This is a genomic window from Streptomyces xylophagus, from assembly GCF_000716435.1.
In the GTDB taxonomy this organism is placed as follows: Bacteria; Actinomycetota; Actinomycetes; order Streptomycetales; family Streptomycetaceae; genus Streptomyces; species Streptomyces xylophagus.
In genome coordinates, this window is record NZ_JNWO01000032.1 from 1 (window position 1) to 115343 (window position 115343).

Here is a 115343-nt window from a genome sequence, read left to right on the forward strand (position 1 = left end):
TTCGGCCGGACTTCGCAGCCGCGCGTCGGGGCTGACGGTGCACTCCCGCTCGGCGAGCAGGGGCCGTGCCTCGCCGATGGCCCGGGTGATGGTCGAACGTTCCATGCGGGCCGATCTCGGCAACGAGTTCAGCAATCACATCGGCCGTCAGGCCCGTGATCCGCCGGTTGCTGATGATCGCTGCACGAGTCGCACTCCCCACCACACGACCATGATCAACGATCAAGAGCAACACTCCGTTTTCGGGTGTCTCGCGTTCCCAACTCCCCTGTTCCGCACGGAAACTGACAGTGCGAAAGATGGGGGCGGGAGGGGCGGTCCGGGGGCGGTTGCCTTATCCATTAGTCGATATTTTGTGATGTGCGGCGGCGAACTCGGATTCCCGTACGGGATTCCGTTCCCCGCCCGGAACCACCGCATTCCCGGTCGACTCCGATTGTCTCTCGAAAAGAAATTGCCGAAGTCGCGGCGGGCTAATTCGAGGGGTGGCGGCGGCCTGCTCCTTCGATACCGGTGGGCCTGCTTCCGGTCGAGGGTTTCGCCGGTCGGGATGAGCCGTATTGGCCGGATCTGTTGACTCTTGATCGATGGCCTTCCTTTGATAACGCTGTCAGCGCCGGGTGCGGCCGGGGTCGTCTCGCCCCTGCGTGCATAAAGGGGGTGAAACGTGCCGCCGGGCAGAGTGTTCCGCCGAAGTGCGTGCGCTGGCGCGCTGCCGGCGGCACATCCCCCGAGGCTGGGGTTTCGGCTGGCCGCCGGGCACTGAGGGGTACCTCTTGCCTGACGGGGAGTGACCTAAAGGCCGTCCGTGGTGTTTACTGGGCACCGGTCTGATCCCTGGTGGGTCCGGACCTTTCCGGGAGGTCCTGGGGGTGGTGCCCCGGGGCCTCTCGTTTTTGCCGCCGGTTTGTGCGGACGTCATATGTTGCTCATCCGGGAAGGGTCCTATCGCCCCTGCGAGAGCGTGTGGATAAGCAGGATCGACAATTGCGTAAAAGGGCGATGGATTTCCCGTCGGGATTACGTTCGATCTTCTGTAACAAAGCCCCACGCTGAGGGGTTTCCGGCCCAAGATCACTATTCTTCACACCGCCTCCGAAAAGGCGACTGGCTCTTCGCTCGCGGCGAGCGGTACGGTTTCTCTCGCTCAACTGTCTCCACCCGCCCGGCCTCACCACCCGGGCGCCGCCGCACCTCCCGGAGAGGGAGCAGGACCCACCACCCGGAACCCCGCTGACCAGTGGGGTTCCAGAGAACCAACAGAACAAGGGATCAGGTCAATGCGCACCGTCAACGACGACGGCGTCATTCCGCCGTCGTGCCGCGGACCCCGCGGTATCTCACCCGTGACACCTCGTCACCCTCACGCGTCTCGGGGCGCGTACGCCGGGACACGCGCCACCGCGGCCGCCGGAGCGGGGGAGTGAGCATGTCCTCGACCATCGACACCTCTCGGCCGGCCGACCTTCTCCTGGGTCACGAGGACAAGCCTGAGGGAAGCTTCCTGCAACGCCTGAAGGCCGAGGACTGGCAGGCCCTGCTGCAGGCCGGGCTACGTGGCAGCAGCTTCGTCCGGGACGAGTTACTGCCGCTGGGACCGGACGGCCAGCACGTCTACATCATCTGGGACGGCGTCGTACGGCAGGACCGCTTCCCGCTGGGCGACGGGGAGAACGTCCCCACCGTCACGCGGTTCCGGGGCCGGGGCCAGCTGGTCGGCGAGGCCAAACTCGTCACCCCCGACTCTGCCGTCCACACGAAATGCCTGACCCCGACCGTGGCCATTCCCTGCAAGGCGCGCCGCCTCAACGTCCTGCTGCGCCGGCAGTCCGACATCCAGCTCGCCCTCCTGCGCAGCCTCGAGGACCGCGACCGCAGCGACGAACTCCTCTACACCATGGCCACCCGGCCGCCCGTCGAGCGGGTCAGCAGGCTGCTGGCGCACCTCGCCGACACCGCGGGCGTCCCCGAGCCCCGGACGGGCTGGACCGTCATCACCGGCCCGGGCCAGAAGGACATCGCCGCCTCTCTCCAGGTGGCCATCTCCACCGTGGAGAACGCGATCCGGACCCTGCGCTACCACGGCGTCATCGAAGCCAGGTACCGCCAGTTCATCGTCCACGACGTCGACGAACTGCGTCACTTCCCCACCGGGATCTGACCCCTCCCCGGTGCACCGGACCCCGTACCGCTCGCGCTCCACCCCCGAACGGAACACAGCATGATGACCAGCACCCTTCTGGTGCCCGCCGCCTCCGCCCTCGTCGGGGCTTTCCTCGCCGTCCTGATGTACCGGCATCACAGGCAGGTCTTCGCCTGGACGCGGAAGATCCGCCGCAAGGACGAGGCGAACACCGAGTTCGACAAGCCCGCCGAGTGGCTCGCCGACCTCTACAAGGCCCAGTGCCGCCTCGCCCAGAAGCCCTGCCGGGCCGAGGACTTCGAGGACATCTCCCAGACCGGCACCATGATCAAGGGGATCGCCGACCACACCGAGGCCGTCCGCCCCGAACTGAAGAAGGTCGTCGAGCGCGTCGGCGAATACGTCGCCACCGCTCTGCCCGAGCCGGGCCCGGCCCCGCGAGGAGTCCCCCTCGCGGAGTACCGCGTCCTGCTCGTCCAGGCCATGCGGCAGGAGGCCGCCCGCGGCGAGCTCGTGCGCGCGATCCTCACCGCCGAGAAGAGGATCAAGGCGGAGCGATACGGCTGACGAGGCGCACGGTAGGGCGGCTTCACCGAAGGCATCTGCCCGTTCATGTCCACCTCGTGCCCGAACCTGTTTACTTTCCCGAAATCCGGGCGTAGCCTCCGAGCGAAACCACAAGTTCGGGCACTGGACGGAGGCGAACGGACATGTACGCACCGGAGCGGCAGCAGGAGATCCTCCGGCTGGCCCGTGACGGCGGCCGGGTGGACGTCGTGTCGCTGGCCGAGGAGTTCCAGGTCACGGCGGAGACGATCCGCCGCGACCTGAAGGCTCTGGACCGCGCGGGCCTGCTCCGACGGGTGCACGGCGGGGCCATACCGGCCGGACGGCTCGGTTTCGAGCCCGACCTCACCGAGCGCGAGTCGACGGCGGCCGACGAGAAGGACCGCATCGCCAAAGCGGCCCTCGCCGAGCTGCCCACGCAGGGCACGGTGATCCTCGACGCCGGTACGACGGTGGCCCGCCTCGCGGGCATCGTCCCGCTGGAGGCCGAGCTGACCGTCGTCACCCACTCGCTGCCCATCGCGGCCCGCCTCGCGGACCACCCGGGCATGCAGCTCCACCTCGTCGGGGGACGCGTGCGGCACCGTACGCGCGCCGCCGTCGACGCATGGGCGCTGCGGGCGTACGGCGAGATCCGCGCAGACGTCGTGTTCGTGGCCGCCAACGGCTTCTCCGCCGAGCACGGGCTGACCACGCCCGACCTCGCCGAGGCCGCGGTGAAGCGTGCGGCGATGGCCGCCGCCCGCCGCGTGGTACTGCTCGCCGACTCCGCCAAGCACGGCCAGGAGCACTTCGCCCGCTTCGGCGCCCTGAGTGACGTGGACCTCCTGATCACCGACAGCGGGCTGAGCCCTGAAGACGCCACCGCCATGGAGCGCGGCGGCATGGAAGTAGTGCGCGCATGATCCTCACGGTCACCCCGAACCCGTCCCTGGACCGCACCTACGAGGTCCCCTCGCTCGACCGCGGCGAGGTCATACGGGCCACCGGCGAGCGCATGGACCCGGGCGGCAAGGGCGTCAACGTCTCGCGCGCCGTCGCCGCCGCCGGCCGCCGTACCGTCGCGGTACTGCCCCTGGGCGGTGCCCCGGGCGCGCTGGTCGCGGACCTGCTCGACGCGCAGGGCATCGAGGTCGCGCCGGTCCCGGTCGCCGGGGCCACCCGCTCGAACATCGCCCTCGCCGAGGCGGACGGCGTCCTCACGAAGATCAACGCCCCCGGCCCCGAACTGACCGCCGCCGAACAGGAGTTGCTCCTGGAGACGGTCCGCCGGCAGTCCCGTGACGCCGACTGGATCGCCTGCTGCGGCAGCCTCCCGCGCGGCCTCGCGCCGTCCTGGTACGCCGAGTTGGTCGCCCGCGCGCACGCCGTCGGCGTCCGTATCGCCCTGGACACCTCCGGCCCCGCGCTCATCGAGGCCCTGCGCGAACGCCCCGACGTCGTCAAGCCCAACGCCGAGGAACTCGCGGAGGCCGTCTCCCGCCCCCTCGCGACCGTGGGTGACGCGGTCAAAGCAGCCGAAGAACTACGGGAGTTGGGTGCCGGCGCGGTGCTCGCCAGCCTCGGCGCCGACGGGCAACTGCTCGTGGACGCCTCCGGTGCCTGGTACGGCAGCGCGCGCGTCGACGTCGTACGCAGCAATGTCGGTGCGGGGGACTCCTCGCTGGCCGGCTTCCTGATCGCCGGCGGCCACGGCCCGGAGGCCCTGGCCTCGGCCGTCGCCCACGGCGCGGCGGCCGTCCAGCTCCCGGGCAGCGTGATGCCCACCCCGGCCGACCTCGACCCGTCCGCGGTGACGGTCACGGCCGACGTGCCGGTCGATCGCGTACTCACGGAGCCGGTGACATGAGCTTCTCTACGGCATCCAAGGCGCCCCTCGAACCGGCCATGAAGCGGCGGAACTCCCCGTTAACCGCCGCGGCCGAACGGTGGCAGGGCATCCCGAGCCGCCCTGCCGCCCGGGGGAGGCGGGGTTTCCCCGACCCCGCCTCCACCACCCCCCGCGCAACAACCCGCTTCACCCCCGTCCCCACCCCCGCCCATGGCAGTCCCTGGGCGATACGCGTGCGAAGGAGCCCGCGATGAGCGAGATGATCACCGCGGACCTGGTCGACCTCGACCTGTCCGCCGATACCAAAGAGGCGGCGGCACGTGCCCTCGCCGAGCGCATGGTCGCCCAGGGCCGGGTCACCGACCTCGACGGCTTCCTCGCCGACGTCGCCGCCCGCGAGGCGCAGATGCCGACCGGCCTCGACGGCGGCATCGGCATCCCGCACTGCCGCAGCGAGTACGTCACCGAGCCGTCGCTCGCCTTCGGGCGCAGCGCCGAGGGCGTCGACTTCGGCGCCCCCGACGGCCCCGCCGACCTGATCTTCCTGATCGCCGCGCCCGCCGGGGCCGACGACGCCCACCTGACGATCCTCTCCGCGCTGGCCCGGCAGCTCATGAACGCCGAGTTCACGTCCGCGCTGCGGTCGGTGAGCGACGCGGAGAGCGCGGCCGCGCTGATCCGCGGCGACGAGCCCGAGGGTTCCACAGACTCCGTCGCGACGCCGGCGGCGGCCTCCGCCGGCGCCGCGACGGGCAGTACCGAGGCAGCCGCTTCTACGGCGGACAAGGGCGCCGGCGCCGAGGAGCAGCCGTTCCGGATCGTCGCCGTCACCTCCTGCCCGACCGGCATCGCGCACACCTACATGGCGGCCGAGGCGCTGGAGAACGCGGGCCGCGAGGCCGGTGTCGACCTCGTCGTGGAGCCGCAGGGCTCGGCCGGTTTCACCCGGCTCGACCCGGCGGTGATCGCGGCGGCGGACGCCGTGATCTTCGCCCACGACGTGCCCGTACGGGAGAAGGAGCGCTTCGCCGGCAAGCCGACCGTCGACGTCGGCGTGAAGGCGGGCATCAACCGTCCCGCCGAACTGATCACCGAGGTCCGCGGCAAGGCGGAGCGCGGCGAGGTCACCGGCGGATCCGCGCCCACGCCCGTCGAGCGCGGCGGTGACGCGGGCGAGGGCTACGGCTCCATGCTCCGCAAGTGGCTGATGTCCGGCGTCAGTTACATGGTCCCGTTCGTCGCGGCCGGCGGTCTGCTGATCGCCCTCGGCTTCGCGATCGGCGGCTACCAGGTCAACAAGGCGCCCTCTGTCATGGACCACTTCGTGTGGACCCAGGGCGACAGCTGGGCCGCGCTTCTCTTCCAGATCGGCGTGGTGTCCTTCGGCTTCCTCGTCCCGGTGCTGGCCGGCTACATCGCCTACGGCATGGCCGACCGGCCCGGTCTGGTGCCCGGCTTCGTCGGCGGCATGATCGCCTCCACCATCAACGCGGGCTTCCTCGGCGGTCTCGCCGCAGGTCTGATCGCCGGTGGTGTGGTGCTGGCGATCCAGAAGGTGAAGATCCCCAAGGCGGTGCGCGGGATCATGCCGGTGGTGGTGATCCCACTGATCTCCACGGCGATCGTCGGGTTCCTGATGTTCGTGGTGATCGGCAAGCCGATCGCCTCCGCACAGAAGGGCATGACCGACTGGCTGAACGGCCTCAGCGGCTCGAACGCCATCCTGCTGGGCGCCCTGCTCGGCCTGATGATGTGCTTCGACCTCGGCGGCCCGGTCAACAAGGTCGCCTACACCTTCGCCACGGCGGGGATCGCGGTCTCCAACCCCAGTGACTCGGCGATGAAGATCATGGCCGCGGTGATGGCGGCCGGCATGGTCCCGCCGCTGGCGATGGCCCTGGCGACGACCGTGCGCGGCAAGCTCTTCACCGAGACCGAGCGCGAGAACGGCAAGGCCGCCTGGGTGCTGGGCGCCTCCTTCATCTCCGAGGGCGCGATCCCGTTCGCGGCGGCCGACCCGCTGCGGGTCATCCCGTCCTCGATGGTGGGCGGCGCGATCACCGGCTCCCTGTCCATGGCGTTCGGCGCGACCCTGCGCGCCCCGCACGGCGGCATCTTCGTGGTCCCGCTGATCGGGCACGCGTTCTTCTACCTGATCGCCATCGCGGTCGGTGTGTGCGTCACCGCGGCCCTGGTCGTCGTACTGAAGGGAATGCGCAAGCCGGCCGCCGGCAGTACGGCATCCGGAGCGCCGGAGGACATATCCGCCCTGGCGGCGGAAGCGAAGCAGCCGGTCGCCGCCTAGCCTCTTTCGACCCTCCGTGGGCCTCTTTTGGGCCTCAGTGAGGTGTTCACGGCAACTGCGAGATACGTCACGGTCCGGGACCACGGTCCCGGACCGTGGTGTCTACTGGAACGCATGCCTGAGCACGTCTCCATCCTCCAGCTGACCGGTGTGGCCGTTCTCGCCCTGGCGACCGTCGCCTGGGTGTTCGGCCTGACGCGCGTCCTGCGCCGCTCCCTCGGCGAGCCCACCGCCTGGCACGCGGCCCACCCGCTGTACGGCCTCCCGAACCAGCGCGACACCGCTCCCCACCTGGAGTCCGTCGAACTGACCCCGGCCGAGCGCGACGCCTTCGCGGGTCTGGTACGACAGCTCAGCGACGGGCGTTGAAGCCCTTGCCGCTCAGGAGACCCGCGGTTCAGTTCAGGAGACCCGGGGTTCAGTTCAGGAAACCTGCGCCGCCCGCCGCTCCATCGCGTCCCGGGCCGCGTCCTCGCTGACGTACACCTCGCACATGTGCCGCCCGTCGGGCGTGGCCGTGTGCTCGACCTCCCACAGGGAGATCTCCGCGCCGTCGCGCAGCAGGAACGCGTGCTCGTAGAGCGAGAAGCACAGCGCCGGGCGGCCCGCTCGATACGGTCGGCCGAAGGCCTGGGTGATCTGGTGCGCGAACGCCGTCGCCAGCAGCGCGGCCGTCTCGGCGTCCGGCCGGTCCGCGTTCTCCGCGCGGCGCAATAAGCGGCGCGCGTGGTCCGCGGAGTGGTCCGCCAGATACGAGTGGCGAGGCTCCGGGATCGGCGACAGCTGTACCAGCACCGGGAGTTCGAAGTCCGGGGTGTCCGGCGGCAGCGGCAGACGCGCGGTCGCGGCCCGCAGCTCCTCCTCGTCGACGTACACCTCGTGCTGTGTGTCCCGGCCCAGCACGGTGTTGTGGACCAGCTCCCACAGGGTGAGCGCCGAGCCGTCGGGCAGCAGCCACGTGTGCCGGTACGTCTCCCGGTGCAGGCCCGCGCTGTGGTGCGCGGAGTGCAGCGAACTGTCGTGCGCCAGCGCGCAGTCGAGACGCCGTATGGTCTCGTCCGGCAGCTCGAAGGAGTTCAGGGCACGGCCGAGGAGTCGCGCGAGGTGCTCCTCCGGAGACTCGGGCGACTCGGGTTGTTCGTACGCTGCCGTGTCGTACGGAACGCTCAAGGCTTCTCCCGGCGTTGCTGCATGTCACCTTGTGGGTGCATACCGTAGCCCCTCGGTCGGACATCATTCCTGTGAACCGAGAAAACGTATGCCCGGAAAACGCGCGGGCCGCGCGAGATGTTCCCGCGCGGCCCGAAGATCCGTCAAAACCCGCCGGTCAGACCGCACTTCCGGCGGTCCACTCGCTCCACCCGAGGTTCCAGCCGTTGAGCCCGTTGTCCGGGGCGACCGTCTTGTCGGGGGAGTTCTTCACGATCACGACGTCACCGATCAGCGAATTGTCGTAGAACCACTTGGCGTTCGTCGCGCCCTGCGCGCCCTGTACGTCCGCGAGTCCGACGCAGCCGTGGCTGGTGCCGGTCTGGCCGAAGGGCGGGTTGGACTGGTTGTACCAGTAGTTGCCGTGGATGAACGTCCCCGACGTGGTCAGACGCATCGCGTGCGGCACGTCCGGGATGTCGTACTCGCCGCCCAGGCCGACCGTCTGGCTGTTCATCCGCGTCTGTGTGAACTTCTCGGAGATCACCATCTGCCCGTTGTACGTGGTGTGTTCGGGGCTGCCCGAGGAGATCGGCACCGACTTGAGGGTCTGTCCGTCCCGTACGACCGTCATGGTCTGCGTGTTCACATCCACGGTGGAGACCTGCGAGCGTCCGATGGTGAAGCTCACGGTCTTCTTCTGCACGCCGTAGACGCCGTTCGCGCCCTCCACGCCGTCCAGGTCGATCTTCATCGTGACCTTGGAACCGGCCTTCCAGTAGTCCTGCGGCCGGAAGTCGAGCCGCTGCGCCCCGAACCAGTGCCCCACGACCTGCTGCCCGCTGCTCGACGTGACCGTGATGTGCGACTGCACGGCCTTCTTGTCGCCGATCACCTTGTCGAAGGTGAACGACACCGGCATCCCGACACCGACCGTCGTCCCGTTGTCCGGCGTGTACGTCCCGATGAAGCTGTTGCTCGAAGTCACCGTCGTGAAGATGGAGTTGGCGGCGGCGGTCTTGCCGCTGGAGTCCTTGGCGGTAGCCGATATCTGGTACTTGGTCCCGCGCTCCAACTGCTCCTTCGGCGTCCAGCTCGCGCCGTTCGCGGATATCGCGCCGTCCACGGCCTGCCCCGAGCCCGCGACCGTCATCTTCACGTCGGTCAACTTGCCGCCGCTGACCTGCACGCCGGTGGAGTTGATGGACGCGTTCGTCGCGCCGTCCTTGGCCGAGATGACGATCTTCGCGGTGGACGTCTTGGCGGTCGTCCCGCCGCCGCCCTTGCTGTCCGTGTTGGCGTCCGCGCTGGCGTTGCCGCCGCACGCGCTGAGGGTGAGGGTGCCGACCACCAGGGCGGCGATGGCCCCCAGTACGCGCCGCGCTGCTATGTCCGGCGTTGTCACGGGCTGCTCCAGGTTCGTGTGGTGTGCGTGATCCGCTGCGATGCGTGGACAAAGAGGGCCCACACCCCCGCACGGGTTCCCGCCGTTCCCCACGAACGCCGTCCGGTGACAGAACCGGGACAAACACGGGTGCCTGTTCTCCCAGGGTGCCTACCGCCTCCCGTACAACTCCTCGTACGACGGCCACGATCCGCCCGGTCCGTCCACCGGCCCGGCGGCCCGCACCGCGCGCACGATCGCCCGGGTCACGACCTCCGCGCCGGCCGCGAGAACCTTGTTGAGGGCGAGGGGGTTCTCGGCGTCCAGCGGGCGGGCCCCGGTGGCCAGCGTGAACACCGTGTCCCCGTCGTTCAGCAGATGCACCGGACGTACGGCGCGCGCGATGCCGTCGTGCGCCGTGCCGGCCAGCTTCTGCGCCTGCGCCTTGGTGAGTTCGGCGTCGGTGGCGACCACGGCGAGGGTGGTGTTCAACGGGGGAGGCGCGTTCTTCGCGGCGGCCTCGGCGAGCCGCAGCCGTGCGGCTTCGTGGACATGCGGCTCGGGATACGCCACGCGCCCCTGGAACAACTCCCCGTACAGGACGCCCGTTTCGGGGTCCGTCGCCGACCCCGCCGCGTTGGCCACCACCAGCGCGGCCACCGTGATCCCCGACTCCAGCACGATGCTCGCGGTCCCGATCCCGCCCTTCAACGACCCGACCACCGCCCCTGTACCGGCGCCCACATTCCCCTCGCGCACCCGCACCCCGGGCCCGCTGATCGCGGCCACCTCGACCGCGGCCCGCCCGGTGGCCGCGTCCGGCCTGGCCCTGAAGTCGCCTCCCCGCCCCAGGTCGAAGACACAGGCCGCGGGCACCACCGGCACGACATGCGTCGGATCCAGTCCGACCCGCACCCCACGCCCCTGCTCCTCCAGCCAGGCCATCACCCCGGACGCGGCGTCGAGCCCGTAGGCGCTGCCACCGGTCAGCACGATCGCGTCGACCCGCTGCACCAGATTGCGCGGATCGAGCGCGTCGGTCTCCTTGGTACCGGGCCCACCACCCCGCACATCCACGGCGGCCACCGCCCCACCCTCCGGCGCGAGCACGACGGTGGTACCGGTGAGCCACCCGTCACCCGAGCGTGTCGCATGGCCCACCCGCACCCCGGCCACGTCGGTCAATGCGTCAACTGTCATGGCGCTCAGTCTTGCCCAACGCGCGGGGCATCCGGGGGCGGTCGGGGCGGTGTGTGCGGGTGAGTCGGGGGTGGTCAGCCGGGCTTGGGCTGTTGTTTCGGTGGCGGTCGGCCGGGCTTTGGCGGGTGTTTGGGTGGCAGCGGGTCCGGCGAGTGTTCGGGTGGCAGCGGGTCCGCCGTGCTCGGCGGTTCCGGGGACGGTCAACCAACCGGTGCCGTCTCCTCCGCCCTGCTCTCCCCGGCGGCCATGCGTGCCGTCAGCGTCACCCCGACCGCGACCGTCAGCGCCGACACCAGGCCCGCCGCGAGCACCGCCCCGTGCCCGAGGAACGTGCAGCAGATCACCAGCAACGCCGCGACCGGAAGCACCAGTTGCTGGGTGATGCCCACCTTGTAGTGGCGGGCGTGCAGCGCCCACACGCTGAGCAGGTACAGCGCCGTCGGCAGGGTCACCGCGGCGGAGGCGGCCAGGGTGGAGATGTGGGCCTTGTGGACCGCCTGCGTGACCGCGACCTCCAGGCCCGCGCCGATCGTCGCCGCCGACGCGAAGATCAGATAGTGGCCGTACCCCCACAGGAACGCCTGCCGGTTGGACCGGAGATGGCCGTGGATCGGCACCACGAAGTAGATCCACCAGGCGGCGAACACGATCAGCAGCCCACCCGCCGCGATGGGCAGCAACTCGCCCAGCGCGTCGTGCTCGTCCACCCCCGACTTCACGGCGACCGTCGCCGCGGCGATCGTCTCGCCCAGCACGATGATCGTGAACAGCCCGTAGCGTTCCGAGATGTGGTGCGGATGCCACGGCGTAGGGAAGTCTTTCTCCGCGTAGCGAGGCACGGACAGCTCGGCGATCACCATCACGAGGAACACCCAGCCCCGGGCCGGTTCCGGCAGGACCACCAGACCCGTCCAGCCGACCATGCAGAGCAGCACGCCGGCCGCGTACCGCAATGCCATCGTCCGCTCCGGCCCGCGGGCGGCCCGTGCCGCCCGCAGCCATTGCGTGGCCATCGCCAGCCGCATGATCACGTAGCCGAGCCAGACGACCAGGTAGTCGTGGTGTTCGAAGGCCCGCGAGATCCCGGCCGCGAGGACCAGGACGCCGGCGATCTGCACCAGCGTGACGACCCGGTAGAGCACGTCGTCGTTGTCGTACGCCGAGGCGAACCAGGAGAAGTTCATCCAGGCCCACCAGATCGCGAAGAACTGCATCGCGTAGCTCAGGATGCCCTCGCCCGCGTGCCCCTCCGCGATGGCGTGCGCCAGCTGGACGCCCGCCTGCGCGATGGCCACGACGAAACACAGGTCGAAGAAGAGCTCCAGCGGCGAGGCGACCCGGTGCGGCTCGTCCCGGCCGCGGGCGGTGAGCGGACGCAGGGGTCTTGGAATCTCGGACGTCATGCGCACAAGCACAGCAGATTGCGAGCCGGATTTCAGAGGCGGCCGGCTCGGCCGGGACCGGCGGGTTGGTCCGCGGCCGCGTCAGGCGCCCCTTCGGCCGTACCCTGGACCTATGAGTACCGCCCCCGCCCCCGAGCCGCGCGATCCGATCGAGCCGAAGCCCGCGCTGGTCTTCGACGACCCGCTGAGCCGGCCCTCCTCGGACGACACGGATCGCGGGTGGGGCGAGCGGGCCGAGGGCGACAGCGCGGCCGATCTCAAGCGCTTCCTCGACGAGAAGCCGCCCCACCACATCTGAGCCTTCGGCCGCCACGGCCGGGCCTTCGGCGACGCCTGTGCCGTCGGCCGCGTACGACCCCTGCGCTACGGCTCCCGGTGCCCGTCCCCCCGCTGCGCGACCAGCGCGTCGCGGATCTCCTTGAGCACCTCCAGCTCGGTGATCTCGATGACCTCGTGCGTGCCCTCCTTGGCCTTGCGCTGGGCCTCCGCCCGGGCCAGGTACTTCGACATCGGCAGAACCATCAGGAAGTAGACCACCGCCGCCGTGGTCACGAAGCTGAGGGCGGCTCCCAGCACAGAGCCCCACATCAGCTGGATGCCCTTGTCGCCCGAGCAGGTGCTGCTCAGACACGAGCTGTAGGTGTCCAGGTTCTGTGTGCCGATCGCGCCGACCAGCGGGTTGATGAGCCCCTTCACCACCGAGTTGACGATGTTCGTGAAGGCGGCGCCGATGACGACCGCGACTGCCAGATCGACGACGTTCCCGCGTGTCAGGAAGGCCTTGAAGCCCTGCCAGACGCCCGGTTCCTTCTTGTTCTCGCTCAACTCGGAGCCTCTTCTCGCACGCGCACGGTGTGGAACGAACAGCTCCGCAACCTACGTCAGCGCCCGGCCATCCTGTCCAATTCAGTAGCTCGAACGAGGGACTTGACACGAATTCGCACAGGCGACGGAAGGCGCGACTCACGATACGGAGAGCACGGCTCAACACATCGTCACCGCCAGCCGTGCCGTAGTGCTCGCGCCGGCCAGCCGCGCCGCCGTGGCGCGCGGCACCGAGAGCACCACCAACGCCCCGCCACCGTCCGCCTCTTCGAGCGGCTCGGGCACCTTCGTCACCCGCGCCCCGCGCGCGACCACCCAGGCGTCGCCACCCGCCGCGGACTCCTCGGCGGCGATCACATCGACCCGGTCGCCGGACCGCAGCAGCCGGACCGTGCCGGCGTCGGCGATCCGCACCGGCGCCGACACCCACTCCACCGCCCGGCGGTGCCGTACCTGATCGGCCACCGGGTGCCCGCGGGGCCGCTCGTTGTGCCGCGCCTCCACCGCTTCACGCGGGCCCGCCGCCACGAGGGCGGCCGCGGTCACCGCGAGCCCGGCAGCCACGGCCCGCCTGCGGTGCCGTAGCAGCCTGCGCAGGCGATACCACCCGCCGCGCACCCGCACGGGCGCGAAGTGCGGCACCTCGCACGTGGCCGGAGCGTCGGTGCCCAATGGGCGTGGAAAGGAATCGGTGCTCAACGGGCTGGGGAAGGACGGAGGGGAGAGGGACATGGGACCACCACCTGCGACGAGGGATCGGTTTGCGGTCCCACGATGCGGCAATCCGCCGAGGCCTGCCGGAGCCCGTGTGCTACCGGCCGGTTGTGGACAACTCCCTCACCCGAACGGGAAGTTCCACAGCCCGGAAGCCCCCGAAGTCCCCACCACTACGGCAGCTCGAACCCCGGATCCATCCCGCCGAGCGCGTTCACGCACAGGCAGTCCCGCGCCCCGCTCTCCGGCAGCGCGGCCACCGCGTCGAACAGCACGCCCCGCAGCCGGTCCACGTTGGCCGCGAACACCCGCAGCACCTCGTCGTGGGAGACGCCCTCGCCGGTCTCGGCGCCCGCGTCGAGGTCGGTGACCAGGGTCAACGAGGAGTAGCAGAGCTCCAGTTCACGGGCGAGCGACGCCTCGGGGTGCCCGGTCATGCCGACCACCGACCAGCCCTGAGCCTGGTGCCACAACGACTCGGCGCGGGTCGAGAAGCGCGGCCCCTCGACCACCACGAGCGTGCCGCCGTCCACCGCCTCCCAGTCCTGCCCGCGCGCCGCCTTCAACGCGGCCGCCCGGCCGGTCGGGCAGTAGGGGTCGGCCAGGGACACGTGCACCACGTTCGGCACCGCGCCGTCGGGCAGCGGCAGCCCGTCGAAGTACGTGCCCGCGCGGGACTTCGTACGGTCCACCAGTTGATCCGGCACCAGCAGGGTGCCCGGCCCGTACTCGGGGCGCAGCCCGCCCACCGCGCACGGACCGAGGACCTGGCGCACCCCGACGGAGCGCAACGCCCAGAGGTTGGCCCGGTAGTTGATGCGGTGCGGCGGCAGATGGTGGCCGCGCCCGTGCCGGGGCAGGAAGGCGACCCGCCGGCCGGCGATCTCGCCGAGGAAGAGGGAGTCGCTGGGTGGTCCGTAGGGGGTGTCCACCTGGATCTCGGTCACGTCGTCGAGGAACGAGTAGAAGCCGGAGCCACCGATTACGCCGATCTCTGCGTTCGCCATGACCCGCACACTAGCGGCCGTCGAAAGGGCTCAGGGGCCGGCTCCGCAAAGGCTCAGGAACCGGCTCCGGAAACGCCGAGGACCCTGTCGTCGTACGACGACAGGGTCCCGCGGAAAAGAGTCCTACGCGGCGGAGCTGTTGCTGGACGAGGAGCCCGAGCTCGACGACTTCGACTTCGAGTCCGAGGACGAAGAAGTGGTCGACGGGGTGGTCGGCTTCGAGTCCGAGGACGTCGACGGCTTCGCGGTGGCCGGCGAGCTGCTCGAAGAGGAGCCGCGGCTGTCGTTCCGGTAGAAGCCGGAGCCCTTGAAGACAATGCCGACCGCGGAGAACACCTTCTTCAGGCGGCCACCGCAATTGGGGCACTCGGTCAGGGCGTCATCGGTGAACTTCTGCACCGCCTCAAGGCCCTCGCCGCACTCGGTGCACTGATACTGGTAGGTCGGCACTGTGTCTTCCTCCTGGCACTCTCACTCAATGAGTGCTAACGAGCGTCCATAGTGACGTATTCCCGGGGATCAGTCCACTGCCACCGGCACGCGGTGACCGACGCCACGTGCCACGGTGCGGCTGTGGGGCCGGGTCGCGAGGCGTGACCGCAGGACCACCAGGGTCCCCAGGGCGAGCACCGTACCGGCCATCGGCACCAGGAAACCGGCGCCGCCCCACAGGCGGTCCTCCAGCTGTCCGGCGACCGTGACGGCGGCGGCCTGGCCGAGGGCGACCGCGCCGGTCAGCCAGGTGAAGGCCTCGGTGCGGGCGCCGGCCGGGACGAGCCCCTCGACCAGGGTGTAGCCGGTGATCAGGGCGGGCGCGATGCACATGCCGACCAGGAGACCGAGGGCGGCCAGGAGCAGCACCGAGTGGGCGGTCCACAGGGCGGACGCGGTCAGCGCGAGGGCGGCGTAGCCGACGAGGAGGCGGCGCTGCGGGGCGACCTTCCAGGCGACGGCACCGCAGACGAGGCCGGAGAGCATGTTGCCGGCGGCGAAGGTGCCGTACAGGACGCCGTTCAGGCCGGGTTCGCCGATCGACTCGGTGAAGGAGGCAAGGGAGACCTGCATCCCGCCGAAGACGGAACCGATGCCCAGGAAGGTCACGATCAGTACGCGCACTCCGGGGATGCTCAGTGCGGAAACGCGCTCCACGCGTGCGTGCCCGATGAGGGCCGCCACCGTGGGCTGGGTGCTCTTCTGGGCGGCGAACAGCAGGCCGCCGATCAGCGTGAGCGCCGCCTCCGTGACCAGGCCCGCGGCCGGGTTCACGGCGGTGCACAGGGCGGTCGCCAGGAGCGGCCCGAAGACGAAGGTCAGTTCGTCCGTGACGGACTCGAAGGCGGCGGCGGTGCTCAGCAGCGGGGAGTCCTGGAGCTTCACGCCCCAGCGGGCGCGCACCATGGGCCCGATCTGCGGCACCGAGGCGCCGGTCGGCACGGCCGCCACGAACAGCGCCCACAGAGGCGCGTGTCCGAGCGCGAGCGCTGTGAACGTCAGCCCCGACAGGGTGTGCACCAGGACGCCGGGGAGCAGGACGGTCCGCTGTCCGTAGCGGTCGGCCAGGCGCCCGCTGTAGGGCGCGAACAGGGCCATGGAGACGCCGGTGACGGCCGCTGCGGCGCCCGCCGCGCCGTAGGAGCCGGTGGTGTGCTGCACCAGCAGCACGATGGAGATGGTGAGCATCGCGAACGGCTGGCGTGCCGCGAAGCCGGGGAGCAGGAACGTCCAGGCGCCGCGCGTGCGCAGCAGCTGCCCGTATCCGGGGCGGGAGGTGACCGTGGATGCCACGGCCCGTGCCTTTCTGCCACCTGGTAGCGCGCCCCGTGCGGGGGGAGCCGAGCACTGTCCTCTTGCGCGGAACTGCGGTAGATACCGGTGCCCACTGCGGAGAGGGATTCGGCCGCCATACGGTCGCGCCAGCACTGCGTCAGGCAGAGTTGGTTCGATCAGAATGTGCCTTCATCGTACAGGGGATCAAGCATGGTGAGCCTGTGAAAATGGGCACCACGCGCGCGTTCACCTGTGATTGGTGAACATGTGAACCGTACGAAACATGCCCTTAACGACCGGCGCCCGCGCCGTCCGTGCCCAGCCACCCCGCCAGCTTGCCGCCGTGGCCCACCGCCCGCAGCCGCTGCTCGGCCGCGTCCCGGACGGGATCCGTCGCGACGACCAGGAGTTCGTCACCGCGCCGCAGGACCGTCGTGGGCATCGGAACAAACGATTTTCCGTCGCGTACGACGAGGGTGACCGCGGCCCCGGCGGGCAGTCTCAGCTCGTTGACCTCGACGCCGTGCATCTTCGACTCCCCGGGGATCGCGACGGACAGCAGATGCCCGCGCAGCCGCTCCAGGGGCGCCGATTCGATGCCGAGGTCGGCGGCCTCCGCCCCCTCGCCGAGCTTCAGCTTGCGCGCCAGCCAGGGGAGTGTCGGCCCCTGGACGAGGGTGTAGACGACGACCAGGACGAAGACGATGTTGAAGATGCGGCGGCTGCCGGTGACGCCGTTCACCATGGGGATGGTCGCCAGGATGATGGGCACGGCGCCGCGCAGCCCGGCCCAGGACATGAGGGTCTGCTCCTGCCACGGCACCCGGAACGGCGTGAGGCTGAGCACCACGCTGAGCGGCCGAGCCACCATCGTCAGCACCAGGCCGATGATCAGCGCGGGCCAGACGTCGTCACCCAGTTCGTGCGGGGTGACCAGCAGGCCGAGCAGGACGAACATGCCGATCTGGGCGATCCAGCCGAGCCCGTCGGCGAAGCCGCGCGTCGCGGGCCAGTGGGGCAGCTTGGCGTTGCCGAGCACCATCGCGGCGAGATAGACCGCGAGGAAGCCGCTGCCGTGCGCCAGGGCGCCCGCGGCGTACGCGGTGACCGCTATCGCCAGCACGGCGATGGGGTAGAGGCCGGAGGCGGGCAGCGCCACGTGCCGCAGCCCCCAGGAGCCGAGCCAGCCCACCGCGAGGCCGATGGCCGCGCCGATGGCCAGCTCCAGGGCTATCTCGCCCACCAGCGCGTACCAGTGGTCGACGGGGCCCGCCGTGGAGAAGGCGACGACCAGGATGACCACCGGGGCGTCGTTGAAGCCGGACTCGGCCTCCAATGTGCCCGTCACGCGCGCGGGGAGGGGTATGCGGCGCAGCACGGAGAACACCGCCGCCGCGTCCGTCGAGGACACCACCGCGCCGATGATGAACGCCTGCCGCCACTCCAGGCCGACCAGGTAGTGCGCGCCCGCGGCCGTGATGCCGACGCTCACCGCCACCCCCACCAGGGCCAGCGTGGCGGCGGACGACAGGACCGGCCTGACCTCCTTCCACTTCGTGCCGAGGCCGCCCTCGGCCAGGATCACGACCAGGGCCGCGTACCCGATGACCTGGGTCAGCTCGGCGTTGTTGAAGTGGATGTCGCCGATGCCGTCCTGGCCCATGGCGATGCCGATCCCCAGGTACACGAGCAGGCTGGGGAGCCCGCTGCGCGAGGAGATCCGGACCGCCGCGACGGCGACGAGCAGGACGAGCGAGCAGACGAGCAGAAGCTGGTCGAGGTGGTGGACAGTCAGTGGCCTTCCCTTCCTCGGCCGCCGCGCGTCTCGGGCGGCAGCACATGTACAGGGGACGCGAGGCTGCGGCGCCATGCATCCAAGTACTTCGTTACCTTACCTAACTCTTGACGCTTTCTTGACACTTCGCGAGGCAAGATCGAACGCCCGTCCGTGCCGGTACCCGACACCGCGTCAAGTCGCTCGAAGCCCTGCGCCTATGGTTGCTCCAGCGCTCAGTCAAAAGCACAGCCCGCCCTGCCGCTCGCGTTAGGACAGCAAGGACAGCGATGCCCCCCAACACCACCGCCTCATCGGGTCATAAGCCCGGCAAGTCCGGCAGGAAAAAGGGGCGCAAAGCCCGTCTATTGGTTCTCGTCCTGGTCATGGCCATCATCGGGGGCATCGCCTACGGCGCGTACTGGTCCGTCAGCACGGTCCGCGCCTCGCTTCCGCAGACCACCGGCTCGATCACGCTCGACGGCCTCTCCGGACCCGTCGACGTCAAGCGTGACAGCTACGGCATCCCGCAGATCTACGCGTCCTCCGACGCGGACCTGTTCATGGCACAGGGCTACGTCCAGGCGCAGGACCGGTTCTACGAGATGGACGTGCGCCGGCACATGACCGCCGGACGGCTGTCCGAGATGTTCGGCAAGACGTCGGTCAAGGACGACGAGTTCCTGCGCACCCTGGGCTGGGACCGGGTCGCGAAGGAGGAGTACGACACCAAGCTGTCGGCCTCCACGAAGAAGTACCTCCAGGCCTACGCCAAGGGGGTCAACGCCTACCTCCAGGGCAAGGACGGGAAAGACATCTCCCTGGAGTACGCGGCTCTCGGTTTCGAGAACGACTACAAGCCCGAGAAGTGGACCCCGGTCGACTCGGTCGCGTGGCTCAAGGCGATGGCCTGGGACCTGCGGGGCAACATGAAGGACGAGATCGACCGCGCCCTGATGACCAGCCGCCTCGGCCCCCAGCAGATCGCGGACCTGTACCCGGACTATCCGTACAGCCGCAACCAGCCGATCGTCACCGAGGGCGAGTACGACGACTACACCAAGACGTTCGACGGCGGCGACAGCTCGTCCACGAGCGGCACGACGGGCTCCTCGTCGTCCTCGTCGGGTTCGGCCCTCACGAGCCAGCTCGCGGGCCTCTCGGACGCCCTGGACGACCTCCCGACGGCCGTCGGCGTGAACGGCCAGGGCATCGGCTCCAACTCCTGGGTCGTCGCCGGGAAGTACACCATCACCGGCAAGCCCCTCCTGGCCAACGACCCGCACCTGGAAGCCTCGCTGCCGTCCGTCTGGTACCAGATGGGCCTGCACTGCCGCACGGTCTCCAGCAAGTGCCAGTACGACGTCACCGGCTACACCTTCGCGGGCATGCCCGGCGTCGTCATCGGTCACAACCAGAACATCGCCTGGGGCATGACCAACTCCGGTGTCGACGTCACCGACCTCTACCTGGAGAAGCTCTCCGGCGACGGCTACGAGTACGACGGCAAGACGAAGCCCTTCACGACCCGCGAGGAGACCATCAAGGTCGCCGGCGGCACGTCGAAGAAGATCGTCGTCCGGCAGACCAGCGACGGAATGCCCCTGCTGTCCGACCGCAGCGACGAACTCGTGAAGGTCGGCAAGAAGGCCGCCGTCGACACGGCGGCACCCGACAGAGGCGACGGCTACGGCATCGCCCTGCGCTGGACCGCCGAGGACCCGGGCACCACCATGGACGCCGTCTTCGCCATCGACAAGGCGTCCGACTGGAGCGAGTTCCGCGCGGCCTCCGCCAAGTTCGACGTGCCCTCGCAGAACCTCGTCTACGCCGACACCGAGAACAACATCGGCTACACGCTGCCCGGCAAGATCCCCACGCGCGGGAAGGGCGACGGCTCGCTGCCGGTGCCCGGCTGGGACTCCAAGTACGCCTGGACCGGCTACATCCCGCAGGCCGCGCTGCCGTACGAGTACAACCCGAAGCGCGGCTACATCGTCACCGCCAACCAGGCGGTGATCGACAAGGACAAGTACCCGTACACGCTCACCACGGACTGGGGCTACGGCACCCGCAGCCAGCGCATCACCGATCTGATCCAGTCGAAGATCGACGGCGGCGGCAAGATCTCCACCGACGACATGCGGCAGATGCAGCTCGACGACAGCAGCGAGATCGCCAAGCTGCTCGTGCCCAAGCTGCTGAAGATCGACGAGCCCGACCCGGACGTGCGCGAGGCGCAGAAGCTCCTCGAGGGCTGGGACTACACCCAGGACGCCGATTCGGCGGCGGCCGCCTACTTCAACTCGGTGTGGCGCAACATCCTCAAGCTCGCCTTCGGCAACAAGCTGCCCAAGGAGCTGCGGGTCAAGGGCCAGTGCCTGTTCGTCTCGCCGGTCGACACCACCGGTCCCGCCGACCAGGACAATCAGAAGGTGCGCGAGTGCGGCGAGCGTGATGCCGACGAGGCCCAACCGGACGGCGGCGACCGCTGGTTCGAGGTCGTCCGCAAGCTCATGGACGACCCGAACAGCGACTGGTGGAAGACCCCCGCCTCGGGCACCCGCCCGGCGGCGAGCAACATGAACCAGCTGTTCAAGCGCGCCATGATCGACGCCCGCTGGGAGCTGACCGCCAAGCTCGGCAAGGACATCGACACCTGGAGCTGGGGCCGGCTGCACCGCCTGTTCCTGAAGAACCAGACCCTGGGCACCGAGGGCCCCGCCATCGTCCAGTACGTCCTCAACCGCGGCCCCTGGAAGCTCAGCGGCGGCGAGGCCACGGTCAACGCGACCGGCTGGAACGCGGCCGGCGGCTACGGAGTCGTGTGGGTGCCGTCGATGCGCATGGTGGTCAACCTCGACGACTTCGACAAGTCCAAGTGGATCAACCTCACCGGAGCCTCCGGACACGCCTACAGCGCGCACTACACCGACCAGACCAGCAAGTGGGTCAACGGTGAGCTGCTGTCCTGGTCGTTCTCGTCCAAGGCGGTCGACGGCAGCACGAGTGACACCCTGGTGCTGAAACCGTGAATCGTTGAACAACCGAACAAGTGAAATGGCCCTCCACACACGCGTGGAGGGCCATTTCACTTGTTCAACGATTCACGGGAATCTCCGCACACCGCTCGGCGTCACCACCGCCCGCACCGGCCGGTCGTGTGCCTCCGAAGGGACATGCTCGACGACCTCGGAGTCGTACAGCAGCACCACCAGCGCGGGATGCGCGCCCGCCCGCTCCAGCCGCGCCAGCACACGGTCGTAGGACCCTCCGCCGCGCCCCAGGCGCATCCCGCGCCCGTCGACCGCCAGACCGGGCAGCAGGACGACGTCGGCGGCGGTCACGGTGTCAGGGCCGAGCCGCTTCCCGGAGGGCTCGAACAGGGCCATCTTTCCGCCGTGTTGGACCCGCGCGAGAGAGCGCTCGCCGTCGTAGGCGCCCCAGTCCAGGTCGTTGTCCGGGAGCAGCACGGGGAGCAGGACGTCGACGTCCCGCGCGCGCAGGGCGTCCAGGAGCGCGAGCGTTCCGGGTTCGCTCCCGACGGAGACGTACGCCGCGACCGTGCGCGCGTGCGCCAACTCGGGCAGCTCCAGCGCGCGATCGGCCAGCGCGACGGCGGCCGCCCGCACGTCATCGGCCGTCAACCTGTTCCTCACCGTGAGGAACTCTCGTCGCAACATTCGCTTGTCAGGCTCGGGTTCACGTCCTGGGTGACGCACGGGTCCCATCCGTATCCTTCCCAATGTGCTCATATGAGAGCGTTTTAACCGGAGCCACAGATTCAGCACAAAGGCACCGGATAAGGTTCGGGCATGACTCAGTCGCACCCCAGGATCAGCAAGGCTGTCATCCCCGCAGCCGGTCTCGGCACCCGGTTCCTGCCGGCCACGAAAGCAACTCCCAAGGAGATGCTCCCGGTCGTGGACAAGCCCGCGATCCAGTACGTGGTCGAAGAGGCCGTGTCGGCGGGGCTCGACGACGTCCTCATGATCACCGGACGCAACAAGCGCCCCCTCGAGGACCACTTCGACCGCAACTACGAACTCGAATCCGCCCTCCAGAAGAAGGGCGACGCGAGCCGACTGGCCAAGGTCCAGGAGTCCAGCGACCTCGCCACCATGCACTACGTCCGCCAGGGCGACCCCAAGGGCCTCGGTCACGCCGTCCTGTGCGCGGCCCCGCACGTCGGCCACGAGCCCTTCGCCGTCCTCCTCGGCGACGACCTGATCGACCCCCGTGACCCCCTCCTCGCGCGCATGGTCGAGGTCCAGGAGCAGCACGGCGGCAGCGTCATCGCGCTCATGGAGGTCGAGCCCGAGCAGATCCACCTCTACGGCTCCGCGGCCGTCGAGGTCACCGCGGACGACGACGTCGTCAAGGTCACCGGCCTGGTCGAGAAGCCGGACGCCGCCGACGCCCCGTCGAACTACGCGATCATCGGCCGCTACGTCCTCGACCCCCACATCTTCGACATACTGCGCAAGACCGAGCCCGGCCGCGGCGGCGAGATCCAACTCACCGACGCCCTCCAGCAACTCGCCACGGACGAGAAGATCGGCGGCCCCGTGCACGGCGTCGTCTTCAAGGGCCGCCGCTATGACACCGGCGACCGGGGCGACTATCTGCGTGCCATTGTCAGACTCGCGTGCGAACGTGAAGACCTGGGCCCGGACTTCCGCGCCTGGCTTCGCAGTTACGTAGCCGAGGAGATGCAGCAACGTTGAGCACCGCCGCGACCCGCACCGCAGGACCGGACCACCTCTGGTCGGTGGACGAGCACCTCGATGACATCCTCGCGACCGTCCGCCCCCTGGAGCCCATCGAGCTGCAACTGCTCGACGCCCAGGGCTGCGTCCTGGTCGAGGACATCACGGTGCCGGTCTCGCTCCCGCCCTTCGACAACAGCTCGATGGACGGGTACGCGGTGCGGGTCACGGACGTCGCGGGCGCCAGCGAGGAGTTCCCGGCCGTCCTGACGGTGATCGGCGACGTCGCGGCCGGCCAGGCCGAGCCGCTCCACGTGGGTCCCGGCGAGACCGCCCGCATCATGACCGGCGCCCCGCTCCCGCCCGGCGCCGAGGCCGTCGTCCCCGTGGAGTGGACCGACGGAGGCCTCGGCGGCGGCCCGGTCACCGGCATGCGCGCCCGCAGCCAGGCCCCCGAGGCGGCCGGCGGGCACGTGCACGTGTACCGCTCGGCGGAGGCACGCGCGCACGTACGCGCGAAGGGCAGCGACGTGAAGGCGGGCGACCGCGCCCTGGACGCCGGCACGATCCTCGGCCCGCCGCAGATCGCCCTGCTCGCCGCGATCGGCCGCGGCACGGTCCGCGTGCGCCCACGCCCGCGCGTGGTCGTCATGTCCACCGGCAGCGAACTGGTCCAGCCCGACGAGCAGTTGGGCGACGGCCAGATCTACGACTCCAACAGCTTCGCCCTCACTGCCGCCGCCCGCGACGCCGGCGCCATCGCCTACCGGGTCGGCGCCGTCGCCGACGACGCCGAGACCCTCCGCGACACCATTGAGGACCAGCTCGTCCGCGCCGACCTCCTGGTCACCACCGGCGGCGTGAGTGTCGGGGCGTACGACGTCGTCAAGGAAGCCCTGTCCTCCGTGGGCGACGAGGACGAGGAGGGCGCCGGGATCGACTTCCGCAAGCTCGCCATGCAGCCGGGCAAACCCCAGGGCTTCGGCTCCATCGGCCCCGACCACATCCCGCTGCTCGCCCTCCCCGGCAACCCGGTGTCGTCGTACGTCTCCTTCGAGTTGTTCGTCCGCCCCGCGATCCGCGCCCTGATGGGCCTGGACGACGTCCACCGCCCGACGGTCCGGGCCACCCTCACCACGGACAGGGCGCTGGCCTCGCCGAAGGGCCGCAGACAGTTCCTGCGCGGGACGTACGCCGACGGCAAGGTGACCCCTGTGGGCGGCGCCGGATCGCACCTGGTCGCGGCCCTCGCGCTCGCCGACGCGCTGATCGTGGTCCCCGAGGACGTCGAGTCCGTCGAGCCCGGCACCGAGGTCCAGGTGGTCCTGCTCGGCTGAGCACTCCAAGTTGGCGGTACCGTGTCGCGCACAACACGCCCGGACCGGGAGCGCCACACAGCATGACTGAGCCTTTCCGGGGGGAAACCCCCGGACCCCCTGCGCAAGACCGACTCACGCACATCGACGACGCGGGCGCCGCCCGGATGGTCGACGTGTCCGGCAAGGACGTGACCGCGCGCACCGCCACCGCCAGCGGACGCGTCCTCGTCTCGCCCCGCGTGGTCGAGCTGCTGCGGGGTGAAGGCGTCCCCAAGGGCGACGCCCTGGCCACCGCGCGTATCGCGGGGATCATGGGCGCCAAACGCACCCCGGACCTGATCCCGCTCTGCCACCCGTTGTCGGTGTCGGGTGTGAAACTGGATCTGTCGGTCGCGGACGACTCCGTACGGATCCGGGCCACCGTGAAGACGACGGACCGCACGGGCGTCGAGATGGAGGCGCTCACCGCGGTCTCCGTCGCCGCGCTCACCGTGATCGACATGGTCAAGGCGGTCGACAAGGGAGCGGTCATCACGGACGTGCGCGTGGAGGAGAAGACGGGCGGCAAGTCGGGCGACTGGAGCCGGACATGACGCCCGACGATACGGCCGGCGGCGTGCCGCCCGCGCCGTACCGCGCGCTGGTGGTCACCGCCTCCAACCGGGCGGCCACCGGGGTCTACGAGGACAGGGGTGGCCCGTTGATCGCCGCCGGCCTCAAGGGCTTCGGCTTCGCGGTCGAGGGACCGCAAGTGGTCCCCGACGGCGACCCGGTCGAGGCCGCCCTGCGGGCCGCCGTAGCAGCCGGTTACGACGCCGTCGTCACCACCGGCGGCACCGGCGTCTCGCCCACCGACCGCACCCCCGAGGCGACCCGCGCGGTGATCGACTACGAAGTGCCGGGCATCGCCGAGGCCATCCGGGCCTTCGGCCGGGAGAAGGTGCCGACCGCGGCTCTTTCCCGGGGCCTGGCCGGAGTCGCCGCGCGTACTCTGATCGTCAACCTGCCGGGTTCCACCGGCGGGGTGAAGGACGGCCTCGCCGTCCTGGAACCCCTGCTGGCGCACGCCGTCGACCAGATCCGAGGCGGCGATCACCCCAGACCCGCCGACACCAGTGGGGGTGCGAGCTGAACAGCCCATCCTGGCCCGCCGTGCTGGCGGACGGCGACATCGTCCTGAGGCCGATAAAACTCCGCGACCAGCGGCCCTGGCGCGAGGTCAACCGACGCAACCGGGACTGGCTGCGCCCCTGGGAGGCGACGATTCCGCCGCCCACGCCCAGCGGGCCGATCGCCCACCGGCCGACCTACCGGCAGATGGTCCGGCATCTGCGCTCCGAGGCGAACTCGGGCCGGATGCTGCCGTTCGTCATCGAATACCAGGGGCGCCTGGTCGGGCAGTTGACGGTCGCCGGCATCACCTGGGGCTCGATGTGCTCGGGGCACATCGGTTACTGGGTGGACGAGTCGGTGGCCGGGCGCGGAGTGATGCCGACATCCGTGGCACTCGTCGTCGACCACTGTTTCCGTGCCGTGGGACTGCACCGCATCGAGGTCTGCATTCGCCCGGAGAACGGCCCCAGCCGTCGGGTCGTCGAGAAACTCGGATTCCGTGAGGAGGGGCTCAGGCCCCGTTATCTCCACATCGACGGCGCCTGGCGCGACCACCTCGTCTTCGCGCTCACCGCGGAAGAGGTGCCCGAGGGGCTGCTGGCCCGGTGGCAGCGGGCACGCTCGCGGAGCACCCCGCACGACAATCCCGCGTAGCCCGGAGGCAGAGAAGTCCCGCAGCCCGGAAATGGAATAAGTGTTCGAAAGTGATCGACGGATGACCGTCTTGGGGCAATGAATTCGCCAACTCGGCGGCCTGTTGATCGCATCGGTCACAAAAAAAGCTCGAAATATCAGCCAGATCGTGCGACACACCGGCCCAATTGGCAGATGGCCTCACGCAAACCCCTCTACCGTGTGAGGCGTGAGCAGCAGCGGCCTCATCTACGCAGTCATTGTCGGGGCCTGGGCCGCCTACTTGGTGCCGATGTGGCTCCGTAGGCAGGACGAGCTGAACGAGGCCCGTCCGACGGAACGCTTCAGCACCGCCATCCGGCTGCTGTCCGGACGGGCGGGAATGGAGCGCCGGTACGCCAAGGACCTGCGGGCGCGCTCCGCCGAGGAGGGGGAGTCCAGCGCCGTCGTGCCGGACGTCGTCACCGACTCGGTGGACGTCCGGGCCTTCGCCATGCCCCCGGCCCGTCCCCAGGTGCACGCCCCGGTCCGTCAGCAGAGCCCGGACCGGCCGGAAATGGCACGGGAACCGGACCGGCAGGCGGCCCGCGAGTCGGCGCGCGAATCCGCGCGTGAGCCGGTTCGCGAACCGGCGCGCGACCAAGCCCGCGACCAGGCGACCAAACCGGCACCCCAACAGGCCACCGCCCAGGCGGCCAAGTCCGGCCCGGCGCCCGCGCGTTCGCGCAAGCGCGTCCCGATCCCGCGCCGCACCCCCGCCGAGGAGGCCGCCGCGGCGCGCGCCCGGCGCGTGAAGGTGCTCGCACGCCGCAGACGTACCACCGTGATGCTCTTCCTCGCCTTCACGCTCGGCGCGATCGTCGCGGCGGTCGGCGGACTGACCCTCCTGTGGGCGCCCGGCGTACCGGCGATACTGCTCAGCGGATACATCGCCTACCTGCGCTCCCAGGAACGCCGCCGCTTCGCCTACCAGATGGACCGGCGCCAGGCCGAGGTCGCCGCGCAGCGACTGCGGGAACGCCAGCCGCGCCGGCGCGCCTCCGTGGACGCCGGGATCGACGACGCCGAGGAGGGCCCGGAACCGGCGACGGACCCCGGGATGTCCGCGCTCGCCGCCGACCGCCGCGCCCTCGTCGAACAGACCGACCACGCCGAGTGGGTCGACCAGCAGCGCGAGCGGCAGCGCCGGCCGGGCCAGGGCGACAGCTGGGACCCGGTACCGGTACCGCTGCCGACGTACGTCACCGCGCCCGTCGCACCGCGCGCCACGTCCGACGTGGACCTCGGGGCACCCGACGCGTGGAGCTCGGCCCGCTCCAGTTCCGTGGCACCGGAGCAGGAGGCGCAGCCCGCCGCGCGGGACGCCCACGACGCCCGGGACGAGGACGCGGAGGACCCGTCGGACGACAAACCGGCGGCGGACGGCCGCACCGACGCCCGTCGCGCCGCCTCCGCCCGACGCGCCCGCGAGCGCGGCCGCACGCCGCTGTTCGACCAGTACGAGGACGGCGAGCGGCCCCGCGCGGCCAACGAGTGACCAGGCAAGGAACGGATTTCCAAGCACCCTGAGGGGGATGCTAGAGTTTCACTCGTTGCAAGGGCCTGTGGCGCAGTCTGGTAGCGCACCTCGTTCGCATCGAGGGGGTCTGGGGTTCAAATCCCCACAGGTCCACACAGCAACGAGATCCCGTCCGATCTTCAGATCGGGCGGGATCTTTGTGTTCGACGGCGTCTCAGGTATGGCAGGCCCTACCTTCACCCCACCCCCTGCACCCATGTCCCCGTAACCACCCCTCCTTCTACGGTGATCCGCATGCGTACCGTCTGGCAGGCCCTGGCGCGGCCCCACTTCCTCTGTTCCGTGTGGCCCTGGCGAGCCGTGCTGTATCTCGGGAGCGGGGCGGTGGCCGGGGTCCTCGTGCTGGTGGTGATGGTGGCCGGGGTGGTCGGCGGGAGTGTGCTGGCCGTCGTGCTTGTGGGGATACCGCTGCTCGTGCTCACCGCGCTCGCCGGGATACCCGTCGCCGTGGCCGAGCGGTACCGGATGCGGCTCGTCGACCGGGAGCCGGTGCCCGGGCCGCACCGGATGCCGGACGAACCGGGGTTGCGCGGCTGGCTGACGACACGGCTGCGGGAGCAGGCGACCTGGCGGGAGTTGGCGTACACCCTGTTGTTCGCGCTGGTGCTGTGGCCGCTCGACGCGCTCGCGGTCGTCCTCGGGGTCGGTGTGCCGTTGGCTCTGCTGGGGACACCCGCGCTGATGGGTGACGGTGAGGTGAAGGTGCTCAAGGTGTGGACGGTGACGAGTTGGCCGTCCGCCGTCGGGGTCGCCCTGCTCGGGCTCGTGCTGTTGGGGCCAGGGCTGTACGCCCTCGGGGTCGTGGCCGGGGTCCGGGTCGAGTCGGCTCGGCTTCTGCTGGCGGCCGGGGAACGGGACTTGGGGCGGCGGGTCGTCGAACTGGCCCGGTCCCGGGGGCGGTTGGTGGACGCCTTCGAGGCCGAGCGGCGGCGGATCGAGCGCGACCTGCACGACGGCGCCCAACAGCGGCTCGTCGCCCTCACCGTGACGCTCGGTCTGGCCCGCCTCGACGCCCCGCCCGGCCCCCTCGCCGACCAGCTCGCCAAGGCCCACGACGAGGCCGGGCGGGCACTCGCCGAGCTGCGCGAGCTGATCCACGGCATCCACCCCCAAGTACTCGTGGACTACGGCCTCGAAGCCGCCGTCGCGGACGCGGCCGACCGCAGTGCCGTGCCCGTGGATCTCGAACTGGAGCTGCCCGGGCGGCTTCCGCCGGCCGTCGAGGCCACCGCCTACTTCGTCGTCTGCGAGGCCCTCGCCAACGTCGACCGGCACAGCGGAGCCGCGCGGGCGAGGGTGCGGGGCGGACACCGGGACGGGCGGCTGGTGTTGGAGGTGCGGGACGACGGGTGCGGGGGCGCGGACGCCGGGCGGGGGAGCGGCCTGACCGGGCTCGGGGACCGATTGTCAGTGCTGGATGGGAGACTTTCCGTGTCGAGCCCGGTGGGGGGTCCGACGGTTCTGCGGGTGGACATTCCGTGCGGTGCGTGGGCCGACGGAAGCGGTTCGGGTGAGGGCGAGAAGGGCTCGGGGAGACGGGGGGACTGATGGACCGGCAGCTGGAGCGCGAGCAGGCGTTGCGCGTCGTGCTGGCCGAGGACAGTGTGCTGCTGCGGGACGGGATCGTCGCGCTGCTCACCCGGTTCGGGCACAAGGTGGTGGCCGCGGTCGGGGACGCGGACGCGCTGGTGGACGCGGTCGCCGAGCACGCGCCCGACATCGTGGTGACGGACGTGCGGATGCCGCCGGGATTCCAGGACGAGGGACTGCACGCGGCGGTCCGGCTGCGCGCGGAGCGGCCCGCGCTGCCGGTGCTCGTGCTCAGCCAGTACGTGCAGCGGACCTACGCGGCCGAGCTCCTCGACTCCGGTGACGGGACCGGCGTCGGCTATCTCCTCAAGGACCGGGTCGGCCAGGTCGAGGAGTTCGTGGACGCGCTCTGCGAGGTCGCGGCCGGGGGCACCGTCGTGGACCCGGAAGTCGTACGGCAGTTGCTGCGCCGGCGCCGGGATCCGCTGGCGCGGCTGACCCCGCGTGAGCGGGAGGTGCTCGGGCTGGTCGCGCAGGGGCGGTCCAACGGCGCGATAGCCCGCGAGCTGGTGGTCACCGAGGCCGCCGTCGGCAAGCACATAGGCAGCATCCTCGCCAAGCTGGATCTGCCGCCCGCGGACGACGTGCACCGCAGGGTGCTGGCCGTGCTCGCCTACCTGAGGAGTTGACCGCCGGGCAGGATCGAAGAGGTCACAGTGTCTTCGCGAAGCACCGGCTGTCCTGGTGGAAGCGGTAGTAGCCGAACTTCACGCAGGGCTCGTAGCCGCTGGACGTGTAGAGGGCGATGGCCTCCGGCTGCTTGGTGCCGGTCTCCAGGACCATGCGGGTACGGCCGGCCGCGCGGGCGTCGTCCTCCAAGGTGGCCAGCATGCAGCGGGCCAGGCCCAGGCCGCGCGCCTGCTCGATCACGTACATGCGCTTGAGTTCGGCGTCGCCGTCCTCGTTGCCCTCGCCGTTCGCGTCCTGGGCGCGCCAGCCGCCGGTGGCGACGGGGTCGTCGTTGTCGTCGTACGCGATCAGGTAGACGCCGTTCGGGGGGTCGAAGTCCGAGGGTTCCAGGGTCGTGGCGTCGCCGCCGTCGCCGTAGCGGACGTGATACTCCGCCTGGACCTGGTCGTTCAGCTTCACGGCGTCGGGGTGGTCGAAAGGAACGGGACGTATATTCATGCTGAAAATCGTATGCCTACTCGTGAGGGGGTCTCCGGACTCTGTCCAGTGTGCCGGTATCGTGCCGGAGTGCTCACTGTGACCTCTGCCAATGTGAACGGACTGCGGGCCGCCGCGAAGAAGGGCTTCGTGGAGTGGCTCGCCGGGACCTCCGCCGATGTGCTCTGCCTCCAGGAGGTGCGAGCCGAGCCGCAGCAGCTGCCGGAGCACGTCCGCGCTCCCGACGGCTGGCATGTCGTGCACGCGCCGGCCGCCGCCAAGGGGCGCGCGGGCGTCTCCCTCTACACCCGCCGCGAGCCGGACCGCGTCCAGGTCGGCTTCGGGTCGGCCGAGTTCGACGGGAGCGGCCGGTACGTCGAGGCCGACCTCCCCGGTGTCACGGTCGCGAGCCTCTACCTGCCCTCCGGCGAGGTCGGCACCGAGCGGCAGGACGAGAAGGTCCGCTTCATGGACGAGTTCCTCACCTATCTGAAGGACCTGCGCACGCGGGCCGCCGCCGACGGTCGCGAGGTCGTCGTCTGCGGCGACTGGAACATCGCCCACCAGCCGGCCGACCTCAAGAACTGGCGCGGCAACCAGAAGAGCTCCGGGTTCCTGCCAGAGGAGCGCGCGTGGCTGAGCCGGGTCTTCGACGCGGAGGACGGGGCGTACGTCGACGTCGTACGGGCCCTGCATCCGGACGTGGAGGGGCCGTACTCGTGGTGGTCGTACCGGGGGCGGGCGTTCGACAACGACACCGGCTGGCGCATCGACTATCACGTGACGACACCCGGCCTCGCCGCCAAGGCGGTCAAGGGGTACGTCGAGCGGGCGGCGACGCATGACGAGCGGTGGTCGGACCATGCGCCCGTGACGGTGGTCTACGACCTCTGAGGTCCCATGGTCCGAGGTCCCATGGCGGTGGTCTACGACCGCTGGGGGGCTTGGCCGTCCTGTTGTATCCGCCGGTCCATCGCCAGCGACAGCTCCGCCTCCACGACGCTCTTCGCCAGCGGTCGCAGTCGCTGCAGGTCCTCCGGCGTGCGGCCGCCCTGTGCCAGCACCAGGTCGGTGAAGAGGTCCGCGAGGGACTCCGTGTGTTCGCGCACCCGGCGCCCCGCGCTGAGGACGTCGGCCAGGGGGATGCCCTCGCGGACCAGTGCGGCCGTGACGTCGAGGAGGCGGCGGCTGATGTGGACGATCTCGCCGCCGTCGGTGCCGAGGTAGCCGAGTTCGAGTGAGGCGGCGAAGTTCTCCGGGGTGGCCTGGTCGCCGAAGTAGTCGGCGAGGGCCTCCGGGGTGAGCCGGACCGGCGTCTCCTCGGTCGGCGCGCCCAGCCCCAGCAGCTCGCCCACGTTGCGGCCGTGGTCGAAGGCCTCCGCCAGTTCCGCGATGCCGTTGAGGGTGTGGCCGCGCTCCAGCAGCGCCGAGATCGTGCGCAGACGGGCCAGGTGGGTCTCGTCGTACCAGGCGATACGGCCCTCGCGGCGGGGCGGCTGGATGAGTTTGCGTTCGCGGTAGAAGCGCAGGGTGCGCAGCGTGATGCCGGCCTGCTCGGCCAGTTCCTCCATGCGGTACTCGCGCTTCTCCGCCTGTTCTGCCTTCTCCGCCACGCCCGCACCTTACGTCGTACCCTCGGTAACTTTCCTCGTCCCGCCCCCTACCCATGAGTACGGAGCTGCTCTACCCTCCGATTGCGCCAGTGTTCACTGGCGTGGTCGCATGGTCGTATGGAAGGGCACGGGATGACCGAACACGAGCATGTGCGGGTGGCGGTGATCGGGTCCGGGTTCGGGGGGCTGGGGGCCGCGGTGCGATTGCGGCGCGAGGGCGTCACCGACTTCGTCGTCCTGGAGCGCTCCGACAGCGTGGGCGGGACCTGGCGGGACAACAGCTATCCCGGGTGCGCCTGCGACGTACCGTCCCATCTGTACTCGTTCTCCTTCGCGCCGAACGCCGACTGGCCGCGCACCTTCTCCGGGCAGGAGCACATCCGCGCGTATCTGGAGAACGTCGCCGACGTCTTCCGGCTCCGGTCGCACATCCGCTTCAACTCCGAGGTCAAGATGATGACTTGGGACGCGGAGCGGCTGCGGTGGGACATCGAGACTACCGGCGGTTCGTACTCGGCCGACCTCGTCGTCTCCGCCACCGGGCCGCTCTCCGACCCCAAGATCCCGGACGTCCCGGGGCTCGACTCCTTCCCCGGCGAGGTCTTCCACTCCGCCCGCTGGGACCACGACTACGACCTGCGCGGCAAGCGCGTCGCCGTGGTCGGCACCGGCGCCTCCGCGATCCAGATCGTGCCGTCGATCCAGCCCGAGGTGGAACGCCTCACCCTCTTCCAGCGGACCCCGCCCTGGGTGATGCCGCGCGTCGACCGCCCCATCAGCGGCGCCGAACGCGCCCTGCACCGCGCGCTGCCCTTCACCACCAAGGCCCGGCGCGGACTCCTGTGGGGCATAAGGGAGTTGCAGACCCAGGCGTTCACCAAGCGGCCCAACGAGCTTGTCCTGGTGGAGCAGTTGGCCAAGCGGAACATGGCCCGCTCCATCAAGGACCCGGCCCTGCGCGCCAAACTCACCCCCGACTACCGCATCGGCTGCAAGCGCATCCTGCTGTCGAGTGCCTACTATCCGGCGCTCGCTCAGCCCAATGTCGACGTCGTGGCGAGCGGGTTGAGCGAGATCCGCGGTTCGACGGTCGTCGCCGCCGACGGGACTTCCGCCGAGGTCGACGCGATCGTCTTCGGTACGGGTTTCCACGTCACGGACATGCCGATCACCGAGCGGGTCGTCGGCGTGGACGGGCGGTTGCTCGCCGAGGCGTGGCAGGGCGGTATGCAGGCCCTGCGGGGCGCGTCCGCGGCCGGCTTCCCGAACTGGATGACCATCGTCGGGCCCAACACCGGCCTCGGGACCTCCTCCATGATCCTCATGATCGAGTCCCAGCTGAACTACATGGCGGACTTCGTACGGCAGTTGGACGTGCTCGGCGGCCGTGTCGCCCTCGACGCCCGGCCCGGCGCGGTGAGTTCCTGGAACCGGCGCGTGCAGGAACGGATGACGCGGACCGTGTGGAACACCGGTGGCTGCACCAGCTGGTACCTCGACGCGAGTGGCCGCAACACCACGATCTGGCCCGGTACGACGACCGAGTTCCGCAAGGCCACCCGGCGCGTGGACCTCTCGGAGTACGAGGTCGTGCGAGCGCGGGCCAAGAAGAAGGCCGAGACGGAGACCGAGACGGAGACCGAGATAGAGACCGAGATAGAGACCGAGACCGAGGTGGCGAGCGCATGAGTCGTCTTCTGCATGTCTCGACCGGGCCCTACGCCCCGCCCGTCCCCGCCCGCGAACTGACCGTCACCTCGGCCGACGGCTCCCGGCTGCACGTCGAGGTGCACGGGCCCGAGGACGCGCCCGCCGTCGTCCTCGCGCACGGCTGGTCCTGCTCGACGGCCTTCTGGGCCGCGCAGACAAAGGACCTGTCGGTCGACCACCGCGTCATCGCCTACGACCAACGGGGCCACGGGCGCAGTCCGGTGAGCGTCTCGCACAGTACCGACGCGCTCGCCGACGACCTGGAAGCCGTACTGGAGAAGGCTCTCGCGCCCGGGGAGAAGGCCGTGGTCGTGGGGCACTCCATGGGCGGGATGGCCGTGCTGGCGGCTGCCGGGCGGGCGGGGTTCCGGGAGCACGCGGTGGCCGTTCTGCTGTGCAGTACGGGGAGTTCGCGGCTGGTCGACGAGTCGCTCGTCGTGCCGTTGCGGGCTGGGCGGCTGCGGACCTGGCTGACCCGGAAGGTTCTCGGCACGCGGGCGCCGCTCGGGCCGGTCACGCCGGCCGCGCGGCGGATCCTCAAGTACGGGACGATGGGCCCCGGTTCGGCGCCGCACATGGTCGAGGCGTGCGCGCGGATCGTGCACGCGTGTCCGCGGGCGGTGCGGTACGCGTGGTCGCGGGTTCTCGACACGCTCGATCTCGACCACGGCGTAAGGGAGTTGGCGGTGCCGACGGCCGTCGTCGTCGGTACGGCGGACCGGTTGACGCCGCCGGTGCACGCGCGGGCGCTGGTCGCCGCGCTGCCGCAGTGTGTCGGGATCACGGAGTTGGCGGGGCTCGGGCACATGACACCCGTCGAGGCGCCGGAGCTGGTCAGCGCGAAGATCCGTGAACTGACCGCCACCTACATGGAGTTCGGCCCGATCGATCAGGTCAAGGAGGGCGCATGAGCGGCAAGGTGAGTCTGGAGGGTCAGGTCGCGGTCGTGACCGGGGCGGCGCGGGGTGTCGGTGAACTGCTCGCGCGCAAGCTCTCCGCGCGCGGGGCCAAGGTGGCGCTGGTCGGGCTGGAGCCTGATGCGCTCAAGCAGGTCTCCGAGCGGCTGCACACCGACAGCGACCACTGGTACGCCGACGTCACCGACCACGAGGCGATGGCTCGGGTGGCTGGTGAGGTCAAGGAGCGGTTCGGGAAGGTCGACATCGTCGTCGCCAACGCGGGTGTCGCGAACGGCGGGCCCTTCCTCGACTCCGACCCGGTCGCGTGGCGGCGCGTGATCGAGGTGAATCTGATCGGGTCCGCCGTGACCGCGCGGGCGTTTCTGCCGGTGCTGATGGAGAGCCGGGGGTATCTGCTGCAGATCGCCTCGCTGGCCGCGATCACGCCCGCGCCGATGATGACCGCGTACTGCGCGTCCAAGGCCGGCGTCGAGGCGTACGCGCACAGCCTGCGCGCCGAGGTCGGCTACAAGGGTGTGCGGGTCGGCGTCGGGTATCTGTCGTGGACCGACACGGACATGGTGCGCGGGGCCGATCAGGACGAGGTCATGCGGGAGTTGCGGCAGCGGTTGCCGTGGCCGGCGAACAAGACGTATCCGCTGGGGCCGGCCGTGGACCGGATCGTCGCGGGGATCGAGCGGCGGTCGAGTCATGTGTACGGGCAGTGGTGGTTGCGGGGGATGCAGGGGGTGCGGGGGTATCTGCCGGGGGTTATCGGGTCGGTGGGGCAGCGGGAGATGCGGCGGTTTGGTTCTCGGCTGGAGGGGATGCGGTCTGGGCTTGTGGGTGCGGGTGGGGCGGCTGATGAGCAGGCTCGCGCTACGGAGCGTAGCTGATCGAAATGCGAGCTTTGTGCTGGCGTGTGAATCTGGTCGAGGCCCGATCGAGGGCCAATCCCCTCACCCGCAACGGGAGTGAACCCACATGGGTATGAAGGACCAGTTCCAGGACAAGGCGAAGGACCTCGCGGACAAGGCCAAGGACAAGATGGGCCAGGGTCAGGGTCAGGACGAGGTGTCCGAGCGGGGTGCTCAGCGGGACGAGGTGGCTGAGCGCGTCCAGCGTGAAGAGGACCGGATGGATCAGGACTACGACGTTTAGTCGGAGCCTGATTGCGTGGGGCGCCCTGTGTTTGGGGCGTCCCACGTTTCGTTGTTGGGTGCACGGCCGGTGGGGGCTGGGCGCGCAGTTCCCCGCGCCCCTAGGTGGGGAAGCTGGGCCCTCTCAAGAACGTGGCGGCAACTTTGGTCTGCTGCGGTCCGGGACGTCCGCGTAGTTGGGCGGTGTCGCCGCCGGGTGGATGGCCAGCAGATCCAGCGCCAGCTTGATTGCGTCGTCCAACTGCGCGTGCCGTCCCTCTGCCCAGTCCAACGGTGTTCGCAGGATTTCCAAGTCCGGGGTCACGCCCCTGTTTTCCACCGACCAGCCGTAGGCGTCGAACCAGGCCGCGTTCATGGGGACCGTGATGACCGTGCCGTCGCCGAGTTGGTGGCGGCCGGTCATGCCGACCACTCCGCCCCAGGTGCGTTGGCCTACCACCGGGCCGAGTTTGAGGAGTTTGAAGGCTGCTGTGATCATGTCGCCGTCCGACGATGTTGCCTCGTCTGCCAACGCAACTACCGGGCCCCTGGGGGCACTTGAGGCGTACGACACCGGTTGGGCGTTGCGGGTCAGGTCCCAGCCGAGGATCGTGCGGGTGAGTTTCTCGACGACCAGTTCGCTGATGTGGCCGCCCGCGTTGCCGCGTACATCCACGATGAGGGCCGGGCGGGACACCTCCAGGCGCAGGTCGCGGTTGAACTGGGCCCAGCCTGAGCCGCCCATGTCGGGGATATGGAGGTAGCCGCAGTGGCCGCCGCTCAACTCCCGTACGACCGCCCGGCGTTTGGCCACCCAGTCCTGGTAGCGGAGGGGGCGTTCGTCGATCAGGGGGACCACTGCTACTCGGCGGGCCCTGCCTTCTCCCTCCGCCGGGGTGAACGTCAGCTCCACCGTTGTGCCGCCCGCGCCTGCCAACAGGGGGTACGGGCCTGTCAGTTCGTCCACCGGGCGGCCGTCCACGTGGGTCAGGATCGCGCCCTCTCGGATGCCCGTGCCGGCCAGGGGGGAGCGGGCCTTGGAGTCGGAGGACTCGCCGGGGAGGATGCGGGCGACCGTCCAACCGCCCTCCCTGCGCACGAAGTTGGCGCCCAGCAGGCCCTGGCGGCGCTGGTAGTGGGGCGGGCCCTCGTTGCGGCGGGACGGGGTGACGTAGGCGTGGGACGTGCCCAGCTCGCCCAGGACTTCCCGGAGTAGGTCCGCGAAGTCGTCGGGGGAGGCGACCCGTTCGACCAGCGGGCGGTACTGGTCCAGGACCCCGGTCCAGTCGATGCCGCACATCTGCGGATCCCAGTAGTACGCGCGGATCAGGCGGCCCGCCTCCTCGTACGACTGGCGCCACTCGGCGGGCGGGTCGACCTCGTGGAGGATGCGGCGGAGGTCGATCCAGACCGTCGAGTCGCTGTCGCCGGACTCCGTGGAAGGGACTGCGCGTAGTTCGTCCTCGTCCACCACTACCAGTCGTGAGCCGTCGCCGCTCACCGCGAACCAGTCGAGGTGGTCTACGAGTTCGGACTTCTTCGCCTTGCTGATGTTGAAGTACTCGAGGGTCGGGCGGCCGCTCGTGTCGTCCGGATTCGCGAAGGTCTCGCCCAGCGCGCCCGAGATCGGCCAGCGCAGCCAGACCAGTCCGCCGCCCGAAACCGGGTACAGCGCCGAGTACTTGGAGGCCGAGACCGGGAAGGGGGTGACCCTGCTCTCCAGTCCTTCCACCTCCACCGTCACCGCGCCGTCCGCGTTCTCGTCCTCCGCCGGGTCCAGGCCCCCGGCGGCCGGGCGGCCCTCCGGGTTCAGAGCGAAGGGGGAGGGGGTCGCCGAGGAGAGGGGGACGAGGTAGGGGCGGCAGCCGAGCGGGAAGGACAGGTCGCCGGTGTGGACGTCGTAGACCGGGTCGAAGCCGCGCCAGGAGAGGAAGGCGAGGTAGCGGCCGTCCCTCGTGAAGACCGGATTCTCGTCCTCGAAGCGGCCGTTGGTGACGTCGACGATCAGACGGTCCTTGATACGGGCCATCTTGATCTGGCGGAGCGAGCGTCCGATGCCCGGGTGGGACCAGGTCAGCCAGGTGCCGTCGGGGGAGAAGGCGAGGTCCCGTACCGGGCCGTTGATCGAGCAGATCAGCTCCGTCACCTCGCCGTTGGAGTCCTCGGTGGCGTCCAGCAACAGGAGGCGTCCGTCGTGTGCGGCGATCGCGAGGCGCTCGCCCGCCGTGTCCGACACCAGCTCCAGTACGCGGCCCACCTCGCCGGAGGCGAGCCGGCGGGGCTCGCGGTCGCCGGTGGCGCGGGGCAGGTAGGCGATCTCGATCGCGTCCTCGCCGTCCGCGTCCGTGACGTAGGCGAGTTGGCCGCCGGAGCCCAGCATCTCGGGGAGCCGGACCCGTACGCCCGGGGTGTCGGTGATGGTGCGGGCGGGGCCGTCGCGGTGCGTCAGCCAGTACAGGCTGCCGCGGACGACGACGGCGCTCGCCCGGCCCGTCTCGTCGACCGAGATGCCGTCGACGTGCTGGGCGGCGGGGACCTGGTAGGTACGGCGGCCGGCGCGCGGGCCGCTCAGGTGGACGTCCAGTTTGCGCGGGAGCGAGCCCGCCGACAGGTCGTCGACGATCCACAGGTCACCGGCGCACTGGTACACGACCCGGGTGCCGTCGCTCGCCGCGTGCCGGGCGTAGAAGGCGTCGTGGTCGGTGTGGCGGCGGAGGTCGGAGCCGTCGTAGGAACAGGAATAGAGGTTGCCGATGCCCTCGTGGTCGGAGAGGAAGGCGATGCGGCCGTCGACGAACATCGGGGAGTGCAGGTGGCCTTCGAGGTCGGCGAGGAGGCGGCGGCCGTGCAGCCAGAGGCGGCCCATGGCACCGCCGCGGTAGCGCTTCCAGGCGGCCGGTTCGTGGGGTGGGGTGCCGGTGAGGAGGAGGGTCTGGCGTTCGCCGCCGATGTCGGCGAGCTGGATGTCGGAGACCGGGCCCCAGGGGAGCCGGCCGCCGGGGCCGCCGTCCGTGGGGATCTTGTGGGCCCAGGTGAAATAGGAGAACGGCTCCCCGTGCGAGGCCACGGCGAGGATGTCGCCCTCGGGTGTCCAGCCGCAGACCTGGGTGTCGGCGCTGCCCCAGTAGGTGAGTCTGCGGCCGGGTCCGCCGTCGACCGGGACGAGGTGGATCTCCGGGACCAGGCTCCGCCAGGTCGTGTACGCGAGGTGGCGGCCGTCGGGGGAGAAGCGGGGGTGGCCGACCTTGGTGCGGTCGACGGTGAGCCGCCAGGCGCGGCCCCTGCCGTCGAGAGGGGCCAGCCAGAGGTCGTCCTCGGCCACGAAGCTCAGGAGGTCGCCACTGAGGTGCGGCAGGCGCAGATAGCTCACCTCCCTATGCTTTTCCGGGGGACGGACCCGAGCAACTTGTGAAAAATCACCGGCGCGGCGCGGACGGTGACCCAACCGGTGACTCAACACACGTACGAAACGGTTTCGTTTCGTAGGGAGGTGCGCTACATTCGTCATGTACGAAACCGTGTCGTTCGGAGCTGGGAAGGTGAGTCGCATGACTGAGGTCGCAACGGCGCGTCGCAGTCGCATCACACCCGAGCGCGAGGCCGAGCTGTACGCGGCCGTGCTCGACCTGCTCCGGGAAGTCGGCTACGACGCCCTCACCATGGACGCCGTGGCCGCCCGCACCAAGTCCAGCAAGGCGACGCTCTACCGCCAGTGGGGCGGCAAGGCCGAGCTGGTGGCCAAAGCGGTGCGGCACAACAAGCCGGGCGCCTCGGCCTCCTCCGTCGACACCGGTTCGCTCAGGGGCGACTTCCACGCCCTCACGATGCGGTCGGACGACTGCGAGATGGAACAGAACTCCGCGCTCATGCGGGGCCTGGCCATGGCGATCCACGGCAACCCGGACCTCCTCAAGGCGTTCCGGGAACACCTCGTCGAACCCGAGATGGCGGAGTTCCGGACGATGCTCCAGCGGGCGATCGACCGGGGTGAGGTCCGTGCCGACAACCCGGCGATCGAGTACATCGTGCACATGATGATCGGCGGGTTCGCCGCCCGCACCATGATCGACGAGCAGCCGCCCACCCAGGCCTTCCTGCTGTCGTACATCGACGCCGTGGTGCTCCCCGCACTGGGCGCACCCGTACCCACCACCTGAAAAACCCACAGCGCGCCCACCTGACGTAACCGCTCACGTCGTCGGGCCGATCACCCGTGTCCCCAACCGGTTGATCACCCCTGCCCCGAAGAACCCCACGACCTGACCGGGAGTACGCCCTCGTGGCCACGTTGCTCTACAAAGTCGGCCGGCTCGCCTTCAGGCGACGGCACTTCGTCGCCCTCATCTGGATCGCCCTGCTGACCCTCGCGGGAGTCGGCGCGGCCAACGCGCCCGCCGCGGGCTCCACCTCCTTCTCCATACCCGGGACCGAGGCCCAGAAGGCCTTCGACCTGCTGGACCAGCGCTTCCCCGGCTCCAGTTCGGACGGCGCCACCGCGCGGGTCGTCTTCAAGGCGCCGAGCGGCGAGAAGATGACCGACGCCGCCAACAAGGCGACCGTCGAGAAGACGGTGAAGGAGCTGGCCGACGGCTCCGAAGTCGTCTCCGTCACCGACCCGTTCACCACGAACGCCGTGAGCAAGGACGGGACGGTCGCGTACACCTCGGTGAAGTACGACGTCGCCGGCATGGAACTCAAGGACTCCAGCAAGGACGCCCTGGAGGAGACCGCGGCCGAGGCCCGGGCCACCGGGCTGACCGTCGACGTCGGCGGTGACGCGCTCCAGGCCGCCGCGGAGATGGGCGTCGGCGAGATCATCGGTATCGCCCTGGCCGCCGTCGTCCTCCTCATCACCCTGGGCTCGCTGGTCTCGGCCGGCCTGCCGCTGCTGACGGCGATCATCGGGGTGGGGATCGGCGTTTCGACGATCACGGTCCTGGCGAAGGCGCTGGACCTGGGATCGACGACCTCGACGCTGGCGCTGATGATCGGCCTCGCCGTCGGCATCGACTACGCGCTGTTCATCGTGTCCCGCTACCGGGCCGAATTGGCAGAGGGGCGTGAACGCGAGGAGGCGGCCGGCCGGGCCGTCGGCACCGCGGGTTCGGCGGTGGTCTTCGCCGGTCTCACGGTCGTCATCGCGCTGGCCGGTCTCGCGGTCGTCAACGTGCCGATGCTGACCAAGATGGGCGTCGCGGCGGCGGGCACGGTCGTGGTCGCGGTACTCATCGCGCTGACCATGATCCCGGCGCTGCTCGGCTACGCGGGCCGGAAGATCAAGCCCACCGGCGAGAAGGCCAAGTGGCTGGGCGGCGGCAGCGCCAAGGAAGCGGCCAAGGCGGCCAGGCCGAACATGGGCACCCGCTGGGCGAGCTTCGTCGTACGGCGTCCCGCCGCCGTCCTGATCCTCAGCGTGCTCGGCCTCGGCGCGATCGCGCTGCCGGCCAGCCAGCTCCAGCTGGGTCTGCCCGACGACAGCTCACAGCCGACGTCCACCACCCAGCGACGGGCCTACGACCTCCTCGCGGAGGGCTTCGGCCCCGGCTTCAACGGCCCGCTGATGATCGTCGTGGACGCCAAGAACAGCGACGCCCCCAAGGCCGCCGTTACTACGGTGACCGACAAGATCAAGACCCTCGACGACGTGGTCTCGGTCAGTCCGGCCGCGTTCAACAAGGCCGGTGACACCGCGACGATCACCGTCGTGCCCGACTCCAAGCCGTCGTCGGTGACCACCGAGGACCTGGTGCACACCATCCGCGGCGAGGGCGCCGGCATCAAGGCCGACACGGACGCGCAGGTGCTGGTCACCGGCACCACGGCGATGAACATCGACTTCTCGCAGAAGCTCAACGACGCCCTGCTCCCGTACCTGGCCCTGGTCGTCGGCCTCGCCTTCCTCCTCCTGATCGTGGTCTTCCGCTCGATCCTGGTCCCGCTGAAGGCGGCCCTCGGCTTCCTGCTCAGCGTGCTCGCCTCGCTCGGTGCCGTCGTCGCCGTCTTCCAGTGGGGCTGGCTGTCGGGCCTGATCGGCGTGGACGAGACCGGTCCGATCATGTCGATGATGCCGATCTTCCTGGTGGGCGTGGTCTTCGGCCTCGCGATGGACTACGAGGTGTTCCTCGTGACCCGGATGCGCGAGGCGTACGTCCATGGCGAGAAGCCGAGCCAGGCCGTCGTCACCGGGTTCAAGCACGGTGCCCGGGTCGTCACCGCCGCGGCGGTCATCATGATGGCCGTCTTCTCGGGCTTCATCACCTCCAGTGAGTCCATGGTCAAGATGATCGGCTTCGGCCTCGCGATCGCCGTCTTCTTCGACGCGTTCGTGGTCCGCATGGCGATCGTCCCGGCGGTGCTCGCCCTGCTCGGGAAGCGGGCGTGGTGGCTGCCGAAGTGGCTGGACCGGGTACTGCCCAACGTGGACGTCGAGGGCGAGGGCCTGCGCAAGCTCGACGCCAAGGACTCGGATCCCGATGAGGACCGGGAGTTGGTCCGGGCCTGAGGCGGCTGCCGCGAGGCACTGAGGTACCGGACAACTGATCTGCCGCGCCACCGAGTTCGGGTGGCGCGGCAGATCGCGTCGGTGACAGGGTGACGGTCGTGACAGCACTGGACGAACTGGTACGGCTGCTCGGCCCGTCGACCGTGGCAAGGATCCCGTCCCCCGACGACTGGACCGAGATCGAGACGTACGTCGCCTCGCCACTGCCCACCGACTTCAAGACGTTCCTCGACACCTACGGCACGGGCGTGATCTGCGACGAACTGGTGGTCTTCCACCCGCGGGGCGCCGGCCCGCTCCTGGACAGGATGCGGAAGATCCACGAGACGTTCGGCGAGAGCCGGAGCCGCAACCCGGACTTCCACCCGTTCCCCTTCCACCCGGAACCCGGCGGCCTGATCTCCTGGGGCTACGACCACTCGGGCAACGAACACTTCTTCTGGCCCTGCGACCCGGACCCGGACCACTGGAAGGTCGTCACCCACAGCCACGGGCCGGAACCGGAGGTCTTCGAGGGACCGTTCACCGCGTTCGTCCTCGACTTCGTCGAGCAACTGCGGGACCTGGAACCGCACCACGGACTCGATCCCGAGGAACTGGAGTTCCTGGAGCCGGAGGACCTGGCGGAACTGGCGGAGCGGGGGGAGATCGGGCCGGTCGAGCCGAGTTTCAAGCCGATCTGAGCCGGGCCGAGCCGATGTCAGTGGGCTGGTCTAGCGTGTTTGGGCATGACCACACTCGCAGAACGTCCCCACACCGCACTCCTGCTGATCGACGTCCAGGTCGCCGTCGTGGCCGACGCGTACGAGCGTGACGCGGTCGTCGCGAACATCGCCGCGCTCGTCGACAGGGCACGCGAGGAAGACGTCCCGGTCGTCTGGGTCCAGCACTCCGACGAGCACGTGACGAAGGGCAGCGACGCCTGGCAGTACGTCCCCGAACTGACCCGCCGCGAGCAGGAACCCCTGGTCCACAAGATCTACCCCGACTCCTTCGACGACACCACCCTGGAGGAGGTGCTGGCAGCCGCCCGGGTCGGACGCCTGGTGGTGGCCGGCGCGTCCACCGACGCGTGCATCCGCTCCACGATCCACGGCGCGTTCGTACGCGGCTACGACGTGACACTCGTCGGCGACGCCCACACCACGACGGACCTGAGCAAGTGGGGTGCGCCGCCGCCGGACCAGGTCATCGCCCACACGAACCTGTACTGGAAGTACCACACGGGCCCGGGTCGCACGGCGGGAGTCGAGGAGACGAAGGACGTCGTACTCGGGGGCTGAGCCAGGCTGCCCCCCCTCACATCCTGACCTCGGCCCAGACCGTCTTCCGCGGATGCGGCCCCGGGGCGACACCCCAGCGGTCGGCGAGAGCGTCCACGAGAAGCAGCCCGCGCCCCGATTCGCCACAGCCGTCTCCGACTTGCAGCCGGGGGAGCCGGTCACCACGGGTGTCCGACACCTCGATACGGAGCGTTCCGGCGACGACGTACAGGGTCAGCCGGAAGTCACGTCCCGGGACGCGTCCGTGGGTCGCGGCGTTGGCCGCCAGCTCGGCGACGATTTGAGTGGCCCGGTCCAACGGGAGTTCCCAGGCGCGGAGTTGCTCTGTGGCGAGCAGCCGGGCGAGGCGGGCGCCGCGGGGAGTGGGCGACAGGAGAACCGTGAAGTTGGGAGGGGCGGCGGTTTCTTGATTCATGTCACTCAGAGTGGCCGCGTTTGCTTCCCTGGGTGAGTGATGACGCTGGTGCGTAGCGTGACTGTCTCGGCTTTGTCCCGCACTGTCTCGGCTGTCTCGGAAGTTGTACGGGTACAGGTGCGCGGTGGAGGTGGGGCATGAACGAGGTTGCGGACGAGGCCGGTTGGGATGTCGAACCCGGCGACGAGATCGAGCCGTTGGTCCAGGCGGTGGGGCGGATGCTCAGGTTTTTCCGCGAGGCGGCGGGGATGCGGGTGGCCGACCTCGCGGAAGCGATGGGCTACGGCGAGGACATGATCCGGAAGATCGAGCGCGGGGTGCGGATCCCGAGGCCGGAGTTCCTGCACCGGGTGGATCAACTCCTGAACGCGCAGGGGCACTTGAGGGCGTTCATGGAGGACATGCAGAAGGCTCGGTATCCGAAGAAGGTGCGGGAGCTGGCGGACTTGGAGGCTCGGGCGGTGGAAATGCTGCTGTACAGCAACCACAACATCCATGGCCTGCTGCAAACGTCCGAGTACATGCAGGCGTTGTTCGACATTCGGCAGCCTCCCTACCCCCAGGACGTGGTGGAACGGGACGTGGCTGCTCGCATTGCCCGGAAGTCCATCTTCGACCGGTCGCCTGAACCCGCACTCTGCTTCATTCAGGAACAGGTGACACTGGAGCGACCCATCGGCGGCAAGGCGGTGCTGCGCCGGCAGCTCGAACACCTGCTGGAGGTAGGGAGACTGCGGAACGTCGCGCTTCAGGTCATGCCCACCGACTCCGAGGAGCACGCCGGTATGAACGGCCTGATCGAGGTGCTGAAGTTCAACGACGGCACAGCGATCGGACGGTCCGACGGAGCGTTCAACGGGCGCCCGGTCTCAACCCCCAAGGATCTTCGGGTCCTTGAACTGCGTTATGGGATGATGCGGGCCCAGGCTCTCACGCCGAGAGAGTCGCTGGCCTTCATCGAGCAAGCGCTGGGAGCACTATGAGCACCTCGCAACTTCACTGGTTCAAGAGCAGCTACAGCAGCAGCAATGAATCCGGCGACTGCGTCGAGGTGGCTACTACCCCCGCGACGATCCACATCCGGGATTCGAAGAACCGGCTGGGCGCGCAGCTGGCCCTCTCCGCTCCCGTCTGGGGCGAGTTCGTCACGTACGTCTCGAAGTGAACGTCGGGCCGCCCGCTTCTTGGCCAGTGTCGTGCTTCCGCGCCCCGAGTAAAGGGCGCTCCCTACGGTCGCGTCGCCTGCGGCGATTCCGCTTCGCTCCACCCTTGACTCGGGACACTCCAGCACGTTTCAGAAGCGAGCGGGCGGCCGGTGAGGAACGGGGGCCCAGGTAGGAATCCCCGTCCCTGAACTGCGTCGCGGGCCGGTGCGGTGGGGCGCGCTCGCGCCTCGCCAGCACGCCGGGTGGGCTCAGCGGCCAACCGCCGGTGGGGACTCCGGGCCGGGCCTGGGTGGCAGTCCGGGCTGTGGCCCGAATCTGCCGATTGCCTCTCCCCGGGGGACCTGTCCCGAAGAAGTGTGACAGTCGCGGCGAAAGTGTCACGCTTTGCAGCCCACCCCCACCCCCCACCCTCCGTGGGCTGGGGTCATTTCTAACCAGTCACAGGGAATAGAGTGGTTAGTCTGGGACCCAGCTTCTGGCGACCCCCATCCCCACCCGCCCACAGCTGGCCGCTGAGCCGACCCGGCGTGCTGGCAAGGCGCGAGCGCGCCCCGTCACCCCGGCCCGGAACGCAGCCCACCCGACAGGCTTCTTGCCTGGGCCACCCATCCTTCCGGGCCGCTCGCTCGCTTCTCAGACGGGCTGGAGCGGGCCGAGTCAAGGGTGGAGCGAAGCGGAATCGCCGTAGGCGACGCGACCGCAGGGAGCGCCCTTTACTCGGGGCGTGGAAGCCCGACACTGGCCAAGAAGCGAGTGGTCCAACGGTCAGAACTCAGTCGCAGGCCCCGTACACCCGCCGCTACCGTGCAGCACATGACCACGAACGACAGCGAAAACACCCACGGCTCCGAGGACTCCGGCGCCAACCCTCGTTTCGCCGAGGCCTTGCGGGAGTTGGGTCTCGCCGAGTTGCTCGGCAGTATTCGGCGCTTCCCCGACGCCACCCGTACCGCAGCCGAGGCCGCCGCAGCGATCGGGTGCGAGTTGAGTGAGATCTGCAAGTCGTTGATCTTCGCGGCGGACGGCGTTCCGGTGCTGGTGCTGATGGACGGGGCCTCGCGCGTGGATGTGGAGCTCGTGCGGCGGGAACTCGGGGTCGAGAAGGTCACCCGGGCCAAGGCCGACGTCGTACGGGAGACGACCGGGTATGCCATCGGTGGCGTGCCTCCCTTCGGGCATCGTACGAAGACCCGTGTACTCGCCGACCGGTCCCTGCTCGCGCACAGCGTCGTGTGGGCCGCCGCCGGCAACCCGCACGCCGTATTCCCCATGGAACCCAAGGAACTTGTCGCTCACGCCGGTGCCACCCTGGTGGACGTGCGCGAGCAGACCTCGTGACCCCGGGGGTCGCCGCCGCCGTCCTGCTCGCCGCCGTCACCCACGCCTGCTGGAACGCCCTCGCCCACCGCATCACCGACAAGCTGATCGGGTTCACCCTCATCGCGGGCGGCGGGACGGTCATCGGGCTGGCGCTCGTGCCGTTCACGGCGTTCCCGGCGGCCGGGGCGTGGCCGTACATCGGGGCGTCCGCGCTCATCCATCTCGCGTACTACCTCCTGCTGATGAAGTCCTTCCGGCTCGGTGACTTCGGGCAGGCCTATCCGATCGCACGCGGCACCGCCCCCCTCGTCGTCACCGTCCTCGCCGCCGTCTTCGCACACGAGGTACCCGATGGGTGGGCTGCGGCCGGCATCGCGCTGTCGTGCACGGGACTTACCGGCGTCGCCCTGTGGGGGATGCGCGGACGGCGCCCCAACTGGGCCGCGATCGGCGCCGCGTTGGCGACGGGGCTGTCGATCGCCGCGTACACCGTCGTGGACGGGCTCGGGGTACGGGCGTCAGGGTCCTCGTTCGGGTACATCGCCTGGCTGATGGCCGTCCAGGGCTGGATGATCCCGGCCTACGCGCTCCACCTCCGACGCGGCCAACTCCTGCCCGCCCTACGGCCGTTCGCCGCCGTCGGCTTCCTCGGCGCCGCCCTGTCCGTGCTGGCGTACGGACTCGTCCTGTGGGCCCAGACCCGCGCGGCCCTCGCACCCATCGCCGCCCTGCGCGAGTCGTCGATCATCGTGGGCGCGGCCATCGGCGCCGTCTTCTTCAAGGAGCGCTTCGGGGCGCCCCGGATCGCCGCCGCCGTGCTGCTCGTGGCCGGAATCGGGCTGATGCTGCGGGCTGGTTGACCGTTTCTTCACCGGGCTTGCCGACGACTTGACGATCCGTTCCATGGGTGTTCAGACGGCTGCCTGTGTGTGTGATGTGTGGTGTCCCTAGGGTCCCTGAGGATTCGAAAGAAGGGGCTCATGGAGAGACGCCACGCGGTCCGGGCCGACGGGATCACGAAGTGCTTCGGCGATGTCGTCGCGCTCGACGGCGTCGATCTGGACGTGACGCAGGGTCAGATTCATGGTCTGGTCGGGCCGAACGGGGCCGGGAAGACCACCTTGCTCGGGCTGTTGTTGGGGTTGGCTGTCGCCGACCGTGGGCGGCTGGAGATCCTCGGTCAGGAGGTCGGGCGGGCGTTCGCCGCCCCCGACGGTGTCGCCGGGTTCGTGGACGGGCCCGGTCTCTACCCCTCGCTCACCGCCCGGCAGAATCTCGCCGCGCTGGCCGCGTTGCGTGGAAATGACGCGCGGACGGCGGGAATTGACGACGTGCTCGACCAGGTCGGGCTCACCGATGTCGCCGACGACCGGGCCCGCGGGTTCTCGCTCGGTATGCGGCAGCGGCTCGGGCTCGCCGCCGCCCTGCTCACCAAACCCCGGCTTCTCGTGCTCGACGAACCGTCCAACGGCCTTGATCCGGCGGGCAAGAGACATGTGCACGGGGTGCTCAGCAGACTCGCCGCCGACGGGACCAGCGTGGTGCTCTCCAGTCATCGTATGGACGACCTGGAGGTGTTGTGTTCCGAGGTCACCATCCTCGCCACGGGGCGGGTCGTCTTCTCCGGGCCGTTGAGCAAGCTGGCCACCGAGAGTCGTGAACTCGAGTACCGGTTGCGGACGTCCGACCCGCGGGCTGCACGCGACCTCGCTGCCGCGACCGGCGGGGTCAAGGTCGTCGACGACGCCGGGGCGCGGTACGACGCCGAGGTGTTCGTCGTACGCGCGCTGACCCCCGCCCTCGACGAACTGGTGGCCCAACTCGTGCGGTCGGGCATCGCGGTGCGTGAACTCGCCCCCGTGGCATCGCCGTTGGAGGCCGCGTTCCTCGCGCTCACCGATCAGGAGGCCGGTCGATGAGCGCGATCGTCGTTGCCGAACCAGTCGCCCCCGCCCGTCGCGTCTCCGTCGCGCGCAGCTACCGCTTCGAACTCGTCAAGCTGGTCTCCCAGTGGCGCATCCGCCTGCTGGTGCTCGCCTGTTGGGTCGCGCCCGCGCTCTTCGTCGCCGGGGTGAGCCAGCAGAGCACCCTCCCCTCCGACACTCTCTTCGGGCGCTGGATGCACGCCACGGGGTGGGCCGGACCGCTGGTCATGCTTGGTTTCGCGGGGAGTTGGGCGCTCCCGTTGCTGACCTCGCTCGTCGCCGGTGACGTGTTCGCCGCCGAGGACCGGCTCGGTACCTGGCGGCATCTGCTGGTGGCGGTCCGTTCGCCCGCGCGGATCTTCGTGGCGAAGTCGCTGGCCAGCCTCACCGTCATGGTGGTGCTGGTGGCCGGGCTGGCCGGGTCCAGTGCCGCCGGTGGGCTCCTGGCCGTCGGCAACCAGCCGCTCGTCGGTCTCGACGGCCATCTGCTCGCGCCGGGGGACGCGGCCGGCAAGGTCCTGCTCGCCTGGCTCTGCGCCCTCGCCCCGACCCTGGCCCTCGCCGCGATCGGACTCCTCGGGTCGGTCGCGCTGGGGCGGTCCTCGATGGGGCTGCTGCTGCCCGTGCTGGTCGCGCTCGCGATGCAGGTCGCCCAGATGCTGCCGCTGCCGGTCGCCGTGCGCCTCGCCCTGCCCGGCTACGCCTTCATCGCCTGGAACGGCCTGTTCACCGACCCGGCCCAGCTCGCCCCGCTCCTGACCGGCGTCGCGGTCAGCCTGACGTGGGCCGCCCTCGCGACCGCGCTGGCCTATCTCCTGTTCGTACGGCGGGACTTCACCAACCCGGCCTACGACGGTTCCGGGCGCCGCGCGATCACCGTAGGCCTGCTGCCGCTGGCCGCGCTGACCGCCGTCACCGTGGGGGCGGTCGCCGTGGCGACGCCGTCGACGGGCTCCGGGATCGAGCAGGGGAAGGTGCAGAAGTCCCTCGCGACCGTGTTCGCGCATCTGTATCGCCTGCAGACCGAGCAGTTGCACCGGCCCGCCGTCACCGAGGCGCAGCTTCGGGCCTCGGCGGCTTGCACCAAGAGCGACGGCCAGGCCGCCCAGGAGGGGGCGGGCAACGACTGGCGCTGCGTCGTGAGCTGGCATCTCCCCGGGGTCGCGGTCACGGGGACGGCGATCTACCAGCTCGACATCACCTCGGACGGGCGGTTCGTGGCGGACGGCGACGGTCCCAAGGAAGTCAACGGCTACTTCCTGGTGCGGACTTCGACCGGTGACGCCCCGAATCCGCTGTGGCAGTTCGACGGCAACGTCGAACTGCTCGAAACCCAGTGAAGGGAACAGTTCCGTGCAGGTAATTCGCCAGCGTCGGATCAGCGAGAAGAAACAGGTCAACCTCTTCGGCAGACACGTCGGCCGCCGGGCACTGCTCGTGACGACGGGTATCGCCGTCGCCCTCGGTGTCACGGGCACGGCGGTCGCCTCGACATACCAGTTCGGCACCCAGCAGGTCGGCCAGACCACCGCCAACGGCCAGGTCATCTCCAGCGACCAGTACATCAAGCCGTACGGCAGCCGCACCGTCATCAACGACGGCAAGATCATGTCGTCCACGGTCAGCCCGGACGGCACCCGTCTCGCCGCCTCGATCGCCGACGGTGACGCCTCTCTGGTGGTCATGGACCTGACTACGGGTCAGATCAAGCAGAAGATCGGCACCAGCACGGCGGACGACCTCCGCATCAGCAGCGGCGCCGTCGGCCAGGAGGGCCCGACCTACTCGCCCGACGGCAAGCAGCTGTGGCTCGGGCAGGCGAACGGCTACACCAAGTTCACCGTCAACGCCGACGGTACCCTCGCCAGTCCGACGGCCGTGCCGATCGCCGCCGACGGTGCCAAGCAGGCCCTCGTGGGCGCGGCCGTGTTCTCCGCCGACGGCTCCACCGTGTACTCCGCCGTCAACGGCCAGAACAAGGTCGTCGCCATCGACTCGGCCACCGGAACCATCAAGCAGACCTGGGTAGTTGGCACCGCCCCGCGAGGAATCGCGCTCGTCGGCGGCAAGTTGTACGTCAGCGACGAGGGCGGGCGCCCGGCGAAGGCCGGCGACACCACCATCAACTCCTACGGCACCGACGTGCCGGCGAACCCCAACACCGGTGCCAGCACCACCGGCACGGTCAGTGTCATCGACACCGCGGACCCGTCCGCCGCCGTCGGCACCATCGCCGTAGGACTGCACCCGACCGCGGTGTACGCGAGCAAGGGCGCGGTGTTCGTCACCAACACCGCCGACAACAGCGTGTCCGTCATCGACACCCGCAAGGACAAGGTCGTCCAGACCATCGCCACCCAGCCGTGGCCCGAGGCGTCCGTCGGCTACGAGCCGAACGCGGTGACGCTCACCGACGACGGCCGGCTGCTGGTGACGCTCGGGCGCGCCAACGCGGTCGCCGTGTACCGCTACAACTCCCCTCAGCAGCCCGCCCGTTACGTCGGTCTGCTCCCCACCGACTACTTCCCCTCGGGGATCACGGCCATCGGCAAGCAGGTAGTCGTCGCCAACACCCGTGGTGTGGACGCGCTCCGCCCCGACGCCGCAGGGCACAACACGCACGACACCACGTCGAGCGTCACGCAGTTCGCGCTGCCCAGCGACCTCGTCGTCAGGTCGCAGACGGCCAAGGTCTTCAGGCAGAACGGCTGGACGGCCGGATCGGTGAAGACGGCCACGGGCAAGAGCCACACGAAGGCCGTCCCGGTCCCCGCCCGCCTCGGCGCCCCCTCGACGATCAAGCACGTCTTCCTGCTCGTCAAGGAGAACCGCACCTACGACCAGGTCTTCGGCGACCTCCCGCAGGGCAACGGCAACTCCTCGCTCACCCAGTTCGGCGAGAACGTGACGCCCAACCAGCATGCGCTGGCAGAGCAGTTCGGGCTCTACGACAACTTCTACGACATCGGCACCAACTCCGCCGAGGGCCACAACTGGCTGATGCAGTCGGACAATCCGGAGTACACCGAGTCCTCGGCCGGCGAGTACACGCGCAGCTACGACACCGAGAACGACGTCCTCGGCCACCAGAAGACCGGGTTCATCTGGACCGGCGCGCAGGCGGCCGGCAAGTCCGTCAAGGACTTCGGCGAGTTCCAGTCGCTGGAGACCAAGCCGGCCGGCGCGACCTGGCAGAACCTGTACTGCGACAGCAAGAACATGGCCGCCACCGGAGCGCAGACCGCCTACCCCATCAAGACGGGCTCGGCGATCCCCTCCCTCAACAACGTGTCCGTGCAAGGGTTCCCGCTGTTCGACCTCGACGTCCCGGACATCTACAAAGAGCAGATCTGGCAGCAGGACTTCGACAAGAACGGCCCGGCGAACCTGAACATGTTCTGGTTCTCCAACGACCACACCGGCGGTCCGGCCAACGCGGCGGCCGAGGTCGCCGACAACGACCTCGCGGTCGGCCGGATGGTCGACAAGATCACCCACAGCAAGTTCTGGAAGGACTCGGCGATCTTCGTCGTCGAGGACGACTCCCAGGCCGGCCTCGACCACGTCGACGGCCACCGCGCCCCGGTCCAGGTCATCAGCCCGTACGCCAACCACAGCACGGTCGACGACCACTACTACTCGCAGATCACCATGGTCCGCACGATCGAGCAGATCCTCGGCATCCACCCGATGAACCAGCTCGACAGCGCGGCCACCCCCATGTACGGGGCGTTCACGTCGAAGGCCGACGACACCCCGTTCACGGCGGTCCCCAACCGCACCTCCCTCACCCTCGGCGTCAGCCCCCAGCCGACCTGCGGCTCGGACACCCCGGCGGCCCAGGACACCAAGGCGGCCGCCGCGCCTACGTCCGTGTCGGTACCGGCGGCCGAGAAGGCGCTCGCGGCCCAGTGGAAGACCTGGGCCTCGCACCAGCGGCTGACCGGCCCGCACGCCGTGCCCGACTACGCCAACCCCACCCAGATGAACCGCTACACCTGGTACCAGACCCACAACTGGACCAAGCCCTACCCCGGCGACAAGAAGATCTACACGCCGAACGACGTACCGGGCGCCTACCTCCCGTCGTCGGAGTCCGACGGCTGACCGGAGCCCCAGCCCGTCAACGGTCCCTGACCGGCGGCACCGCCGGTCAGGGGCGTACGGCCACCGCGTCCACCTCGAACAGCATCCCCGGCAACGCGAGCGACGCGACCCCGCTGAGGGTCTGGGCAGGCAGGCGGTCGCCGAAGTGCGCGTGCAGGGCCTTGCCCAGGGTCTCCAGCTTGGTGAGGTCGTGGTCGACGATGAACGTGCCCAGCCGGACCACGTGTTCGTAGCCGAGGCCCACTCCCGCCAGCGCCGACCGCAGCCGGGCGAAGGCCAGGTCCACCTGTGCCGCGAAGTCGCCCGGTACCGGGGCGCCCGTCTCGTCGGAGGCGTACTGGCCGCCGATGAAGACGAGTTCACCGGGTGCCGACACCGCGTGGCTGTAGCCGAACGGCGTCGGGTCGTGGAGCGTGGGCGGGTTGGTGATCGTGCGGGCGTCAGCGCTGTCGTTCTTGGGCGTCATGGACGGGAAACGTCCCGCATACTGCGACCATTCCGTTCCCGCGCCCCTAAAAAGGGGCCCGCAGGGCCCTCTTTTTAGGGGCGCGGGGAACTGCGCGCCCAGCCCCAACGGCGCAGCACCCAACCGACTACCCAATCGACTCAGGCAACAGACACCCCCAACGAGCCCACCCCGGACAGGTCATGGGCCCGAACGCTGTTCCGGTCCGTAGCCGAACGCCCCAACGCATGATGCGGCCACAACCCCCCGGCCACCCGCCGAGACCGCTCCCCCCACTCGCGCGCCTCAACCCCACCAGCCTTGTAGTGGTTGAGCGCATACCCCCCGGAGTACACCCGCAGCAGCAGAAACCCCCCGGGATAGTCCTTCGCGGCGGTCACCTCCTGCTGAACGACATGCGGCGCCCGCACCAGCACGGTCCGCTTGTTCCGGTGGGTATGGCCCGCGTGGTGCAGGAAGACCCCCGGCGCCGATGCATACGCGTCGACGATCGCCCGAGCCTGCCGCCGATCGAGCTGCTGCCCCCGAGTCACCGGAAACACAGAGTCCCGTACCGTCAGCGGATGGTGGCCGAAGACGACGGTCGGCCGATCCGGCTCGGCCCGCAGCCGCGCCCGGAACCAGGACAACTGCTCCTCCCCGAGCCCACCCGCGTCACCCCCGTTGCCGGCCTTGGCATACGTGTCGAGCCCGATGATCCGCAGCCCGCCGAGGTCGTGGGCGAAGTAACCGGGCCCGTCGCCGAAGCCCTCCCGGAACCCCTCATGGAACGTGTCGGCGGAGCTCCCCGCACGGTCGTGGTTGCCGCGTACGACGAGATAGTCCCGGCCGAGCGTGCCGAAGCCGTCCAGGATGCGTCTGGCCCCGGCCAGGTCCCGTGGTGATCCGCCCGCCGAGATGTCCCCGGCGGCGAGCAGCACGTCCGCCCCGCGCCGCTTGGCCTCCTCGACCAGGGCCCGGGTCATGATCTCCGGATAGGCGGCGAGGCCCGCCGCCTGTGACACCCCGCGCAGCAGCGGGAAGCCCGCCATACGGCCCGCGGTGGTCTCGCCGAGGTGCAGGTCGTTGCAGAGGGCGATGGACAGCAGATGCCGGCCGGGCGGGGGCTGGGGCGTGGTGAAGGAGTACGTGCCGGTCAGGGAGCCGAGGCCGTGCCGCGAGGTGCCGACGGCGTTCCCGCGCACGTGCTGCAACGGCGTCGGTACGGCGGTCACGCCCCGGGAGCGTGCCCGGTAGTAGTACGTCTGCCCGGGTTCCAGGCCGGTCAGCTCCACCTGGTGGTGCGCGGTGGGCCGGTCCTCGGCCGCGACGCGGTTGAGCCGGGCCGGGTGGGTGCCGTAGACGACCTCGCCCTCGGTGACCGCGGGGAGCGGGTGGCCGAAGCCGTCGTCGGTGCCGGGTATCCGGGTGTGCCAGGTGATGATGGCGCTGTCCTCGGTGAGGGTGACCAACTCCAGGTGGACGGCGGCAAGTTGGCGGAATCCGGCGCGCCCGGGACGGCTGTGGGCGGCACGCAGCAGCGCGGGGACGAGGAGCGTGCCGGAGCGCAGGACGTCGTAGGGAGTGGGGAGCGCGGCGAGGGCCGCGCGGGGAGCCGAGAAGCAGCAGCGCATACCTCATTGTTGCCCCAGTGCCGTGAACGCCGGCCGTGGCGCCGACGGCCGTAGCCGTACCACTGCGCTACGACAGGGCGGTACGCACCGCCCTGACCAGCGCCTGCGCCCGTGGATCAGCCGTCACGCTCTTGCGGAACGAATTCGTCACATACCCGAACGCGATACCCGACTCCGGGTCCGCGAAGCCCAGCGCGCCGCCCCGGCCCGGGTGACCGAAGGAGCCGTCGGAGAGGAGCGGGGACGCGCTGCCGTGCAGCATGTAGCCGAGGCCGAAACGGGTGCCCACCACCAGGACGCGGTCCGGACCCGACGAGCGTTCCGCACGGGCCAGCTCGACCGTCTCCGGGGCGAACAGCCTTGCCCCGCCGTCCAGTTCGCCGATCAGGGACGCGTAGAAACGGGCCAGCCCGTCCGCCGTCGCGATGCCGTTCGACGCGGGGAGCACGGCCGCCCGGTACGCCGGGTCGTTCTCGTCCGGCATCGGCGTGATCGCCCCGAAGGCGCGCCGGGTGAGGGAGTCGGGGTTCGCGTACGCCTCGGAGACCGAGCGCTTGGGGCGCATGCGGAGGGCCCCCGCGTCCGCCGCCGGTGCCTCCAACTGCGCCACCCGGCCCACCCGAGACGCCTGGTCCGCCGGCAGGCCCACCCACAGGTCCGCCCCGACCGGGCCCGCGATCCCGTCCGCGATCCACTCGCCGATCGACCGGCCCGTCACCCGGCGGACGAGTTCACCGGTCAGCCAGCTGTACGTCTGCGCGTGGTACCCGTGGTCCGTGCCCGGCTCCCACACCGGCGCCTGAGCCGCCACCGCCTCCGCGCCCAGCACCGGGTCGGCGGCCTGTACCGGGGTCAGCGGGCAGTCCAGCACCGGCACGCCCGCGCGATGGGCGAGCAGCTGCCACACCGGCGTCCGTTCCTTGCCGGCGGCCTTGTACTCCGGCCAGTACTCGCCCACGGGAGCGTCCAGGTCCAGCTCCCCGCGCTGCGCCAGCAGGAGCAGTACGGCGGCTGCCACGCCCTTCGTCGCCGAGCGGACGATCTGGGCCGTGTCCCGCTGCCAGGGGGCGGTGCCGTCGACGTCCTTCGTGCCGGCCCACAGGTCCACGACCCGGTGCCCGTCCCGGTACACCGTCACGGCCGCGCCCCGGTCCCCGAGCACCTCGAAGTTCCGTACGAACGCTGCCCTGACCGGCTCGAAGCCCTCGGCCACCATGCCGTTCACGTCCACGTCCGCACTCCTGGTTCCGCCGACCCGCTGTCCTACTTCAACCAAGCAGGATCGTCACGTCGATGTTCCCGCGGGTCGCGTTCGAGTACGGGCAGACCTCGTGGGCCGCGTCCACCAGCTTCGCCGCGATGCCCGCGTCGAGGACCGGGAGGGACACGCTCAGGGCGACCGCGAGGCCGTAGCCCTTCTGCTTGTTGGGGCCGATGCCGACCTTCGCGGCGACCGTGGAGCCGGTCAGGTCGAAGCCGGCCCGGCGGCCGACGAGGACCAGCGCGTTGTGGAAGCAGGAGCTGTAGCCGGCCGCGAACAGCTGCTCGGGGTTGGTGCCGTTGCCGTCGCCGCCCAGGGCCGGGGGCATCGCGACCTGGAGGGCGATCTGGCCGTCCTGGCTGCTGACATAGCCGTCCCGGCCGCCGTGGGCGGTGGCCTCGGCGACGTACATGATCTTCGTGGGACGGGTGTCGACTGCGGTGTCAGCGGTGTCAGCGGTGTCGTCGGTCATGGCGGGACCTCCCCCGGAGCGGAAACACGAGAGTGCGCAACTACATCGCGCACAAGATACTGACCGGTAGGGAGGTGATGGTCGGCAGGGGGTGGAAACCGCCGGTAACCCCAGGTCAGCGGGTCAGCGGGCCCGTTCCGCCGCCGCTCCGGCCCGTTCCGCCAGCCGCCACAGCTCCTCGCGCAGACGGACGACCTCCGGCATCGCCAGCTCCGTCGCCGCCAGCAGCGCGCCCGGCACGCGGGCCGCGCGCTCCCTGAGTGCCGTACCGCGCTCCGTGCACGCGACCAGTACCGAGCGCTCGTCGTGTGCCGCGCGCTCCCGGTGCACGAGCCCCGCCGTCTCCAGGCGCTTGAGGAGCGGGGACAGCGTGCCGTAGTCGAGGCGCAGGGCGGTCGCGAGGTCCTTGACCGTGCTCTCGCCGCGTTCCCACAGGACGAGGAGGACGAGGTACTGCGGGTAGGTCAGCTCCAACTCCTCGAGGAGCGGGCGGTACGCGGCCGTCAGCGCACGCTGGGCCGCGTACAGCGCGAAGCACAACTGCTCGTCGAGGCGCAGCGACCCGGCAACAACCGTATGGTCCTCGTTCGTCACGCGCCCATTGTCACGGACCGCGGGTCGAACCCGAAGGGCAACTCCAGGCGATGGGCGCGCATCAGCGCCTCGTCGGCGAGGAGTTCGCCGGTCTTCCCGTCCGCCGCGATCACGCCGTCGCTCAGGATCAGCGCGCGCGGGCACAACTCCAGTGCGTACGGCAGGTCGTGCGTGACCATGAGGACCGTCACGTCCAACGACCGCAGAATGTCGGCCAGTTCGCGGCGGGAGGCGGGGTCGAGGTTGGAGGAGGGCTCGTCGAGGACGAGGATCTCCGGTTCCATGGCCAGGACCGTTGCGACGGCCACCCTGCGCCGCTGGCCGAACGACAGGTGGTGCGGGGGACGGTCCGCGAAGTCCGCCATTCCCACCAACTCCAGTGCCGTACGCACCCGTTGCTCCAGCTCGGCGCCCTTCATGCCGGCCGCCGCCGGGCCGAACGCCACGTCCTCCCGGACCGTCGGCATGAACAACTGGTCGTCGGGGTCCTGGAAGACGATCCCGACCCGGCGCCTGATCTCCGCCATGTGCCGCTTGCCGACCGGGAGTCCGGCCACCGTCACCGTGCCCGCGCCGCCCGTGAGGATGCCGTTGAGGTGCAGGACGAGGGTGGTCTTGCCGGCGCCGTTCGGGCCGAGCAGGGCGACGCGTTCGCCGCGCGCGACGGTGAAGTCGACGCCGAACAGCGCCTGATGGCCGTCTGGGTAGGCGAAGGCCAGCCCGGACACGTCCAGAGAGAAGGTCGTCACAGGGTCCATCCCAACAGGCATACGACAAGGGCGGCGGACGGGAGTGCGAGAGCGTACGACCACTGCGCCCGGGACGCGGTCACCTCGTCGATCACCGGCATCGAACCGGCGTAACCCCGGCTAACCATGGCCAGATGGACCCGCTCCCCGCGTTCGTAGGAGCGGATGAACAACGCGCCCGCCGACTTCGCGAGCACGCCCCAGTGGCGGACACCCCGGGCCTCGAAACCCCGTGACTCGCGGGCGATCCGCATCCGGCGCATCTCGTCGGTGATGACATCGCCGTAGCGGATCATGAAGGACGCGATCTGGACGAGGAGGGGCGGGAGCCTCAACCGCTGCAATCCCAGGAGGAGTTCGCGGAGTTCGGTGGTGGCGGCGAGGAGGACGGAGGCAGCCACGCCCAGGGTGCCCTTGGCGAGGACGTTCCACGCGCCCCAGAGGCCGTTCAAGCTCAACTGCACGCCCAGGACGGTCACTTGCTCGCCCTCCGCCACGAACGGCATCAGCACCGCGAACGCCACGAAGGGGATCTCGATCAGCAGGCGGCGGAGCAGGAATGCGGCGGGCACGCGGGCCGCGTACGCGACCAGCCCGAGCAGTACCGCGTAGAGACCGAACGCCCACATCGCCTCGCGCGGGGTCGACACCACGACCACCACGAAGGCGAACACGGCGGCCAGCTTGGTGTGCGGGGGCAGCGCGTGCACGGGGGAGTGGCCGTGCCGGTAGAGCCGGTGGGCGTGGCCCGCGCCCATGTCAGGCCACCTGCGAGGTGTTACGGCGCTTGCGGACCGCCCAGAAGACGCCGGTGCCCGCGACGACCGTCACGCCCACGCCGATCACGCCCGCGAGGCCGCCGGAGAGCCGGGTGTCCTCGACATCGCGCACGCCGTAGTCCGCAAGGGGGGAGTCGGCCGAGGCGTGCTCCTTCGCCTTGCGGTCGATGCCGTGGTCGGCGGCGACCTTCTCCAGGCCGTCGGGGTTCGAGGAGGCGTAGAAGCTCACGAAACCGGCGAGGAGGAGGGAGGCGGCGAGGCCGGTGAGCCACACCTTGCGGTGAGAGGTGTGCACGGGGGCCAACTGGGGAGCCGCGTCCACGAGTTCGCCGTTCACGCGCAGCTTCAGCCGCTGCTCCAGGCCGCGCGCGCCGTACACGAGATCCGGGCGTACGGCGATCACGGCGCCGACCGTCAGCGCGGTGATCGCGGCCTCGCCGATGCCGATGAGGACGTGCACGCCGATCATCGCGGTGGCGACCTTGCTGAGGGAGACGTCGGTGGTGCCGCCGAGTGAGTAGAGGAGCGTGAAGACGAGGGCGGCGGCGGGGACGGAGAGCAGGGCCGCGGTGAAGGACGCGGCGGTGACCGAGCGGCGGGTGCGGGGCAACACCTTCACCAGGCCGCGGAAGACGGCGTAGGCCACGACCGTCGTCGTGATCGCCATGTCGGTGATGTTCACGCCGAGCGCGGTCAGCCCGCCGTCCGCGAAGAGGATGCCCTGCATGAGCAGCACGACGGAGACGCAGAGCACGCCCGTGTAGGGGCCGACCAGGATCGCGGCCAGCGCACCGCCCAGCAGGTGGCCGCTGGTGCCGGCCGCGACCGGGAAGTTGAGCATCTGCACGGCGAAGATGAACGCGGCGACCAGGCCCGCCAGCGGCGCCGTCCGCTCGTCGAGCTCGCGGCGCGCACCCCGCAGGCTCACGGCGATGGCGCCGGCCGCGACCACGGCGGTCGCGGCGGATATGGGGGCGTCGATGAATCCGTCAGGCACATGCACGCGATGATTTTAGATGGTTGTTGCGAGTCCTTTGCAAGAGCTAGACAGTCTCGCGCCGACATGTGAGATCTGTCGCCCCGGAGGGCGCTCCCGAGAAAATATGCGACATTGGGGTAGTGGAAGCGGATGCATAGCTTTCACACAGGTCACTCAGCGTAAGGGGCCGCCCGATGTCCGTAGTCGAACAGTACGCGCGAGCCCATATCGTCACCGACGAGGACGTGGACCGGCTGGACCGTGACGCGGTCCCCGTCGTCCTGCGGTACGACCCCGACTCCGATCCGCGAGCCGTCCGTATCGATCTGCCCGGACCCCATGAATGGACCTTCGACCGGGAGCTGCTGGAAGAGGGGCTGCGCGCCCCGGCCGGCAGCGGCGAGGTGCGGGTGTGGCCGTGCGGGCGGGTGCAGGCCGTGGTCGAGTTCCACTCCGAACAGGGCGTCTCCGTCGTCCAGTTCGAGACGAAGACGATCATGCGCTTCCTGCGGCGGACCTATATGGCCACCGCGCCGATCGCGAGCTGAGCTCCACAGAGGATCAGAAGCTCAGGTGGTGGTTCAGCCGCCGAGGCTGCTGCCCAGCTTGAGCAGTGCCGCCACGATCGGGCCCGCCGTGTCGCCGCCGTGTCCGCCCGCCTGGACGACACCCGCGGCGGCCAGGTCGCCCTTGTACGCGGTGAACCAGCCGTTGGGCTTCTTCTGGCCGTCGACCTCCGCCGAGCCGGTCTTCGCGCCGTAGTCGGAGCCGAGCCCGGCCATCGCCTTCGCCGCCGTGCCGTAGTCCGCCGTGTACTTCATGACCTCCTTCAGCTCCGACTGCGTCGTCGAGGACATCGTGCGGGAGGCCTTCGCGATCGTGCGGTTGTCGACCGTCGGGGAGACCAGGTACGGCTGGTGGAAGGTGCCCGTGTCGACCGTGGAGGCGACCGACGCCATGTTCAGCGGGTTCATGCGGACGCCGCCCTGGCCGATCAGCGAGGCGCCCATCTGCGCGCCGCTCTGCACCGGGATCGAGCCGTCGAAGGTGGGGACGCCGATGGCCCAGTTGTTCATGCCGAGGCCGTAGACCTGCTGGGCCTCCGTCGTCAGGTCGCTGTTCGACAGCTTGGGCGCGAAGTTGATGAAGGCGTTGTTGCAGGAGGCCCCGAAGGCCAGCTTGAACGTGCCCTTCTTGATCTCCGAGTCGTCGTCGTTGTGGAAGGTCCAGCCCGCCAGCTTGTACGTCTTGGGGCAGGGGTGGGACGCGTCCGGGGTGATCAGGTTCTTCTCGAAGAGCATCGTCGACGTCACGATCTTCATCGTGGAACCGGGGGCGAGGGAGCCCTGGAAGGCCACGTTGAAGCCGTGCGAGGCGTTCGCCACGGCCAGGATCTCGCCGGTCGACGGGCGCATCATCACGACCGAGGAGTTCTTCTGCTTGTCGACCTGCTGCTCGGCCGCCGCCTGGAGGGTCGGGCTGAGCGTCGTCTTCACCTTGCCCGGCGTGCCCTTGCTCAGCTCGACGAGCGTCTTGTCGGACTCCTTGGACTTCTTGCCCCGGACCACCCGCAGCTCGATGCCCGCCTTGCCGCCGGCCTTCTTGCCGAACTTCTCCCGCAGCCCGTCCAACACCGGGCCCAGCGACGGGTACTTGGCCGTCGTCAGCTCGCCGCCGTCACGGTCGTAGGCCTTGATCGGCGGGGTGCCGGACTCGCCGGTGACCAGGGTGTCGCCGTCCGCGAGGTCCGGGTGGACGACGGAGGCGTGCCACTGGACGTACGGCTTGCCGTCCTTGGTGCTGCGCACCACGCTCAGTGAACTGGCGTATGTCATGGGCTTGTTGATGCCCTTGTACGACACCGTGCACTTCACGGAGAAGGGGACCTTGGTGCCCGCGCGGACGCCCTCGGTGACGGTGATGCCCGTCATGTGGGCGTTCTTCGTGTAGCCGGTGAGCAGCGCGGCGGCCGCCGTCGACTTGTCGGTCGTGGCGGCGGCCTGGGCGACCTTGCCCTGCTGCCAGTCGGCCAGGAACCGCTTCGCGGTCGTCTGCACCTCCGTCGCCGACAACGGGCCCGTCTTGATGGCCTTGTGGTCGGCGGTGGTCGACGTGCGCGCCTCGGCGGACGCCCCGCCGTCGTACAGCGCGTAGGCGCCGACGCCCGCGCCGACGACGGTCACGGCGATCACTCCGCCGATCACGGCGGGTCTCGCCTTGCGCCGCTCGGCGGCGACCTTCTTCTTGCCCCTCGTGCCCACAGTTCCCGATCCTCCGCGAATCCCTTTGGGCCCCCGTCGTCACTTGGCCCTGTCCTGCCCTCACACGCCCCAACGACGGGGCACACCTTAGAGTCCCGTCCTGTGCGGGTGAGTTCCCGTCTCACGGGGGTGAGTTCAGCCACTTGCCGCCAGGACGGCGCGGACGATCGGGCCCGCGGCGTCGATGCCGTGGCCGCCGTCCTGGGTCATGGCCGCCGCCGCTACGTCGTTGCGGTATCCGGTGAACCAGCTGTTGGACTTGGCCTGCCCGTCCACCTCGGCGGAGCCCGTCTTCGCGCCGATGTTGCCGCCGAGCCCGGCCATGATGCCGGCCGCGGTGCCGCTGGTCGCGGTGCGGTTCATCATCGCGCGCAGCTGCGCCGACGTACTCGCCGACAGGCCCTGTGCGGTGGCCAGTTGGCGGTCGTCGAGGCTCTGTGCGACGAGCACCGGCTGGCGGAACGTGCCCGTCTTCGCGGTCGCCGTCACCGACGCCATGTTGAGCGGGCTCATCTGCACCTGGCCCTGGCCGATCAGGTTGGCCGCGGTGTCCGGGCCGCCGGACGCGGGGACCGAGCCGTCGAAGGACGGGATGCCGGTCTTCCAGTTGTCCCGGCCGAGCCCGAAGCGGTCCTGGGCCTCCTTGGTCAGGGAGTCGACCTTGACCGAGTCGGCGAACTTCACGAACGCGGTGTTGCAGGAGCGGGCGAAGCTGTCGGCGAGTGTCGCGCCCTCGTCCGGCTTCAGGCCGGTCAGGTTGTGGAAGGTCTGGCTCTGCCAGACCGCGTCGGGCGTGCAGGGCGCCGGGCCGTTCATCGTCGTGATGCCGTTGTCGATGAGCGTGGCGGCGCTGATGATCTTCATGGTCGAGCCGGGCGCCAACTTCCCCAGGAACGCGGCGTTGAAGCCGTCGTCGCGGTGGTTGGCGATCGCCAGCAGCTGCCCGGTGCTCGGCTGCAGTGCCACGACCGACGACTCCGAGTACTTCGTCACGGCCTTCTCGGCGGCGGCCTGCGCGGTGGCGCTGAGCGTCGTGCGCACCTTGCCGGCCTTGCCCTTCTCCAGGGTCACCAGCGTGGTGTCGGCCGAGTCCGCGACGTCGTGCTTGATCGCCAGCTCGATACCGGGCGAACCGCCCGCCTGGTCACCGTACTTGGAGCGCAACTCGTCCAGGATCGGCCCCAGCGACGGATACTTCTCCTTCGTCAGCACGGTCCCGTTCCGGTCCACGGCCTCGATCGCCGGGCTCGCGGACTCCCCGGTGACGAAGGTGTCGCCGGTCTTCAACTCCGGGTGGATGACGGACGGTTGCCAGTCGACGAGGGCCCGCCCGGTGGTCTTGCCGCGCACGACGGTCAGTTGGCTCTTGTACGCCAACGGCTTGGCGATTCCCTTGTACGACACCGTTGCCTTCACCGTGAACGGCACAGTGGCCCCGGTCGCGGTACCGGGCGTGATCGTCACCTTCGTGATGTGGCCGGCCCCGCTGTAGGACTCCAGCACGGGGTCGGCGGCGCCGTCGTTGTTCGTGTACGACGCGGCGGTCACCGAGTCCCCCTTCTCCCAGGCCGCGAAGAACTTCGCCGTCGTCGCCCTGACCTCGGACGCGCTCGGCGGCCCGGTCTTCACCGGCGCGGGCCCACTTGACCCGCCGACTCCTGAACTCCCGCCCAGCGCCGAGACGATGTTGTACGCCCCGTATCCCGCCCCCGACACCATCACGGCGAACACGCTGCCTATGACGGTGGCCTTTACCCCCTTGCGCATGGCGCAGTCCCCTCCCCGTTATCAGTTCCTTGACTGTATGGGGCGTGGGGGAAAGCTGTGAGGGGTGTTGCCTTTTGTTGTCCTAACGGAGACCGGTGAATGGCCGATCAGGCGGGCACCCCCGCGGCGTCGAGGAGCCGGTGCATGTCCTCGGCGGGGAGAGCGGGATTGCCGGCGACCGTGCCGAGCATGTCGGGGTCGGCGAGCAGTTCACGGATCCGCGCCAGGGGCAGTCGCGGGTCTCGGGCGGCCGACCCGCGCAGTCCTTCACGGCTGAGCCGGTCCAGGTCGTCCGGGGTCAGCGCGGGATCACGCAGCGCCAGGCCGCGGCGACGCGGATCCGGGGAGTCCAGGAAACGGGCCGCCAACCCCGCCGACGGGAACCCGGGCTTGCTGGTCAGCATCTCCACGGCCCGGTGACTGCCGTGCAGATACAGGTCGAGCAGCAGCTCCGGCGGCGGCTCGGGATGAAACTCGCACAGCAGCAGCCGTACGGCGAAGTCCTCGTCCTGGGCGAGGAGTTCGACCATGTCCGGTGGCAGGGCCGGGCACACCGCGGCGCTGCGGCGCAGCCAACTGTGTGCGGACGTGGCGCACCGGCGAAGGAGGTCGACGTCCTCGCGGGCGTCCCACACCCAGTCCAGCGTGTCCAGGCGGGCCTCGGGCTCCACGGTGTAGTCGATGGCCGCGCGTTCAGCCTCCGTCAACTCCGGCCGGGCGGAGACGACGAGCCGGATGTGCGGGTCCGGGTCGACGGCCAGCCGTTGTACGAGATCCGGCGGGAGGGAGGGGTTCGCGGCCACCGAGACCGGGCGTGGCTGGGCCACCCTGTGCTCGGCGAACTCGCGGCTAAGTCGCCCGGTCCGCAGTACCTGGCCCACCAGGTGGGAGCGGCCGAGGCTTTCGACCAGCCACTCCGTCCGGTCCGCGTCCTCGCGGCAGACCTGCATCGCGGCGGCCTGGCGCACCTTCAGGTCGTCGTCCCGGAGCAGCAACTCGCGTGTGGTGTCCGGCAGTTCCTCCCACGCACGGCAGGACGCCGCACGAAGGGCGCTGTCAGGATGGTCCGCCAGGCCGGCCAGGACGCGGGCGGGGACGAGGTACGACACGACGGTCTCGTGGCGGATGCGCTCGTCCGGGTGCTTCAGCAGCCGCTCGTACGCCCAGTCGGGCAGCGGCTCCACCCGGCCCCGGTACGGCGTCGGACCGATGGCGAGGGCGAGATGGACCTTCAGGTGCGGATCGTCGATGAGCCGGGCGCGCTGGGCGGGGTCGGCGGCGGCACTGAAGGCGAACTCCTGCCGGAGTTTCGTCTCGGGGTCCGCCAGGATCGCGTCGACGACCTCCAGTGGCAGGTCGGCGCGCTGGGTGATGGTCCACCGCACGTCCCGGTGGTCGAGTTTGAGCAGTCGCAGCAGCACGCCGGCCGGTGTCGACGGGTTCCAGGACAGCGCTCTGACGGCGGCGTCGAGGTGATCGTCCATGTCGTTCCCGTCGGGTTCCGTTCCGCCCCGCCTAGACCCACGTGTCCAACCACATCCGCGACCGCCACTGGTCGATCGGAATCGCCGTCCCCGTGTACAGCGGCCAGAAGTAGATGAAGTTCCACGTGATCAGCAGGACCAGTACGCCCGCCCCCACCGCCCCCACGACCCGGCGGGTGTCGTTGGAGCCCGGTGGGCCGATGACCGCGCCGATCAGCATGGCGACCGCGAGGCAGAGGAACGGGAGGAAGACGATGGAGTAGAAGAAGAAGATCGTGCGGTCCTGGTACATGAACCAGGGGAGGTAGCCGGCCGCGACGCCGCAGGCGATCGCGCCCGCGCGCCAGTCGCGGCGGAACGCCCAGCGCCACAGGACGTACAGGAGCGCGAAGCAGGCGGCCCACCACAGCATCGGGGTGCCGATGGCGAGGACCTCGCGGGCGCACTTCTCGCCGGCGCTCGCCGGGCAGCCGTCCGCGCCGGGGGACGGGGACTCGTAGAAGTACGAGACCGGGCGGCCGTCGACCAGCCAGCTCCAGGGGTTGGACATGTACGTGTGCGGGGAGTGCAGGCCGATGTTGAACTCGTAGACCTCGTGCTCGTAGTGCCACAGGCTGCGCGCCCAGTCCGGCATGAAGTGGCTCCAGAAGCCGCCCTTGCCGTCGGTCGCCGCCCAGTTGCGGAAGTAGCCGCCGGTGCCGTTGGCGGGCGAGAGGATCCAGCCGATCCAGGAGGTCAGGTAGACGACGACGGGGATGGTGCACATGGTGAACGTGACGAGGAAGGAGTCGTAGCGCAGGGCGGCCACGTACGGCCTGCTCGCGCCCGCGACCTTGCGTGTGCCGACGTCCCAGAACAGGGTCAGCAGGATGAAGCAGGCCGTGACGTAGAGGCCGTTCCACTTGGTGCCGATCGCGAGGCCGAGCATCAGGCCGGCCGCCCAGCGCCAGGGGCGCAGGCCGAGGAAGAGTGTGTTGGCGATGTGCGCGTCCGGGCGGACCCGGCCGTCCGCGTCGACCGGTAGTGCCGCCGCGAGTTTTGCCCGGGCCCTGTCCCTGTCCAGTAGCAGGCAGCCGAAGGCGGCCACCACGAAGAACATCAGCACGCCGTCGAGCAGGGAGGTGCGGGCCATCACGAAGGCCAGGCCGTCGAGCGACATCAGGACGCCCGCGACGCAGCCGAGGAACGTGGAGCGGAACAGGCGGCGGCCGATGCGGCACAGCATCAGGATCGCGAGCGTGCCGAGCAGCGCCGTCATGAAGCGCCAGCCGAACGGGTTGAAGCCGAAGATCAGCTCGCCGATGCCGATGACGTACTTGCCGACCGGCGGGTGCACGACGTAGGCCGCGTCCGACGGGATGGCGATGTGGCCGTTGTGCTGGAGGATGAGGTCGTTGGCGTTCTTGTCCCAGTTGACCTCGAAGCCGCGGTGGACCAGCGCCCACGCGTCCTTCGCGTAGTACGTCTCGTCGAATATCACCGCCTTCGGGCTGCCCAGGTGGTAGAAGCGCATCACGCCCGCCATGAGCGTGACCAGCAGCGGGCCGCCCCAGCCCGACCAGCGGGTGATGCGGTCGATCAGCGTCGGCGAGAAGCCGAGCGCCGCCCACAGCCGGGGGCTGGGCTCCGCGTACGGCGGCACCAGCCGGTCCCGTACGTCGCTTCTGGGCCCCGCCGCATAGCCGAATCGGCGCAGCCGCTGCTGCCACGACGGCCGCTGCTCGTGCGGGGCCTGCCCTTGCCGGGTGTCCGTGGAGGACGCGGTACTGGTCACCGCGCCATCGTAGGGAACAGCGCTGTGTGAGTCCCGTGCATGGGTGGTCTCGGTCCGGATGCGTCCACAGATGTCGGGCCCTGCGAGGATGGGGGAGTGACTGGAACCCTTGTACTGGCGGGCACCCCCATCGGCGATGTTCAGGACGCGCCGCCCAGGCTCGCCGAGGAGCTGACCGGCGCCGATGTCGTCGCCGCCGAGGACACCCGGCGGCTGAGGCGGCTGACGCAGGCGCTCGGGGTGCAGCCCAAGGGGCGGGTCGTGTCGTACTTCGAGGGCAACGAGGCCGCGCGGACGCCGGAGTTGGTCGAGGCGTTGGTGGGTGGAGCGCGCGTGCTCCTGGTGACCGACGCGGGGATGCCGTCGGTGTCCGACCCGGGGTACCGGCTGGTCGCCGCCGCCGTGGAGAAGGACATCAAGGTGACCGCGGTGCCGGGGCCGTCCGCCGTGCTCACCGCGCTCGCGCTGTCGGGGCTGCCGGTGGACCGGTTCTGCTTCGAGGGGTTCCTGCCGCGGAAGGCCGGCGAGCGGTTGTCGCGGCTGCGGGAGGTCGCCGGCGAGCGGCGGACCCTCGTGTACTTCGAGGCACCGCACCGGCTCGACGACACCCTCGCCGCGATGGCCGAGGTGTTCGGCGCCGAGCGGCGGGCCGCCGTCTGCCGCGAGCTGACCAAGACGTACGAGGAGATCAAGCGCGGCCCGGTCGGCGAGCTGGCCGCGTGGGCGGCGGAGGGTGTGCGAGGGGAGATCACCGTCGTCGTCGAGGGCGCCCCCGAGAAGGCCGAGGAACTCGGCGCGGACGAGCTGGTACGGCGGGTGCGGGTGCGCGAGGAGGCGGGGGAGCGGCGAAAGGAAGCGATCGCCGCCGTGGCCGTCGAGGCAGGCGTTCCCAAGCGAGAGGTGTTCGATGCCGTGGTCGCGGCGAAGAGTGCGCAAAAACCCGTCTGACCTGCGGGAAAGGTTCCTCTGAGCGGGGCGCTGTTCCTATGAGCGCGCGCCCCATGACGGGGCAAAGCACGGTCAGCAAATGCAAAGGCCGGACCGCCTTGGCGGGGCGATTCGACAAGGAAAGTCCAAATCGCCTCCAACAGTCGACAGGTCTGATGCGTTCGCCCTGCCCGAGGCGTCCACTTGAGTGAGGGACGCACCCGTCCCTCGCCTCCAACGGGATTCCGGGGGGAATCCCCTCGCCGGGGGCGCCTAGGCCCTGTCGTCACATTCCCGTCTGCCCGGAGACGCCATGCACGCACTCTCGCCGCACCGGGCCCGGACCCGAGTACGTCCAGTACGCGGGTCCGGGCCCGGCACGCCGAGAGCACGCACCTGACGCCGCCGGGCCCGCCCTTCGGGCGGACGACGGGAATGTGACGACAGGACCTGGTCCAGCGGAAAGCAAGCAGGAGCTGGCATGAGTGAGATCGCAGGGCAGACCGGTCTCCGTGGCGCTGCCACGGCCGTGGTCAACGAGTCGTACTCCTTCGCCTGCATGCGGTGCGGGCACGGCTGGGAGCAGGCGTACGAGATAGAGCACCACGTCGACACCGACGGCCACCAGTTCGTGATGTACGTGGCGGAGGGCCAGGTCGTGCCGTCGCCGCTGAGCCGCCCCGCCTGCCTCAACTGCGACGGGCATGTCGTACGCATCATGCGCGCGGGCCAGGTGTCGTCGGTACGGGAGGCCGCGCAGCGGCAGTACCAGGCACCGCGGCCCCGGGCGGCGGCAGCAGCAGCGGATGCGGCTACGGCCGCGGCGGACGGCACGGACGGCGACGCCGCCGTGACCCCGCTGCCGGAGCACAAGGACCACCACTGGCACCTGTCCGATCTCCTGCACCCGTTCCACCGCAGGGCGAGCTGACCGGCTCCCACGACCGGGCGGGCATGCCCCTTTCGTAGGATCGGGGCATGCCTTCCTCCAGCGGCAGCGAGAAGAACGCTGCACCGCCGCTCCCGGAACCCCTCCGGGTGGCCGTCGCCGACTCCCACACCCACCTCGACATGCAGTCCGGCACGGTGGACGAGGCTCTCGCCAAGGCCGCGTCGGTCGGCGTGACGACACTCGTCCAGGTCGGCTGCGACCTGAAGGGCTCCCGCTGGGCCGCCGAGACGGCCGCCCGGTACGAGGCCGTCCACGCGACGGTCGCCCTGCACCCGAACGAAGCCCCGCGCATAGTCCACGGCGACCCCGACGGCTGGTCCCGGCAGGGCGAGCGGGTGGCGGGTGGCGACACGGCCCTGGACGAGGCCCTCACCGAGATCGACCGCCTCGCCGGGCTGCCGCAGGTCAAGGGCGTCGGCGAGACCGGCCTCGACTACTTCCGCACCGGCCCCGAGGGCAAGGCCGCACAGGAACTCTCCTTCCGCGCGCACATCGAGATCGCCAAGCGGCACGGCAAGGCCCTGGTCATCCACGACCGCGACGCCCACGCCGACGTCCTGCGCGTCCTCAAGGAGGAGGGCGCCCCCGAGCGGACCGTCTTCCACTGCTACTCCGGCGACGCCGAGATGGCCGAACTCTGCGCCCGCGCCGGGTACTTCATGTCCTTCGCCGGCACCGTCACCTTCAAGAACGCCCAGAACCTGCGGGACGCGCTCGCGGTGGCCCCCCTCGAACTGGTCCTCGTCGAGACCGACGCCCCCTTCCTGACCCCGGCCCCGTACCGCGGACGGCCCAACGCGCCCTATCTCGTTCCGATCACGGTGCGCGCCATGGCGGCCGTCCGGGACCTCGACGAGGACGCGCTGGCGACGGCCCTGGCGGCGAACACGGCGCGCGCCTTCGGCTACTGAGGCTCCGCCGATGCCCGGCACCCCTTTCGAACACAACCCTGAGTAGCCGCGTCGCTTTGGAGAGTGACGGTCGCTCCGCTAGGTTCTGTTGGCCCGATCCGGACCCTTCTGGCCTTCTGGAGCGTGTCGGCGTGAGCAACTACGAGACCTATGAGACGTACGACCGCGGTGTGCGCGCCGATGTGTACACCGACGGGCCCACCGAGGTGTACGAGGACACGTACCGGCCCGCCTACGAGGTGCACGAACCGGTGTTCCCGCGGCAGGCGGCGACCGAGGTGCCGGGGCGTGCGGAGCGCAGACGAAGAGCCGAGCGCACGGGCTCGACGGCCTCCACGATGCGCCGGCTGGTACCGCAGGCGCTGGTCGTCGCGTTCCTCGCGGGCGGCACCACCGCGTTCGTCGCCAAGGACAAGGCGATCGAGCTGAACGTCGACGGCAAGCCGCGCACCCTGCACACCTTCGCCGACGACGTCACCGAACTCCTCGCCCAGCAGGGCGTGGACGTCGGCGCGCACGACGTGGTGGCACCCGGCCGCGACGCGCCGCTCGCCAGCGGCGACGAGGTCGCGGTGCGCTACGGCCGTCCCGTGCGGCTCACGATCGACGGGCAGCGGCGCGAGGTGTGGACGACGGCGCGCACGGTCGACGGGGCGCTCGAACAACTCGGGGTCCGCGCGGAGGGCGCATACCTCTCCACCTCCCGCTCCCAGCCCATCGGCCGCGCCGGACTCGCCCTCGACGTGCGCACCGAACGCACCGTCACGATCATGGCCGACGGCCGCGCCCGTACGATCCGCACCAACGCGGCGACGGTCGGCGAGGCGGTCGAGGAGGCCGGCATCGGTCTGCACGGCGAGGACACCACCTCGGTCCCGCCCGACAGCTTCCCGCGCGACGGCCAGACGATCACGGTCCTGCGGGTGACGGGGACGCGCGAGGTCCGCGAGGAGTCGATCCCCTTCAAGGTCGAGCGCACCGACGACCCCACCCTCTTCAAGGGCACGGAGGTGATCGAACGGGCCGGACAACCGGGCCTGCGCCGGGTCACCTACGCCCTCCGCACGGTCAACGGCGTCAAGGAGAAGCCGCGCCGCGTCGACGACGAACTGGTCCGGGAACCCCGCGCCCAGCTGGTGAAGGTCGGCACCAAACCCATGCCCACCTCGGTACAGGGCGCCGACCAACTCAACTGGCACGGCCTCGCGACCTGCGAGTCCGGCGGCCGCCCCGGCGCGGTCGACCCCTCCGGCACGTACGGCGGCCTCTACCAGTTCGACACCCACACGTGGCACAGCCTGGGGGGAAGCGGACGTCCGCAGGACGCGAGCGCGGAGGAGCAGACCTTCCGCGCGAAGAGGCTGTACGTAAGACGGGGTTCGAGCCCATGGCCACACTGCGGGACGAGGCTGCACGGCTGAGATGGGGGGGGTTGGGGGGCTTGCCCCCCAAAGGGGCGCGGGGAACTGCGCGACCAGCCACAGCGGACCGGCAGACGAAGAACGGCCCGTAACCTAGATGACGTGAGCAGCAACCCCGACGCCCTCCTAGGCCCCGCCGACATCCGCGAACTGGCCGCAGCCCTGGGCGTACGCCCCACAAAACAGCGCGGCCAGAACTTCGTGATCGACGCGAACACGGTCCGCCGTATCGTCCGCACCGCAGACGTCCGCCCCGACGACGTGGTCGTGGAGGTAGGCCCCGGCCTCGGCTCACTCACCCTCGCGCTGCTCGAAGTAGCCGACCGGGTCACCGCCGTGGAGATCGACGACACCCTCGCAAGCGCACTCCCGGCGACAGTGACCGCCCGCATGCCCGAGCGGGCCGAGCGTTTCGCGCTGGTGCACTCGGACGCGATGCAGGTGACGGAGCTGCCGGGCCCGCCCCCGACCGCGCTGGTGGCCAACCTCCCCTACAACGTGGCCGTACCGGTCCTTCTCCACATGCTGGAGCACTTCCCGACCATCGAGCGCACGTTGGTGATGGTCCAGGCGGAGGTCGCCGACAGGCTGGCCGCGCCGCCCGGTTCGAAGGTGTACGGCGTCCCGTCCGTGAAGGCGAACTGGTACGCCGAGGTCAAGCGGGCCGGCTCCATCGGCCGCACCGTCTTCTGGCCCGCACCGAACGTGGACAGCGGCCTCGTGGCGCTCACCCGCAGGCCCGAGCCGCCGAAGACCACGGCCACCCGGCGCGAGGTCTTCGCCGTGGTCGACGCGGCCTTCGCGCAGCGCCGCAAAACCCTGCGGGCGGCGCTCGCGGGCTGGGCTGGATCGGCAGCGGCGGCCGAGGTCGCCATCGTCGCGGCCGGGGTATCGCCGCAGGCGCGCGGCGAGTCCCTGACAGTCGAGGAGTTCGCCCGCATCGCCGAGAACAAGCCGACCGGAACCGAGGTCACCACACACGCGGATACCGAACGCGAGGCCGGCGCGGCGGAGAACGCGAGTGGCATCGGGGCCGGCGACGCCCTGCGCGCGAGCGGCCCGGCGGAGACCCCGAGCGACGCCCACGCCGACAACCCCCACGCCCACAACCCCCAGCGCAGCAAGGAGCCCGGTAAGTGAGCGTGACCGTCCGCGTCCCCGCCAAGGTCAACGTCCAGCTCGCGGTCGGCGCCGCGCGCCCCGACGGTTTCCATGACCTGGCCAACGTCTTCCTCGCGGTCGGCCTGTACGACGAGGTCACCGTGACCCCGGCCGACGAACTGCGCGTCACCTGCGCGGGCCCGGACGCGGCCCAAGTCCCGCTGGACCGGACGAACTTGGCGGCGCGGGCGGCCGAGGCGCTCGCCGCGCGGTACGGCCGTAGCGACGCCGTGCACATCCACATCGCCAAGGACATCCCCGTCGCGGGCGGCATGGCGGGCGGCAGTGCGGACGGCGCGGGCGCGCTGGTTGCGTGCGACGCGCTGTGGGGTACGGGTGCGTCGCGGGCCGAACTGCTGGACATCTGCGCGGAGTTGGGCAGTGACGTGCCGTTCAGCCTGGTGGGCGGGGCGGCGTTGGGCGTCGGGCGCGGCGAGAAGCTCACCGCACTGGAGACCGGCGGCACCTTCCACTGGGTGTTCGCGATGGCCGACCGCGGGCTGTCGACCCCGGCGGTCTTCCGGGAGTTCGACCGCTTGGCGGAAGGGGTCGACATCCCCGAACCGGTCGCCTCGCAGCCGCTCCTCGACGCGCTCGCGAAGGGCGACCCGGACGCGCTGGCCGCCGCCGTCTCCAACGACCTTCAGCCGGCGGCCCTTTCGCTCTTCCCGGAACTCGCCGACACCCTCGCCGCGGGCCGCACCGCGGGCGCCCTCGCCGCGCTCGTCTCCGGCTCGGGCCCGACGACGGCGTTCCTCGTCCGCGACCCCGAGTCGGCGGCGAAGGTGGCACAGGCGCTGGCGGCCTCCGGGACCTGCCGGACGGTACGTACGGCGGCGGGTCCGGCGGCGGGAGCGACCGTGATCGACCGACCTTCACACGAGGTCCACGGAACACCCGCCTGACCTGCAAAAATGCGTGTGTTCGGTGTTATCCAAACCACATTGATTTATTGTTCACCAATCGACCTCAGGGTCCCTTTCGCGCCCTCTGTCCCATGGAAACGGCTGGCATGATCAGCCAACCTCCGGTCCTTGTTACCGGCGGTACTCCCTGCGCGCGCGGTCTCGCCGCGCCACGCCCGAGAGGAACCTCCCCATGGGCCACATGGACCATTTCAGCGCGGGCTGGGTCACCCCGGTCCTGTCCTACGCGATGGCCTGCGTCGGCGCCGCGCTCGGACTGCGCTGCACCGTAAGGGCACTTGAGGCGGACGGCGCCTCCAAACGGAACTGGCTGACCCTCGCCTCCGTCGCCATCGGCTCCGGCATCTGGACCATGCACTTCGTGGCCATGCTCGGCTTCAGCGTCGAAGGCACCCCCATCCGCTACGACGTCCCGCTCACCGTCCTCAGCCTGCTGATGTCCATCGGTGTGGTCGCCGCCGGCGTCTTCACCGCCGGCTACGGCCGCTCCCGCGTCACCTCGGTCGCCTTCGGCGGCATCGGCACCGGCCTCGGCGTCGCCGCCATGCACTACACCGGCATGGCCGCGCTCGACCTGCACGGCGAGATCGACTACGACCCCCGGCTGGTCATCGCCTCCGTCGCGATCGCCGTCGTCGCCGCGACCGCCGCGCTCACCCTCACCCTCATCGTGCGCGGCCCGATCCTCGCCACGCTCGCCGCCCTCGTCATGGGACTCGCGGTCAGCACCATGCACTACACCGGCATGTACGCCGTGAGCGTCACCCTCGCCCCCAGCAGCGCGACCCTCTCCGGCGCCACCGCGACGGAGTTCATCTTCCCGCTCGCCGTCGTGCTCGGCTCCTTCCTCTTCCTCGCCTCCGCCTACGTCGCCCTCTCCCCGACTGGCAAACGCCACGAGTCCGCCATCGCCGCGGAGTTGCTGCGCGAGGTCGAACTCGCCACGGTCTGACCCGACTTGGGCTGCCCTGACTTCAACTGCCCTTACAGCAACGGCCCCCACCTCTCCGGGGTGCCGGTGCCGGTGCCGACCGCCGATCGGTATATCGAACGCGCCGTACGCCCCCCCGCACTTCCCTGAACGAGGTCCCTCATGCGTGTCCTGCGCGCGCCGGCCCGACTGCGCCCCAGATCGGTCCGCGCGAAGATCGTCGCCCTGCTGATGCTGCCCATCGTGTCCCTGATGGCCCTCTGGGGCTTCGCCGCGGTGACGACCGCGTCGAGCATCGCCGACACCGAGACCGCCAAGGACGTCAACTCCGAACTCCTCACCCCTGTCGCCGAGTTCGTGACGGCGGTACAGGGCGAGCGGACCGCCGCTCTGCGCTACGCGGACGCCCCGGCCGCCTTCAAGGCGGCCACCGCGGTCACCGACAAGGCCGCCGCCGCCCTGCGTGACGGCGTCAACGACTCCAGCTCGGACGCGGCGCTGATCGACTCCACGCTGCCGGGCCGTATCGACAAGCTTGAGTCCGACGCCGACGGCCTGGCGGCGCTGCGCGCGGCCGCCACTGCGAAGGGCGCCAAGTCGACGACCGTGTACGGCAGTTACTCGGCGACCGTCGAGCACGGTTTCTCCGTCACCGGTGCGCTCACCGACGACAGGACCGCCGCCGACGCCTCCGACGCCCGCGTGGTGCTCGAACTGTCCCGGGCCCGCGAGGCACTCGCCCAGGAACAGGCACTGCTCGGCGCCGCCCGCACCGGGGGCAAGCTGACGAAGGAGCAGTACGCGCTGTTCGTCGGCGCCGTCGCCACCCAGCGCGAACTGCTCGCCCCCGCGGTCGCCGACCTCAAGCCCGAGCACCGGACGGCATACCGCACACTCCTCGCCGGCAACCAGTACACCCAACTCCAGGCGGTCGAGAACCGCGTCCGCAGCGCGGGCCCCGGCACCTCCGCCGCGTCCGCGAGCTTCCTGCGCGGCTGGGACACCACCGCGAGCGGAGTCCTCACCGGCCTCGACGCGGCGGAGACCATGGCCGGTACGGGAGCCACGGCCGCCGCCGACCCGTTCGGCTGGGACACGCTCGGCGCGTCCGGGATCGCCGTCGTGCTCGGCCTGGTCGGCGTGCTGCTGTCGCTGCTCGTCTCCGTGCTCGTCGGCCGCGGCCTCATCGTCGAACTCCTCGATCTGCGCAACTCCGCCCTCGAAGTGGCCGGCCGCAGCCTCCCGCGGGCCATGCGCAGGCTGCACGCCGGCCAGGGCGTCGACATCGACGCCGAAGCCCCCATGCGCCGCCTCGCCGGAGACGAACTCGCCCAGGTCGGCACCGCGTTGACCGCCGTCCAGCGCGCCGCCCTCAAGGCCGCCTCGGAACGCGCCGAACTCCTCAGCGGCATCTCCGGCGTCTACGTCAGCCTCGCCCGCCGCAGCCAGGTCCTCCTCCACCGCCAACTCGACCTGCTCGACGCGATGGTGCGCAGACAGCGCGACCCGGCCGAACTCCACGAGCTGTACCGCGTCGACTACTTGGCCACCCGCATGCGCCGCCACTCCGAGAGCCTGCTGATCCTCTCCGGCATCGCACCCGGCCGCGGCTGGCGTGACCCGATCCCCCTGTCCGACATCCTGCGCGCGGCCGTCGCCGAGATCGAGAACTCGACCCGGGTGCAGATCTGGGCCGTACCGAAGGTGTCGCTGACGGGTGGTTCCGTCGCCGACGTGATCCATCTGCTCGCCGAACTCGTCGAGAACGCGACGGCGTTCTCACCGCCCAGCACCCAAGTGCAGCTGCGCGCGGCCCGGATGCGGGAGGGCGTCCTCATCGAGATCGAGGACAGCGGCTTCGGCATGAACGAGGACGCGATCGCCGACGCCAACCGCAAGATCCAGTCCGAGAAGGTCGACCTCCTCGACGCCAAGCAGATCGGCCTCTTCGTGGTCAACCGGCTGCGCGAACGGCAGGGCCTGCGCGTGGAGATACGGCACTCGCAGAGCGGCGGGGTCACGGCAGCTGTGCTCATCCCCGAGGGCCTGATGCGCGACGACATGCCGGTGGGGGACCAGCAACAGGCCGCCGGCGGGCGGGGATTGGCGCCGGCGTCGGCCCTGGTCCCGCGGCAGAGGCTGCGCGGGGCGGGAGCCTGAAGCCGAGGCACTCTTCGCACCATCTCCACACAGATGTACCGCAATCGCAGTACAGGTGGGACGGATGGGACGGATAGGTTCGTTTGATACTTCAAGTGCACTGCTGGAAGGGTCAGTTCCGTGTCCGACACCCCCACACCGTCCACCCCCACCCCGTCCCACCGCAGAAGGCGGTCCCTCTCGCGTCGCGGCGCGATAGGGACCGCCGGAGCCGTCGCCGCCGGAGCCGCCCTGACCCCGGTGGTGTTCGCGGCCACCGACTCCACCTCCGACTCCACCCCTGACGCGACCCCGTCGGGCACCAAGCCGGAGACCTTCCCGGCCACCCGCACCGCGACCGCCACCGGCACCGCCCCGGCCACCACGACCTTCGCCGCGTCCTACGTCGGCCTGCGCTGGACCGGCGACCAGGACGGCGCCGGCATCCGCCTCGCGGACGGCGCCTGGCAGCAGACCGGCACCGGCTGCGCGACGATCGACGGCGGCGGTACGGCCCTGGTCGCCGCCGACGAGGCCACCAGCTACGAGGTGAAGGCACCGGCAGGCGCGACCGACGTACACACGGTCGCCATCGACTGCACCCGCGGCCCCGACCGCACCTTCCACGTGCCGACCGAGGCGACCCGCGTCCGCGGCGTCCGCTACCTCTCGCGCCCGGCCTGGGGCGCCGACGAGTCGAAGCGGTACAAGGACGGGCAGGTCAACTCACCCGAGAAGTACTACCCGCTGCAGTCGATCACCGTCCACCACACGGACACCCCGAACGCCGACCCGGACCCGGCCGCGACCGTCCGCGGCATCTACGAGTACCACGCGGTCACCCTCGACTGGGGCGACATCGGCTACCACTTCCTGATCGACGAGGCGGGCGTCGTCTACGAGGGCCGCTACTCCGGCGACGACCCGATCCCGGCCTTCGACAAGACCGGCAACCTCGTCACCGCCTTCCACACGGCCGGCTTCAACTCCGGCAACCTCGGCATCGCCCTCATCGGCACCCTCGTAGCCCAGCCTCCGACAGACGCGGCAAAGGCGTCGTTGATCCGCCTCATCAAGGTCATAGCCCGCTTCAAGGGCTTGGACCCCCAGGCCAAGATCACCTACACCAACCCGGTGAACGGCGTAAAGAAGGACAACGAGACGGTGAGCGGCCACAGGGACTGGCTCCAGACGGACTGCCCGGGCCAGACGATGTACGACCTCCTTGGAGAGGTCAGGACGGCTGCAGCAACGCGCTGACCTGGCAACGGGGGGACGCGATGCTTTCAGGGGCGCGGGGAACTGCGCGACCAGCCACGACGGAGCCGCAGCCAAAAGACGGCGCTTCGCGGCAAGGACACCGCACCGCCTACCCTGGGAGGCTGACCGTCCCCCCTGTCAGGAGAGAAATGGCCGTCAACCTGGTCAATGTCGAGAACGTCAGCAAGGTGTACGGCACCCGTGCCCTGCTCGACGGCGTCTCGCTCGGTGTCTCCGAAGGGGACCGGATCGGGGTCGTGGGCCGCAACGGAGACGGCAAGACCACCCTGATCCGGATGCTCGCCAAGCTGGAGGAGTCCGACACCGGCCGCGTCACCCACTCCGGAGGACTCCGCCTCGGCGTCCTCACCCAGCACGACTCCCTGGACCCCGAGGCGACCGTCCGCCACGAGGTCATCCGGGACATGGAAGACCACGAGTGGGCGGGCAACGCCAAGATCCGCGACGTACTGACGGGACTCTTCGGCGGGCTCGACATGCCGGGCTTCCCGCAGGGACTCGACACCGTCATCGGCCCGCTCTCCGGCGGCGAGCGCCGCCGTATCGCGCTCGCCAAGCTGCTCATCGAGGACCAGGACCTGGTCGTCCTCGACGAGCCGACGAACCACCTCGACGTCGAGGGCATCGCCTGGCTCGCCCAGCATCTGCGCGAGCGCCGTTCCGCGCTCGTCTGCGTGACGCACGACCGGTGGTTCCTGGACCAGGTCTGCACCCAGATGTGGGACGTGCAGAAGGGCGACGTCTACGAGTACGAGGGCGGCTACACCGACTACGTCTTCGCCCGCGCCGAGCGCGAGCGCATCGCCGCCACCGAGGAGACCAAGCGGCAGAACCTGGTCCGCAAGGAGCTGGCCTGGCTGCGCCGGGGCGCCCCCGCCCGTACGTCGAAGCCGCGCTTCCGCGTCGAGGCCGCCAACGAACTGATCGCGGACGTGCCGCCGCCGCGCGACACCAGCGAGCTGATGAAGTTCGCCTCCTCGCGCCTGGGCCGGACCGTCTTCGACCTGGAGGACGTGACCGTCCAGGCCGGGCCCAAAGTCCTTCTGAAGCACATCACTTGGCACCTCGGCCCCGGCGACCGCATCGGCCTGGTGGGCGTGAACGGCGCGGGGAAAACCTCCCTGCTGCGGGCCCTCGCCGACGCCGCCCGCAGTGACGGCGACACCCAGCCCGCGGCCGGCAAGGTCGTCGTAGGGAAGACGGTCAAGCTCGCCTACCTCTCCCAGGAGGTGGCCGAACTCAAGCCCACGCTGCGGGTGTTGGAGGCCGTGCAGCAGGTGCGCGAGCGCGTCGACCTCGGCAAGGGGCGCGAGATGACCGCCGGGCAGCTGTGCGAGACGTTCGGCTTCAACAAGGAGAAGCAGTGGACGCCGGTCGGCGACCTGTCCGGCGGTGAGCGGCGCAGGCTCCAGCTCCTCCGTCTCCTCATGGACGAGCCGAACGTCCTCTTCCTCGACGAGCCCACGAACGACCTCGACATCGAGACCCTGACCCAGCTGGAGGACGTCCTCGACGGCTGGCCGGGGTCGATGATCGTGATCTCCCACGACCGGTTCTTCGTCGAGCGCACCACCGACAAGGTGTACGCCCTCCTCGGCGACGCGACGCTGCGGATGCTGCCGCGCGGTATCGACGAGTACCTGGAGCGGCGCCACCGTATGGAGGAAGTGGCCGCAGCCGCCGTCCCCGTCGTGGAGAAGGCCGCGCCCGCCGTGAGCGCCGCCGACCAGCGGGCCGCGAAGAAGGAACTCCAGAAGATCGAGCGGCAGTTGGACAAGGTCTCCGAGAAGGAGGCCAAGCTGCACGCCCAGATCGCCGACAACGCCACCGACTTCGCGAAAGTGGCCGAACTGGACGCGCAGCTGCGGGACTTGGGCGGCGAGCGGGACGAGCTGGAGATGCGGTGGCTGGAACTCGCCGAGGACGCGTGAAGGGTGCGTGAAGGCGCATAACGGGGTCATCACGGGCCGGTCCTCCCTTGGGAACAGGGGTGAACCGGCCCGTTCTTCATGGACAGCTCAGTGATAGAAAGAGCCGTCTGAGACCTGCTTGAACGCGCCTCCGGATCCTTCGCGAACCCCGAGGCGTGGCTAAAAATCAGTGAACGAGGGGGAGCCGCTGATGACTCAGCCGCCCGACCAGCCGCCGTCCGGCGGTTACGGAGCGCCGCCGAACCAACCGCCACAGCCACCGTCGGGCGGCTTCGGCGCTCCCGTTCCGCCGACGCCCGGCTACGGCTACCCGCAGCAGCAACAACCGGGCCCCTACGGCTATCCGCAGCAGCCCGGTCCTTACGGTCAGCCGCAGCAGCCGGGACCTTACGGTCAGCAGCCCCCCTACGGCGGCTACGGGTACCCGCCGCCCCAGCCGCAGTTCAGTCCGCCCCCGCCGCCCTCCGGCCGCGGCCCCTTCAAGGGGAAGCCCGCGCTGCTGATCGCGGCCGCCGTGGCCGGACTGCTCGTCGTGGGTGGCACGGTGTGGGCGGTCACGAGCGGCGGCGGCGACAAGAAGCCGGTGGCGGAGCAGAGCGACAGCCCCAAGCCCTCCGGCACCAACACCGCCGACGACCCCGCCAACCCCGGTGACGGCAGCGGCGACGGCGGCAAGGACCCCGAGGACCTCAACGCGGGCCGCAAGTCCGGCGAGGCGAAGGTGCTCTGGTACAAGGAGGCGCCGGACGCGCCCGGTTCCGGCGCCGACGCCCCCGGCATGTGGATCACCGGCAAGACGGCGGTGAAGGCCGCGTACAAGGAACTCGTCGCCTACAACGTGGGCAACGGCAACCCGACTTGGCCCACGATCACCTTCCCCCAGAAGATCTGTGCGGTCACCCCGCAGAAGTCGGCCGACGACAAGATCGTCGTCGCGTACGAGAGCGGTGTCAGCGACAACGCCAAGTGCAACCACCTCCAGCAGATCGACCTGAGCACCGGGGCGAAGGGCTGGGCAGGGACGGTCGCGGACGGCGCCCTGTTCGACAGCGCGATCAGCATCGGGCTCTCCATCACCGGCAGGACGCTGATGGTGGGCCGCTCGGAGTCGGGGGTGGCCTACGACCTCGACACCGGCAAGCAGCTCTACGAGAAGAAGAAGTACGGCGCGGCCTGCTTCCCGGGCTCGTTCGCGGGCGGCGCCAAGCTGATCTCGGTCGCGTCCTGCGGGGCGGGCACCTCGACCGAGCACGACGAGGTGCAGGAGCTGGACCCGGCGACCGGCAAGGCCGAGTGGACCAAGTCGATCCCCAAGGGCTGGACGGTCGCCCGTACCTACTCCGTGGACCCGGTCGTCCTCTACATGACCGACGCGGACAACAAGCACTGGAACATCTCGACGCTGAAGAGCGACGGTTCGGTGCAGTCGCAGGTCGATTCCAAGGCCGCCTTCGCGCCCTCGTGCGGTCTGACGATCCTCGACCGGGACCTCCAGGGCTGCCAGGGCGTCGCGGTCGACGCGAACACCCTGTACCTGCCGACCCAGGCGACGACCGGCGCCAACCAGATCGTGGCGATCAGCCTCGCCACCGGCAAGGAGAAGTGGCGCGTCAAGTCCCCCGCGGACGAGTCGATGGTGCCGATCAGGGCCGAGGGCGGCAAGCTCCTCGCCTACGTCGAGGCCTCCTACGACGCGGGCGGCCAGATCGTGTCCGTCCCGACGACCGGCTCTTCCCGTACGACGACGAAGCTGCTGCAGATGCCGGCGGCCACCGCGCAGATCGAGTCGAGCTTCTACTCGCGGGACATCGACTACGTCGACGGGCGCTTCTACATCTCGTCGACCCGGCTGAACGGCAATGACGACACGAAGGAGAAGTTGATGCTCGCCTACGGCAAGTAACCCTTTCCTGCGCTTCCGTCGACCCGTCCCCGAGGTACTCGTCATGACCCAGCCGCCCCCGCCCCCACCGAACCAGCCCCCGCAGCAGGGCGGCTTCGGCCCACCCCAGGACCAGCCCCCGCAGCAGCCCCCGCCCCCACCGGGCTACGGCTACCCGCAGGCACCGCCCCCGCCCCAGCAGCCGGGTTACGGCTACCCCGGCCGGCAGCCCAACCCGTACGCGCAACCGCCGCAGCCGCAGCCGCCGTACGGGCAACCGCCCAACCCCTATGGCCAGCAGCCCGGTTACGGCTACCCGGGGCAGCCGACCATGCCGCTGCACCCGCAGCCGGGCCAACCGGGCGGCGGGGGACGGAAGTTCGGGGCGTCCGCGGTGATCATCACCGCCGCTGTCGTGGCCATCGCGCTGATCGTCGGAGGCGGGATCTGGTACTCGTCCACGTCCGGCAAGAACAACAAGGCCGACGACAAGAAGACCACCGCCGACTCCACCCCCTCGGACAACAAGGGCGGCACCGGTGGCACCACCTCCGGCGGCAAGGAGAAGGTGCCCGCCGACACCGCCTCCAAGGTCCTCTTCCAGGTCCCGATGCCCAAGGTCAGCGACACCATGGTGACGTCCGGTTCCTGGCTCACCGACAAGGTGTACGCCAAGAGCGGGGCCGCCGAGGTCGACGGCTACGACCGTGCCACCGGCGCCAAGCAGTGGACGATCAAGCTCCCCGGCCCGGTCTGCCAGGCCACGAAGAACACCACCACGGACGGCAGGACGGCGATCATCTACGAGCCCGCCATGCCGACCAAGGACAAACCCTCGCACGGCTGCAGCCAGATCGCGGCGCTCGACCTCAACGCGGGCACCAAACTGTGGACGAAGACCGCCAACTCCGGTGACCAGCCGATCAGTTTCGAGAACGTCACCGTCAGCGCGAACACGGTCGCCGTCGGCAGCACCGACGGCGGGGCCGCCTTCGACATCTCCACCGGCAAGGTCCTGTGGAGCCCCAAGGTGGCCGACTGCTACGACGCCGGCTACGGCGGCGGCGCCAAGCTGGTCGCGGTCCGCCGCTGCGGAACGTACGACTCGCCCGTCCTCCACATCCAGACCATCGACCCGGTCTCCGGGAAGGTGATCTCGGACTACAAGATGGCCCAGGGCATCGAGTACGCGAGCGTCGTGTCGACCGACCCGCTGGTCGTCGCGGCCGACGTCGGCGACAGCGCGGGCGACGGCAGCGGCATCTCGGACTTCTTCTCCATCGACAACAAGACGGGTGCGCTGCGCGCGCACATCTCGGCGCCGGGCAAGCAGTACGCGGGCCGTTGCGACGGCATCACCCGCGTCGAGTACTGCACCGAACTGGCCGTAGGGAACGACCGGTTGTACGTGCCGACCGAGGAGCACGACGGCTCCGGCGACTCCTACAGCAAGACCAACGAGATCGTCGCCTTCGACCTCGCCACCGGCAAGCAGACCGGCCAGCGCGCCGACGCGGGCGACGGCTACACCGTCACCCCGCTGCGCATGGACGGCAGCAACCTCATCGCCTACAAGTCCCCGCCCTACGACAAGGGCGGCCAGATCGTCAGCATCGACGGCAGCTCCTTCAAGGAGACGACGCTGCTGGAGAACCCGAGCACGGAGACGGTACGGGACACGGAGACCAGCTTCCTGCCGGACTACGCGGAGATCCTCTTCTCGGAGGGGCACCTCTACATGTCGGCGGTCTACGCGGACAAGCCCTCGTCGTCCTCCACCGACGACAAGGACCTGGCGATCGCCTTCGGCACCGGCAGCTGACCACCCTCATCATTCCCGAATGCCAGGAATGCGAAAAAGTCCATCGATCCGGGGCACTTCTCACCAGTAGGGGCAGCGCAACGTCGAACAAGCGTGTAGCTTCCGGGGGCATGAAGAGCGGGGGTGCTGGGGGCCCTCTGTTCTTGGGGACCGGTGGGCATCCATAGTGGGCATCCATTGGGGGGACTGGGGGGTTGCTCGATGGGAGTGCGGCTGATGGTGGTCGACGACCACCGATTGCTCGCCGAGGCACTGGCCTCGGCACTGAAGCTGCGGGGACACCGGGTGCTGGCAGCGGCCGCACCCGCGGCGGGCGCGGCCGAGCTGGTGATCACCCGCGCCCCTGAGGTATGCCTCCTCGGCACGGCGACACCGGCCGAACCGGGCATCTTCGACCCGGTGATAAAGATCAAACGGGAACGCCCACAGGTCGCGGTCCTCGTCCTGGGCCCGGTCCCGAGCCCCCGAGGCATCGCGGCGGCCTTCGCGGCAGGCGCGTCGGGCTACGTCCGGCACGACGAGCGCATCGAGGGCGTGGAGCGCGCGATCATGAAGGCGAGGGCGGGGGAGGCGGCCGTAGCCCCCCAACTCCTGCAAGGCGCCTTCAGCGAGTTGCTCAACCCGGCAGCCCAGCCGGACGACGAGGGCCAACGCCTGTTGCAGATGCTGACACCGAGGGAGGTGGAAGTCCTGGTCAGGGTGGCCGACGGCGAGGACACCCGCCTGATCGCGGCGGGCATGGGCATCGCCCCGTCGACGGCCCGCACGCATGTGCAGAGGGTGCTGATGAAGCTGGGGGTGGGTTCGAGGCTGGAGGCGGCAGCACTGGCGGCGAGGACGGGCCTACTGGACAGGGCGGGCCCACTGAACAACACCGCCGGCACCGACTTCTAAGGGGCGCGGGGAAGCGGGTCAGCCGTGACGATCGACACGGCCGGCGGTCGGCGTTCCGGACCGTATGCCGTGGAGGAGGGCGGCTAGGGCTGCGGGGGTGGTGGTGAGGGCGGTGGTGGGGGTTTCGCTTTCGCGGAGGTGGAGGGTGGTGGGGGTGGTGGCGAGTTCTATGCAGTTGTCGCCGTCGCCGTTTCCCGAGAAGGACGACTTCTGCCAGTTGTCGGGGGTGGTCACGGCGGGCCTCACAGTTCCTTCGCCAGCTGGTGGATGAAGTCACGCGAACGTGTGGGTTCGAGTGACTCAGATTCCAGCATACGGAAGAGCGTTCGAAAGGCGCCGAGTTGGGCCTCGGAGTCGATGAATCCCGCGCCGTGGGGTGCATCGCGTACCGCAGTGTCCAGCTTGGGCACGGCGCCGCCCGCGTACATCATGGCGTTCGAGGCACCGCCGAAGCCGTCGAGGTCGAAGGGAATGACGCGCACGGTGATGTGGTCCGCTTCGGAGAGTTCCAGGATGCGTCCGAGTTGCGTCCGCATGGCGGCGCGGTCGACGGCTCGGATACGCAGCGCCGCTTCGTGGATCACCAATTCGTACGGCGTGGGGTTGGGGCCCTCGATGATCACCTTGCGTTCCATTCGGTGGCCGACCCGCAACTCCAGCTCTTTGCTGGGGAGTTTGGGGAATCGGTACGAGGACACGGCACGGGCATAGTCCTCCGTCTGGAACAGGCCTGGGACGTGCAGGAACTCCACATCCAGCCGGTAAGTGCAGTGATGCTCCAGTTCGGCGAGGTCCAAGAACGGCGTGGGCAGCAGGCCCTGGTACTTTTCCCACCAGCCGCGTGTCCGGTCGGTCGCCATTGCCACCAGGGCTCCGACCAACTCCTCGTCCGCGCAGGAGTAATGGGCGGCAAGGCTGCGCACGCGCTCTTCGCTGACACCCGCGATCCCGGACTCGATCTGACTCATCTGGGCGGAGCTGGACCCGACCAGTGCGGCAGCTTCAAGCGCCTTGAGTCCTGCGGCCTCCCGAAGTTTCCGCAGTTCAACGCCCAGACGTTCCTGGCGTGCGGTGGTCTCCCGCCTGCGTGGCATGACTTCCTCCCTGGCCTCAACTGCCATGAGGCCGTGACTCGTTCGAGGGGCAGATTACGGCAACGACTTGCGCGGGCCCAAATTTCACCCGTACCGTCGGTGACGCGACACACACGCTGCGAAACCCGGGACCCCGGAAGCGCACCACCCCGTCCTGCCATGACGGCGTGACAGGCCACCGCCCGCGAACCGCATCAACTCCCCACACCACCAACGGAGTTCACGCATGCCCGAAACCGAGCCCGAACCCTGGGAGTACTCCCTCTCCGTCCCGCACGACCGCCGTGCAGTCACCGTCTGCCGCCGAACCCTGCGCCTGGTCCTCACCGTGCACGGCCTCATCCGCGTCGCGGACACCGCCGGGCATCGCGGCAAGTACGTGTGGTGCGAACTGGGGGTGGCGTAGCGACCAGTTCGTCCCCGACCAACTAAGTGGTCGGCTCCGGAAGCCTTCGGGGTTGACCCTCGACTTGGTAGAGGGCTCAGAGTTCCGGGTGTGGAGAGCGAGATGCGCAGTATCGGTGAGATGGCCAGGGACAGTGGACTGAGTGTGAGTGCCCTGCGGTTCTACGACGGTGCCGGCGTGCTGGTCCCGGCCTGGGTGGATCCGGTGAGCGGCTACCGCTGGTACGGCCCCGAGCAGCTTGAAGAGGCCCGGTTGCTGGCCCGGCTGCGCCGGGCTGGTATGCCGTTGGCGGACATTCGGCTGGTGCTGGCCGGCTGGTCCAGTGAGAACACCGACCTGGTGCGGAAGCTGCTTCAGGCGCATCTGTGTCGTCTTGAACTGGGGCTGTCCGATGCCCGCATTGAGTTCTCCGCGGTCCGAGCGCTACTCGAATGCAGGGAGAATCCCATGGCTTTGCTCCGCACCGACACCACCGTCCGGTTGGCTGTCTCCGCGCCTGAGTTGGCCGCGGCGTTGGACGCGGTCCGCTTCGCCGCCAGTACCGACCCGGAGCTGCCGATGCTCGGCGGTGTCCTGTTCGACATCGAGGGTGAGACGCTCCATGTCGTGGCTACCGACCGGTACCGGATGGCAGTCGCACAAGCCGGTACCACCGGGCATGGCGGGCCCCGTGTGCAGGTCATCGTGCCGTCCCCGCTCGTCGACGCGATGCGAGCGCTGCTGAGTGACGACGTATCCGTCCAGCTCACTGTGGACGGTGACCGCGTGGCCTTGGAGGCAGGGGACCGTCAGGCCGCTGGGCAGCGTCTCCATCACGACTTTCCTGATTATCGTCGCCTCGTCCGCTTGCCGGCAGGGCACCGTGCCCTCGTCGATGTCCCGGCTTTCCGGGCGGCGGTGGAAACCGGCTCCGTCCGCGTCAGCGAGGTGCGCGAGCAGGACGGCGTGTCCTGTGACCTCAGCTTGCTCAAGGTGGCGGCCGACGGCACGGTCCACGTCTGTGAAGACGGTGACGACGGCCAGGGCAACATCGCCGTCAATCGCGAGTTCCTGCTGCATGCCCTCGCCGCCGGGGCCCGGGACCAACTGATTCTGGAGTTCGGCGTCCCTACGGCGCCCCTGGCGATCCGCCGGACCGACGGCGAGGGCACCTTTTCGATGCTGATGCCTGTCCGCCTGGAAAATTAACCGGTCTGCTTCGGAAGTCCTTCGAGGTCCTTCGAGGGTTGACTCCGGAGCCGGGTGCTGTGTGGCGTTGGTCAGACGCCCGGGGTGGCGAGGTACAGGGCGAAGCCCCAGGTGGTAACGGAGCCGCCCTAGTGCAGGCGCATGAGCTTGATGCTTTCGCCGGCGGCCAGTTCGCCGTCCACGTGGGCGAACTGGCCGCAGTGGCGGACGTGCACGGCGGCCAGCTGGGGCCAAGCCGTGCGGGCCTGCGCGGTCAGTCTCTGGGCGCAGGAAAAATCCTTCGCCGCCCCGGCACCATGATCAACCCCCGAAGGACTTCCGGAGCCGACCACTGAGCAACTCGGCGAGCACGGATGCCCTAGGGGTGCGGGGCTGTATCGATGTGCGGCTCCGCCGCGCGGGCGCGACCGGTGCAGGCCCACTGGCCAACTCGGCCCGCACCGACACCCCTAGGGGCGCGGGGAACTGCGCGACCAGCCACAGCCCACCCGCACCCGGCACACGGCCTAAGCCCCCTCGTCCTCCTCCGGCAGCTCCACCGGAGGTACCGGCCGCAACTTCACCCACCCCAGGAAGAAGATCCCCAGCAACAGCATCGCGATCCCGGTCCACAGATTGATGTTGACGCCCTCCGCCTTGTCGAGCGTGGCCTGTGACGGGTTGATCCCGGCGATCGTGACGATCACGCCGTAGACGACGAACAACCCACCGATGATCACGCGCAGGTCGAACAGGCGGGACGCAGTCGTGGACTTGCCCTCCAGCTCACTGACCTCGCGCTGGACGTCGTGCCCCGGGTGTTCGGAGTGCTCTGAGTTCTCAGACATGGTCTCTCAATCCTCCCGCGACTAGAACGAGAACGGGATGTAGCAGAGGGCGGCCAGGATCACCGCGCCCCAGCCGAGCAGGGCGGGACGGCGATACCACGCGTCGTCGCCGGCGGCGGGCGCCTCGGTCATGCCGGGGGACGTCGTGCCGTAGACGAGCCCCTGGAGTTGTTCCGCAGACTTCGGCTGGGTGAACAGGGACACCACGAACATGACCACCGCCCCGGCGACGAACCCGGCGATCGCGGAGACGAAGTTCGCGCCCTGGTCGGAGGGGATGGAGATGATGCCCTGCTTGTAGATCCAGAAGTAGTTCACCATCGCCGTCACCGTGCCCGCGAGCAGGCCCCAGAAGCCGGACTTCGGGGTGGCCCGCTTCCAGAACATGCCGACGATGAAGACGACGAACATCGGCACGTTGAAGAAGGAGAAAAGGGTCTGGAGGTAACTCATGATGTTCGAGAACGACGAGGCGAGGAACGCCGTGCCTACCGACGCCGCGACGCCGATCACCGTGATGAGGCGGCCGAAGCGCACGTAGTACGAGTCCTCGCGGCCCGTGACGACGTACTTCGCCCAGATGTCGTTGGTGAACACGGTGTTGAAGGATGACACGTTGGCCGCCATACCGGCCATGAACGCCGCCAGCAGCCCGGTCACCGCGATGCCGAGGACGCCGTTGGGCAACAACTCCTGCATCAGGTACGGGATGGCGTCGTTGTACTGGAGGTCCGAGCCACTCGTGCCGATCTTCGGGACGAGCGCCGCGGCGACCAGCCCCGGGATCATCACGAGGAAGACGATGAAGACCTTCGGGTACGCGGCGATCAGCGGGGTGCGCTGAGCGGCCGAGAGGTTCTTCGCGGAGAGCGCGCGCTGCACCTCGGCGAAGTTGGTCGTCCAGTAGCCGAAGGAGAGGACGAAGCCCAGGCCCAGCACGATGGTCAGCCAGTTCGCCCCGAGCGGGTTGACGCTGCCGATGCCGGTGCCGCCCCACGCGGTGGTGAAGTTGTGGCCGTGGGCCGCGTCGAGCTTGTCGGTCAGCCCGTCCCAGCCGCCGACCTTCTTCAGGCCGAGGTAGGAGATGGGGATGAGGGCCGCGAGGATCACGAAGAACTGGAGCACTTCGTTGTAGATCGCGGACGACAGACCGCCGAGGGTGATGTACGCGAGCACGAAGGCACCGGCGACGATGATCGCCACCCACTGCGGCCAGCCCAGCAGCGCCTCGACGACGATCGCGAGGGCGTACAGGTTCACGCCGGCGATCAGGATGGCCGCGAAGGCGAACAGGACCGAACTCAGCAGATGCGCCCACTTGTCGAAGCGCAGCAGCAGGAACTCGGGGACCGAGCGCACCTTCGAGCCGTAGTAGAAGGGCATCATCACCAGGCCGAGGAAGACCATGGCCGGGATGGCGCCGATCCAGTACCAGTGGACGGTGTACGCGCCGTACTGCGCGCTGTTGGCGGCCATGCCCAGGATCTCGGTGGCGGCCAGGTTGGCCGAGATGAAGGCGAGACCGGTGATCCAGGCGGGCAGGGAACGCCCGGAGAGGAAGAAGTCGAGGCTCGTCTTCACCGATCTGCGGGCGGCGAAACCGATGCCCAGGACGACGACGAAGTAGATCGCCAGGATCGTGTAGTCGAGCCCGTTGGTGGGGAGTCGGAGCCCGGCGGCGAGAGAGGTGGGGGGCTGCAGAGTCTGCATCAAGCGCTCACCTTGTTTGATGTCCTTTTTATATCTTCGGTTGGTGTTCTTTGTTTGATTTTGATGGTGACGACTGGGGGGATCGGTGGTTTGATGTGTTTAGTTCTGTGTGAAGCCCGATGTGGCGTGGATGTACGTACGGATGGAGAGCCCGGCGTGAAGAAGACCTCGACCCGGTTGGCCGACGGTCGTGAGCTCATCTACTACGACCTGCGGGACGACACCGTGCGCGACGCGGTCGACCGACGCCCGCTGGAGCGCACGGTCACCACTTCGGAGGTACGGCGGGACGTGCTGCTCGGCGACTCGGTGGCGATCGCCTCGCACCGTCAGGGCCGCACCTACCACCCGCCGGCCGACCAGTGCCCGCTCTGCCCGACCACGGGCGACCGGCTGAGCGAGATCCCGGACTCGTCGTACGACGTCGTCGTGTTCGAGAACCGATTCCCCTCGCTGGCCGGCGACTCGGGCCGCTGCGAGGTGGTCTGCTTCACCTCCGACCACGACGCGTCCTTCGCCTCGCTGACCGAGGAGCAGGCGGCCCTCGTCCTCGAAGCGTGGACGGACCGGACGTCGGAGCTGTCGCATCTTCCCTCCGTCGAGCAGGTCTTCTGTTTCGAGAACCGCGGCGAAGAGATCGGTGTGACCCTCGGTCATCCCCACGGCCAGATCTACGCCTACCCGTTCACCACCCCGCGCACCGCCCTGATGCTGCGTTCGCTCGCCGCGCACAAGGAGGCGACCGGCGGGGAGAACCTCTTCGACTCGGTCCTGGAGCGCGAACTCGCCGGTGAGCGGGTCGTCCTTGAGGGTGAACACTGGGCGGCCTTCGTGCCGTACGCGGCGCACTGGCCGTACGAGGTCCACCTGTACCCGAAGCGTCGCGTGCCCGATCTGCTCGGTCTGGACGAGGCGGCCCGCACAGAGTTCCCCAAGGTCTATCTGGAACTCTTGAGGCGCTTCGACCGGATCTTCGGTGAGGGCGAGCCTCCGACGCCGTACATCTCCGCCTGGCACCAGGCGCCGTTCGGCACGCTGGAGGAGTTCGACGGTGTGAGCAGGGACGACTTCGCGCTCCACCTCGAGCTTTTCACCATTCGCCGTACGTCCGGCAAGCTGAAGTTCCTCGCGGGTTCCGAGTCCGGCATGAGCGTGTTCATCAACGACGTGCCGCCGGAGTTCGCGGCACAGCGACTGCGAGAGGTAGCGAGTTGATGAGCGGTAAGTACCTGGTGACGGGCGGGGCGGGTTACGTGGGCAGCGTGGTCGCCCAGCACCTGCTGGAGGCGGGCCACGAGGTCACCGTCCTGGACAACCTCTCGACGGGCTTCCGCGAGGGAGTGCCGGCGGGCGCCACGTTCATCGAGGGCGACATCCGCGACGCCGCGAAGTGGCTGGACTCGACGTACGACGCGGTCCTGCACTTCGCCGCGTTCTCCCAGGTCGGCGAGTCCGTCGTCAAGCCCGAGAAGTACTGGGAGAACAACGTAGGCGGCTCGATGGCCCTCCTCGCCGCGATGCGCGAGGCGGGAGTCCGCACCCTCGTCTTCTCTTCTACGGCGGCCACGTACGGCGAGCCGGAGGAGGTCCCGATCGTCGAGTCGGCCCGCACCTCCCCGACGAACCCCTACGGCGCGTCGAAGCTGTCGGTCGACTTCATGATCACCAGCGAGGCGGCAGCACACGGCCTCGGCGCGGTCTCCCTCCGCTACTTCAACGTGGCGGGCGCGTACGGCAGTTGCGGCGAGCGGCACGCCCCCGAGTCGCACCTCATCCCGCTGGTGTTGCAGGTCGCGCAGGGCAAGCGGGACGCGATCTCCGTCTACGGCGACGACTACCCGACGCCGGACGGCACCTGCGTCCGTGACTACATCCACGTGGCGGACCTGGCCGACGCGCACCTGCTCGCGCTGAAGGCGGCCACTGCCGGCGAGCACCTGATCTGCAACCTGGGCAACGGCGAGGGCTTCTCCGTCCGCCAGGTCATCGAGACGGTCCGCCAGGTCACCGGGCACCCGATCCCCGAGGTCGTGGCCCCGCGCCGCGGCGGCGACCCGGCGACCCTGGTCGCCTCGGCGGCCCGGGCCAAGGAGCGCCTCGGCTGGAACCCGTCCCGCGCGGATCTCGCGGGCATCGTCGCGGACGCATGGGCGTTCGCGCAGAACGTATCGAACTGATCGAACTGATCGAAGGGTTGAGGGGATCGCACGTGGGTGTACGTGAGGGCTTCGAGGAGCTGTACGGAACCGCTCCCGAGGGCGTCTGGGCCGCGCCGGGCCGGGTCAACCTGATCGGCGAGTACACCGACTTCAACGAGGGCTTCGTGATGCCGCTCGCCTTGCCGCACACGGCGGTGGCAGCGGTGTCCCGCCGCACGGACGGCGTCCTGCGCCTCCACTCGGCGGACATCGAGGGCCCGGTCGTAGAACTGCACGTCGAGGAACTGGCCCCGCGCACGAACACCAGCTGGGCCGCGTACCCGGCGGGCGTGGTCTGGGTGCTGCGCGAGGCGGGCCACGAGGTAACGGGCGCGGACATCCACCTCTCCTCGACGGTCCCGACGGGCGCGGGCCTGTCGTCCTCGGCGGCGCTGGAGGTGGTCACGGCCCTGGCTCTGAACGACCTCTTCGAACTGGGTCTGTCCGCGCCGGAGTTGGCCCGCTTCTCGCAGCGCGCGGAGAACGACTTCGTCGGCGTCCCCTGCGGCATCATGGACCAGACGGCCTCGGCCTGCTGCGAGGAGGGCCACGCGCTCCACCTCGACTGCCGGGACCTGTCGATCCGTCAGATCCCCTTCGACCTGGCGTCCGAGGGCCTCTCGCTCCTGGTCGTCGACTCCCGCGTGAAGCACGCCCTCGGCGACGGCGCGTACGCGGAACGCCGCGAGGGCTGCGAGGAGGGCGCACGGCAACTGGGCGTGCCGTTCCTGCGGGACGTGGCGTACGAGGACCTGGAGGCGTCCCTGGCCCGCCTGTCCGACGAACGCATCCAGCGCTACGTCCGCCACGTCGTCTCCGACGACCACCGGGTCGACCAGGTCATCAACTTGCTCGACGCGGGCGAGGTCCGAGCGATCGGCCCGATCCTCACCGAGGGCCACGCCTCCCTCCGCGACGACCTGCGCATCTCCTGCCCGGAGTTGGACCTCGTGGTCGACACGGCGGTCGGCGCGGGTGCGCTCGGCGCCCGTATGACGGGCGGCGGCTTCGGCGGCTCGGCGGTCGTCCTCGTGGAGGCCACGGACACGGAGACGGTCACGAAGGCGGTGGAGGAGGCGTTCGCGGGCGCGGGGTACACAGCGCCTCGGGTGTTCCCGGCGGTGCCTTCGGCGGGGGCGCGGCGGGTGGAGTGAACGGTCACGGCGAAGACGGCCCGGAACCACCGGGGCGTCCCGCTCACCCCGCTATGTCGTCGCAGACGGGATCCTCGGCGGAGACGCTCTTGGCCAGTTGGTGCAGCGCGCTGTGGACCAGTGCGCGAAGCCGCGCCGCGGTCAGCGCGGACGCGCTGTCGTAGGTGAGGATCCGCACCACGTCGACATGCAGTTGGTCGACCTCGCCGAGAGCGGGGAGACCGGCCAGCAGTTCATGATCGGGCCGCTTCGTCACCACGTTCCCTATGTCGGCCGGCCGGAGCCGCCCGATCATCTCCGGTGTGTACGGCTGTCCTTGGGCCACGGCGTCCAGCACGAGGGAATGGATGCTCAACGCGAGCAGTGTTCGCACCACCACGTCGGCCGAATCCGGGTGGACCCACCAGTCCTCGAATCGCCGTTGCCGAACGTGACGGTAACCGGAGAGCCGATCGGCGGCGGCCAGGATGCGGCGGCTCCACGCGGAGCAGTCCGACCAGATGTCCACGGCGTCGGCCTCCTCCGTCACGGGGTGCTGCGCAGGCTCCGGACCCCCGGGGCCAGCAGCGCCGCGACCGTCGCGAGAACCACCAGTGTCGCGCACCCCGCGAGCGTGTGTCCCAGGCCCACCGTCGTCGCGAGTGGGCCGGCGATGAGCAGTCCCAGCGGGGCGAAGGCCAGGGAGCCGAATCCGTCGTAGGAGCTGACCCTGGAGAGGGACTCCTCGGGGATCTCGCGGTGGATGGTGGTGGACCACAGGACGCCGAAGACGTCGCTGGAGATCCCGGCGGTGAACATCGCGGCGGCGATCAGCCAGACCGGGGCCCGGACGGCGAGGAGAGCGATCGGGACGGCCAACGGGAAGGTGGCGAGTACGGCCACCAGCATCGGGCGGCGGACCCGGACCCGGGCGGCCAGGCCCGCGCCGGCGATCGTGCCCAGGGCCTGTGCGGCGACGATGACCGACCAGGCGCGGGCGCCGCCCAGGTAGCGGTCGGCGGTCAGGGGACCGAGAACTCCCACGTTCGCGTTGAGCGCCGCGACCACGATCGACCACTGCGCCACCACGACCCACAGCCACTGCCGGGACGCGAACTCCCGCCAGCCCTCCCGGAGATCGGCCCAGCCGGAGGACTTCCTGGGCGGGCGTACGGCGACCGGGAGGCGCGCCGTGAGGGCCGCGCTGACCACGAAGGACGCGGCGTTCAACGCCAGTGCCCAGCCCGCGCCCACCAGGGCCACCGTCACACCCGACAGCGCCAGGCCCAGCAGCCGGGCGCTGTTGGTGCCCACCCGCAGCGTGCCGTTGGCCTGTTGGAGGCGTTCGGTGGAGACGACCAGCGGCACGATGCCGTCCATCGCCGGCATGAACAGGGCCGAGGCCGTACCGGCCGCCACCGCCAGCACGCACATCGCGGGCAGCGGTGCGTGCCCGGTCAGCACCAGCGTGGCCAGACCCGTGTACGCCACGGCACCCATCAGTTCCGCGAGCGCCATCAGACGAGCGCGTGACATGCGGTCCGCGATGACCCCGCCCACCAGGATGAACATCAGTTGCGGCAACGCCTGGCACGCCAGCACGAGCGACAGCCGACCCGGACCGGCTCCGGGCAGGGCGAGCACCGCGAAGGCGAGGGCCACGGCGGCGAAGCCGTTGCCCAGCACGGACACGGTTCGCGCGGTCGCGAGCAGCACGAACGCCGGCTCACGCCACAGTGATGATGTTCCGGGACTCTCGGCGGTGGTGGCTGAAGTGGATGTCACGGCCAGGTACTTTAAACGACCCACGTCAACGGGTGTCCACAACCGGCCACTTCACCGGTCCGGATCACCGGTTCAGAGATATCCCCAGGCCCGGCACATCGGCCGCAGCACCTCCGGGATCTCCGCCAAGTCCGGTGCCGGGCGGTCCGGTTGGACCTGGCCGGAGCGGATCTTGTCGGTCCAGTCGCCGAAGCCGCCGCCCAGGACGGCGCCCTCCAGACTGCTGCCGTAGTCCGTCATCCCGGGCTCGTAGGGAAGGTCCAAGTAGGCGCAGAGGGCGCGGAGTTCGGCGGTGGGGTCGGCCGTGAGGTCCTCGTAGCGCAGGATGTGGCCGCCGATCTCGGCGTGGGCCTCCTCCATGGACTCCATGTACTTCAGGACGCGCTCGGCGGCCTCCTCGCGGGTGCGGTCCGGTACGGCCTCGTGCCAGGAACGGGCGACCGCCCCCGGGTGCCGCCGCAGGAAGACGAACCGGGCGTCGGGCCAGGTCTCCGCGATGCGCCGCCACTGGAAGGCGTTGCCGGGGGTCTTCTCCACGATGAACTGCTTGCCGGACTTGACCAGTTCACGGTGCAGGGCCCGGTCCCAGAGCAGGCCCTCCAGTTGTTCGTGGCCGAGGCCCAGGGTCCGCAGGGAGCGTTCCGTGGGGGTGCCCGACTTGAAGTAGACCTCGATACCGGTCAGATGGAGTTCGTGCGCCGCGTGCAGCCGGGAGTGCGCCCCCAGCATCATGCGCAGCAGCGTCGACCCGGAACGCACCGAGGTCAGGATGAACACCGGGCGCTCCAGCAACCGGTCGACGGCCGGATCCACCGTCGCCGTCTCCGGTACGGGTTCGGGGCGCGCGGGGCGCGAACCGCGCGGCGCGGGAATCGCCCCCAGGGAACCCGCCGTTGTCGCCGTGGGCGGCGTGGGCGCCCGGCGAATCTGGTAGCCGGTCGTCTCGGCGAGCTTCGAGTTCAGCCTCCGCAGCATGCTCATGGCGGGCACGGTAAAGGGAGTGTCTGAGACTGGGCTGAGCGTCCCGTTCACCCCGGATGTGTTCACCCCAGGTTCTTGGTGAGGGTGTATTCCGTGACCCCCGGCGGATAGTCCGGGATCACGCACACCACCTCGTACCCCAGCTTCTTGTAGAAGTCCGGCGCCTGGAAGTCCCACGTCTCCAGCCTGGCGGCCCCGCAGCCGCGCTCCTCGCGGGCGATGCGTTCCGCCTCCGCGAGCAGCCGGGAGCCGAGTCCCGTCCCTCGGTGACGGCCGTCCACCCACAGATACGTCACATGGAGCCAGTCCGCCCAGGTGTGGCAGACCGCTCCGCCCGCCAGCTCGCCGGCGTCGTCCAACGCCCAGACGTGAAGCGGAACTTCACGTTCGCGAGGGGTTCCGCGCAGCGCCCGCAGCACCGGGGACGCGGCCGTGTTGGTTTCGAGCAGCCGGGCGCGGAGCAGATCGCGTCGCTCTCTGTCGACTTCCGTCTCAATACGAAACATGCGGCTCACCATAAACGGGCCGGACAGTCAGTTCTGCAAATTAGCTTCCGCTGCTGCCCCCCGGCCGTACCCTGTGAACAGCACCGGTGGGGGCCGGTGCTGATCAGGGGGCGAGACAAGTCGGGTACGACGCCCGATGTGGGGGTAGCAGTGTCTGCACGGCGGCGGCCGTGCGGCTCAGGCCGCTCCCGGGCGTCGTACCCGCAATCATCGCTTCGTCTCCCGACGATGAGGTATCCCCTGCTCCCTGAGGAGCCTGGGGAAGGGGGTTTCGTGGTTCGCATCCGAGTCCTGGTCGTCGACGACCATCGCATCTTCGCCGAGTCGCTCGCCGCGGCACTGGCCGCCGAGCCCGATGTCGACGTGTCCGCCGCCGGCAGCGGTCCCGCCGCGCTGCGCTGCATGGAGCGCGCGTCCGCCGAGGGCCGCAGATTCGACGTCCTGCTCGTGGACGCCGATCTGGGCGGCAACGTGCCGGGCGTCCGGCCCGCCGTGCCTGTTCAGGCGGGCAACGAGGACGGGCTGGTGGACGGGATCTCCCTGGTCGCCGGGGTCCGTTCGGCGCAGCCGAGCGTACGGATGGTCGTGCTGGCGGAGAAGGACGATCCGCGCCGGGCCGCGCTGGCCCTGCAGGCCGGTGCGTCCGGCTGGGTCGCCAAGGACTGCTCGCTGTCCAGGCTTTTAACCGTCATCCGAGGTGTCCTGCGCGACGAGACGCATCTGCCGCCGGCCCTGCTGACCGGGGTCCTGCGCGAGTTGACGGCCGCGCGCAAGCACCGCACCGAGAGCGAGCGCCTGGTGGAGTCCCTCACGCCGAGGGAACGGGAAGTGCTGCGCTGCATGGTGGCCGGCTTGGGGCGCAAGGCGGTCGCCGAGCGACTGTTCCTCTCCCCGCACACAGTCCGGACGCATATGCAAAACGTGCTCGGCAAGCTGGGCGTCCACTCGACCCTCGCAGCGGTCGCGCTGGCGAGGCGCGCCGGGGTGGGTCCCGTCGACCTAGCCGGGGATGTTGTCGAACGGGGCGGTCAACTGGCGTAGCAGCCCGGCCAGTTCGCCCCGCTGGGCGCGGGAGAGTTCCGCGAGGATCGCGCGCTCCTGGGCGAGCAGGCCGGCCAGGGCCTGGTCCGCGCGGTCCTGGCCCTCCTCGGTGAGCCGGACCAGCACACCCCGGCGGTCGCTGGGGTCGGGGAGGCGCTCGACCAGACCCTTCTTCGCGAGGCGGTCGATACGGTTCGTCATCGTGCCGGACGTGACCAGGGTCTGCGTCAACAGCTGCCCGGGGGAGAGCTGGTAGGGGCTGCCCGCGCGCCTGAGCGCCGTCAGCACGTCGAACTCCCAGGGTTCCAGGCTGTGCTCGGCGAACGCCAGCCGCCGGGCCCGGTCCAGATGCCGGGCCAGCCGGCTCACCCGGCTGAGCACCTCAAGTGGCTCCACGTCGAGGTCGGGGCGCTCCCGGCGCCACGCTGCGACAAGCCGATCGACCTCGTCCTCCATGACGATCAGTGTAGTGGTTGTGTCGACGTGAAGTCTCTTGATGTCGACTATATCGATGCCGAGTATCTCGACTTCAAGTCTCTTGACATCGAGAGACTTGGGGCGGGAAGGTGTACGTCATGACTTCCGCCTCGCCCGTGTGGGACCCCGCCCAGTACCTCCGCCACGCCGACCACCGCGCCCGCCCCTTCACCGACCTGCTGGCCCGGGTCACCGCGCTGCCCGCGGAGCGCCCCCGCATCGCCGACCTCGGCTGCGGCCCCGGCAACGTGACCACCGTCCTCGCCGACCGCTGGCCCACCGCGCACATCACCGGCTACGACAACTCACCCGAGATGCTGGCGAAGACCGAGCCCTACGCCGGCCCCACCACCGGTGGCGGCAGCCTCGACTTCGCCCACGCGGACGCGACGACCTGGACGCCGACGGAGACGTACGACCTGATCGTGTCGAACGCGGCGCTGCACTGGGTCCCGGGGCACCTGGACCGGTTCGGCGACTGGGTCTCCGCACTGGCGCCGTCCGGCACCTTCGCCTTCCAGGTGCCCGACAACATCGACGCGCCCCTGCACGCCCTGATGCGCGAACTCGCCGGAACCGCCCGCTGGAAGAGCCGGCTGGGCGAGGTCCTGCGCCACGAGGACTCCGTCCACACACCCGGCGTCTACCTCGACCGCCTGGCCCGCCTCGGCTGCGCGGCCGACGTCTGGCAGACCACGTACCAGCACATCCTCCCCGGCGCCGACCCCGTCCTCGACTGGGTCAAGGGCACCGGCCTGCGCCCCGCCCTCACCGCCCTCGCGGACGACCCGGAGGCACGGGACGCGTTCGTGACGGAGTACCGCGACCTGCTCCGCGAGGCGTACCCGACGGCGGAGTACGGCACGGTCCTCCCGTTCCGGCGGTTGTTCGCGGTGGCCCGCAGGGAGGCGTGACGGATGCTCGCGGCCGTGGATCACGTGCAGTTGGCGGCTCCGGCGGGGTCGGAGGACGCGCTGCGCGCCTACTACGTCGACACCCTCGGCATGACCGAGATCCCCAAGCCGCCGGTGCTGGCGGCGAGGGGAGGGTGCTGGTTCGGGGCGGGGGCGGTCCAGCTGCATCTGGGGATCGAGGTCGACTTCCGGCCGGCGAGGAAGGCTCACCCCGGGCTCCTGGTCACCGACATCGGGGCGTACGCCGCCCGGCTGGAGGCCCACGGGGCGCAGGTCATCTGGGACGCGGACCTGCCCGGGTACCGGCGCTTCTACTCGGAGGACCCCGTCGGCAACCGGCTGGAGTTCCTGGAACCGGAAGACTGACCGGCGTTTGCCCGTCGGCATCGCGGCTTCACGCGCCGACAACAGTGGAGGGGCCCCTGCTCTTCAGCAGGGGCCCCTCCACTTTCTCCGTACTTACGGGTTCAGCACTTACGGGTTCAGCTTTTTCGGCGCCCTATCAAATGTGGCTTCGCCTCCAGCCCATCCAGCCCGTGCCACGCCAGGTTCACCAGATGGGCCGCCACCTCCGCCTTCTTCGGGCGGCGGACGTCCAGCCACCACTGGCCGGTCAGGGCGACCATGCCGACCAGGGCCTGGGCGTAGAGCGGGGCGAGTTTCGCGTCGAAGCCGCGGCTCTTGAACTCGCGGCCGAGGATGTCCTCGACCTGGGTCGCGATGTCCGAGATGAGGGACGCGAAGGAGCCCGTCGACTGGGGGATGGGGGAGTCGCGGACCAGGATGCGGAAGCCGTCCGTGTACTCCTCGATGTAGTCGAGGAGGGCGAAGGCGGCCTGTTCGCAGAGTTCGCGGGGGTGGCCTGCCGTCAGGGAGCTGGTCACCATGTCGAGGAGGCGGCGCATCTCGCGGTCCACCACCACCGCGTACAGGCCCTCCTTGCCGCCGAAGTGCTCGTACACCACCGGCTTGGACACCCCGGCCTTCGCCGCGATCTCCTCCACCGACGTGGCCTCGAACCCCTTCGTCGCGAACAGCGTGCGACCGACCTCGAGCAGTTGGGCCCGGCGCTCCGCTCCCGTCATCCGGGTGCGGCGCGCGCGTCGGGGCTTCTCGTTGCTCGGGGTACTGCTGGGATCGGTCGCCACGGCGTCAATCATGCCGCCTCCGCCGACTCCTTCCGGGGCTGAGAGCTGTCCGGACCGGAGATACGGCGCGAATCGATACGTGAGCGTGACGGCCAGCGCACGTCATAGGCCCAGCCGAGTTGCTCGCACCAGCGGATGATCCGCGCCGAGGAGTCCAGCTGGCCGCGCATCACACCGTGCCGCGCGGACGTCGGGTCGGCATGGTGCAGGTTGTGCCAGGACTCGCCGCAGGACAGGATCGCCAGCCACCACACGTTGCCCGAGCGGTCACGCGACTTGAAGGGGCGCTTGCCGATCGCGTGGCAGATCGAGTTGATCGACCACGTGACGTGGTGCAGCAGGGCCACCCGCACGAGCGAGCCCCAGAAGAAGCCGGTGAACGCGCCCCACCAGGACATCGTGGCAAGGCCGCCGATCAGCGGGGGCAGCGCGAGCGACAGCATCGTCCAGAAGATGAACTGGCGGGAGATGGCCCGGATCGTGCGGTCCTTGATCAGGTCCGGCGCGTACTTGTCCTGCGGAGTGCGCTCCTCGTCGAACATCCACGCGATGTGCGCCCACCACAGACCCTTGATCAGCGCCGGCACCGTCTCGCCGTAGCGCCACGGCGAATGCGGGTCGCCCTCCGCGTCGGAGAACTTGTGGTGCTTGCGGTGGTCGGCGACCCAGCGCACCAGCGGCCCCTCGACCGCCATCGACCCGGCGATCGCGACGGCGATCCGCAGCGGCCGCTTCGCCTTGAAGGAGCCGTGCGTGAAGTAACGGTGGTAGCCGATGGTCACACCGTGGCAGCCGAGGTAGTAGAAGAACACCAGCAGGCCGAGGTCCAGCCAGCTCACCCCGCCCCAGCTCCACGCCAGCGGCACCGCCGCGAGCAGTGCCAGGAACGGGACGGTGATGAAGAGGAGAAGAGTGATCTGTTCCAGCGACCCCTTCTTCTCGCCGCCGAGTGTGGCGGCGGGGAGCGGAGTGCCGTCGTCGTTCGCCCGCGGGGCGTCGTCGATCACATCGGAGCTCGTGGTCATGGGCGTCCCCTGTGGGGTTCGGAGGTGGAGGCGGAGCGTCGGACGGCGGAAGCCGGGCAGCAACAGTTCAGCATGTACTTCCCTACGGTTCCGTAACCTACGGCAACGTAAGTATGGCAGCGCGTCGACCGGTGGACGAAGCCCGTGAGACCGCGCGTCAGAGTGGACACCTATCCTTGGTGTCGGTCGGACAGCGCGGTCCGCTCTGTTTTCTTCCCGGATGTCCGTCCCGTATGCGGCGCCCGCCGCGGGACCGCCGTCCGGGTTCCCTCCAGACGAGCTTCAAACACTGCAAGGAGCCGCACCTGTGAGCAGTGCCGACGACCAGGCCACCACGACCAACAACGAGCTGCGCGCCGACATACGGCGCCTCGGCGACCTGCTCGGCGAGACCCTCGTCCGGCAGGAGGGCCCCGAGCTGCTCGAACTGGTCGAGAAGGTCCGCCGCCTCACCCGCGAGGACGGCGAGGCCGCCGCCGAGCTGCTGCGCGGCACCGAGCTGGAGACCGCCGCCAAGCTGGTGCGCGCCTTCTCCACCTACTTCCACCTGGCCAACGTCACCGAGCAGGTCCACCGCGGCCGCGAGCTGCGCGCCAGGCGTGCCGCCGAGGGCGGTCTCCTCGCCCGTACGGCCGACCGCCTCAAGGACGCCGACCCCGACCACCTGCGCGAGACCGTCAAGAACCTCAACGTCCGCCCGGTCTTCACCGCGCACCCGACGGAGGCGGCCCGGCGTTCCGTGCTGAACAAGCTCCGGCGCATCGCCACGCTCCTGGAGACCCCGGTCATCGCCTCCGACCGCCGCCGCTACGACACCCGGCTGGCCGAGAACATCGACCTGGTGTGGCAGACGGACGAGCTGCGCGTCGTACGCCCGGAACCGGCCGACGAGGCCCGCAACGCCATCTACTACCTGGACGAGCTGCACGCGGGCGCCGTCGGCGACGTCCTCGAGGACCTCACGGCCGAGCTGGAGCGCGTCGGCGTCAAGCTGCCCGACGACACCCGCCCGCTCACCTTCGGCACCTGGATCGGCGGCGACCGCGACGGCAACCCGAACGTCACCCCGCAGGTCACCTGGGACGTCCTGATCCTCCAGCACGAGCACGGCATCAACGACGCCCTGGAGACGATCGACGAGCTGCGCGGCTTCCTCTCCAACTCCATCCGCTACACGGGCGCGACGGAGGAGCTGCTGGAGTCCCTCCAGACCGACCTGGAGCGGCTGCCGGAGATCAGCCCCCGCTACAAGCGTCTCAACGCCGAGGAGCCCTACCGGCTCAAGGCCACCTGCATCCGGCAGAAGCTGGAGAACACCAAGAGCCGCCTGGCCAAGGGCACCCCGCACCAGCCCGGCCGCGACTACCTCGGCACCGCCGAGCTGCTGCACGACCTCACCCTGATCCAGACCTCGCTGCGCGCCCACCGCGGCGGCCTCTTCGCCGACGGCCGCATGGACCGTACGATCCGCACGCTCGGCGCGTTCGGCCTCCAGCTCGCCACCATGGACGTACGCGAGCACGCGGACGCCCACCACCACGCGCTGGGCCAGCTCTTCGACCGGCTCGGCGAGGAGTCCTGGCGGTACTCCGACATGCCCCGCGAGTACCGCGCCAAGCTGCTCGCCAAGGAGCTGCGGTCCAGGAGGCCGCTGGCTCCGACCCCCGCGCCCGTCGACGCGGCCGGTGAGAAGACCCTCGGCGTCTTCGAGACCATCAAGAAGGCGCTCGCGGTCTTCGGCCCCGAGGTCATCGAGTCGTACATCATCTCGATGTGCCAGGGCGCCGACGACGTGTTCGCCGCCGCGGTGCTCGCCCGCGAGGCCGGGCTGATCGACCTGCACGCCGGGTGGGCGAAGGTCGGCATCGTGCCGCTCCTGGAGACCACGGACGAGCTGAAGGCCGCCGACACCATCCTCGAAGACATGCTCTCCGATCCGTCCTACCGGCGCCTGGTCGCGCTGCGGGGCGATGTCCAGGAGGTCATGCTCGGTTACTCGGACTCCTCCAAGTTCGGTGGTATTACGACGAGTCAGTGGGAGATCCACCGGGCGCAGCGGCGGCTGCGTGACGTGGCCCACCGCTACGGCGTGCGGCTCCGGCTCTTCCACGGTCGAGGCGGCACAGTCGGCCGCGGTGGCGGTCCCTCGCACGACGCGATCCTCGCTCAGCCCTGGGGCACGCTGGAAGGCGAGATCAAGGTGACCGAGCAGGGCGAGGTCATCTCCGACAAGTATCTGGTGCCGTCACTGGCGCGGGAGAACCTGGAGTTGACGGTCGCGGCCACCCTCCAGGCCTCCGCCCTGCACACCTCGCCCCGCCAGTCGGACGAGGCGCTGGCCCGCTGGGACGCGGCCATGGACCTGGTCAGCGACGCCGCCCACGCTGCTTACCGCAGGCTGGTCGAGGACCCGGACCTGCCGACCTACTTCCTCGCCTCCACACCGGTGGACCAGCTCGCCGATCTGCACCTGGGCTCGCGGCCCTCCCGCCGCCCCGGCTCGGGCGTCTCGCTCGACGGACTGCGCGCGATCCCGTGGGTGTTCGGCTGGACCCAGTCCCGGCAGATCGTGCCCGGCTGGTACGGCGTGGGTTCAGGGTTGAAGGCGCTGCGCGAAGCCGGTCTCGACACCGTGCTCGACGAGATGCACGAGCAGTGGCACTTCTTCCGCAACTTCATCTCCAACGTCGAGATGACCCTCGCGAAGACGGACCTGCGGATCGCCCAGCACTACGTCGACACCCTCGTCCCGGACGAGTTGAAGCACGTCTTCGACACGATCAGGGCCGAGCACGATCTGACCGTCGCCGAGGTGCTCCGCGTCACCGGTGAGGCCGAACTGCTGGACGCCACCCCGGTGTTGAAGCAGACCTTCACCATCCGGGACGCCTACCTCGACCCGATCTCCTACCTCCAGGTCACCCTCCTCAAGCGCCAGCGCGACGAGGCGGCGGCCGGCGCCGAGCCCGACCCGCTGCTGAGCAGGGCCCTGCTCCTCACCGTCAACGGTGTGGCGGCGGGCCTGCGCAACACCGGCTGAGCAGAGCAGAGAAACGAAGGGTGCCCCCGAGCTGTCGTAGAAGCTCGGGGGCACCCTCATGTCCTGCGAACGTTCAGAGTGCTACGAAGGCTGCCGTCAGCAAGGCGATCCCGGAGCCGGCCAGTACCCACCCCGCCCGGGTCAGACGCAGGCCGCCCGCGACGACCACCGAGGCCAGCAGGAGGGCGCCGCCGAGGGGGACCCAGGCGTAGAGGACGCCGGCGGGGCCGGAGCGCATGACCTCGTCGGTGCCGGGCTTCACGACCACGGCGTACGTCTGGCCCTTCTTCACCGCGACCGTGTGCTCGATGACGACCCTGGCGCGGGCCTTCGACCCCGTCGAGACCGGGGTGTACGGCCCGGTGCAGGTGTCGTCGCCGCACGCGGTGACCTCGATCGTGCCGCTCTCGCGGCCCTTGGTGAGCATCACGTTGTGCGCGGTCGGCCAGGAACCCCACACCCCGGCGATCAGGATCAGCACGGTGACCGTGCCCATCGCCGCGAGCCGTCCGAAGTTCATGGCGGGGATCATTGGCCATACCCGCACACGCGGTCAACTCCGGTGACCGACAAGTCGGTCAAGTCAGGAGTTGTACGCGCTCTGCGCCCGCTCCAGGCCCTCGCTCACCAGACACTCCACCGAGTCGGTGGCGCGGTCCACGAGGAAGTCGAGTTCCTTGCGCTCGGTGGACGAGAAGTCCTTCAGCACGAAGTCGGCGACCTGCATACGGCCCGGCGGGCGCCCGATCCCGAACCGCACCCGGTGGTAGTCCGGGCCCATCGCCTTGGTCATCGACTTCAGGCCGTTGTGGCCGTTGTCGCCGCCGCCAAGCTTGAGCCGGAGGGTGCCGTAGTCGATGTCCAGCTCGTCGTGCACGGCGACGACGTTCGCGAGCGGCACCTTGTAGAAGTCGCGCAGCGCGTTGACCGGGCCGCCCGACAGGTTCATGTACGACGTCGGCTTCACCAGCACGACCCGGCGGCTCGCCGGACCCGGCGCACCGATCCGGCCCTCCAGGACCTGCGCCTGCGCCTTGCCGGCCCGCTTGAACTTCCCGCCGATCCGCTCGGCCAGCAGATCGGCCACCATGAAGCCCACGTTGTGGCGGTTGTTCGTGTACTCGGGGCCGGGGTTGCCGAGTCCCACGATCAGCCAGGGGGCATTCGCGTCGGTCGTCACGTCCATCTCTCCTTGATACGCGCCAGCCGCTGTTCCCGAGCCTGACGGACGGGAACAGCGGCTGACACAGTGGTGAAGGTGAGGATCAGGCCTCGGTGCCCTCGGCCTCGGCGTCGGCCGACGCCTCCTCCGCCTGGGCGGCCAGGACCTGGAGGACGACCGCGTCCTCGTCGATCGCCAGCGTGGTGCCCTTGGGGAGCGGGATGTCCTTGGCGGCGATGGAGGCACCGGCCTCCAGGCCCGCGATGGACACGGTGACCGACTCGGGGATGTGCGTGGCCTCGGCCTCGACGGTGATCGTGCTGAGCACGTGCTCCAGCAGGAAGGAGCCCGGGGCCAGCTCGCCCTCGGTGTGGACGTAGACCTCGACGGTGACCTTCTCGCCGCTCTTCACGGTGAGCAGGTCGACGTGCTCCAGGTAGCCCTTGATGGCGTCACGCTGGACGGCCTTCGGGATGGCGAGCTGGGTCTTGCCCTCGATGTCCAGGGTCAGCAGGACGTTCGGGGTACGCAGGGCGAGCTGCAGCTCGTGGCCCGGCAGCGTGACGTGCAGCGGGTCCACACCGTGGCCGTAGACCACGGCGGGAACCTTCTTGTCACGGCGGATACGGCGGGCGGCACCCTTGCCGAACTCGGTGCGGGTCTCGGCGGTGAGCTTGACGTCGGCCATGGTCACTCCTCGTAGAACAGTCGGGGAAGGTGGTCACCCGGCCGAACATCGGCCTGCTACGAAGAGCGCGTCGATAACGGACCGCCGTACCCGAATACCGGTACGGCCTCCCTCGCCGAGCAACTGTGGCAGCTTACTCGGCGGGGAGGCCGTAACAGAAATCGATCTACGACGTCCGGTGTCAGTGTTCGTCGAAGAGGCTTGTCACCGAGCCGTCCTCGAAGACCTCGCGGACCGCGCTGGCGATGGTCGGGGCGATCGACAGGACCGTGATCTTGTCGAGGTCGGCGCCGACCTCGCCCGGGGTGGGGAGGGTGTCCGTGAGGACGAACTCGCTGACGCGGGAGTTCTTCAGGCGGTCGGCGGCGGGGCCGGAGAGCACGCCGTGCGTGGCCGTCACGATGACGTCCTCCGCGCCGTGCGCGAACAGGGCGTCCGCGGCGGCGCAGATCGTGCCGCCGGTGTCGATCATGTCGTCGACCAGGACACAGACGCGGCCCTTGACCTCGCCGACGACCTCGTGGACGGTCACCTGGTTCGCCACGTCCTTGTCGCGCCGCTTGTGCACGATCGCCAGGGGCGCGCCCAGGCGGTCGCACCAGCGGTCGGCGACGCGCACGCGGCCGGCGTCAGGGGAGACGACGGTCAGCTTGCTGCGGTCGACCTTGCTGCCCACGTAGTCCGCGAGGAGCGGGAGGGCGAAGAGATGATCCACGGGGCCGTCGAAGAAGCCCTGGATCTGGTCGGTGTGCAGGTCGACGGTGAGGATGCGGTGCGCACCCGCCGTCTTCATCAGGTCCGCGATCAGCCGGGCCGAGATCGGCTCACGGCCGCGGTGCTTCTTGTCCTGCCGGGCATAGCCGTAGAACGGCACGATCACCGTGATGGAGCGGGCCGACGCGCGCTTCAGCGCGTCGATCATGATGAGCTGCTCCATGACCCACTGGTTGATCGGAGCCGTGTGGCTCTGGATCACGAAACAGTCCGCCCCGCGCACCGACTCCTCGAAACGGACGTAGATCTCGCCGTTCGCGAAGTCGAAGGCCTTGGTCGGGACGACCCCGACACCCAGCTGCTGGGCGACCTCCTTGGCAAGCTCGGGGTGGGCGCGGCCGGAGAAGAACATCATCTTCTTCTCGCCGGTCGTCTTGATCCCGGTCACAGCACTGTCTCCTCAGAGGTCATTCAACTGGGTGTGCGTTTATCACGGTACGCCGTGTTCGACGCGTCCGTTTCCGGTCAGTTCTCGCTCTCGGCCTGCCTGGAAGCCGTTTCCGCGGCCTTCGCCGCCGCGCTCCCCGGACGCTTGCGGGCCACCCAGCCCTCGATATTCCGCTGCTGGCCACGGGCCACGGCCAGCGAACCGGGCGGTACGTCCTTCGTGATCACGGAGCCGGCGGCGGTGTACGCGCCGTCCCCGACCGTGACAGGTGCCACAAACATATTGTCCGAACCCGTACGGCAATGCGATCCGACGGTGGTGTGGTGTTTGTCCTGTCCGTCGTAGTTGACGAACACGCTTGCCGCTCCGATGTTGGTGTATTCGCCGATCGTCGCGTCCCCGACGTAGGAGAGGTGCGGGACCTTCGTGCCCTCGCCGATGGCCGCGTTCTTCGTCTCGACGTACGTCCCGATCTTGCCCTTCGCGCCGAGGCGGGTACCGGGACGGAGATAGGCGTACGGTCCGACGGTCGCCTGCGCTCCGACGTGCGCGCCGTCCGCGACTGTGTTGTCGACCCGGGCGCCCGCCTCGACCGTGGTGTCTTTCAGGCGGCTGTTGGGGCCGACCTCGGCACCCTCGCCGATGTGCGTGGTGCCGTGCAGTTGGGTGCCGGGGTGGACGATCGCGTCCTGGCCGAAGGTGACGTCGACGTCGATCCAGGTCGTCGCCGGGTCGATGACCGTCACGCCGCCGAGCATGGCCTCGGTCAGCAGCCGGTCGTTGAGGATGCGGCGCGCCTCGGAGAGCTGTACGCGGTTGTTGATGCCGGCGATCTCGCGGTGGTCGCCCGCGACGGAGGCGCCGACTCGGTGCCCGGCCTCGCGCAGGATGCCGAGGACGTCGGTGAGGTACTCCTCGCCCTGGCTGTTGTCGGTCCTGACCTTGCCGAGCGCGTCCGCGAGCAACTGCCCGTCGAACGCGAAGACTCCGGAGTTGATCTCACGGATCGCCCGCTGCGAGTCGGACGCGTCCTTGTGCTCGACGATCGCGGTCACCGCACCGGAGGCGCCGTCGCGGACGATACGGCCGTAGCCGGTCGCGTCCGGGACCTCGGCGGTGAGCACGGTCACCGCGTTGCCGTCGGCGGTGTGGTTGGCGGTGAGGGCGCGCAGGGTCTCGCCGCGGAGGAGGGGGGTGTCGCCGCAGACGACCACGACGGTGCCGTCGACTGTGCCGAGCTCTTCGAGTGCCATGCGTACGGCGTGGCCCGTGCCGTTCTGCTCCGCCTGGACCGCGGTCCGTACGCCGGGGTCGGTCTCGCCGAGGTGCGCGGTCACCTTCTCGCGGGCGTGGCCCACGACGACGGCCAGGTTCTCCGGCTCCAACTCGCGGGCGGCGGCCAGCACATGACCGACGAGGGTCCGGCCACAGATCTCGTGCAGGACCTTCGGTGTGGCCGACTTCATACGGGTGCCCTCACCCGCTGCGAGGACGACGACGGCTGCCGGGCGAATGGCGCTCACGGGTTTGCCCTTCGGCTTCGGAATGCTGGGGGGTGGACATTCGCAGGATACCGGGGCGTTTCATGGGGGACATGAGAGTAGGCCCTGACAGTGCTGTCAGGGCCTGAAGTGGGGTGCTGGGGGAGGGGGTTGCTCCGTTGCCGATCAGTCGTCGATCCGTTGTCGCTCAGTTGCGATCGGGTTTTGCTCCCCCGCCAGGACTCGAACCCGGACAAATGGCACCAAAAGCCACGGTGCTGCCAATTACACCACGGGGGATCAAACTCGTGAGAACCGGACATTTAGCCTGGTCGCCGAGTGGGCACAGAACACTATGCCGTACCGGATGCCCTCCGTGCGACGGTACTTGTCGTGGGTGATCGGTTTCGTGGCTGTTCGATTACGCGCTGTGGTGTAGGCCAGTCGCGGAAACTCGCCGGAAAAGCGGGCCTGAACGCCCGTAGGCTGGAGGCATGACCACGACGGGGGAAGACCATGCCACGGCTCGGGGAGGGCCGTGGTGGTGGACCAGGTGGCGTAGTGCGGTGCTGGACGCGGTGCTCGCGGTGGTGTCCGCGGCGGAGTGCGGTGCGGAAGGGGTGCGGTTCGCTCGGGACGCGGGGGTTCCGGCGGCCGTGGGTGTCGTGTTCGGGGTGCTGGCCGGGTCCGCGCTGATCGTCCGGCGGAAGTGGCCGATCGCCGTTGTCCTTGTTTCTATCGCCATCACCCCGGCCCAGATGGGCTACCTGATGGGCATCGTGGGGCTGTACACCCTCGCCGCGTCCGAACTGCCGCGCCGGATCATCGGGTCGCTGGCCGGGATGTCGTTCCTCGGGATGCTGATCGTCATGTTCGTGCGGGTACGGCAGGACATGCAGCGGGGGACGTGGGAACTGGGGGACTGGTTCGTTCCGTTCGCCTCGATCACCACCGCGGTCGGGATGACCGCGCCGCCCGTGCTGCTCGGGCTGTACGTGGGTGCGCGGCGACGGTTGATGGAGAGCCTTCGGGAACGGGCGGACAGCTTGGAGCGGGAACTCCAACTCCTTGCCGAGCGCGCCGAGGAGCGGGCGGAGTGGGCGCGGGGTGAGGAGCGGACCCGGATCGCTCGGGAGATGCATGACGTCGTCGCGCATCGGGTGAGTCTGATGGTTGTGCATGCTGCCGCTCTTCAGGCCGTTGCCCGGAAGGATCCGGAGAAGGCCGTCAAGAACGCTGCCCTGGTTGGGGATATGGGGCGGCAGGCGCTCACCGAGTTGCGGGAGATGCTCGGGGTGCTGCGGAGCGGGGACGGGGCGGGTGTGCGGGAGCGGGCCGCCGTGCCGCTGGTCGCGGTGGGGGTGGCTGCCGCCGCGGCGGCCTCTCGGGCCGTGGGTGACGAGGGCGCCGTGGGCGCGGGTGACGGGCCCTGTCTGTCGGACGTGGACGAGTTGCTGGGGCAGTCCGCGGCGGCCGGGATGGTTGTCGACCTGTCGGTGGAGGGGGTGAGCCGGTCGTACGCGGCGGAGATCGAGCAGACCGCGTACCGGGTGGTCCAGGAGGCGTTGACCAACGTCCACAAGCACGCGGCGGGCGCGAAGACGCATGTGCGGCTTGCGCACCGGGTGTCGGAGATCGCTATGCAGGTCGAGAACGAACCGCCGCCCGAGCTTGCGTCTGCTTCGGCTGCGGGGCTTCCGTCCGGGGGGAACGGGCTGGTGGGGATGCGGGAGCGGGTGCTTGCGTTGGGCGGGGTGTTTGTTTCGGGGCCTACGGATGCGGGTGGGTTTCGGGTTTCGGCGGTTATTCCGGCGGTTTGAGGCTGCGGTCGGCCGTGGGTGGGTCGCCTGCGGTTCGGTGGTGGGTCGGGGCCGCGTCGGGGGGTATCCGTCCTCGGAACGGCGCGGAATCGGTCGCTTACCAACTCGGCCGTGTTGACGCGCCAACCGCTGCGGGCGGACACCCCCCGACGCGGCCCCTTCTCGCCGTACGCGGCTGACGGTCCCGGCTTCGGACGCCGCTCACGGTCCTACGGCCGTCTCGGTGGTGGAAGCCTGTCTGTCGCGGGTCAGCCCGCCGTCAGCCGTACCGGTTCTATGCCTGAAATCAGTGCGGCGAGGGCCTGGTCGATGTCGGGGCCCAGGTACCAGTCGCCGGTGTGGTCCAGGGCGTAGACGCGGCCCTCGGTGTCGATGGCTAGGAGGGACTGGGTGTCGGGTTCCTCGCCCAAGGGGCTGACGTCGGTGTCCAGGGCGCGGCCGAGGTCGCCGAGGGTGCGGGCCATGTGGAGGCCGTGCAGGGGGTCCAGGTGGAGGGCCGCGGGGGCGATCTGGCGGCCGGGGCCGGGGGGTGTGATGTGCAGGCCGCCGAATTCGGCCCAGACCTCTACGGCCGCCGGGAAGACGGCGTGCTGGTGGCCGGCGGGGGAGGTGTGGTCGCGCAGGGTGTCCGCCCAGATCTCGGCCTGTTTTATGTCCCAGCGGCCGGGCTGCCAGCCGGCGGCGCGCAGGGCGGCGTCCACGGGTACGGAGAAGCGCGTGGAGGAGTGGCGGTCGGCTTGCATCTGCCCTTCGATCGTCGGCGACATGGGATGCGTGCTGGTGCTGCTTCGTGCGGAGAGGGGGGTGTCAGCCGTTTTCCGTCGTGGGGTCCACGACGCGGACGCCGAAGTGGGCGCTCAGGGCTGCGCAGGCCCGGCAGGGTGTGGCGAAGCTGCCGTGCAGGGGGTCGCCGTCCTCGCGGATGCGGCGGGCGGTGAGCTTGGCCTGCTTGAGGGTCTTGCGGGCCTCGCCGCTGGTCATCGGCTTGCGCGCGGCGCGCTTGCTGCGCTCGGCGTCGGCGGCGGCGATGTGGCGGGAGATCAAGATCGCCTCGGCGCAGCGGCCGGTGAAACGGTCGCGCTGGGCGCTGGTGAGGGTGTCGAGGAAGTCCTGCACGAGTGGGTGCAGGGCGGGTGCCTGGTCGCTGCGGGCGGCTGTGCCGGTGAGGGTTTCGCCGCGTACGGAGAGGGCGGCGGCGACGGTCGGAAGTATGCCGTCACGGCGGTGGTTGAGGGCGGGCGCGTGGGCCGCCCCGGTGGCGCTCCAGCCGACCCGTGGGTCGCCGGACGGCCCGGTGTGCGCCCCGGTGTGCGGCCCCGTCTGTGTCGCGTTCATGATCGTCATCCCCTCCCGAGCATCCCCCGGAAGGACACAGAGTGCCAAATGCCGTGCCTGGTGCGGTAGCTGGGGCGCCGCGACACGCCCGGGCTTCGGCGGGCTGTCACGGCGGGGTGACGGCTGGTCACGGAAGAGGGGGCCCGGCCGACCGCCGCCGGTGACCGGTGTCGCCGTACCGCATAGGCTGTCCGCACCGCGATCCGCGCGGTCGGCCCACGCGGTCGACGCGTGGAGACAGCCGAACGAAGACGTCGACAAGACGAGACAGTCGATACGGGGCACAGCAGGTCAAGTTGGATATTTGGCCGCTGTGGGTCGTACTGAATGCCGCAGGGGGCAACCGCCATGACGACAGGTCGGCTCGGGCAACAAGCCGCGCCACCGAACGCGGCCTACGCCGGGCAGGTCGTGCACTTCCCGGACCCGGTCCGGGCGGCCCGTCACCCCAGAGGGGTGCGGATGGACGAGCACGGCTACCCCGAGTTCTCGCCGTACGCCCGCGCGGCCGCGGAGATCGCCGAGCCGCCGGAGGGCTTCGGCGTCGACGAACTGCGCCTGACGGACTACGTGTCGGCGAACGCGGCCCTCGCCGCGACCGGTCACGAACTGTGGGACACGGTGCCCGCGGTGGCCACCCCGCACGGCTGGACCTGGCACCACGTGGTCGGCACCCGGCGCCTCGAACTCGTCCCCGTGGACGTGAAGGCGCTGCTGCGGCACCACGGCGGGATCGCCACGGCGGCCGTCGACCACACCAAGCGCGGTACCCGCCCGCTCCAGGAGACCCGCCCCGCCCACTTCGGGCTCCCGAAGTCGACGGTGGCCGTGACCGAGGCGCAGGTGCAGGGCGTCGAGGAGGACCTCGGCTACCGACTCCCCGGCGCCTACCGGTCGTTCCTCAAGGCGGCCGGCGGCAGCGCGCCCGTCGGCGCCGCGCTGGACGCCGAGTTGGGGCTGCTCATCGACCAGCCGTTCTTCACGGTGCGCGACGAGGCGGCCGTCAACGACCTCGTCTACGTCAACAAATGCCTGCGCGACCATCTCACCAAGGACTACCTGGGTGTTGGTTTCGTCCAGGGCGGCCTGCTCGCCGTGAAGGTCAAGGGCCAGCGGATCGGTTCCGTGTGGTTCTGCGCCTACGACGACGCCCGCGACGTCGACCCGTCCTGGGCACCGGCCGCCCGCGTGGAGCGGCTGCTGCTGCCCGTCGGGGACGACTTCGACCAGTTCCTCGGCCGACTCGCGGGAAATCCACCGGAGTTGGAGACGGTGGCGAATCTGATGGTGGACGGCGGGTTCGCGCGGTCGGTGCCGGTGGCGGCCACGTCGTCCTCCGCTTCCGCGGCTTCGGTGGGGGAGTGAACTGAACGATGGTGACCTTCGCGCAGGCGCAGGAGCGCGCCGAGGAATGGATCAACGGCGATGTGCCGTCGTACCAGCATCGCGAGGTGCGGGTGCGGGAGTTCGAACTCGGCTTCGTGGTCTGGGCCGAGGACCGCGCCGACGGGCCGCGTTCGGACGGCGGCGCGCAGCGGCTGGTGCTCGCCCGCGACAGCGGCGAGGCCACGCTGTGGCCCGCGCTGCCGGTGGGTGAGGTCATCCGCCGTTACGAGGAGGAGTACGGCCGCGCCGACGAGGTCGCCGACGCGGTACCGGTCGCTTCCGCGCGGGTGGACCTGAACCAGACCTCGTTCCTGTTGAGTCCGCCGGAGTGGTTGCAGGAGGCGGCGGACAAGCTGGGGATTCCGGATCGGCGGGGAGCGGGAACGTCGGTCGGGGGCGCGGGAGTTGCGCTATCGCCATCGCCATCGCCATCGCCATCGCCATCGCTATCGCCATCGCCATCGCCATCGGCTCCGGCTGCCGCTTCGATTTCCGCTCCGGCCGCCCGTTCGCTGCCGGAGACGCAGGCCGGGGTGCCGACTTCTCCGGCGTGGCCGGACGCCGGTGGGTCCGGGGCGCAGGACGCGCACGGCGTGCCTGCCGGGGCCACTCCCTGGGCGGGGACCGACACCAACGCGGATGCCGGCGAGGACCGTTCGGTACCGCTGCCCGCGACCGTGTTCGCTCCGCCGCTGAACGAGCCCGCCGACAAGACCCCGGCCGATGCCGAGACCGCCCTGATGTCCGGCGGCAGCCAACTCCCGCCCACAGCAGTGGCACCGGCGATGGGGGAGCCCAACGCCGGTGGTGGGGTGGGGGGTTCGCGGGGGCCGGGCGGTGGACCTGGTGATGGGCCCGGCGCGGTGCAGGGCAATACGCCGCGTCCGTACGGTTATCCGCAGGGCCAGGGGGCTCAGGGGCCTGGTGGTCCGTCGACCTACGGGTATCCCCAGGGGCAGGGGCAGGGGCAGGGTGCTCCGGGTACCCCGCCGCCTCCGGGTGGTCCGCAGGGTGTGTCTTCGCCGGGTTCGTCGTCGTACGGGTATCCCCAGGGGGCTGGCGCTCCGGGTGGTCCGCCGCCGCCTCCGGGTGGTCCGCAGGGTGCGTCTTCTCCGGGCCCGTCGTCGTACGGGTATCCCCAAGGGGCGGGTGCTCCGGGGGGTCCGCCTCCGCCCGGTGGTCCGCAGGGTGCGCCCTCGCCGGGGTCGTCCGCCTACGGGTATCCGCAGGGGCCGGGCGGTGCCGGTAACGTGCCGCCTCCTCCCGGTGGGCCCGGTGTGCCGGGGCGGGCGCTCGCGTCCAACGCCGAGGACATCGCCGATGCCGCCACCAGCAAGGCGGCGCCTCCGCCGCGCCGGGCGCGGGGTGGCGGTTCGGTCACGCCTCCGCCGCCGGGTGCGCCGGGGACGCCGGGTGCGCGGCCGGGCGGTGCGCCTGGCTCGCCTCCGCCGCCGCCCGGTGGGTATGTGGCGACGCAGATGGTCTCGGCGCTTGGTCCGGAGGGGCCGGAGGGGGCGGCCGGTGCCGGTCCCGGTGCGCCGCAGCCGCCTGGCCCGCCTGGTGCGCCGAACACTCCCGGTGGTCCGCCTCCGGGTGGGTTTGACCATGCGGCGACGATGCTTGCCGACCCGGGGCAGAGGGGGCCTGCGGGTCCGGGTGCTCCGCAGGCGCCCGGTGCCCCTGGTGTGCCGCGTGCGCCCGGTGCCGTCGGCGTTCCCGGCACGCCCGGTGGACCCGGCGCGCCGCAGGCGCCGAACGCCCCCGCGATGCCCGGTGCCCCCGGTTCGCAGGGCGGCGCCCCCGGTGCCGTACACCACGCGGAGACCGTGTTGGCCGCGCCTCCGGTGGGTGGGCCCGGGGTGCCTCCGGCGCCGCAATTCCCGGGTGCGCCCGGTGCGTTGGGGGCGCCCGGGATGCCTCCGGGTGCGGTGCCGCCCGGTGCGATGGCGCCTCCGGGGCAGCCGATGCCCGGGCAGGGACACGCCATGCCGGCGCCGGGGCAGCCCTTCCCGGGTCAGCAGCAGCCTGCCTACGGTTATCCGCAGCAGGGGCAGCCGACCGTAGGGCCGGGATATCAGGCCGTGTTGCGGTACCGCGCGCCGGACGGTTCCGAGCAGCAGCTGATCCGGCGGTCCGCGCCGGGGACGCCGCATCCGGAGTGGCAGATCTTCCACGAGCTGCGGGGCATGAACATCCCGCCGGACCAAGTCCTGGAACTGCACACGGAGTTGGAGTCGTGTGAGCTCCCGGGTGCCTACTGCGCGCGGATGATCCGCGAACAGTGGCCGCAGGCCCGCATCGCGAGCATCGCGCCGTACGGCACGGATCACGCGAGCCGGCAGCAGGGGATGCGGGAACTCCTCACCCACCAGGGCGAGTTGCACCAGGTCGCCGACGGGCCGGCCCGACTCGCCCCGGTGCGGGCGCCGTTGCCGCCGGTGCAGTCGACTCCGCCGATCCCGCCGGAGGCGATCGCGCAGGAACTGGCGGGCGCCTTCGGGCCGGGTGTGTTCCGGTTCGAGCAGGCGGCCGTGTCCCGGCAGGGTGTGCCGCCGATCGTGGCGCACACGCTGGTCGCGGCGGGGCTGCCGATGGACATGGGCCCGTTCTTCTGGGCACAGGCCCAACCGGGCCGCCCGGTACCGACGTTGGCCGAACTCGCGCAGGAGCGCGGGGTGCGGCCGTCCGCCGACGCGGGCTCGTACCTCGTCATGGGCAGCGACTTCGGCCGCGCGATCTGCGTCCAGTACGGCACGGCCAACATCGTCGCGGTGCCCGTGGAGGCGGGGCCGGGCGGTGCGCCCGTACCGCCGCAGTTCGTGAACACGGGGCTGCCCGAGTTCGCGCGCTGTCTGGCGCTGCTCGGCCGGATGTGGCGACTGCGGTACGGGCTCAACCAGGAGCAGGCGGGCCGGTGGACCGTCGACTTCCAGGCGCAGCTCGCTTCGCTGGATCCGGCGGCGCTGGGATCGCCGGAGAGCTGGTGGTCCGTGTTGCTGGAGCAGATGTGGGACGGGTTGTTGTAGTAGTCGCTTTCTGAACGGAAGGGCCGGACCCGGTTGCGTGATCGGGCCCGGCCCTTTTGTGCGCCTGTGGTCGTTCACGTTCGCGTGATGCCCGTGACCTGTCTGCGGAGTGTCGCGTTATGAACCCTTATGCCCGATACATCAAGATATGCGCGAAATCATCATTTCGTGTCCGTCGGGTGGAGAGGGGTTCCAGGATGAGCAGCGCGTCGGTGTCGTCACGTGGCTTCGTGGC

General features: G+C 70.0%; 103 protein-coding genes, 2 tRNA genes and 1 pseudogene (1 of these 106 running past the window's edge). 60 read left to right on the plus strand and 46 right to left on the minus strand.

What is annotated here, in order from left to right; translation table 11 throughout:
• Positions 1 to 1429: 1429 nt before the first annotated feature.
• The 6 genes from OO70_RS43265 (at position 1430) to OO70_RS43290 (ending at position 7215) form a co-directional block, all read left to right on the plus strand.
• On the plus strand, positions 1430 to 2161 hold the full coding sequence (locus tag OO70_RS43265) for a Crp/Fnr family transcriptional regulator (RefSeq protein WP_043684678.1): 732 nt from the start codon (positions 1430 to 1432) through the stop codon (positions 2159 to 2161).
• 60 nt (positions 2162 to 2221) lie between these two features.
• Positions 2222 to 2710 carry a hypothetical protein gene (locus tag OO70_RS43270; RefSeq protein ID WP_043684681.1) on the plus strand — a complete coding sequence of 163 codons (489 nt, stop codon included), beginning with the start codon at positions 2222 to 2224 and terminating at the stop codon, positions 2708 to 2710.
• A 143-nt stretch (positions 2711 to 2853) separates the two neighbouring features.
• Complete coding sequence (locus OO70_RS43275) at positions 2854 to 3615, plus strand: DeoR/GlpR family DNA-binding transcription regulator (RefSeq protein ID WP_043684684.1); 762 nt, start codon at positions 2854 to 2856, stop codon at positions 3613 to 3615.
• Positions 3612 to 4559: a 1-phosphofructokinase gene (gene pfkB / locus OO70_RS43280; RefSeq protein WP_043684687.1), complete on the plus strand. Its 948-nt coding sequence runs from the start codon at positions 3612 to 3614 to the stop codon at positions 4557 to 4559. Before OO70_RS43275 ends, pfkB begins: the two co-directional genes overlap by 4 nt.
• Before the next feature lie 232 nt (positions 4560 to 4791).
• Positions 4792 to 6846, plus strand: a complete 2055-nt coding sequence (locus tag OO70_RS43285) for a PTS fructose transporter subunit IIABC (protein ID WP_043684690.1) — start codon at positions 4792 to 4794, stop codon at positions 6844 to 6846.
• A gap of 114 nt (positions 6847 to 6960) precedes the next feature.
• Positions 6961 to 7215: a hypothetical protein gene (locus OO70_RS43290; protein ID WP_043684692.1), complete on the plus strand. Its 255-nt coding sequence runs from the start codon at positions 6961 to 6963 to the stop codon at positions 7213 to 7215.
• A gap of 54 nt (positions 7216 to 7269) precedes the next feature.
• Here the strand turns inward: OO70_RS43290 and OO70_RS43295 are convergent, their stop codons facing one another.
• From OO70_RS43295 to OO70_RS43310, 4 genes are all read right to left on the minus strand, one after another.
• The gene (locus tag OO70_RS43295) at positions 7270 to 8016 is read right to left on the minus strand and encodes a DUF6227 family protein (RefSeq protein WP_043684695.1); all 747 of its coding nucleotides are present in this window, start codon (positions 8014 to 8016) and stop codon (positions 7270 to 7272) included.
• Positions 8017 to 8173: 157 nt separating this feature from the next.
• Positions 8174 to 9400, minus strand: a complete 1227-nt coding sequence (locus OO70_RS43300) for a L,D-transpeptidase (protein ID WP_051742167.1) — start codon at positions 9398 to 9400, stop codon at positions 8174 to 8176.
• Between the two features lie 150 nt (positions 9401 to 9550).
• Complete coding sequence (locus OO70_RS43305; protein WP_043684698.1) at positions 9551 to 10579, minus strand: P1 family peptidase; 1029 nt, start codon at positions 10577 to 10579, stop codon at positions 9551 to 9553.
• 200 nt (positions 10580 to 10779) lie between these two features.
• Positions 10780 to 11982 (minus strand): low temperature requirement protein A, encoded by a 1203-nt coding sequence (locus OO70_RS43310; protein ID WP_051742169.1) that lies wholly within the window; start codon positions 11980 to 11982, stop codon positions 10780 to 10782.
• A 112-nt stretch (positions 11983 to 12094) separates the two neighbouring features.
• Here OO70_RS43310 and OO70_RS43315 point away from each other — a divergent pair, with 112 nt between their 5' ends.
• Complete coding sequence (locus OO70_RS43315; RefSeq protein ID WP_043684704.1) at positions 12095 to 12280, plus strand: hypothetical protein; 186 nt, start codon at positions 12095 to 12097, stop codon at positions 12278 to 12280.
• 65 nt (positions 12281 to 12345) lie between these two features.
• Here the strand turns inward: OO70_RS43315 and mscL are convergent, their stop codons facing one another.
• The 6 genes from mscL to OO70_RS43340 all read right to left on the minus strand — a co-directional run bounded on the left by mscL (position 12346) and on the right by OO70_RS43340 (position 18165).
• A complete protein-coding gene (gene mscL / locus OO70_RS43320) occupies positions 12346 to 12807 on the minus strand; it encodes a large conductance mechanosensitive channel protein MscL (RefSeq protein WP_043684706.1) in 462 nt (153 codons plus the stop codon).
• A 159-nt stretch (positions 12808 to 12966) separates the two neighbouring features.
• On the minus strand, positions 12967 to 13539 hold the full coding sequence (locus OO70_RS43325; protein ID WP_043684709.1) for a hypothetical protein: 573 nt from the start codon (positions 13537 to 13539) through the stop codon (positions 12967 to 12969).
• Between the two features lie 155 nt (positions 13540 to 13694).
• Positions 13695 to 14528 carry an S-methyl-5'-thioadenosine phosphorylase gene (locus tag OO70_RS43330; protein ID WP_043684712.1) on the minus strand — a complete coding sequence of 278 codons (834 nt, stop codon included), beginning with the start codon at positions 14526 to 14528 and terminating at the stop codon, positions 13695 to 13697.
• 123 nt (positions 14529 to 14651) lie between these two features.
• Positions 14652 to 14978 carry an FmdB family zinc ribbon protein gene (locus tag OO70_RS53180; RefSeq protein WP_078651787.1) on the minus strand — a complete coding sequence of 109 codons (327 nt, stop codon included), beginning with the start codon at positions 14976 to 14978 and terminating at the stop codon, positions 14652 to 14654.
• A 69-nt stretch (positions 14979 to 15047) separates the two neighbouring features.
• Complete coding sequence (locus OO70_RS43335) at positions 15048 to 16313, minus strand: MFS transporter (RefSeq protein WP_043684715.1); 1266 nt, start codon at positions 16311 to 16313, stop codon at positions 15048 to 15050.
• A gap of 271 nt (positions 16314 to 16584) precedes the next feature.
• Positions 16585 to 18165 (minus strand): potassium/proton antiporter, encoded by a 1581-nt coding sequence (locus tag OO70_RS43340; RefSeq protein WP_043684718.1) that lies wholly within the window; start codon positions 18163 to 18165, stop codon positions 16585 to 16587.
• Positions 18166 to 18359: 194 nt separating this feature from the next.
• On the opposite strand from OO70_RS43340, the gene OO70_RS43345 reads away from it, so the two are divergent.
• On the plus strand, positions 18360 to 21104 hold the full coding sequence (locus OO70_RS43345) for a penicillin acylase family protein (protein ID WP_199827516.1): 2745 nt from the start codon (positions 18360 to 18362) through the stop codon (positions 21102 to 21104).
• Positions 21105 to 21176: 72 nt separating this feature from the next.
• Here OO70_RS43345 and OO70_RS43350 read toward each other — a convergent pair whose 3' ends face one another.
• A complete protein-coding gene (locus OO70_RS43350; RefSeq protein WP_078651788.1) occupies positions 21177 to 21752 on the minus strand; it encodes a 5-formyltetrahydrofolate cyclo-ligase in 576 nt (191 codons plus the stop codon).
• Between the two features lie 132 nt (positions 21753 to 21884).
• On the opposite strand from OO70_RS43350, the gene galU reads away from it, so the two are divergent.
• From galU to OO70_RS43395, 9 genes are all read left to right on the plus strand, one after another.
• The gene (gene galU / locus OO70_RS43355) at positions 21885 to 22796 is read left to right on the plus strand and encodes a UTP--glucose-1-phosphate uridylyltransferase GalU (protein WP_043684724.1); all 912 of its coding nucleotides are present in this window, start codon (positions 21885 to 21887) and stop codon (positions 22794 to 22796) included.
• Positions 22793 to 24115: a molybdotransferase-like divisome protein Glp gene (glp, locus tag OO70_RS43360; RefSeq protein WP_043684727.1), complete on the plus strand. Its 1323-nt coding sequence runs from the start codon at positions 22793 to 22795 to the stop codon at positions 24113 to 24115. Before galU ends, glp begins: the two co-directional genes overlap by 4 nt.
• 62 nt (positions 24116 to 24177) lie before the next feature.
• Positions 24178 to 24690 carry a cyclic pyranopterin monophosphate synthase MoaC gene (gene moaC / locus OO70_RS43365; protein WP_051742171.1) on the plus strand — a complete coding sequence of 171 codons (513 nt, stop codon included), beginning with the start codon at positions 24178 to 24180 and terminating at the stop codon, positions 24688 to 24690.
• Complete coding sequence (locus OO70_RS43370; protein ID WP_051742173.1) at positions 24687 to 25229, plus strand: MogA/MoaB family molybdenum cofactor biosynthesis protein; 543 nt, start codon at positions 24687 to 24689, stop codon at positions 25227 to 25229. Before moaC ends, OO70_RS43370 begins: the two co-directional genes overlap by 4 nt.
• Before the next feature lie 20 nt (positions 25230 to 25249).
• Positions 25250 to 25864, plus strand: a complete 615-nt coding sequence (locus OO70_RS43375; protein ID WP_043684730.1) for a GNAT family N-acetyltransferase — start codon at positions 25250 to 25252, stop codon at positions 25862 to 25864.
• A 208-nt stretch (positions 25865 to 26072) separates the two neighbouring features.
• The gene (sepX, locus tag OO70_RS43380; protein ID WP_043684733.1) at positions 26073 to 27380 is read left to right on the plus strand and encodes a divisome protein SepX/GlpR; all 1308 of its coding nucleotides are present in this window, start codon (positions 26073 to 26075) and stop codon (positions 27378 to 27380) included.
• Between the two features lie 61 nt (positions 27381 to 27441).
• Positions 27442 to 27515: transfer RNA gene (locus OO70_RS43385), tRNA-Ala, on the plus strand.
• 141 nt (positions 27516 to 27656) lie between these two features.
• Positions 27657 to 28970, plus strand: a complete 1314-nt coding sequence (locus OO70_RS43390; protein ID WP_106971875.1) for a sensor histidine kinase — start codon at positions 27657 to 27659, stop codon at positions 28968 to 28970.
• Positions 28970 to 29641: a response regulator transcription factor gene (locus OO70_RS43395; protein ID WP_043684736.1), complete on the plus strand. Its 672-nt coding sequence runs from the start codon at positions 28970 to 28972 to the stop codon at positions 29639 to 29641. Before OO70_RS43390 ends, OO70_RS43395 begins: the two co-directional genes overlap by 1 nt.
• Before the next feature lie 22 nt (positions 29642 to 29663).
• Here OO70_RS43395 and OO70_RS43400 read toward each other — a convergent pair whose 3' ends face one another.
• Positions 29664 to 30140 carry a GNAT family N-acetyltransferase gene (locus OO70_RS43400; protein ID WP_043684739.1) on the minus strand — a complete coding sequence of 159 codons (477 nt, stop codon included), beginning with the start codon at positions 30138 to 30140 and terminating at the stop codon, positions 29664 to 29666.
• 69 nt (positions 30141 to 30209) lie between these two features.
• Between OO70_RS43400 and OO70_RS43405 the strand changes: the two genes are divergently transcribed.
• Positions 30210 to 31013 carry an exodeoxyribonuclease III gene (locus OO70_RS43405; protein WP_043684742.1) on the plus strand — a complete coding sequence of 268 codons (804 nt, stop codon included), beginning with the start codon at positions 30210 to 30212 and terminating at the stop codon, positions 31011 to 31013.
• Between the two features lie 32 nt (positions 31014 to 31045).
• On the opposite strand, the gene OO70_RS43410 is transcribed toward OO70_RS43405, so the two are convergent.
• Entirely contained in the window at positions 31046 to 31690 is a 645-nt protein-coding gene (locus OO70_RS43410) for a MerR family transcriptional regulator (protein WP_043684993.1), read from the minus strand.
• A gap of 174 nt (positions 31691 to 31864) precedes the next feature.
• Between OO70_RS43410 and OO70_RS43415 the strand changes: the two genes are divergently transcribed.
• From OO70_RS43415 to OO70_RS55580, 4 genes are all read left to right on the plus strand, one after another.
• The gene (locus OO70_RS43415; RefSeq protein ID WP_043684745.1) at positions 31865 to 33421 is read left to right on the plus strand and encodes a flavin-containing monooxygenase; all 1557 of its coding nucleotides are present in this window, start codon (positions 31865 to 31867) and stop codon (positions 33419 to 33421) included.
• Positions 33418 to 34353 (plus strand): alpha/beta fold hydrolase, encoded by a 936-nt coding sequence (locus tag OO70_RS43420; protein ID WP_043684748.1) that lies wholly within the window; start codon positions 33418 to 33420, stop codon positions 34351 to 34353. Before OO70_RS43415 ends, OO70_RS43420 begins: the two co-directional genes overlap by 4 nt.
• Complete coding sequence (locus OO70_RS43425; protein ID WP_043684751.1) at positions 34350 to 35237, plus strand: SDR family oxidoreductase; 888 nt, start codon at positions 34350 to 34352, stop codon at positions 35235 to 35237. The genes OO70_RS43420 and OO70_RS43425 overlap by 4 nt, the downstream gene beginning before the upstream one ends.
• Positions 35238 to 35325: 88 nt before the next feature.
• On the plus strand, positions 35326 to 35502 hold the full coding sequence (locus OO70_RS55580; RefSeq protein WP_199827517.1) for a hypothetical protein: 177 nt from the start codon (positions 35326 to 35328) through the stop codon (positions 35500 to 35502).
• Between the two features lie 123 nt (positions 35503 to 35625).
• Here OO70_RS55580 and OO70_RS43430 read toward each other — a convergent pair whose 3' ends face one another.
• Entirely contained in the window at positions 35626 to 38850 is a 3225-nt protein-coding gene (locus OO70_RS43430; protein ID WP_043684754.1) for a S41 family peptidase, read from the minus strand.
• A 178-nt stretch (positions 38851 to 39028) separates the two neighbouring features.
• Here OO70_RS43430 and OO70_RS43435 point away from each other — a divergent pair, with 178 nt between their 5' ends.
• The 4 genes from OO70_RS43435 to OO70_RS43450 all read left to right on the plus strand — a co-directional run bounded on the left by OO70_RS43435 (position 39029) and on the right by OO70_RS43450 (position 43265).
• The gene (locus tag OO70_RS43435) at positions 39029 to 39637 is read left to right on the plus strand and encodes a TetR/AcrR family transcriptional regulator (protein WP_043684757.1); all 609 of its coding nucleotides are present in this window, start codon (positions 39029 to 39031) and stop codon (positions 39635 to 39637) included.
• 122 nt (positions 39638 to 39759) lie between these two features.
• The gene (locus tag OO70_RS43440; RefSeq protein ID WP_043684760.1) at positions 39760 to 41982 is read left to right on the plus strand and encodes an MMPL family transporter; all 2223 of its coding nucleotides are present in this window, start codon (positions 39760 to 39762) and stop codon (positions 41980 to 41982) included.
• A 98-nt stretch (positions 41983 to 42080) separates the two neighbouring features.
• Positions 42081 to 42665, plus strand: a complete 585-nt coding sequence (locus tag OO70_RS43445; RefSeq protein ID WP_043684997.1) for a hypothetical protein — start codon at positions 42081 to 42083, stop codon at positions 42663 to 42665.
• A 45-nt stretch (positions 42666 to 42710) separates the two neighbouring features.
• The gene (locus tag OO70_RS43450; protein WP_043684763.1) at positions 42711 to 43265 is read left to right on the plus strand and encodes an isochorismatase family protein; all 555 of its coding nucleotides are present in this window, start codon (positions 42711 to 42713) and stop codon (positions 43263 to 43265) included.
• A 16-nt stretch (positions 43266 to 43281) separates the two neighbouring features.
• On the opposite strand, the gene OO70_RS43455 is transcribed toward OO70_RS43450, so the two are convergent.
• Positions 43282 to 43680: an ATP-binding protein gene (locus OO70_RS43455; protein WP_043684766.1), complete on the minus strand. Its 399-nt coding sequence runs from the start codon at positions 43678 to 43680 to the stop codon at positions 43282 to 43284.
• A gap of 137 nt (positions 43681 to 43817) precedes the next feature.
• Between OO70_RS43455 and OO70_RS43460 the strand changes: the two genes are divergently transcribed.
• The 7 genes from OO70_RS43460 (at position 43818) to OO70_RS43490 (ending at position 52198) form a co-directional block, all read left to right on the plus strand.
• A complete protein-coding gene (locus OO70_RS43460; RefSeq protein ID WP_043684769.1) occupies positions 43818 to 44663 on the plus strand; it encodes a helix-turn-helix domain-containing protein in 846 nt (281 codons plus the stop codon).
• Entirely contained in the window at positions 44660 to 44845 is a 186-nt protein-coding gene (locus OO70_RS43465) for a DUF397 domain-containing protein (protein WP_043684772.1), read from the plus strand. The genes OO70_RS43460 and OO70_RS43465 overlap by 4 nt, the downstream gene beginning before the upstream one ends.
• 814 nt (positions 44846 to 45659) lie before the next feature.
• Positions 45660 to 46184: a YbaK/EbsC family protein gene (locus OO70_RS43470; protein WP_043684775.1), complete on the plus strand. Its 525-nt coding sequence runs from the start codon at positions 45660 to 45662 to the stop codon at positions 46182 to 46184.
• Positions 46181 to 47026, plus strand: a complete 846-nt coding sequence (locus OO70_RS43475; protein ID WP_043684778.1) for a DMT family transporter — start codon at positions 46181 to 46183, stop codon at positions 47024 to 47026. Before OO70_RS43470 ends, OO70_RS43475 begins: the two co-directional genes overlap by 4 nt.
• 120 nt (positions 47027 to 47146) lie before the next feature.
• A complete protein-coding gene (locus tag OO70_RS43480) occupies positions 47147 to 48085 on the plus strand; it encodes an ABC transporter ATP-binding protein (protein WP_043684781.1) in 939 nt (312 codons plus the stop codon).
• Positions 48082 to 49431 carry an ABC transporter permease gene (locus OO70_RS43485; protein WP_043684784.1) on the plus strand — a complete coding sequence of 450 codons (1350 nt, stop codon included), beginning with the start codon at positions 48082 to 48084 and terminating at the stop codon, positions 49429 to 49431. The genes OO70_RS43480 and OO70_RS43485 overlap by 4 nt, the downstream gene beginning before the upstream one ends.
• Positions 49432 to 49444: 13 nt before the next feature.
• A complete protein-coding gene (locus OO70_RS43490; RefSeq protein ID WP_043684787.1) occupies positions 49445 to 52198 on the plus strand; it encodes a bifunctional YncE family protein/alkaline phosphatase family protein in 2754 nt (917 codons plus the stop codon).
• A 46-nt stretch (positions 52199 to 52244) separates the two neighbouring features.
• On the opposite strand, the gene OO70_RS43495 is transcribed toward OO70_RS43490, so the two are convergent.
• The 8 genes from OO70_RS43495 to OO70_RS43530 all read right to left on the minus strand — a co-directional run bounded on the left by OO70_RS43495 (position 52245) and on the right by OO70_RS43530 (position 59135).
• Complete coding sequence (locus tag OO70_RS43495) at positions 52245 to 52664, minus strand: RidA family protein (RefSeq protein WP_043684790.1); 420 nt, start codon at positions 52662 to 52664, stop codon at positions 52245 to 52247.
• Between the two features lie 140 nt (positions 52665 to 52804).
• Positions 52805 to 54277, minus strand: coding sequence for a purple acid phosphatase family protein (locus tag OO70_RS43500; RefSeq protein WP_043684799.1), 1473 nt, complete (start codon positions 54275 to 54277; stop codon positions 52805 to 52807).
• A gap of 67 nt (positions 54278 to 54344) precedes the next feature.
• The gene (locus OO70_RS43505; protein ID WP_043684801.1) at positions 54345 to 55508 is read right to left on the minus strand and encodes a serine hydrolase domain-containing protein; all 1164 of its coding nucleotides are present in this window, start codon (positions 55506 to 55508) and stop codon (positions 54345 to 54347) included.
• Positions 55509 to 55545: 37 nt separating this feature from the next.
• On the minus strand, positions 55546 to 56010 hold the full coding sequence (locus OO70_RS43510) for an organic hydroperoxide resistance protein (protein WP_043684804.1): 465 nt from the start codon (positions 56008 to 56010) through the stop codon (positions 55546 to 55548).
• A gap of 123 nt (positions 56011 to 56133) precedes the next feature.
• Positions 56134 to 56604, minus strand: coding sequence for a MarR family winged helix-turn-helix transcriptional regulator (locus tag OO70_RS43515; RefSeq protein WP_043684807.1), 471 nt, complete (start codon positions 56602 to 56604; stop codon positions 56134 to 56136).
• Positions 56601 to 57362: an energy-coupling factor ABC transporter ATP-binding protein gene (locus OO70_RS43520; RefSeq protein ID WP_043684809.1), complete on the minus strand. Its 762-nt coding sequence runs from the start codon at positions 57360 to 57362 to the stop codon at positions 56601 to 56603. Before OO70_RS43520 ends, OO70_RS43515 begins: the two co-directional genes overlap by 4 nt.
• Positions 57350 to 58111 (minus strand): cobalt ECF transporter T component CbiQ, encoded by a 762-nt coding sequence (gene cbiQ, locus OO70_RS43525; RefSeq protein ID WP_043684812.1) that lies wholly within the window; start codon positions 58109 to 58111, stop codon positions 57350 to 57352. The genes OO70_RS43520 and cbiQ overlap by 13 nt, the downstream gene beginning before the upstream one ends.
• Position 58112: 1 nt before the next feature.
• On the minus strand, positions 58113 to 59135 hold the full coding sequence (locus tag OO70_RS43530; RefSeq protein ID WP_106971877.1) for an energy-coupling factor ABC transporter permease: 1023 nt from the start codon (positions 59133 to 59135) through the stop codon (positions 58113 to 58115).
• A 170-nt stretch (positions 59136 to 59305) separates the two neighbouring features.
• On the opposite strand from OO70_RS43530, the gene OO70_RS43535 reads away from it, so the two are divergent.
• The gene (locus OO70_RS43535) at positions 59306 to 59659 is read left to right on the plus strand and encodes an SsgA family sporulation/cell division regulator (protein ID WP_043684818.1); all 354 of its coding nucleotides are present in this window, start codon (positions 59306 to 59308) and stop codon (positions 59657 to 59659) included.
• 33 nt (positions 59660 to 59692) lie between these two features.
• Here OO70_RS43535 and OO70_RS43540 read toward each other — a convergent pair whose 3' ends face one another.
• The 4 genes from OO70_RS43540 to OO70_RS43555 all read right to left on the minus strand — a co-directional run bounded on the left by OO70_RS43540 (position 59693) and on the right by OO70_RS43555 (position 66397).
• On the minus strand, positions 59693 to 61372 hold the full coding sequence (locus tag OO70_RS43540; protein WP_043684821.1) for a penicillin-binding transpeptidase domain-containing protein: 1680 nt from the start codon (positions 61370 to 61372) through the stop codon (positions 59693 to 59695).
• 135 nt (positions 61373 to 61507) lie between these two features.
• Positions 61508 to 63139, minus strand: coding sequence for a penicillin-binding transpeptidase domain-containing protein (locus OO70_RS43545; RefSeq protein WP_043684825.1), 1632 nt, complete (start codon positions 63137 to 63139; stop codon positions 61508 to 61510).
• Positions 63140 to 63246: 107 nt separating this feature from the next.
• Positions 63247 to 64623, minus strand: a complete 1377-nt coding sequence (locus OO70_RS43550) for a hypothetical protein (protein ID WP_043684828.1) — start codon at positions 64621 to 64623, stop codon at positions 63247 to 63249.
• 31 nt (positions 64624 to 64654) lie between these two features.
• Positions 64655 to 66397, minus strand: a complete 1743-nt coding sequence (locus OO70_RS43555) for a dolichyl-phosphate-mannose--protein mannosyltransferase (protein WP_043684831.1) — start codon at positions 66395 to 66397, stop codon at positions 64655 to 64657.
• 96 nt (positions 66398 to 66493) lie between these two features.
• On the opposite strand from OO70_RS43555, the gene rsmI reads away from it, so the two are divergent.
• From rsmI to OO70_RS43620, 13 genes are all read left to right on the plus strand, one after another.
• Entirely contained in the window at positions 66494 to 67345 is an 852-nt protein-coding gene (gene rsmI / locus OO70_RS43560; protein WP_043684834.1) for a 16S rRNA (cytidine(1402)-2'-O)-methyltransferase, read from the plus strand.
• A 460-nt stretch (positions 67346 to 67805) separates the two neighbouring features.
• Positions 67806 to 68255: a hypothetical protein gene (locus OO70_RS43565; RefSeq protein ID WP_043684836.1), complete on the plus strand. Its 450-nt coding sequence runs from the start codon at positions 67806 to 67808 to the stop codon at positions 68253 to 68255.
• 47 nt (positions 68256 to 68302) lie between these two features.
• Positions 68303 to 69187: a TatD family hydrolase gene (locus tag OO70_RS43570; RefSeq protein ID WP_043684839.1), complete on the plus strand. Its 885-nt coding sequence runs from the start codon at positions 68303 to 68305 to the stop codon at positions 69185 to 69187.
• Positions 69188 to 69318: 131 nt separating this feature from the next.
• Entirely contained in the window at positions 69319 to 70608 is a 1290-nt protein-coding gene (locus OO70_RS43575; RefSeq protein WP_043684842.1) for a resuscitation-promoting factor, read from the plus strand.
• A 102-nt stretch (positions 70609 to 70710) separates the two neighbouring features.
• A complete protein-coding gene (gene rsmA, locus OO70_RS43580) occupies positions 70711 to 71748 on the plus strand; it encodes a 16S rRNA (adenine(1518)-N(6)/adenine(1519)-N(6))-dimethyltransferase RsmA (protein WP_078651791.1) in 1038 nt (345 codons plus the stop codon).
• On the plus strand, positions 71745 to 72674 hold the full coding sequence (locus OO70_RS43585; RefSeq protein WP_043684844.1) for a 4-(cytidine 5'-diphospho)-2-C-methyl-D-erythritol kinase: 930 nt from the start codon (positions 71745 to 71747) through the stop codon (positions 72672 to 72674). Before rsmA ends, OO70_RS43585 begins: the two co-directional genes overlap by 4 nt.
• 193 nt (positions 72675 to 72867) lie before the next feature.
• A complete protein-coding gene (locus OO70_RS43590; protein ID WP_043684847.1) occupies positions 72868 to 73647 on the plus strand; it encodes an MHYT domain-containing protein in 780 nt (259 codons plus the stop codon).
• Between the two features lie 141 nt (positions 73648 to 73788).
• Complete coding sequence (locus tag OO70_RS43595) at positions 73789 to 75786, plus strand: sensor histidine kinase (RefSeq protein ID WP_043684848.1); 1998 nt, start codon at positions 73789 to 73791, stop codon at positions 75784 to 75786.
• 240 nt (positions 75787 to 76026) lie between these two features.
• On the plus strand, positions 76027 to 77025 hold the full coding sequence (locus OO70_RS43600) for a peptidoglycan recognition protein family protein (protein ID WP_043684851.1): 999 nt from the start codon (positions 76027 to 76029) through the stop codon (positions 77023 to 77025).
• 149 nt (positions 77026 to 77174) lie between these two features.
• Positions 77175 to 78977, plus strand: a complete 1803-nt coding sequence (locus tag OO70_RS43605; protein ID WP_043684854.1) for an ABC-F family ATP-binding cassette domain-containing protein — start codon at positions 77175 to 77177, stop codon at positions 78975 to 78977.
• Between the two features lie 190 nt (positions 78978 to 79167).
• Positions 79168 to 80880, plus strand: a complete 1713-nt coding sequence (locus OO70_RS43610; protein WP_043684857.1) for an outer membrane protein assembly factor BamB family protein — start codon at positions 79168 to 79170, stop codon at positions 80878 to 80880.
• Positions 80881 to 80923: 43 nt separating this feature from the next.
• A complete protein-coding gene (locus tag OO70_RS43615; protein WP_078651792.1) occupies positions 80924 to 82681 on the plus strand; it encodes an outer membrane protein assembly factor BamB family protein in 1758 nt (585 codons plus the stop codon).
• 201 nt (positions 82682 to 82882) lie between these two features.
• Positions 82883 to 83575: a helix-turn-helix transcriptional regulator gene (locus OO70_RS43620; RefSeq protein WP_078651793.1), complete on the plus strand. Its 693-nt coding sequence runs from the start codon at positions 82883 to 82885 to the stop codon at positions 83573 to 83575.
• An 18-nt stretch (positions 83576 to 83593) separates the two neighbouring features.
• Here OO70_RS43620 and OO70_RS43625 read toward each other — a convergent pair whose 3' ends face one another.
• On the minus strand, positions 83594 to 83809 hold the full coding sequence (locus OO70_RS43625) for a DUF397 domain-containing protein (RefSeq protein ID WP_043684865.1): 216 nt from the start codon (positions 83807 to 83809) through the stop codon (positions 83594 to 83596).
• Between the two features lie 8 nt (positions 83810 to 83817).
• Positions 83818 to 84669 carry a helix-turn-helix domain-containing protein gene (locus tag OO70_RS43630; RefSeq protein WP_043684868.1) on the minus strand — a complete coding sequence of 284 codons (852 nt, stop codon included), beginning with the start codon at positions 84667 to 84669 and terminating at the stop codon, positions 83818 to 83820.
• 226 nt (positions 84670 to 84895) lie between these two features.
• On the opposite strand from OO70_RS43630, the pseudogene OO70_RS43635 reads away from it, so the two are divergent.
• A pseudogene (locus OO70_RS43635) lies at positions 84896 to 85030 on the plus strand (ATP-binding protein); the annotation flags it as partial.
• Between the two features lie 135 nt (positions 85031 to 85165).
• Positions 85166 to 86263 (plus strand): DNA polymerase III subunit beta family protein, encoded by a 1098-nt coding sequence (locus tag OO70_RS43640; protein ID WP_234337080.1) that lies wholly within the window; start codon positions 85166 to 85168, stop codon positions 86261 to 86263.
• A gap of 506 nt (positions 86264 to 86769) precedes the next feature.
• Here the strand turns inward: OO70_RS43640 and OO70_RS43645 are convergent.
• Together OO70_RS43645 and OO70_RS43650 are read right to left on the minus strand one after the other, a co-directional pair.
• Positions 86770 to 87090, minus strand: a complete 321-nt coding sequence (locus OO70_RS43645) for a hypothetical protein (protein ID WP_043684871.1) — start codon at positions 87088 to 87090, stop codon at positions 86770 to 86772.
• Between the two features lie 21 nt (positions 87091 to 87111).
• Positions 87112 to 88800 (minus strand): sodium:solute symporter family protein, encoded by a 1689-nt coding sequence (locus OO70_RS43650; protein ID WP_043684873.1) that lies wholly within the window; start codon positions 88798 to 88800, stop codon positions 87112 to 87114.
• Between the two features lie 156 nt (positions 88801 to 88956).
• Between OO70_RS43650 and galT the strand changes: the two genes are divergently transcribed.
• The 3 genes from galT to galK are packed head-to-tail and all read left to right on the plus strand — an operon-like array spanning position 88957 to position 92152.
• Positions 88957 to 90015, plus strand: coding sequence for a galactose-1-phosphate uridylyltransferase (galT, locus tag OO70_RS43655; RefSeq protein WP_043684876.1), 1059 nt, complete (start codon positions 88957 to 88959; stop codon positions 90013 to 90015).
• Positions 90015 to 90977, plus strand: coding sequence for a UDP-glucose 4-epimerase GalE (galE, locus tag OO70_RS43660; RefSeq protein WP_043684879.1), 963 nt, complete (start codon positions 90015 to 90017; stop codon positions 90975 to 90977). The genes galT and galE overlap by 1 nt, the downstream gene beginning before the upstream one ends.
• Positions 90978 to 91009: 32 nt before the next feature.
• Positions 91010 to 92152 (plus strand): galactokinase, encoded by a 1143-nt coding sequence (galK, locus tag OO70_RS43665; protein ID WP_078651796.1) that lies wholly within the window; start codon positions 91010 to 91012, stop codon positions 92150 to 92152.
• 43 nt (positions 92153 to 92195) lie between these two features.
• Here the strand turns inward: galK and OO70_RS43670 are convergent, their stop codons facing one another.
• The 4 genes from OO70_RS43670 to OO70_RS43685 form a co-directional block, all read right to left on the minus strand.
• Positions 92196 to 92681: a hypothetical protein gene (locus OO70_RS43670; RefSeq protein ID WP_043684884.1), complete on the minus strand. Its 486-nt coding sequence runs from the start codon at positions 92679 to 92681 to the stop codon at positions 92196 to 92198.
• The gene (locus tag OO70_RS43675) at positions 92678 to 93916 is read right to left on the minus strand and encodes an MFS transporter (protein ID WP_234337081.1); all 1239 of its coding nucleotides are present in this window, start codon (positions 93914 to 93916) and stop codon (positions 92678 to 92680) included. The genes OO70_RS43670 and OO70_RS43675 overlap by 4 nt, the downstream gene beginning before the upstream one ends.
• 72 nt (positions 93917 to 93988) lie before the next feature.
• Positions 93989 to 94897 carry a sulfotransferase family protein gene (locus OO70_RS43680; RefSeq protein ID WP_043684887.1) on the minus strand — a complete coding sequence of 303 codons (909 nt, stop codon included), beginning with the start codon at positions 94895 to 94897 and terminating at the stop codon, positions 93989 to 93991.
• Positions 94898 to 94959: 62 nt separating this feature from the next.
• Positions 94960 to 95415 (minus strand): GNAT family N-acetyltransferase, encoded by a 456-nt coding sequence (locus OO70_RS43685; protein WP_043684890.1) that lies wholly within the window; start codon positions 95413 to 95415, stop codon positions 94960 to 94962.
• Between the two features lie 261 nt (positions 95416 to 95676).
• On the opposite strand from OO70_RS43685, the gene OO70_RS43690 reads away from it, so the two are divergent.
• Entirely contained in the window at positions 95677 to 96444 is a 768-nt protein-coding gene (locus OO70_RS43690) for a LuxR C-terminal-related transcriptional regulator (RefSeq protein ID WP_043684893.1), read from the plus strand.
• Here OO70_RS43690 and tamR read toward each other — a convergent pair.
• Positions 96403 to 96900 carry a MarR family transcriptional regulator TamR gene (gene tamR, locus OO70_RS43695; protein WP_019066624.1) on the minus strand — a complete coding sequence of 166 codons (498 nt, stop codon included), beginning with the start codon at positions 96898 to 96900 and terminating at the stop codon, positions 96403 to 96405. The genes OO70_RS43690 and tamR overlap by 42 nt on opposite strands.
• Before the next feature lie 119 nt (positions 96901 to 97019).
• On the opposite strand from tamR, the gene OO70_RS43700 reads away from it, so the two are divergent.
• Together OO70_RS43700 and OO70_RS43705 are read left to right on the plus strand one after the other, a co-directional pair.
• Positions 97020 to 97835: a trans-aconitate 2-methyltransferase gene (locus tag OO70_RS43700; RefSeq protein ID WP_043684897.1), complete on the plus strand. Its 816-nt coding sequence runs from the start codon at positions 97020 to 97022 to the stop codon at positions 97833 to 97835.
• 3 nt (positions 97836 to 97838) lie between these two features.
• Positions 97839 to 98201, plus strand: coding sequence for a VOC family protein (locus tag OO70_RS43705; protein WP_043684900.1), 363 nt, complete (start codon positions 97839 to 97841; stop codon positions 98199 to 98201).
• A 116-nt stretch (positions 98202 to 98317) separates the two neighbouring features.
• Here OO70_RS43705 and OO70_RS43710 read toward each other — a convergent pair whose 3' ends face one another.
• A complete protein-coding gene (locus OO70_RS43710; RefSeq protein WP_043684903.1) occupies positions 98318 to 98995 on the minus strand; it encodes a TetR/AcrR family transcriptional regulator in 678 nt (225 codons plus the stop codon).
• The gene (locus OO70_RS43715) at positions 98992 to 100008 is read right to left on the minus strand and encodes an acyl-CoA desaturase (protein ID WP_043684907.1); all 1017 of its coding nucleotides are present in this window, start codon (positions 100006 to 100008) and stop codon (positions 98992 to 98994) included. Before OO70_RS43715 ends, OO70_RS43710 begins: the two co-directional genes overlap by 4 nt.
• A 307-nt stretch (positions 100009 to 100315) precedes the next feature.
• Here OO70_RS43715 and ppc point away from each other — a divergent pair, with 307 nt between their 5' ends.
• Positions 100316 to 103048, plus strand: a complete 2733-nt coding sequence (ppc, locus tag OO70_RS43720) for a phosphoenolpyruvate carboxylase (protein WP_043684909.1) — start codon at positions 100316 to 100318, stop codon at positions 103046 to 103048.
• A 73-nt stretch (positions 103049 to 103121) separates the two neighbouring features.
• Here the strand turns inward: ppc and OO70_RS43725 are convergent, their stop codons facing one another.
• The 6 genes from OO70_RS43725 to OO70_RS43750 form a co-directional block, all read right to left on the minus strand.
• Positions 103122 to 103568: a hypothetical protein gene (locus OO70_RS43725; RefSeq protein ID WP_234337082.1), complete on the minus strand. Its 447-nt coding sequence runs from the start codon at positions 103566 to 103568 to the stop codon at positions 103122 to 103124.
• 63 nt (positions 103569 to 103631) lie between these two features.
• Entirely contained in the window at positions 103632 to 104234 is a 603-nt protein-coding gene (pth, locus tag OO70_RS43730) for an aminoacyl-tRNA hydrolase (RefSeq protein ID WP_043684914.1), read from the minus strand.
• Positions 104235 to 104313: 79 nt separating this feature from the next.
• Entirely contained in the window at positions 104314 to 104898 is a 585-nt protein-coding gene (locus OO70_RS43735; RefSeq protein WP_043684917.1) for a 50S ribosomal protein L25/general stress protein Ctc, read from the minus strand.
• Positions 104899 to 105079: 181 nt separating this feature from the next.
• On the minus strand, positions 105080 to 106060 hold the full coding sequence (locus OO70_RS43740) for a ribose-phosphate diphosphokinase (RefSeq protein WP_019064636.1): 981 nt from the start codon (positions 106058 to 106060) through the stop codon (positions 105080 to 105082).
• A gap of 77 nt (positions 106061 to 106137) precedes the next feature.
• Positions 106138 to 107583 carry a bifunctional UDP-N-acetylglucosamine diphosphorylase/glucosamine-1-phosphate N-acetyltransferase GlmU gene (gene glmU / locus OO70_RS43745; RefSeq protein WP_078651798.1) on the minus strand — a complete coding sequence of 482 codons (1446 nt, stop codon included), beginning with the start codon at positions 107581 to 107583 and terminating at the stop codon, positions 106138 to 106140.
• A 186-nt stretch (positions 107584 to 107769) separates the two neighbouring features.
• Positions 107770 to 107841 (minus strand) — tRNA-Gln (locus OO70_RS43750).
• 194 nt (positions 107842 to 108035) lie between these two features.
• Here OO70_RS43750 and OO70_RS43755 point away from each other — a divergent pair.
• Positions 108036 to 109361 carry a sensor histidine kinase gene (locus OO70_RS43755; RefSeq protein WP_043684923.1) on the plus strand — a complete coding sequence of 442 codons (1326 nt, stop codon included), beginning with the start codon at positions 108036 to 108038 and terminating at the stop codon, positions 109359 to 109361.
• Between the two features lie 248 nt (positions 109362 to 109609).
• Here the strand turns inward: OO70_RS43755 and OO70_RS43760 are convergent, their stop codons facing one another.
• Entirely contained in the window at positions 109610 to 110104 is a 495-nt protein-coding gene (locus tag OO70_RS43760) for an SUKH-3 domain-containing protein (RefSeq protein ID WP_043685012.1), read from the minus strand.
• Between the two features lie 64 nt (positions 110105 to 110168).
• Entirely contained in the window at positions 110169 to 110705 is a 537-nt protein-coding gene (locus tag OO70_RS43765; RefSeq protein ID WP_043684926.1) for a YwqJ-related putative deaminase, read from the minus strand.
• 339 nt (positions 110706 to 111044) lie between these two features.
• On the opposite strand from OO70_RS43765, the gene OO70_RS43770 reads away from it, so the two are divergent.
• From OO70_RS43770 to OO70_RS54945, 3 genes are all read left to right on the plus strand, one after another.
• A complete protein-coding gene (locus tag OO70_RS43770; RefSeq protein WP_078651799.1) occupies positions 111045 to 112061 on the plus strand; it encodes an SMI1/KNR4 family protein in 1017 nt (338 codons plus the stop codon).
• A gap of 8 nt (positions 112062 to 112069) precedes the next feature.
• The gene (locus OO70_RS53195; RefSeq protein WP_078651800.1) at positions 112070 to 115108 is read left to right on the plus strand and encodes an SUKH-4 family immunity protein; all 3039 of its coding nucleotides are present in this window, start codon (positions 112070 to 112072) and stop codon (positions 115106 to 115108) included.
• 197 nt (positions 115109 to 115305) lie between these two features.
• Positions 115306 to 115343, plus strand: partial view of a coiled-coil domain-containing protein gene (locus tag OO70_RS54945; protein ID WP_043684940.1) — the 5' end (the start) only. It continues 850 nt past the right edge of the window; the window shows 38 of its 888 coding nt (coding positions 1-38); it begins with the start codon at positions 115306 to 115308; the stop codon falls past the right edge of the window.

Coding starts and splice junctions, on each gene's coding strand:
- OO70_RS43265 (WP_043684678.1), top strand. CDS start 1,430: ATGTCCTCGACCATCGACACCTCTCGGCCGGCCGACCTTCTCCTGGGT.
- OO70_RS43270 (WP_043684681.1), top strand. CDS start 2,222: ATGATGACCAGCACCCTTCTGGTGCCCGCCGCCTCCGCCCTCGTCGGG.
- OO70_RS43275 (WP_043684684.1), top strand. CDS start 2,854: ATGTACGCACCGGAGCGGCAGCAGGAGATCCTCCGGCTGGCCCGTGAC.
- pfkB (WP_043684687.1), top strand. CDS start 3,612: ATGATCCTCACGGTCACCCCGAACCCGTCCCTGGACCGCACCTACGAG.
- OO70_RS43285 (WP_043684690.1), top strand. CDS start 4,792: ATGAGCGAGATGATCACCGCGGACCTGGTCGACCTCGACCTGTCCGCC.
- OO70_RS43290 (WP_043684692.1), top strand. CDS start 6,961: ATGCCTGAGCACGTCTCCATCCTCCAGCTGACCGGTGTGGCCGTTCTC.
- OO70_RS43305 (WP_043684698.1), bottom strand. CDS start 10,579: ATGACAGTTGACGCATTGACCGACGTGGCCGGGGTGCGGGTGGGCCAT.
- OO70_RS43310 (WP_051742169.1), bottom strand. CDS start 11,982: ATGACGTCCGAGATTCCAAGACCCCTGCGTCCGCTCACCGCCCGCGGC.
- OO70_RS43315 (WP_043684704.1), top strand. CDS start 12,095: ATGAGTACCGCCCCCGCCCCCGAGCCGCGCGATCCGATCGAGCCGAAG.
- OO70_RS43325 (WP_043684709.1), bottom strand. CDS start 13,539: ATGTCCCTCTCCCCTCCGTCCTTCCCCAGCCCGTTGAGCACCGATTCC.
- OO70_RS43330 (WP_043684712.1), bottom strand. CDS start 14,528: ATGGCGAACGCAGAGATCGGCGTAATCGGTGGCTCCGGCTTCTACTCG.
- OO70_RS43340 (WP_043684718.1), bottom strand. CDS start 18,165: ATGGCGCCGCAGCCTCGCGTCCCCTGTACATGTGCTGCCGCCCGAGAC.
- OO70_RS43345 (WP_199827516.1), top strand. CDS start 18,360: ATGCCCCCCAACACCACCGCCTCATCGGGTCATAAGCCCGGCAAGTCC.
- OO70_RS43350 (WP_078651788.1), bottom strand. CDS start 21,752: ATGTTGCGACGAGAGTTCCTCACGGTGAGGAACAGGTTGACGGCCGAT.
- galU (WP_043684724.1), top strand. CDS start 21,885: ATGACTCAGTCGCACCCCAGGATCAGCAAGGCTGTCATCCCCGCAGCC.
- moaC (WP_051742171.1), top strand. CDS start 24,178: ATGACTGAGCCTTTCCGGGGGGAAACCCCCGGACCCCCTGCGCAAGAC.
- OO70_RS43370 (WP_051742173.1), top strand. CDS start 24,687: ATGACGCCCGACGATACGGCCGGCGGCGTGCCGCCCGCGCCGTACCGC.
- OO70_RS43390 (WP_106971875.1), top strand. CDS start 27,657: ATGCGTACCGTCTGGCAGGCCCTGGCGCGGCCCCACTTCCTCTGTTCC.
- OO70_RS43395 (WP_043684736.1), top strand. CDS start 28,970: ATGGACCGGCAGCTGGAGCGCGAGCAGGCGTTGCGCGTCGTGCTGGCC.
- OO70_RS43400 (WP_043684739.1), bottom strand. CDS start 30,140: ATGAATATACGTCCCGTTCCTTTCGACCACCCCGACGCCGTGAAGCTG.
- OO70_RS43410 (WP_043684993.1), bottom strand. CDS start 31,690: ATGGAGGAACTGGCCGAGCAGGCCGGCATCACGCTGCGCACCCTGCGC.
- OO70_RS43415 (WP_043684745.1), top strand. CDS start 31,865: ATGACCGAACACGAGCATGTGCGGGTGGCGGTGATCGGGTCCGGGTTC.
- OO70_RS43420 (WP_043684748.1), top strand. CDS start 33,418: ATGAGTCGTCTTCTGCATGTCTCGACCGGGCCCTACGCCCCGCCCGTC.
- OO70_RS43425 (WP_043684751.1), top strand. CDS start 34,350: ATGAGCGGCAAGGTGAGTCTGGAGGGTCAGGTCGCGGTCGTGACCGGG.
- OO70_RS55580 (WP_199827517.1), top strand. CDS start 35,326: ATGGGTATGAAGGACCAGTTCCAGGACAAGGCGAAGGACCTCGCGGAC.
- OO70_RS43435 (WP_043684757.1), top strand. CDS start 39,029: ATGACTGAGGTCGCAACGGCGCGTCGCAGTCGCATCACACCCGAGCGC.
- OO70_RS43450 (WP_043684763.1), top strand. CDS start 42,711: ATGACCACACTCGCAGAACGTCCCCACACCGCACTCCTGCTGATCGAC.
- OO70_RS43455 (WP_043684766.1), bottom strand. CDS start 43,680: ATGAATCAAGAAACCGCCGCCCCTCCCAACTTCACGGTTCTCCTGTCG.
- OO70_RS43460 (WP_043684769.1), top strand. CDS start 43,818: ATGAACGAGGTTGCGGACGAGGCCGGTTGGGATGTCGAACCCGGCGAC.
- OO70_RS43465 (WP_043684772.1), top strand. CDS start 44,660: ATGAGCACCTCGCAACTTCACTGGTTCAAGAGCAGCTACAGCAGCAGC.
- OO70_RS43470 (WP_043684775.1), top strand. CDS start 45,660: ATGACCACGAACGACAGCGAAAACACCCACGGCTCCGAGGACTCCGGC.
- OO70_RS43480 (WP_043684781.1), top strand. CDS start 47,147: ATGGAGAGACGCCACGCGGTCCGGGCCGACGGGATCACGAAGTGCTTC.
- OO70_RS43485 (WP_043684784.1), top strand. CDS start 48,082: ATGAGCGCGATCGTCGTTGCCGAACCAGTCGCCCCCGCCCGTCGCGTC.
- OO70_RS43495 (WP_043684790.1), bottom strand. CDS start 52,664: ATGACGCCCAAGAACGACAGCGCTGACGCCCGCACGATCACCAACCCG.
- OO70_RS43500 (WP_043684799.1), bottom strand. CDS start 54,277: ATGCGCTGCTGCTTCTCGGCTCCCCGCGCGGCCCTCGCCGCGCTCCCC.
- OO70_RS43510 (WP_043684804.1), bottom strand. CDS start 56,010: ATGACCGACGACACCGCTGACACCGCTGACACCGCAGTCGACACCCGT.
- OO70_RS43520 (WP_043684809.1), bottom strand. CDS start 57,362: ATGGACCCTGTGACGACCTTCTCTCTGGACGTGTCCGGGCTGGCCTTC.
- cbiQ (WP_043684812.1), bottom strand. CDS start 58,111: ATGGGCGCGGGCCACGCCCACCGGCTCTACCGGCACGGCCACTCCCCC.
- OO70_RS43535 (WP_043684818.1), top strand. CDS start 59,306: ATGTCCGTAGTCGAACAGTACGCGCGAGCCCATATCGTCACCGACGAG.
- OO70_RS43545 (WP_043684825.1), bottom strand. CDS start 63,139: ATGCGCAAGGGGGTAAAGGCCACCGTCATAGGCAGCGTGTTCGCCGTG.
- OO70_RS43550 (WP_043684828.1), bottom strand. CDS start 64,623: ATGGACGATCACCTCGACGCCGCCGTCAGAGCGCTGTCCTGGAACCCG.
- OO70_RS43565 (WP_043684836.1), top strand. CDS start 67,806: ATGAGTGAGATCGCAGGGCAGACCGGTCTCCGTGGCGCTGCCACGGCC.
- OO70_RS43570 (WP_043684839.1), top strand. CDS start 68,303: ATGCCTTCCTCCAGCGGCAGCGAGAAGAACGCTGCACCGCCGCTCCCG.
- OO70_RS43590 (WP_043684847.1), top strand. CDS start 72,868: ATGGGCCACATGGACCATTTCAGCGCGGGCTGGGTCACCCCGGTCCTG.
- OO70_RS43595 (WP_043684848.1), top strand. CDS start 73,789: ATGCGTGTCCTGCGCGCGCCGGCCCGACTGCGCCCCAGATCGGTCCGC.
- OO70_RS43605 (WP_043684854.1), top strand. CDS start 77,175: ATGGCCGTCAACCTGGTCAATGTCGAGAACGTCAGCAAGGTGTACGGC.
- OO70_RS43610 (WP_043684857.1), top strand. CDS start 79,168: ATGACTCAGCCGCCCGACCAGCCGCCGTCCGGCGGTTACGGAGCGCCG.
- OO70_RS43615 (WP_078651792.1), top strand. CDS start 80,924: ATGACCCAGCCGCCCCCGCCCCCACCGAACCAGCCCCCGCAGCAGGGC.
- OO70_RS43620 (WP_078651793.1), top strand. CDS start 82,883: ATGGGAGTGCGGCTGATGGTGGTCGACGACCACCGATTGCTCGCCGAG.
- OO70_RS43630 (WP_043684868.1), bottom strand. CDS start 84,669: ATGCCACGCAGGCGGGAGACCACCGCACGCCAGGAACGTCTGGGCGTT.
- OO70_RS43645 (WP_043684871.1), bottom strand. CDS start 87,090: ATGTCTGAGAACTCAGAGCACTCCGAACACCCGGGGCACGACGTCCAG.
- OO70_RS43650 (WP_043684873.1), bottom strand. CDS start 88,800: ATGCAGACTCTGCAGCCCCCCACCTCTCTCGCCGCCGGGCTCCGACTC.
- galE (WP_043684879.1), top strand. CDS start 90,015: ATGAGCGGTAAGTACCTGGTGACGGGCGGGGCGGGTTACGTGGGCAGC.
- OO70_RS43680 (WP_043684887.1), bottom strand. CDS start 94,897: ATGAGCATGCTGCGGAGGCTGAACTCGAAGCTCGCCGAGACGACCGGC.
- OO70_RS43685 (WP_043684890.1), bottom strand. CDS start 95,415: ATGGTGAGCCGCATGTTTCGTATTGAGACGGAAGTCGACAGAGAGCGA.
- tamR (WP_019066624.1), bottom strand. CDS start 96,900: ATGGAGGACGAGGTCGATCGGCTTGTCGCAGCGTGGCGCCGGGAGCGC.
- OO70_RS43700 (WP_043684897.1), top strand. CDS start 97,020: ATGACTTCCGCCTCGCCCGTGTGGGACCCCGCCCAGTACCTCCGCCAC.
- OO70_RS43705 (WP_043684900.1), top strand. CDS start 97,839: ATGCTCGCGGCCGTGGATCACGTGCAGTTGGCGGCTCCGGCGGGGTCG.
- OO70_RS43710 (WP_043684903.1), bottom strand. CDS start 98,995: ATGATTGACGCCGTGGCGACCGATCCCAGCAGTACCCCGAGCAACGAG.
- OO70_RS43715 (WP_043684907.1), bottom strand. CDS start 100,008: ATGACCACGAGCTCCGATGTGATCGACGACGCCCCGCGGGCGAACGAC.
- OO70_RS43725 (WP_234337082.1), bottom strand. CDS start 103,568: ATGAACTTCGGACGGCTCGCGGCGATGGGCACGGTCACCGTGCTGATC.
- pth (WP_043684914.1), bottom strand. CDS start 104,234: ATGGACGTGACGACCGACGCGAATGCCCCCTGGCTGATCGTGGGACTC.
- OO70_RS43735 (WP_043684917.1), bottom strand. CDS start 104,898: ATGGCCGACGTCAAGCTCACCGCCGAGACCCGCACCGAGTTCGGCAAG.
- OO70_RS43755 (WP_043684923.1), top strand. CDS start 108,036: ATGACCACGACGGGGGAAGACCATGCCACGGCTCGGGGAGGGCCGTGG.
- OO70_RS43760 (WP_043685012.1), bottom strand. CDS start 110,104: ATGCAAGCCGACCGCCACTCCTCCACGCGCTTCTCCGTACCCGTGGAC.
- OO70_RS43765 (WP_043684926.1), bottom strand. CDS start 110,705: ATGACGATCATGAACGCGACACAGACGGGGCCGCACACCGGGGCGCAC.
- OO70_RS43770 (WP_078651799.1), top strand. CDS start 111,045: ATGACGACAGGTCGGCTCGGGCAACAAGCCGCGCCACCGAACGCGGCC.
- OO70_RS53195 (WP_078651800.1), top strand. CDS start 112,070: ATGGTGACCTTCGCGCAGGCGCAGGAGCGCGCCGAGGAATGGATCAAC.